The sequence below is a fragment of the Halorubrum coriense DSM 10284 genome (assembly GCF_000337035.1).
Classification (GTDB): Archaea; Halobacteriota; Halobacteria; order Halobacteriales; family Haloferacaceae; genus Halorubrum; species Halorubrum coriense.
Genome location: NZ_AOJL01000062.1, coordinates 56,998 through 172,340, shown reverse-complemented (window position 1 = coordinate 172,340; position 115,343 = coordinate 56,998). Strand labels below are relative to the sequence as shown.

At 57.7% G+C, this 115,343-nt stretch carries 102 protein-coding genes and 4 pseudogenes (1 of these 106 running past the window's edge); 47 read left to right on the top strand and 59 right to left on the bottom strand.

Annotated features, from left to right (window positions below; all coding sequences use genetic code 11):
* A protein-coding gene (locus tag C464_RS16575) for an extracellular solute-binding protein (protein WP_006114941.1) crosses the window boundary here: on the top strand, positions 1-1,700 show its 3' portion. The gene continues 706 nt to the left of window position 1, outside the view; 1,700 of the gene's 2,406 nt are visible here — the last part of the coding sequence; its start codon lies off the left edge, out of view; its stop codon occupies positions 1,698-1,700.
* A gap of 343 nt (positions 1,701-2,043) precedes the next feature.
* Here C464_RS16575 and C464_RS17935 read toward each other — a convergent pair.
* Both C464_RS17935 and C464_RS19355 read right to left on the bottom strand, forming a co-directional pair.
* Positions 2,044-2,404, bottom strand: a pseudogene (locus C464_RS17935) (IS6 family transposase); the annotation flags it as partial.
* Positions 2,405-3,411: 1,007 nt separating this feature from the next.
* Positions 3,412-3,552, bottom strand: coding sequence for a hypothetical protein (locus C464_RS19355; protein ID WP_167539344.1), 141 nt, complete (start codon positions 3,550-3,552; stop codon positions 3,412-3,414).
* Positions 3,553-3,889: 337 nt separating this feature from the next.
* Here C464_RS19355 and C464_RS18750 point away from each other — a divergent pair, with 337 nt between their 5' ends.
* Positions 3,890-4,087, top strand: a complete 198-nt coding sequence (locus C464_RS18750; RefSeq protein WP_152420992.1) for a Rossmann-fold NAD(P)-binding domain-containing protein — start codon at positions 3,890-3,892, stop codon at positions 4,085-4,087.
* A 442-nt stretch (positions 4,088-4,529) separates the two neighbouring features.
* Positions 4,530-5,303, top strand: a complete 774-nt coding sequence (locus C464_RS16570) for a hypothetical protein (protein ID WP_049911346.1) — start codon at positions 4,530-4,532, stop codon at positions 5,301-5,303.
* Between the two features lie 128 nt (positions 5,304-5,431).
* Here C464_RS16570 and C464_RS20020 read toward each other — a convergent pair whose 3' ends face one another.
* The 3 genes from C464_RS20020 to C464_RS16555 form a co-directional block, all read right to left on the bottom strand.
* Positions 5,432-7,753: a PGF-CTERM-anchored ABC transporter substrate-binding protein gene (locus tag C464_RS20020; protein WP_193366025.1), complete on the bottom strand. Its 2,322-nt coding sequence runs from the start codon at positions 7,751-7,753 to the stop codon at positions 5,432-5,434.
* A gap of 633 nt (positions 7,754-8,386) precedes the next feature.
* On the bottom strand, positions 8,387-9,982 hold the full coding sequence (locus C464_RS16560; protein ID WP_006114937.1) for a methyl-accepting chemotaxis protein: 1,596 nt from the start codon (positions 9,980-9,982) through the stop codon (positions 8,387-8,389).
* A complete protein-coding gene (locus C464_RS16555; protein WP_006114936.1) occupies positions 9,975-10,274 on the bottom strand; it encodes a hypothetical protein in 300 nt (99 codons plus the stop codon). The genes C464_RS16560 and C464_RS16555 overlap by 8 nt, the downstream gene beginning before the upstream one ends.
* A gap of 229 nt (positions 10,275-10,503) precedes the next feature.
* Between C464_RS16555 and C464_RS16550 the strand changes: the two genes are divergently transcribed.
* Together C464_RS16550 and C464_RS16545 are read left to right on the top strand one after the other, a co-directional pair.
* Positions 10,504-11,280: an ABC transporter ATP-binding protein gene (locus C464_RS16550; RefSeq protein ID WP_006114935.1), complete on the top strand. Its 777-nt coding sequence runs from the start codon at positions 10,504-10,506 to the stop codon at positions 11,278-11,280.
* The gene (locus C464_RS16545; RefSeq protein WP_006114934.1) at positions 11,277-12,887 is read left to right on the top strand and encodes a hypothetical protein; all 1,611 of its coding nucleotides are present in this window, start codon (positions 11,277-11,279) and stop codon (positions 12,885-12,887) included. Before C464_RS16550 ends, C464_RS16545 begins: the two co-directional genes overlap by 4 nt.
* A 200-nt stretch (positions 12,888-13,087) precedes the next feature.
* Here the strand turns inward: C464_RS16545 and C464_RS16540 are convergent, their stop codons facing one another.
* Genes C464_RS16540 through cbiT form a run of 10 tightly spaced genes read right to left on the bottom strand, consistent with a single transcriptional unit; the run spans position 13,088 to position 20,946 of the window.
* A complete protein-coding gene (locus C464_RS16540) occupies positions 13,088-13,465 on the bottom strand; it encodes a DUF3209 family protein (RefSeq protein WP_006114933.1) in 378 nt (125 codons plus the stop codon).
* A gap of 24 nt (positions 13,466-13,489) precedes the next feature.
* A complete protein-coding gene (locus C464_RS16535; RefSeq protein WP_006114932.1) occupies positions 13,490-14,707 on the bottom strand; it encodes a CbiX/SirB N-terminal domain-containing protein in 1,218 nt (405 codons plus the stop codon).
* Positions 14,704-15,417 (bottom strand): hypothetical protein, encoded by a 714-nt coding sequence (locus C464_RS16530; protein WP_006114931.1) that lies wholly within the window; start codon positions 15,415-15,417, stop codon positions 14,704-14,706. Before C464_RS16530 ends, C464_RS16535 begins: the two co-directional genes overlap by 4 nt.
* Positions 15,414-15,725, bottom strand: coding sequence for a ferredoxin (locus C464_RS16525; RefSeq protein WP_006114930.1), 312 nt, complete (start codon positions 15,723-15,725; stop codon positions 15,414-15,416). The genes C464_RS16530 and C464_RS16525 overlap by 4 nt, the downstream gene beginning before the upstream one ends.
* Complete coding sequence (gene cobJ / locus C464_RS16520; protein ID WP_193366023.1) at positions 15,715-16,758, bottom strand: precorrin-3B C(17)-methyltransferase; 1,044 nt, start codon at positions 16,756-16,758, stop codon at positions 15,715-15,717. The genes C464_RS16525 and cobJ overlap by 11 nt, the downstream gene beginning before the upstream one ends.
* Positions 16,759-16,760: 2 nt before the next feature.
* Positions 16,761-17,711, bottom strand: a complete 951-nt coding sequence (locus tag C464_RS16515) for a precorrin-3B C(17)-methyltransferase (protein ID WP_006114928.1) — start codon at positions 17,709-17,711, stop codon at positions 16,761-16,763.
* Entirely contained in the window at positions 17,708-18,712 is a 1,005-nt protein-coding gene (cbiG, locus tag C464_RS16510) for a cobalt-precorrin 5A hydrolase (protein WP_006114927.1), read from the bottom strand. Before cbiG ends, C464_RS16515 begins: the two co-directional genes overlap by 4 nt.
* Positions 18,712-19,644, bottom strand: coding sequence for a cobalt-precorrin-4/precorrin-4 C(11)-methyltransferase (locus C464_RS16505; protein WP_006114926.1), 933 nt, complete (start codon positions 19,642-19,644; stop codon positions 18,712-18,714). The genes cbiG and C464_RS16505 overlap by 1 nt, the downstream gene beginning before the upstream one ends.
* The gene (locus C464_RS16500) at positions 19,637-20,380 is read right to left on the bottom strand and encodes a cobalt-factor II C(20)-methyltransferase (protein ID WP_006114925.1); all 744 of its coding nucleotides are present in this window, start codon (positions 20,378-20,380) and stop codon (positions 19,637-19,639) included. Before C464_RS16500 ends, C464_RS16505 begins: the two co-directional genes overlap by 8 nt.
* A complete protein-coding gene (gene cbiT / locus C464_RS16495; RefSeq protein WP_049911343.1) occupies positions 20,377-20,946 on the bottom strand; it encodes a precorrin-6Y C5,15-methyltransferase (decarboxylating) subunit CbiT in 570 nt (189 codons plus the stop codon). Before cbiT ends, C464_RS16500 begins: the two co-directional genes overlap by 4 nt.
* Before the next feature lie 150 nt (positions 20,947-21,096).
* On the opposite strand from cbiT, the gene C464_RS16490 reads away from it, so the two are divergent.
* A complete protein-coding gene (locus tag C464_RS16490) occupies positions 21,097-21,900 on the top strand; it encodes a DUF7839 domain-containing protein (protein WP_049911341.1) in 804 nt (267 codons plus the stop codon).
* A gap of 16 nt (positions 21,901-21,916) precedes the next feature.
* Here C464_RS16490 and C464_RS16485 read toward each other — a convergent pair whose 3' ends face one another.
* From C464_RS16485 to C464_RS16470, 4 genes are read right to left on the bottom strand one after another with little or no spacing between them, the layout of a single operon-like run.
* Positions 21,917-22,264, bottom strand: a complete 348-nt coding sequence (locus C464_RS16485) for a (2Fe-2S) ferredoxin domain-containing protein (RefSeq protein ID WP_006114922.1) — start codon at positions 22,262-22,264, stop codon at positions 21,917-21,919.
* Positions 22,264-22,983 carry a CbtA family protein gene (locus C464_RS16480; protein ID WP_006114921.1) on the bottom strand — a complete coding sequence of 240 codons (720 nt, stop codon included), beginning with the start codon at positions 22,981-22,983 and terminating at the stop codon, positions 22,264-22,266. Before C464_RS16480 ends, C464_RS16485 begins: the two co-directional genes overlap by 1 nt.
* Positions 22,983-23,171, bottom strand: a complete 189-nt coding sequence (locus tag C464_RS16475) for a CbtB domain-containing protein (RefSeq protein ID WP_006114920.1) — start codon at positions 23,169-23,171, stop codon at positions 22,983-22,985. Before C464_RS16475 ends, C464_RS16480 begins: the two co-directional genes overlap by 1 nt.
* Before the next feature lie 56 nt (positions 23,172-23,227).
* Positions 23,228-25,423, bottom strand: a complete 2,196-nt coding sequence (locus tag C464_RS16470; RefSeq protein WP_080510494.1) for a VWA domain-containing protein — start codon at positions 25,421-25,423, stop codon at positions 23,228-23,230.
* A 33-nt stretch (positions 25,424-25,456) separates the two neighbouring features.
* Here C464_RS16470 and cobN point away from each other — a divergent pair, with 33 nt between their 5' ends.
* The 3 genes from cobN to C464_RS16455 are packed head-to-tail and all read left to right on the top strand — an operon-like array spanning position 25,457 to position 30,862.
* The gene (gene cobN / locus C464_RS16465) at positions 25,457-29,389 is read left to right on the top strand and encodes a cobaltochelatase subunit CobN (RefSeq protein WP_006114918.1); all 3,933 of its coding nucleotides are present in this window, start codon (positions 25,457-25,459) and stop codon (positions 29,387-29,389) included.
* Complete coding sequence (locus C464_RS16460) at positions 29,379-30,083, top strand: precorrin-8X methylmutase (protein ID WP_006114917.1); 705 nt, start codon at positions 29,379-29,381, stop codon at positions 30,081-30,083. Before cobN ends, C464_RS16460 begins: the two co-directional genes overlap by 11 nt.
* On the top strand, positions 30,080-30,862 hold the full coding sequence (locus C464_RS16455) for a cobalt-precorrin-7 (C(5))-methyltransferase (RefSeq protein WP_006114916.1): 783 nt from the start codon (positions 30,080-30,082) through the stop codon (positions 30,860-30,862). Before C464_RS16460 ends, C464_RS16455 begins: the two co-directional genes overlap by 4 nt.
* A gap of 69 nt (positions 30,863-30,931) precedes the next feature.
* Here the strand turns inward: C464_RS16455 and C464_RS19895 are convergent, their stop codons facing one another.
* Entirely contained in the window at positions 30,932-31,681 is a 750-nt protein-coding gene (locus C464_RS19895) for a CbiX/SirB N-terminal domain-containing protein (protein WP_049911339.1), read from the bottom strand.
* A 659-nt stretch (positions 31,682-32,340) separates the two neighbouring features.
* Between C464_RS19895 and C464_RS17925 the strand changes: the two genes are divergently transcribed.
* A complete protein-coding gene (locus tag C464_RS17925) occupies positions 32,341-32,760 on the top strand; it encodes a DUF5518 domain-containing protein (protein WP_080510493.1) in 420 nt (139 codons plus the stop codon).
* 114 nt (positions 32,761-32,874) lie between these two features.
* On the opposite strand, the gene C464_RS16445 is transcribed toward C464_RS17925, so the two are convergent.
* The 6 genes from C464_RS16445 to ppk1 all read right to left on the bottom strand — a co-directional run bounded on the left by C464_RS16445 (position 32,875) and on the right by ppk1 (position 41,199).
* A complete protein-coding gene (locus C464_RS16445; RefSeq protein ID WP_006114914.1) occupies positions 32,875-33,900 on the bottom strand; it encodes an ABC transporter ATP-binding protein in 1,026 nt (341 codons plus the stop codon).
* Positions 33,901-33,903: 3 nt separating this feature from the next.
* On the bottom strand, positions 33,904-34,734 hold the full coding sequence (locus C464_RS16440) for an ABC transporter permease (protein WP_006114913.1): 831 nt from the start codon (positions 34,732-34,734) through the stop codon (positions 33,904-33,906).
* Complete coding sequence (locus tag C464_RS16435; RefSeq protein WP_049911337.1) at positions 34,734-35,657, bottom strand: ABC transporter permease; 924 nt, start codon at positions 35,655-35,657, stop codon at positions 34,734-34,736. Before C464_RS16435 ends, C464_RS16440 begins: the two co-directional genes overlap by 1 nt.
* 3 nt (positions 35,658-35,660) lie before the next feature.
* Positions 35,661-36,803, bottom strand: a complete 1,143-nt coding sequence (locus C464_RS16430; protein ID WP_049911335.1) for an extracellular solute-binding protein — start codon at positions 36,801-36,803, stop codon at positions 35,661-35,663.
* 328 nt (positions 36,804-37,131) lie between these two features.
* Entirely contained in the window at positions 37,132-37,539 is a 408-nt protein-coding gene (locus C464_RS17920; protein ID WP_080510492.1) for a hypothetical protein, read from the bottom strand.
* A 1,272-nt stretch (positions 37,540-38,811) separates the two neighbouring features.
* Positions 38,812-41,199 (bottom strand): polyphosphate kinase 1, encoded by a 2,388-nt coding sequence (ppk1, locus tag C464_RS16425; RefSeq protein WP_006114910.1) that lies wholly within the window; start codon positions 41,197-41,199, stop codon positions 38,812-38,814.
* A gap of 482 nt (positions 41,200-41,681) precedes the next feature.
* On the opposite strand from ppk1, the gene ppk2 reads away from it, so the two are divergent.
* Positions 41,682-42,572 carry a polyphosphate kinase 2 gene (gene ppk2 / locus C464_RS16420; RefSeq protein ID WP_006114909.1) on the top strand — a complete coding sequence of 297 codons (891 nt, stop codon included), beginning with the start codon at positions 41,682-41,684 and terminating at the stop codon, positions 42,570-42,572.
* A 144-nt stretch (positions 42,573-42,716) separates the two neighbouring features.
* Here ppk2 and C464_RS16415 read toward each other — a convergent pair whose 3' ends face one another.
* Positions 42,717-42,995 (bottom strand): amphi-Trp domain-containing protein, encoded by a 279-nt coding sequence (locus tag C464_RS16415; RefSeq protein ID WP_006114908.1) that lies wholly within the window; start codon positions 42,993-42,995, stop codon positions 42,717-42,719.
* A gap of 274 nt (positions 42,996-43,269) precedes the next feature.
* On the opposite strand from C464_RS16415, the gene C464_RS17915 reads away from it, so the two are divergent.
* Both C464_RS17915 and C464_RS18745 read left to right on the top strand, forming a co-directional pair.
* Positions 43,270-43,554, top strand: coding sequence for an AbrB/MazE/SpoVT family DNA-binding domain-containing protein (locus C464_RS17915; RefSeq protein ID WP_080510491.1), 285 nt, complete (start codon positions 43,270-43,272; stop codon positions 43,552-43,554).
* Between the two features lie 264 nt (positions 43,555-43,818).
* Positions 43,819-44,316 (top strand): hypothetical protein, encoded by a 498-nt coding sequence (locus C464_RS18745; protein WP_152420991.1) that lies wholly within the window; start codon positions 43,819-43,821, stop codon positions 44,314-44,316.
* A 92-nt stretch (positions 44,317-44,408) separates the two neighbouring features.
* Here the strand turns inward: C464_RS18745 and C464_RS16410 are convergent, their stop codons facing one another.
* Both C464_RS16410 and C464_RS17910 read right to left on the bottom strand, forming a co-directional pair.
* On the bottom strand, positions 44,409-44,843 hold the full coding sequence (locus tag C464_RS16410) for a PIN domain-containing protein (RefSeq protein WP_006114906.1): 435 nt from the start codon (positions 44,841-44,843) through the stop codon (positions 44,409-44,411).
* A gap of 18 nt (positions 44,844-44,861) precedes the next feature.
* Positions 44,862-45,094: pseudogene (locus C464_RS17910) on the bottom strand (AbrB/MazE/SpoVT family DNA-binding domain-containing protein).
* Between the two features lie 282 nt (positions 45,095-45,376).
* Here C464_RS17910 and C464_RS16400 point away from each other — a divergent pair.
* The 13 genes from C464_RS16400 to C464_RS16345 all read left to right on the top strand — a co-directional run bounded on the left by C464_RS16400 (position 45,377) and on the right by C464_RS16345 (position 59,289).
* Positions 45,377-45,667 (top strand): hypothetical protein, encoded by a 291-nt coding sequence (locus tag C464_RS16400; RefSeq protein WP_006114904.1) that lies wholly within the window; start codon positions 45,377-45,379, stop codon positions 45,665-45,667.
* Between the two features lie 654 nt (positions 45,668-46,321).
* Complete coding sequence (locus C464_RS18740; protein ID WP_152420990.1) at positions 46,322-46,870, top strand: GIY-YIG nuclease family protein; 549 nt, start codon at positions 46,322-46,324, stop codon at positions 46,868-46,870.
* A gap of 153 nt (positions 46,871-47,023) precedes the next feature.
* Positions 47,024-47,203 carry a hypothetical protein gene (locus tag C464_RS16390; protein ID WP_049911332.1) on the top strand — a complete coding sequence of 60 codons (180 nt, stop codon included), beginning with the start codon at positions 47,024-47,026 and terminating at the stop codon, positions 47,201-47,203.
* Positions 47,204-47,471: 268 nt separating this feature from the next.
* Positions 47,472-48,293: an IS5 family transposase gene (locus tag C464_RS16385; protein ID WP_006114903.1), complete on the top strand. Its 822-nt coding sequence runs from the start codon at positions 47,472-47,474 to the stop codon at positions 48,291-48,293.
* A gap of 653 nt (positions 48,294-48,946) precedes the next feature.
* Positions 48,947-49,087, top strand: coding sequence for a hypothetical protein (locus tag C464_RS19745; protein ID WP_239640259.1), 141 nt, complete (start codon positions 48,947-48,949; stop codon positions 49,085-49,087).
* Positions 49,088-49,125: 38 nt separating this feature from the next.
* Positions 49,126-50,202 (top strand): ABC transporter substrate-binding protein, encoded by a 1,077-nt coding sequence (locus tag C464_RS16380; RefSeq protein ID WP_239640261.1) that lies wholly within the window; start codon positions 49,126-49,128, stop codon positions 50,200-50,202.
* A 114-nt stretch (positions 50,203-50,316) separates the two neighbouring features.
* A complete protein-coding gene (locus C464_RS16375) occupies positions 50,317-52,368 on the top strand; it encodes a hydantoinase/oxoprolinase family protein (protein ID WP_049911331.1) in 2,052 nt (683 codons plus the stop codon).
* Positions 52,365-54,104 carry a hydantoinase B/oxoprolinase family protein gene (locus tag C464_RS16370; RefSeq protein WP_006114900.1) on the top strand — a complete coding sequence of 580 codons (1,740 nt, stop codon included), beginning with the start codon at positions 52,365-52,367 and terminating at the stop codon, positions 54,102-54,104. The genes C464_RS16375 and C464_RS16370 overlap by 4 nt, the downstream gene beginning before the upstream one ends.
* Complete coding sequence (locus tag C464_RS16365; RefSeq protein ID WP_006114899.1) at positions 54,101-55,252, top strand: MFS transporter; 1,152 nt, start codon at positions 54,101-54,103, stop codon at positions 55,250-55,252. Before C464_RS16370 ends, C464_RS16365 begins: the two co-directional genes overlap by 4 nt.
* A 51-nt stretch (positions 55,253-55,303) precedes the next feature.
* Positions 55,304-56,500 (top strand): branched-chain amino acid ABC transporter permease, encoded by a 1,197-nt coding sequence (locus C464_RS16360; protein WP_006114898.1) that lies wholly within the window; start codon positions 55,304-55,306, stop codon positions 56,498-56,500.
* On the top strand, positions 56,500-57,759 hold the full coding sequence (locus C464_RS16355; RefSeq protein ID WP_006114897.1) for a branched-chain amino acid ABC transporter permease: 1,260 nt from the start codon (positions 56,500-56,502) through the stop codon (positions 57,757-57,759). Before C464_RS16360 ends, C464_RS16355 begins: the two co-directional genes overlap by 1 nt.
* Entirely contained in the window at positions 57,752-58,588 is an 837-nt protein-coding gene (locus tag C464_RS16350) for an ABC transporter ATP-binding protein (protein WP_006114896.1), read from the top strand. Before C464_RS16355 ends, C464_RS16350 begins: the two co-directional genes overlap by 8 nt.
* On the top strand, positions 58,585-59,289 hold the full coding sequence (locus C464_RS16345) for an ABC transporter ATP-binding protein (RefSeq protein ID WP_006114895.1): 705 nt from the start codon (positions 58,585-58,587) through the stop codon (positions 59,287-59,289). Before C464_RS16350 ends, C464_RS16345 begins: the two co-directional genes overlap by 4 nt.
* Before the next feature lie 65 nt (positions 59,290-59,354).
* Here C464_RS16345 and C464_RS16340 read toward each other — a convergent pair whose 3' ends face one another.
* The 3 genes from C464_RS16340 to C464_RS16325 all read right to left on the bottom strand — a co-directional run bounded on the left by C464_RS16340 (position 59,355) and on the right by C464_RS16325 (position 61,821).
* Entirely contained in the window at positions 59,355-59,666 is a 312-nt protein-coding gene (locus C464_RS16340) for a hypothetical protein (RefSeq protein WP_006114894.1), read from the bottom strand.
* A 1,178-nt stretch (positions 59,667-60,844) separates the two neighbouring features.
* Positions 60,845-61,303 carry a hypothetical protein gene (locus C464_RS16330; protein WP_049911329.1) on the bottom strand — a complete coding sequence of 153 codons (459 nt, stop codon included), beginning with the start codon at positions 61,301-61,303 and terminating at the stop codon, positions 60,845-60,847.
* Positions 61,300-61,821 carry a hypothetical protein gene (locus C464_RS16325; protein WP_049911328.1) on the bottom strand — a complete coding sequence of 174 codons (522 nt, stop codon included), beginning with the start codon at positions 61,819-61,821 and terminating at the stop codon, positions 61,300-61,302. The genes C464_RS16330 and C464_RS16325 overlap by 4 nt, the downstream gene beginning before the upstream one ends.
* Positions 61,822-62,882: 1,061 nt before the next feature.
* Between C464_RS16325 and C464_RS20090 the strand changes: the two genes are divergently transcribed.
* Positions 62,883-63,188: a hypothetical protein gene (locus C464_RS20090; protein WP_006114889.1), complete on the top strand. Its 306-nt coding sequence runs from the start codon at positions 62,883-62,885 to the stop codon at positions 63,186-63,188.
* A 2,591-nt stretch (positions 63,189-65,779) separates the two neighbouring features.
* On the opposite strand, the gene C464_RS16315 is transcribed toward C464_RS20090, so the two are convergent.
* The 6 genes and pseudogenes from C464_RS16315 to C464_RS19735 all read right to left on the bottom strand — a co-directional run.
* On the bottom strand, positions 65,780-68,368 hold the full coding sequence (locus C464_RS16315; protein WP_006114887.1) for a DEAD/DEAH box helicase: 2,589 nt from the start codon (positions 68,366-68,368) through the stop codon (positions 65,780-65,782).
* A gap of 10 nt (positions 68,369-68,378) precedes the next feature.
* Entirely contained in the window at positions 68,379-69,233 is an 855-nt protein-coding gene (cas5b, locus tag C464_RS16310; protein WP_006114886.1) for a type I-B CRISPR-associated protein Cas5b, read from the bottom strand.
* Between the two features lie 24 nt (positions 69,234-69,257).
* The gene (gene cas7b, locus C464_RS16305) at positions 69,258-70,292 is read right to left on the bottom strand and encodes a type I-B CRISPR-associated protein Cas7/Csh2 (protein ID WP_006114885.1); all 1,035 of its coding nucleotides are present in this window, start codon (positions 70,290-70,292) and stop codon (positions 69,258-69,260) included.
* A gap of 31 nt (positions 70,293-70,323) precedes the next feature.
* A complete protein-coding gene (locus C464_RS16300; RefSeq protein WP_006114884.1) occupies positions 70,324-72,507 on the bottom strand; it encodes a TM1802 family CRISPR-associated protein in 2,184 nt (727 codons plus the stop codon).
* Positions 72,500-73,261 (bottom strand): CRISPR-associated endoribonuclease Cas6, encoded by a 762-nt coding sequence (cas6, locus tag C464_RS16295; protein WP_006114883.1) that lies wholly within the window; start codon positions 73,259-73,261, stop codon positions 72,500-72,502. Before cas6 ends, C464_RS16300 begins: the two co-directional genes overlap by 8 nt.
* Before the next feature lie 23 nt (positions 73,262-73,284).
* Positions 73,285-73,701: pseudogene (locus C464_RS19735) on the bottom strand (CRISPR-associated endoribonuclease Cas6); the annotation flags it as partial.
* Positions 73,702-74,182: 481 nt separating this feature from the next.
* Here C464_RS19735 and C464_RS16285 point away from each other — a divergent pair.
* Complete coding sequence (locus C464_RS16285; RefSeq protein ID WP_049911327.1) at positions 74,183-75,418, top strand: glycosyltransferase family 2 protein; 1,236 nt, start codon at positions 74,183-74,185, stop codon at positions 75,416-75,418.
* A 179-nt stretch (positions 75,419-75,597) separates the two neighbouring features.
* Here C464_RS16285 and C464_RS19015 read toward each other — a convergent pair whose 3' ends face one another.
* Positions 75,598-75,744: a hypothetical protein gene (locus C464_RS19015; RefSeq protein ID WP_161781689.1), complete on the bottom strand. Its 147-nt coding sequence runs from the start codon at positions 75,742-75,744 to the stop codon at positions 75,598-75,600.
* A gap of 239 nt (positions 75,745-75,983) precedes the next feature.
* Here C464_RS19015 and C464_RS16280 point away from each other — a divergent pair, with 239 nt between their 5' ends.
* Together C464_RS16280 and C464_RS17900 are read left to right on the top strand one after the other, a co-directional pair.
* Complete coding sequence (locus C464_RS16280) at positions 75,984-76,784, top strand: alpha/beta fold hydrolase (RefSeq protein WP_006114880.1); 801 nt, start codon at positions 75,984-75,986, stop codon at positions 76,782-76,784.
* Between the two features lie 3 nt (positions 76,785-76,787).
* Positions 76,788-77,224, top strand: a pseudogene (locus tag C464_RS17900) (DNA polymerase domain-containing protein); the annotation flags it as partial.
* A gap of 54 nt (positions 77,225-77,278) precedes the next feature.
* Here C464_RS17900 and C464_RS16275 read toward each other — a convergent pair.
* From C464_RS16275 to C464_RS16265, 3 genes are all read right to left on the bottom strand, one after another.
* Entirely contained in the window at positions 77,279-78,298 is a 1,020-nt protein-coding gene (locus tag C464_RS16275; RefSeq protein ID WP_204366003.1) for a Cdc6/Cdc18 family protein, read from the bottom strand.
* 173 nt (positions 78,299-78,471) lie between these two features.
* Positions 78,472-79,275, bottom strand: coding sequence for a nucleotidyl transferase AbiEii/AbiGii toxin family protein (locus C464_RS16270; RefSeq protein ID WP_006114878.1), 804 nt, complete (start codon positions 79,273-79,275; stop codon positions 78,472-78,474).
* A 5-nt stretch (positions 79,276-79,280) separates the two neighbouring features.
* Positions 79,281-80,111, bottom strand: coding sequence for a type IV toxin-antitoxin system AbiEi family antitoxin domain-containing protein (locus tag C464_RS16265; RefSeq protein WP_006114877.1), 831 nt, complete (start codon positions 80,109-80,111; stop codon positions 79,281-79,283).
* A gap of 338 nt (positions 80,112-80,449) precedes the next feature.
* Here C464_RS16265 and C464_RS18735 point away from each other — a divergent pair, with 338 nt between their 5' ends.
* The 3 genes from C464_RS18735 (at position 80,450) to C464_RS16255 (ending at position 82,074) form a co-directional block, all read left to right on the top strand.
* The gene (locus C464_RS18735) at positions 80,450-80,743 is read left to right on the top strand and encodes a hypothetical protein (protein WP_152420989.1); all 294 of its coding nucleotides are present in this window, start codon (positions 80,450-80,452) and stop codon (positions 80,741-80,743) included.
* A gap of 103 nt (positions 80,744-80,846) precedes the next feature.
* Positions 80,847-81,284 carry a TRAM domain-containing protein gene (locus tag C464_RS16260; protein ID WP_006114876.1) on the top strand — a complete coding sequence of 146 codons (438 nt, stop codon included), beginning with the start codon at positions 80,847-80,849 and terminating at the stop codon, positions 81,282-81,284.
* 409 nt (positions 81,285-81,693) lie between these two features.
* Positions 81,694-82,074, top strand: a complete 381-nt coding sequence (locus C464_RS16255) for a hypothetical protein (RefSeq protein WP_006114875.1) — start codon at positions 81,694-81,696, stop codon at positions 82,072-82,074.
* Between the two features lie 650 nt (positions 82,075-82,724).
* Here C464_RS16255 and C464_RS16250 read toward each other — a convergent pair.
* The 7 genes from C464_RS16250 to C464_RS16235 all read right to left on the bottom strand — a co-directional run bounded on the left by C464_RS16250 (position 82,725) and on the right by C464_RS16235 (position 88,456).
* A complete protein-coding gene (locus C464_RS16250) occupies positions 82,725-83,315 on the bottom strand; it encodes a DUF4397 domain-containing protein (RefSeq protein WP_006114874.1) in 591 nt (196 codons plus the stop codon).
* A 178-nt stretch (positions 83,316-83,493) separates the two neighbouring features.
* The gene (locus C464_RS16245) at positions 83,494-84,000 is read right to left on the bottom strand and encodes a restriction endonuclease (RefSeq protein WP_006114873.1); all 507 of its coding nucleotides are present in this window, start codon (positions 83,998-84,000) and stop codon (positions 83,494-83,496) included.
* Complete coding sequence (locus C464_RS17895; protein ID WP_080510490.1) at positions 83,993-84,232, bottom strand: hypothetical protein; 240 nt, start codon at positions 84,230-84,232, stop codon at positions 83,993-83,995. The genes C464_RS16245 and C464_RS17895 overlap by 8 nt, the downstream gene beginning before the upstream one ends.
* Positions 84,229-87,117: a hypothetical protein gene (locus C464_RS16240; protein ID WP_006114872.1), complete on the bottom strand. Its 2,889-nt coding sequence runs from the start codon at positions 87,115-87,117 to the stop codon at positions 84,229-84,231. The genes C464_RS17895 and C464_RS16240 overlap by 4 nt, the downstream gene beginning before the upstream one ends.
* Positions 87,117-87,353 carry a hypothetical protein gene (locus tag C464_RS18730; RefSeq protein ID WP_006114871.1) on the bottom strand — a complete coding sequence of 79 codons (237 nt, stop codon included), beginning with the start codon at positions 87,351-87,353 and terminating at the stop codon, positions 87,117-87,119. Before C464_RS18730 ends, C464_RS16240 begins: the two co-directional genes overlap by 1 nt.
* A 56-nt stretch (positions 87,354-87,409) precedes the next feature.
* Positions 87,410-87,928, bottom strand: coding sequence for a hypothetical protein (locus tag C464_RS17890; protein ID WP_080510489.1), 519 nt, complete (start codon positions 87,926-87,928; stop codon positions 87,410-87,412).
* Positions 87,929-88,150: 222 nt separating this feature from the next.
* Positions 88,151-88,456, bottom strand: coding sequence for a helix-turn-helix transcriptional regulator (locus C464_RS16235; RefSeq protein ID WP_006114870.1), 306 nt, complete (start codon positions 88,454-88,456; stop codon positions 88,151-88,153).
* 377 nt (positions 88,457-88,833) lie between these two features.
* On the opposite strand from C464_RS16235, the gene C464_RS16230 reads away from it, so the two are divergent.
* Positions 88,834-89,094 (top strand): PhiH1 repressor-like protein, encoded by a 261-nt coding sequence (locus C464_RS16230; protein WP_049911326.1) that lies wholly within the window; start codon positions 88,834-88,836, stop codon positions 89,092-89,094.
* 452 nt (positions 89,095-89,546) lie between these two features.
* Here the strand turns inward: C464_RS16230 and C464_RS18725 are convergent, their stop codons facing one another.
* On the bottom strand, positions 89,547-89,726 hold the full coding sequence (locus C464_RS18725; protein WP_152420987.1) for a hypothetical protein: 180 nt from the start codon (positions 89,724-89,726) through the stop codon (positions 89,547-89,549).
* A gap of 876 nt (positions 89,727-90,602) precedes the next feature.
* Between C464_RS18725 and C464_RS16220 the strand changes: the two genes are divergently transcribed.
* Positions 90,603-91,577 (top strand): deoxyhypusine synthase, encoded by a 975-nt coding sequence (locus C464_RS16220; protein ID WP_006114867.1) that lies wholly within the window; start codon positions 90,603-90,605, stop codon positions 91,575-91,577.
* Between the two features lie 267 nt (positions 91,578-91,844).
* On the opposite strand, the gene C464_RS18720 is transcribed toward C464_RS16220, so the two are convergent.
* Entirely contained in the window at positions 91,845-92,627 is a 783-nt protein-coding gene (locus C464_RS18720; RefSeq protein ID WP_152420986.1) for an HFX_2341 family transcriptional regulator domain-containing protein, read from the bottom strand.
* A 412-nt stretch (positions 92,628-93,039) separates the two neighbouring features.
* Here C464_RS18720 and C464_RS18715 point away from each other — a divergent pair, with 412 nt between their 5' ends.
* Complete coding sequence (locus C464_RS18715) at positions 93,040-93,600, top strand: hypothetical protein (protein WP_006114866.1); 561 nt, start codon at positions 93,040-93,042, stop codon at positions 93,598-93,600.
* A 16-nt stretch (positions 93,601-93,616) separates the two neighbouring features.
* Here C464_RS18715 and C464_RS16210 read toward each other — a convergent pair whose 3' ends face one another.
* Entirely contained in the window at positions 93,617-93,868 is a 252-nt protein-coding gene (locus C464_RS16210) for a hypothetical protein (RefSeq protein ID WP_006114865.1), read from the bottom strand.
* Between the two features lie 323 nt (positions 93,869-94,191).
* On the opposite strand from C464_RS16210, the gene C464_RS16205 reads away from it, so the two are divergent.
* The 4 genes from C464_RS16205 (at position 94,192) to C464_RS16190 (ending at position 103,400) form a co-directional block, all read left to right on the top strand.
* The gene (locus tag C464_RS16205) at positions 94,192-96,636 is read left to right on the top strand and encodes a DrmE family protein (protein ID WP_006114864.1); all 2,445 of its coding nucleotides are present in this window, start codon (positions 94,192-94,194) and stop codon (positions 96,634-96,636) included.
* A gap of 76 nt (positions 96,637-96,712) precedes the next feature.
* Positions 96,713-100,510 carry a helicase-related protein gene (locus C464_RS16200; RefSeq protein ID WP_006114863.1) on the top strand — a complete coding sequence of 1,266 codons (3,798 nt, stop codon included), beginning with the start codon at positions 96,713-96,715 and terminating at the stop codon, positions 100,508-100,510.
* A 37-nt stretch (positions 100,511-100,547) separates the two neighbouring features.
* A complete protein-coding gene (locus tag C464_RS16195; RefSeq protein WP_006114862.1) occupies positions 100,548-102,494 on the top strand; it encodes a DUF1998 domain-containing protein in 1,947 nt (648 codons plus the stop codon).
* Positions 102,495-102,497: 3 nt separating this feature from the next.
* Positions 102,498-103,400 carry a phospholipase D family protein gene (locus C464_RS16190; protein WP_006114861.1) on the top strand — a complete coding sequence of 301 codons (903 nt, stop codon included), beginning with the start codon at positions 102,498-102,500 and terminating at the stop codon, positions 103,398-103,400.
* A 1,536-nt stretch (positions 103,401-104,936) separates the two neighbouring features.
* Here the strand turns inward: C464_RS16190 and C464_RS18710 are convergent.
* Complete coding sequence (locus C464_RS18710) at positions 104,937-105,470, bottom strand: hypothetical protein (RefSeq protein ID WP_152420985.1); 534 nt, start codon at positions 105,468-105,470, stop codon at positions 104,937-104,939.
* A gap of 117 nt (positions 105,471-105,587) precedes the next feature.
* Positions 105,588-106,799 (bottom strand): DNA cytosine methyltransferase, encoded by a 1,212-nt coding sequence (locus C464_RS16180; protein ID WP_006114859.1) that lies wholly within the window; start codon positions 106,797-106,799, stop codon positions 105,588-105,590.
* Positions 106,800-106,939: 140 nt separating this feature from the next.
* On the opposite strand from C464_RS16180, the gene C464_RS16175 reads away from it, so the two are divergent.
* Positions 106,940-107,197, top strand: a complete 258-nt coding sequence (locus tag C464_RS16175) for a hypothetical protein (RefSeq protein WP_006114858.1) — start codon at positions 106,940-106,942, stop codon at positions 107,195-107,197.
* Positions 107,198-107,302: 105 nt separating this feature from the next.
* On the opposite strand, the gene C464_RS19010 is transcribed toward C464_RS16175, so the two are convergent.
* The 3 genes from C464_RS19010 to C464_RS16165 are packed head-to-tail and all read right to left on the bottom strand — an operon-like array spanning position 107,303 to position 108,165.
* Positions 107,303-107,605 (bottom strand): hypothetical protein, encoded by a 303-nt coding sequence (locus C464_RS19010; RefSeq protein ID WP_006114857.1) that lies wholly within the window; start codon positions 107,603-107,605, stop codon positions 107,303-107,305.
* A gap of 53 nt (positions 107,606-107,658) precedes the next feature.
* Positions 107,659-107,832, bottom strand: a complete 174-nt coding sequence (locus C464_RS19005) for a hypothetical protein (protein ID WP_161781688.1) — start codon at positions 107,830-107,832, stop codon at positions 107,659-107,661.
* Positions 107,833-108,165, bottom strand: a complete 333-nt coding sequence (locus C464_RS16165; RefSeq protein WP_006114856.1) for a hypothetical protein — start codon at positions 108,163-108,165, stop codon at positions 107,833-107,835.
* A 343-nt stretch (positions 108,166-108,508) separates the two neighbouring features.
* On the opposite strand from C464_RS16165, the gene C464_RS16160 reads away from it, so the two are divergent.
* The 3 genes from C464_RS16160 to C464_RS18705 all read left to right on the top strand — a co-directional run bounded on the left by C464_RS16160 (position 108,509) and on the right by C464_RS18705 (position 110,022).
* A complete protein-coding gene (locus C464_RS16160) occupies positions 108,509-108,817 on the top strand; it encodes a helix-turn-helix transcriptional regulator (protein WP_006114855.1) in 309 nt (102 codons plus the stop codon).
* 211 nt (positions 108,818-109,028) lie between these two features.
* Positions 109,029-109,280 (top strand): recombinase family protein, encoded by a 252-nt coding sequence (locus C464_RS18220; protein WP_239640252.1) that lies wholly within the window; start codon positions 109,029-109,031, stop codon positions 109,278-109,280.
* A gap of 364 nt (positions 109,281-109,644) precedes the next feature.
* Positions 109,645-110,022 carry a hypothetical protein gene (locus C464_RS18705; RefSeq protein WP_152420984.1) on the top strand — a complete coding sequence of 126 codons (378 nt, stop codon included), beginning with the start codon at positions 109,645-109,647 and terminating at the stop codon, positions 110,020-110,022.
* A 1,304-nt stretch (positions 110,023-111,326) separates the two neighbouring features.
* Here C464_RS18705 and C464_RS18700 read toward each other — a convergent pair.
* Complete coding sequence (locus C464_RS18700; protein ID WP_152420983.1) at positions 111,327-112,064, bottom strand: hypothetical protein; 738 nt, start codon at positions 112,062-112,064, stop codon at positions 111,327-111,329.
* Positions 112,065-112,106: 42 nt separating this feature from the next.
* A complete protein-coding gene (locus tag C464_RS18695) occupies positions 112,107-112,811 on the bottom strand; it encodes a hypothetical protein (protein ID WP_152420982.1) in 705 nt (234 codons plus the stop codon).
* 119 nt (positions 112,812-112,930) lie between these two features.
* Here C464_RS18695 and C464_RS18690 point away from each other — a divergent pair, with 119 nt between their 5' ends.
* From C464_RS18690 to C464_RS18680, 3 genes are all read left to right on the top strand, one after another.
* Positions 112,931-113,317, top strand: coding sequence for a hypothetical protein (locus C464_RS18690; RefSeq protein WP_152420981.1), 387 nt, complete (start codon positions 112,931-112,933; stop codon positions 113,315-113,317).
* A gap of 137 nt (positions 113,318-113,454) precedes the next feature.
* The gene (locus tag C464_RS18685; RefSeq protein WP_152420980.1) at positions 113,455-114,144 is read left to right on the top strand and encodes a hypothetical protein; all 690 of its coding nucleotides are present in this window, start codon (positions 113,455-113,457) and stop codon (positions 114,142-114,144) included.
* Between the two features lie 182 nt (positions 114,145-114,326).
* Entirely contained in the window at positions 114,327-115,340 is a 1,014-nt protein-coding gene (locus C464_RS18680) for a hypothetical protein (RefSeq protein ID WP_152420979.1), read from the top strand.
* The last annotated feature ends 3 nt before the right edge of the window (positions 115,341-115,343 follow it).

Genomic DNA, 115,343 nt, shown 5'->3' with positions numbered 1-115,343 from the left:
CCGCAGACAAAATCGAGTCTGTCATTGATACAGTCATAGAAGAGACCGAAGAGACAGTCACAGAGGTACAGACCGCAAACAAGTCAATCGAAAAAAGCACACAGACGGTACAAGAAGCACTGGCAGCGTTCTCCGACACCGTCGATTATGTTGAGGATATAAATTACTCCATTCAAGAGATATCAGACGCGACAGATCAACAAGCACAGTCAAACAGTTCAGTTGCCTCGGAGGTTGACGAGGTTTTAGACCTAAGCCGTGCGGTTAACGAACAGATCGAGTCTGTTGAAGACGCAACCGAGAATCAGGCACAACTGGCTGGGCAGATATCATCACAGATGTCGGGTCTTCAGAGCGATGTAACCAGTCTTGAATCCTCACTTGAAACGTTCGCTATCAATGACTGGGGACAGCGAATTAACGACCACTGTCGATCTGCTGGAATAGACTGGCGGCAGTGTGAGGGGGACTCAATAAGCTTCGTGATGTCGGATCATATGTTTACTCAGGCAACGCAGCCATTCCTTGAGTATTTCACTGAGCTCACTGGGATCGATGTTACATACGACATTTACCCTGAAGAAGAACTCTTCTCACAGATCGAACACCAGATGCGGACTGACCGGAGCTCATTTGATGGATTTCTGCTTGGACTGTGGGCAGCCTCAGACTACCATGAGAGCGGGTGGGTGAAAGACCTCAACCAGTTCTGGAGCAACGCTTCACTAACTGATACTTCATGGTACCATCTAGAGGATTACCCTGACAATATTATTGAAAAGCTCAGCTATGGTCGGAACGACCTGATTGCACTGCCTGTTGTCATCGGCTCCTACGGGTGTGTGGCCTATGACCGACCGACGTTTGAGCAACTCGGGCTCAATGAGCCGACAAATTTCGAGGAGCTCACGCACGCAGCAAAAGTCATTGACGAGTCGGATGGCGTCGATCGGTGCGGTATTAGCTCACGCGGCAGCGCCGATCCGGTGTCGACTGCAAACTGGTCGACAATGTTCAAGTCACATGGCGCAAATTGGGTTGACCGCCGCACGGGTACGGCCACACTGAATTCTCCTGAGGGGGTCGAATCGCTTGAAAGATATGCTGATCTACTCCGCTCATACGGACCAGCGGATGCGGCAGAGGCAAACTGGTACCGGGCGAACGAAACATTTGGTAAAGGAGACGCCGGCATCCTCTATCACTCACCGGCCACCTCTGGAGTGCTCACTGCTGAACAGTACAATCGGACCAAATGGCTCCCGCCATTGGATGGCCCCCATGGCGAGACACAAGCTGGGGTCTGGACGTGGTCAGTTGGGATCAATCAGTTTGCTCCAAATCCAGAGGCGGCATGGCTGTTCCTCCAGTGGGCTACGTCTCGCGAGATGAGTCTCCTCCTCTCAACCCGACAGTGGGAAGGGCATGATAGTGCTGGATATGCGCGAACGAACTGGATCCCAGACCAACAAGAGTACGCACAGCGTGGCCAAGCTAGTTCATGGGATGACGCATTCAATCAGGCTGTCGACAGTGTTCCGTCGGACCCGCCGCCAGTGCCACTTGATCTACCACAAAATATGGAGCTGATGGAGGTTGCGGCTGAAGCGATGAATACAACAATTCGAGGAAACAGAACTGCTCAAGAAGCGCTTGATTCCGCTGCGTCTGAGATGGACAGGCTGTTGAACAGCCCATAGTATCTCTGTAGGAGATTCAACGCGAGTGCCTTGCGGCTTGACCCTGAGGCGATTCACAATATTTGGAGGACCGGGTTTAGCTCGGATATCTACGAAGAGGACTTGCTCGTCGAATTTGTCTCGATGTCACAAGCTATGAGCATCGAAACAGTGTTCGCCGTGAGTTCTCCCGTAGCGTTAATCTCTGTTCGCGTCGAAGTCTCCTTACAATCGAAGTTTTCGGGCGTAATTTGTTCAGTTTCCGTGGCCTCTGTTTCGAGTACACTCATCTATAAGGAGTATGTCCCACTTTCACTGGTAGTGTTCAGATAAGCTGATTCCATGGGAAAGCGAACGATTTCAACTACCCGTCAGCAGTTTCTGCTTCGGCGTTACTGAAACAGTTTGAGAAACAGGTAGTTCTATGTTTTATTTCATGAAAGACACGTTCGACGCTACTCCGATTTCCATGTCGTTCGTATCTGAAATCGAAGCCGTGCTTTTCACAGGCCCGATGAAGTTGAACCGCGCCATCAACGAGAAAGATCGCGTCCTTCTCGTCGTGTTTTTTAAATCGAGTTCCGGGAAAAACCGATCCGCGATTACGTTTGTTCTCGTCGGCTCAAGTTTTGTATGTAGCAGATCGTTCGAGTCGGGATCGACGGCAGCGTACAGCCAATTTGTTCATCATCAAGTTGAATCACCGTTTCGTCAACCACAATGTGATAGAGAGACAAGCGCATACCCCCGTCTTCAGGCGGGGGTCGAGCGACACTGGGTCCGTTTGTCCCGATAGATTGAAACTCGTGGCCCTGCCCATACGGACGCTACGGATTCGGTGAGATGCCGTCCCCGAACCACAAGGGGNGTCCGTTTGTCCCGATAGATTGAAACTCGTGGCCCTGCCCATACGGACGCTACGGATTCGGTGAGATGCCGTCCCCGAACCACAAGGGGCGGCGAACTAGCGGTGGTTCGCACGGCGATGACATGGAATCCGATGGGGCCTCATTGGCCAGGCCACAGCCCTGCGAGGGAGACAAATGAGAGTTCCCCCGGTGCGTCGTCGGTTCCTCCCGAGTGCGGGTTTGGAACCAAAGGGCATCGGCTGCCCGAATCCGATGGGCGGATTCCTCCGCGTTCACGCGGGAGAAGAGGTCAATTTCCTCTCATACTCAAACTAATTTATTAATTAATACGAGCGTGAGTATGCTACCGAGACCTGTCTACACACTACGGGGCCATTGGCAGTAATATGATTTAAGTAAACTCAATTCTACCGTCTACTTGCCAACCGAAAGTTGGCACGCGGGGAAGAACTGGGTCAGTCAGAGGCACAACTCTTCCCCACGTTCCGATCGAAATTTGTAAATGGAACATAATAAGTCTCATCATCTGAACTACCTGTGAGCCTCTTTTATGACGATTTGTTGATGGAAATCTCTGTATTGTGCTAGCCGACCACATCAGAAGCGGCCACTTGTCTGTGACCGACTCGCGCCCTGTATCTCGCAAGGTCGTGTCTGACCTATTCACTTTCTATCAGAATATCTGTGACAGATACAGAGTACTTAACCAACACCGCGACCCCGTTATATTCTGTATCCGAATCCTGAATCAACTAATAGAACGTGCCCGACCATTGACTGTCATGGATTCAATACGGGGTAACGCAGATCCCGTATTTGTATTTTGATTTAACAATTATCCGTCAATGCCTTACAGCAATTATCTATAGCCACTGCCATCCAAGACCGTGTATCACAATAACAGCCAACACCCCAAAAGCCGCCGTCCCCGCCATGTAGAGAATCATAATGATCCCCATTTGTTTCATACTCATTTCTCCTTCAAGCGCATCTAAAACCCTCATAAGACTGTCTAACAATCTGTCTTGATAAATCCTCATGGATACATGCCTTATCGAGCACCCTATATTTCAGAGAAATTATTTAGTAATAAATTCGGTTACCTTGTAATGGGCCCAGTGTGTTTGTCCGGCAGTCTGTACTGACCGATCACTCTCACGAAAATCGGCCTCGGTTCGTACTACACTCGCGCTGTATACTCAGCACGAGGCTATGGATGCCACCAGAAATTGGCAGGAATCTTTTCCGCCGGTAGGGACCCTTCAGCGAGCGGCCGTTCCAGACAGTAATGTATCTGAAGAATAGGTCTTCAACAGAGCCACAACTGTTCAACCTGGGCTGTTGACAAACGAGGATGGTTCCGGAGGGAACAAAACTGGGACTGCGCTTGATAGAGACGTAATTGAGATCCCCCGAGAAGATGTCGCCCGGACGCTAATTGCGATGCTCGAGACTGAAAACACATATGAGGAAAAATTCGAACTTGCGGCCGGTGAGAAGTTGGTCGATGAGTCATTAGAGGTTTCTCTCCACAGTTGATCTCTTCCCGGCGTTGAATCGCGAGGATTCTACAGAGAAAACAAGGCGAGTGCCTCGGGGCTTGACCCCGAGGCGGTTCACTGGCAACTTCTCGTCTGCTGGGTGCGACTAGCGGGGTGGTACAGAGCCTGTGCGCAGGATGTCGGTCCACCGAGAGGTGTGACGCATTTGGCGTCCATCTGGACACGGTATCCGCTTATGCTGTCCAGCTTGATCGTCTTGAAGAGGCCGTAGAGATGCCCCCGATAGTTGGTTTTCTCGTGTCCAGGCACAGACGTGTTATCCTCCTGCCCGTGTTCAGTGCCACATGGACTGGCGCAATTGAATGAGGGTCCATTTTGATTGCTGTGTCACCTCACGCCACTCCGCTGAATGGTTCGTATCGTAGCTCAAACGCCTGTTTCGAGGATTTTATTAGTCGGCCGAGAATAAATAGTCATGTATGGCCCTCCAACTTAGCCATGCGGTTAGCGACGGTATTCGGCGCATCTTCACCTGGACTGGTGGGGTCCTTTTCCTCGGGCTCCTCGCGATCCAGTTTGGAACACAAACACTGGTTAATACAGCTGCCCTGAGTTACCTCCCTCCTGAGGTAGCAACAGGGTACAGCAGCGCTGTTGGGGTTTCACTTCCGATTTCAGGTAATGTCGCACTCGCAGCGCTGAGTGTACTTGTACTGCTGAGCTCGACGTACTTCGTGATTTTGTCGCGAACGCTTTCGCAACCACTCAGCGAGGTCGGGTCGTTTCCTACCTCGGTGACAGACCGACTCGGTCGCGCTTCTCTTATCGCACTCGTCGGTGGAGTGGTTGTCATGATTTCGATCATGATTGGCTCAGTCCTTTTCGTGATCCCAGGGTTATTCTTTGCCGTCTCATTCCTGTTTTTCATCTTTGCTGTCGCAGTCGAAGACAGAGGGGTGATTGGTTCCCTGAAGCGAAGTTGGGCATTAGCTCGCGGTTCTCGGCTTAAGCTCGGGGTCCTCTTGCTGTTGTCTGTGCTGTTCGGCGGGTTCATTGGTGCCATCGCACCCCTGTTAACTCTCGCGGGCCTCCCTGTTGTAACTGATATTGCCATTATCGTCTTCACGGCAGCCTTTTTGTTGCCCTACTACGCGATCATCGCCGCGGCATACCGCCAGTTGTGTGATGAGCAGTCCAGGCCAGGTCGGCCGACAACTGGTCCTGTTGATGCCACACAGACACAGAGACTCTAGCCGAGAGCCTCGTGAATAAGGTGTATCGGTTGGTGAATCATTTTTATTCTACCTCTGACTCGAGGAGTTGCTTTACTCTACGATATTGTGAAAAGCCGGTCTGCGTCGTAGATTCTCAATTAGAATTTCTACCTGCGTAATGGCACGTACACAAACGCAAGGATAGCTAGTGCGGTCACAATAAATCCGAAACCTGGAGTCTCTGATCCTGTCTGATCAGCTGTCGTGTTAGCGGACGTGTCATCTTCTTTATCCGCTTGATCAGATGTTCCATTAGGGCTACTCGTTTCTGTAGTCCCCTCGTCAGATCCCACTGCTGTGGAATCTTGTTCACTAGATGTGTTTTCAGTCGTTTGACTCTGATTGAGGGATGTTGCGTTGTCATCTACACCTGTCGTGTTGTTAACAGAGGTTCTATTTTCCTCGGGAGTTGTTACGTTGTTGAGTGAGGTTCCGTTGCCGTCGGTAGACGTTTGATTCTCCTCTATGTCCGTTTTCCCACTGTCAGCACTGTTGTCTCCACTGCCACTGTCCTCACTACTATCGCTGCTGTCACTATCATCGCTGCTGTCACTATCATCGCTGCCGCCACTGGCTGTACCATCGTCATCTTCATCATCAGTTCCGCTCTCAGCTTGGAATTTTTCAACACCGGCAGCAAGCGCTTTGGTTGATTCAATAACGCTGCGAGGTGCGGGCTGATTCAGATAGTTATTATTCAATACCACATAGGAATCAGACGTTCCAGCGCTTGTGCTGGCATATGGCTCCTGATCAAGGATCGGCGGATTAGAATTCGTTGCGATAATCAAATCTGGATTTGCCCGGAGAACGACTTCATCCGAGAGTTGTGGATAGCCTTCACCCTCTGTAGCAGCAACGTTATTCATGCCACCTATTCTCATGATTTCGTTAATAAATGTCTTATCAGCAGCCACGTAGCCTCCGCCAAGCGGGTAAAGTGCGTCTACTCGATCTATGTCGGAAGTCTGATTTTTAACATCAGCCACGGTTTGGTTCATCTCATTGTTGATATCACCAGCCGCTCCGCAGTTTCCAACAAGACGACCCGTTCGTTTTGTTTTCGCTGCGATGTCCTCAACGTCAGTTGCTGCCGGGAAATGATAGACCGTAAGGTTCTGTGCTCGGAGGTCCGCAACCTGACCAGCCGACGCGTTCGGTGCCAGCACGAGATCAGGGTTTGTCGCAACAACTTTCTCAACGCTTACACCGAATTCCGCTGAGACATCTGTTTTGTTGTCTGTCCCATTCAGATACCCTGCGAATTGCGTTACGCCAACAACCCGGTCTTGCGCACCAATTTCCCAGAGCGTCTGAGCAGCTGATGGGTTCGTCGTTGTGATCCTATCTGGACGCTCGTCAAGCGAAATTTTCGTTCCCGTCGCGTCTGTCAAGTTAGCTGGGAACCCACAAGTATCAGTATTATTGGATTCATCCTGATTTTTGTCTTCTGTTTGGAGTTCTTCGACAGCAGTTGCAAGTCTTTTTGTCGACTCGATTACACTGCGAGGAGCGGGCTGGTTGAGGTAGTTCCTGTTCATAACTACGTAATTCTCCTCACTACCGGCTGTGGTACTCGCATATGGCTCCTGTTCAAGAATTGAGGCCTGTGAATCAGTTACCAGTATAAGTTCAGGATCCGTCTCAAGAACTACCTCATCAGAGAGTTGTGGATATCCATCTCCCTCTGAAGCAGCTACATTAGAAGTCCCAGCAATCTTCATGAGCTCGTTGATGAAGGTATTGTTGGCAGCAACATAGCCGCCACCTAGCGGGTAAAGTGTGCTAGGACGGGTGAAATCAGCGGTTTGGTTCTCAACATTAGCCACAGCTTCGTTCATCTCATCGTTAACATCACTGGCCGCTCCGCAATTTCCAACAAGACGACCCGTTCGTTTTGTTTTCGCTGCGATGTCCTCAATGTCAGTTGCTGCCGGGAAATGATAGACTGTAAGGTTCTGTGCTCGGAGGTCCGCAACCTGACCAGCCGACGCGTTCGGTGCCAGCACAAGATCGGGATCTGTTGCGACCACTTTCTCAACGCTCACACCGAATTCCGCCGAGACATCTGTTTTGTTGTCTGTCCCATTCAGATACCCTGCGAATTGCGTTACGCCAACAACCCGGTCTTGCGCACCAATTTCCCAGAGCGTCTGAGCAGCTGATGGGTTCGTCGTTGTGATCCTATCCGGACGCTCGTCAAGCGAGATATTCGTCCCTGTTGCATCTGTCAGGTTAAGAGGAAAATCACAGGTAGCAGTATTTGTTCTGGGTGATGATTCGGCCCCACCGGTATCAGATAGCGATACGCTACTGATTGGCTGTTCAAACTCACCACTGTTGAATTCTGCTCCAGCAGCGGTTCCAGGGGCGCCAATAAATGCTGTTACGACAACTACCGCTAGCAGGATTGCTCGCGATTTCTTCACGTACTTACGCGGGGACTTCCCAAAATAAATGTTGCTATTAAAACCCCACTTGTACTCTTTATACATGTGGCTACGAGGCGGCGCCTGATTGACATTCTTCTCCGGCTAAAGACGGAGGAATCCCGAGCGGTGGGAGTTTCAGGTTCGCAACCAGGGATTCCGGTTTCTTCTTCGGGAACTCGTTCAACCCATCGCGAACCGGTGGCTGACTGGCGGTGCCAAACCGCCGTTACTCCTATCCTCGGTGTCGATGGCTCCCATCTGTTGTTTGTGCCAGCAGGGAGCCAACGCCGCGTCAACAGACTCGGAGTTACCTTTGAGGCTTGCTCAGACCAACCGGTACAGACGAACACTTCTAGCATTCGCGTTCACCGAGTTGGCGTTCCGGATACTGTCTCATTGGTGGCGGCAGGGGCGCCTCCGAAGGTCGTTCGGAATCGCTCTGTTCCGACCTGACCTGACTACAGTACAGTAATTGTTGGCACTTCAAGAGACGGATTGGAAGCTCGGTAGTGCTATCGAACGGCGGTGGTGAGAAGTATTGTCGGATTCATCTTGCGACTAAAGCCGCAGGTATTCTCCTTGCTGGTTATAACGAACAACCTCAGCCGTGAGCGAGTAGGCTGGGGCAGTTCACGAGGATTTGCGGTCAGACATTCCACCATCCGTCGATACTGGCTGGGGACTTTGGCCGGTGGCACCGGTCATCTCCGGCTGTGCGGATCCAACAGTAAATTCCGAGATGAGTGTCTGTAATTCGTCTGCCTGATTAGCTAGGTTACCTGTTTGCTGAGATATCTCTACCATCGATGAAGTCTGTTCCTCCGCGGTGGTCGCAACTGTTTCAGATTTTTGATTCACCTGATCTGCGGCCTTTGCCACCTCTTCTACCATGCTGGCGACTTCTTCGGTCGAGGCTGCTTGGTCATCGGTAGCAGCGCTGATCTCTTGGATGCTGTTGTCAGACTCTTCAACGTTCTGTGCCATCTCTTCTAGCGACTCAAGAGCTTCCTGAATGGTTTCCGTTCCCGAATCCACGCGCTCTCCCATCTCGCGGATGCCCCCGACTGTGGTGTCAGCGGACGACTGAATCTCTTCGATACGGGATTCAACCTCGTCCGTCGCATCAGAGACCTCCTCTGCTAAGTCTTTAATCTCATCAGCCACGACACCGAACCCTTCGCCTGCCTTGCCAGCGCGTGCTGCCTCGATAGAGGCGTTCAACGCCAACATATTGGTCTGCTCAGCAATGTCGTCAATCAGTTCGACAACTTCACTGATCTTGCCCACTTCGGTCGCGAGTGACTCAACTTCCGTAATTGTGGTGGTAGACTTCTCTTCGAGAGACTCCATTTCGGCCATCGCCTCCACCGCCGCCTGTTGGCCATCTTGTCCAAGTTCTGCCGTTGCGCGCGACCGTTCTGCGATCTCGTTAGCTGACGACGCAATCTCCTCAACAGTGCCGGAGAGGCTCTGCATCTCTCCCGTGACTTGCTGGAGACTTTCAGACTGGTTCTCAGCGTCGGTGGTAATGTCCTGAATGGAGTTGTTGACCTCTTTGCTGGCTGTCTGGGCTTCTTCAGCGTTGATAGATGTCTCCTCACTTGAGGTAGACACTTCTTCAGCAAACGTCCGGACTTGGATGATTGTGTCTTCGAGCTCAGCCATCATGGTGTTGAACGCCTCAGCAATCTCTACCATCGAGTCGTTCTGGCTATTCGTATCGACGCGTGCCGTGAGGTCACCGCTGGCAGCCCGCTCCATGGCTTGTTGGTAGTCCTGCGCTTTCGTTTCAAGATGAGCGTTCAGCGCCGCAACCTCTTTCTGCTGCTCTTCGGCCTCGGATTTAAGTTGCTCAGCCTCACGGCGCTTTTGTTCGGCAGCCTCTCGCTGCTGTGCCCTATCATCAGCGAGCGTCTGCATGTCTTGAACGATTGCTAGCGTCGCTGTCCCGCCGATAGCGAATACCGCAACGGTTGAGGTCATCAACGCACCAGTCGTCGGATCAAATACCTCTGGAGCAATTCCTGCTTTTTCAAGCATGAGGCTTGCGGTCCACACAATGCCGAGAGTCGAGGCAAAGCTGAACGCCATCCAGAACGCCGACTCAGCGTCACTGTCACGCTGGTTCTTGTACCCGAGGATTGTTGCGCCGATGAAGCCGAGCGCTCCAATCGCGTCGCCAGCCGGTGCCACAACGCTATCAATAATAAGTGTGACCTCATTCATGTGTATTCACCCCCTCTGTCTTCTGAGCGACCTCACTACGCCGGTCGTAGGCCGCGAATAGAAACACCAAGCCTGCGAGGCCGATTCCCACGACATGCTCGGTGAAGTTCAATAGTACCGGAAAGACCACTGCCTCCAGGTTAGTGGCGAACATTCCAATAACCAACAGCAGGTACCCGACGGTGAACCATTTTGTATCTGAGCGATGCTGACGCAGTACCGGGAACAGCCCCAGTAGTGAGACGGTTAACCCGACTAGCTCTAAGACTGCGAACGGACCAATTCCTGCCATAATTATTCACCCTACTACGGCAATTATAACACCTCCCCCAGAGAACTCATATATGATAATTAGAATTGTAGCGTTTGACATTGCGTCTCAGAGGCAAAGAGGCCCTGTTGAAATCCTTCAGGTGTGGTACATTCTGACCGGCTGTGGTCAGTACAGCTGATTCAGGTAACCAAATCTACTGATTCCGAAACGCATAGACGACCGGTCCCCGAATTGACACCCGTTGCGTATGCCCTCCATCGACAACGAATCTGCCATTCTGGCAACCGATCTCCAGAAGAGCTACGGCTCGGAGGTTGCTCTCGACAGCCTGACGCTCGACATTCCACATGGTACCGTCTACGGCTTTCTCGGCCCGAACGGCGCGGGGAAGACGACGACGATGCGGCTTCTGACTGGTCTTAGCGATCCGGACCGCGGGTCGGTACGCGTCTGTGGCGTCGAGGCAAGCGACCGGCGTGCGATCGCCGGTCGGGTTGGCTATCTCCCCGAGACGCCACCGTTGTACGATGAGTTCAGCGCCCGCGAGCAGCTTGAGTACGTCGCTGACCTTCGCGACATTTCGCGGTCCGATGCCCGCGAGCGTATCGACGAGTACCTCGACCAGTTCGAGTTAGCCGACGACGCGGACAAGCGGATCGACGGGTACTCGAAGGGAATGAAACAAAAGACCGCGTTCATCCAGAGCGTCCTCCATGACCCCGACGTCCTGTATTTAGACGAGCCGACGTCGGGGCTTGACCCCCGGGCGGCGCGCACCATCCGCGAGTCGATCACCGCGTTCGCCGACGCAGGGACCACAGTGTTCCTTTCAACACATATTCTCCCGGTCGTTGAAGCCGTCGCCGACGAGATCGGGGTGTTGTTCGACGGGAGACTCGTCGCCGAAGGGACGCCCACTGAAGTACAAGCTCGTGCGGAGACTGACGAGACCGGATCGCTTGAAGACGCGTTCCTTGCCGTCACGAGCGAACCTGAAACGGGTATGATGTCTCAAAGCGAATGAGTCTCCGACAGGACGTTCGCTACGGACTCCGAATCGGGCGGGCAGAATTTATCCGAAGCCTCCGCAGGTACCTCGGAAACCCGCGTCGGGTCTTTGGACTCCTGATTACAGCGCTCGTCTTTGGCGGCGCGCTCTTGTTTGCGCTGCCAGCGGCGTATGTCCTCGGGCAAACCGCACGTTCCGTGACGGCGATTCCATTCTTTGCGCCTGCTGTGACGCTTGCTACCCTCGGACTCTTCTCAACATCCGTGTTCCGGACCCTCGAACGACTCGGACACATCGACGCCTCGGAGTTCGTTTTGCTGGCGGTTCACCCCCGAGCTGTTGTTATCGGGCTCATCACGGCAGAGATGGGACGGCTCTCTCTGTGGTTCGGGATCCCGGTTGGGGCGGTGGTCATCACGTTCGCGTTCGGATTGGGCGCACCACTGCTCGTCGCTTCGGGCGGGGTGGTCGCGTTGCCGCTCATCTGTTGTGTCGCTGTTTGGGGACACGCTGCGGGAATTGCGGTGTTACGACTCTTGCGGCAGGCCCCTAGGCTTCGCCGTCTCCTGAAGCCGGTCGGTATCTTCGCGATGGTCGGACTCGTTGTCGCGTCGCAGCTCGCTGGGCAATTGCTTGTCGAGTCCGATATCTCAGCGCGACCGCTGTTCTCGACGTTTGCGTTCGACCCCCTCGTCGAATACGTTGGGCTCACCTTTGTTGGAACGCCGGTCTCTCAGCCGATCTCACTTGCGGCGGTGGGGGTGCTTGCGGCGTTGATCGCACTCATACCGATCGGTCTTGCTGTCTCGACCAAACAGGTGTCTACGCTCTGGTTTACTGACCCAGTCGACGAGAACACATCGACACAGGTGCGACGTTCGAGTGGCGGATTCTCTGTCCCACGACCGTTCGCGTGGACCAAAGCCGGTCGTATTGCGTGGGGAATCCTCGTGCGTGCTCGTCGTGATCCGGCGGAGTTGAGTCATCTTCTGATCGTTGTCTTCTTTATCGCACCGTTCGGGACGCTGCTGGTTGAGTTCTCGGCCGACGCCATTGGACCCCTCATAGCTGGGGCCGGTGTCGTCCTCGCGCCATACCTCTCTGGTGCAACCTTTGGATTGAACCCACTCGGTGACGAGCGGCCGCAACTCCCGCTCCTGCTTCTTATTGAGGCCCCAGCTGCGACTCTCGTCCGCGGACGGCTCCTCGCCGGCATTGCGATCGGAGCGCCGGTCGCCCTTGTTGGCTCGCTTGTTTCTATCGGATTCGGAATGACAGTGCCTCAGGCGTCGGTGACTGCCGCTGTCGGTGCGACGATGTGTCTCACTGCGGCGATGTTCGCGGTCGGCATCGGCTCGGCGTATCCAATCTACGAGGAGCGAAAGTTCTGGGGAACAGAAACCGTTGTCCCGTCAACGCTCGTCATGATGGTGTTCCTGTTCGTCGTGGGTGGTGGAACAGTTCTCGGGCTGTTCGTGACGTGGTTCGCGCTCACGGGAAACATCGTGTTGACGCCCGTATTCAACGTGTTTTTCGGCACGTATCTGCTGTTGACGGTCGGCGTTTCATATGGCTCGTACCGCTATGCGCTTCGGCGACACCGACGCTATACACTGGCGTGATCACGCTGCGCTAGGTTGTTTCGGATGACCGCTCGGTCAAGCATACCCTTGCCGTCAAGTTCGACCGTGTGAGACGAAGAAGGTCCCATCGGTAAAGCGCTGTTGAGATCCTACATCTCTAGGATGGCGCGGGGTCACCGGTGACCGATCGGAATGTAGTTTGAGTGAAGGTATCTGCCGTATAATTCTCTCCAGTAAATTCACTCCTCGGTAGGGAACACCTCGTGAAGCGTGTGATGGGAATCCCCGAGGTCGTCGAGGAACGACTCGCCCGCGTCGGCGAGTCGAGCCAGCGATCTCTCGGCGTCTCGAACGGCCACGAGGCGGCCTCGAGTGTACGCGTATTCTGGATCGTCCGAGTCGAGGGTTGCCACTTCTTCCTCCAAGCCGACGAGTGTAGCGTCGAGATGGCGTTGGAGTTCAGCTACGGATTCGGCTCCCGCGAGCGCGGCGATCGGTGTATCTTCGTTCAGTTTATCGCCGAGTTCCTGCTCTGCGTGGCGTCGAACGGCGTCATCCGAGGTTCCGAGGGTGTTCATAAGCCCGAGCCGCAGGGCCTCAATTTCGTCACAGCTCATCGTGGGTCGAAGTCTGCTTGTACATTATAGCGTTTGGTGAACAAGGTCGCTAACGATTCGTTCCCGCTCGACGGCGGAGACAATTCGGTCGGCGTCTTCGTCGTCGCAGTTGCCGTACCATACCCCATCGGGATACTGCGCGACGATCGGGCCGTCGCCGCACTGATCGAAACACGACGAGCGCGTGACGTGTACGTCCATGTCGGCGTCTCGGGCGGCCTGACGAAGGTTTTCCAGAACGGCGGGAGAGCCGTCCGCCGCGCAGGTCTGATTCGTACAGACGGCGAGGTGTGTCTCGGGAGCATCGTGGGCGTGCGGTTCGTCGGCGACATCGTCGCGGTCTTCGTGTGCCTGCTGGTGGGTCAGTGCACGGAGCATCGCGCGTGCCCCGCCCTCGTCTTCTTCGTACCCGTCGAGTTCGACTTTGTACTTACACGTGTCACACGACATGTCGACCGAGTCGGTCCGCGCCTCCTGCCACCGGTCTGAGAGAACGTCCAGCAGTCGGGTGTCCGTTCCGAGCGGGTCGCCGGCCGCGGCGTCGACGTAGGGGTACCCCGCGTCGAACTCTGCGGCCCCGTCGCGGATTCGACCAGTCAAGACGCCGTCACCGAGCATGTACGGCAACACGACGATCGCGTCCGGTCGCGTCTTCGCGACGTCGTGGAGCACCTTGTCGAGGAGCGGTTCGGTGACACCGATGAACCCGGCTTCCACCCGATTGAACGAGCGGCCCTCGTACAGGAGCCTGGCGAGTTTGTGTACGTCGGCGTTTGAGTCCGGGTCCGACGAGCCGCGGGCACAAACCACGACGGCGACATCATCTTCATCGCGGCCGACGCCTAGCTCCGCCTCCACATCCCGCGCTCGGTCGTCGAGGAGATCGAGTATCGCCGGATGGATACCGAGGTGCGCGCCCGCGTGAAAGGTAACGCCCGGGTGTTCACTCCGCGCTCGCTCAACAGCGAGTGGGAGGTCGTTTTTGACGTGACTGGCCGCGAAAAGCGACAACGGCACCATCGTTATCCGTGACGAACTGTGCGCGAGTGTGCCGATGGCTTCGGGGATTGACGGTTCCGCGAGTTCGAGGAAGGCGGCGTCGGTCGAAACGCCGAGACGGTCCTCAAGACCAGCCGCGAGCTCGCGTACCGCCTCGTTCGACTTGTCGCGACGAGAGCCGTGGCCGACGAGCAGCGCGGTCTCTTCGTCACCGATTCCGACGGCATCTGCCGCCCGGCTCATGAGTCTCCTCCGTCTGTGTCGGTCGGTTCGATGAGGCTTCCGACATCGAGACCCGCGGCCCGCTCGACGCTTCGGAGCGTCTTTCGGCGACGGTTCGTCGCGAACAGCCCGCTATCGCCGGCCCCCTCGTAGACCCACTCGGCGAAGGCGGTCGTGTCGGTGTCCGCGACACCGAACCAGTGGCCACCCGACGACGACGGTTGCGGTTCCTCGGCGTCAAATCCCGTCGCGTCGAGCGTCGTTCGGATCCGCTCTAGCAGTCGAGCGTCATCGTGGACGAACGAGATGCCGACCGCGGCGCTCGACTCGCGGAAGCAGACGACGCCGCACGCCTCCAACAGCCCGCGAAGCAGCTCTCGACGGTGGTCACGGAGGGCGTCGAACCGATACCCGCCGCGGTCCGATCCCACCGGCAATCCGAGCGCCGCGGCGGCGTTCGCAGCCAGCGTCGGATCGATGATCTGAACTGTGTACTCGTCGGCCTGGCGGGTGACTGCCGTGTCGTGTGCGAAGTCGCGTTCGGCGATTCGATGATCGACCGTCCCGCCGCCAGCGATCGCGGACAGCCGGCGTGCGGCGTCTTCGTCCGCGACTTCGATCTCAATCCCTTTCTCGGTCACTTGGCCGCCGCCCGCGACGTGGCCCCAGAAGTACGCTATCTCCGGGTGTCGAGCGAGCATATCGTCCGGCGTCGTCTCGGCGGCGCTCATGTCTTCCCCTCGTGTTCCTCGACGGTAATCGCGTCCAGCGGACAGGCCGCCGCGGCCGCCTGCGCCTCGTCGATACGCTCGTCACGAAACGTTGCGGCAACCTCGTCGGCGGTGCGTTCGATCGGGGCCACAGCGTCTGCGGGGTCGAAGCCGACGAGCCCGCCGTCTGCCTCGACGAATCGGTCGTCACGGACGAGGCAGGCGAAAACGCCGTCGCAGGCGCTTAGATCGACGGAAACGCGGTACGTCGCCTCGGTGTCGACACGCTTGGCTTCCCCTTGCTTGGCGTCCACCCGCTCAGTAGTCATACTTGCTCTCGTAGCCGCGCGGGGTGATCATCTGGCCGTCCCAGACGTACGTCTCCTCGTTGCCGACGAGCAGGGTGGTCGTCATGTCGATAAGGTCGGTCTCGCCGAGGGACTTCAGTTCGCCGAGTTCGACGATTTCGACGGCCTCGTCGTCGCGCCCGGCACCATGGACGACGCCCACCGGCGTGTCGGCCGGCCGGTGTTCCAAGAGGATCTCGCAGGCTGTCTCGAAGTTCTCGCGTCGCTTCCGACTCCACGGGTTGTATATCGCGATCGTGAATCCCTCGGCCGCGACCGCGTGGAGTCGCGACTCGATGTCCGCCATCGGCGTGAGGTGGTCCGACAGCGAGATCGACACCGAGTCGTTGACGAGCGGCGCGCCGACGCGAGCGGCACACGACTGCGCGGCCGGGACGCCGGGGACGACCTCGAAGTCGAGCGCCGAGGCCGTCGCGCCCTTCGACTCGATGATCTCAAGGGCGAGCCCACCGAGCGCGTACACGTTCGGGTCACCGGAGCCGACGATGGCGACGTCGTTACCCGCGAGCGCCCGGTCGACCGCTTCTTCGGTCCGGGAGACCTCGCCGCACATCGGCGTGTCGTACAGCTCGTCGGCGGCCTCGGTGACGTCGTCCGGAATCAGGTCGATGTACGTCGTGTACCCGACGATGTGTTCCGCCTCCAGCAGCGTCGCCCGGGCGCGTTGAGTCATCCCCTCCGGTTGCCCGGGACCGAGTCCGACGGCGAACAGCCGCCCCGGGTCCGCGTCGAAGTCGTCAGCAGTCGATCCGACCTTCTCGTCCGTCGCCGCCGATTTCGATGTACCGCACGAGGAGGAGCCGCTGGAGTCGCTCGCGCCGCACGACGGCGACGACGCATTCTTGTTCTCCGTCGCTGCTCCGCCATCGGTGGCCGCGTCGTTCGCTGCGCAGCCCCCATCGCTCGCCGCGTTGTCGTCAATTGCTGTCTCGGGATCGTTGCCGCCACAATTAGAGCTCGATTCGTCCGTCGATCCGCAGGTTGTGTCACTCATTATCAGAAGTCATCGACATCTCGCCCGCCACGTGGGGTGACGAGGAACCGGTCGTAGTCGTTCTCCCAGACTTCCGTCTCGTGGGTGCCGACGATCAGGGACGTACCCATGCCGCCGACCTCGTCGCCGTGGTCGGTCGCCTCGCCCAGCGTCGTCAGCGTGTACGTCTCGTCGTCGAGGTTGCGGCCGGCCTCACCCCGACCGGCGTCGTTGACGATCGCGACCGAGGCGTCGTCGGTGCGATGTTCCCGGAGCACCTCGATCGCGCGCTCGTAGTCGCGCCAGCAGTTGTAGAGGACGATTGTGAACCCCGACACTGCGGCGGCACGGAGCTTCTCCGCGATCTCCTCCCATCCGCGCCACTTGTCTGATAATGAGATCGTACAGAAGTCGTTCGAGAGCGGCGCGCCGACCATCGCGGCCCCGCCGAGCGCGGCCGTCACGCCGGGCACGATCTCGATCGGGACGTCGTCGGCGTCGTCCTCGTCGGCCATCAGGTAGACGAGGTCGGACTTCCCGTACACGTTGGGATCGCCGCCAGAGACGTGTGCCACGTCCTGTCCGGCGCGGACGCGCTCGAACGCCTCACGGGCGAGTTCGATCTGCTGCCCCATCGAGGACCGTACGATCTCGACGGTCTCGCCGTCGGGATGGGTGCCGATGTTTCCGGCCGTCCAGCCAGCGTTGTCGGTCGAGTCGGCCGTGTTGACCGCGGCACCGCCGTCTGTGGCGGCGGCGTCCTCTATCTGCGATTCGGGGGGAATAGTCCCGTCCCGACGGAGGAACTCTTGGTAGAGGTTCGACGCGATCACGCAGTCGGCGTGGCGTATCACGTCGCGGGCACGCTGCGTCATCGCGTGCGGGAGTCCCGGACCGATACCGACGACGTACAGCGTTCCCATGTCGTTCGGCGCGTCGTCCGCACCGCCGGGCACCGAGCCGTTCCCGGTCATTGCCCCACCGCCACGGTCACTTCGTTTTCGTATCTGGTCTTCTCTGTGACGAGTTCGTGGTCGGCGCCGCCGGCGATAGCGCTCGCCTCAGCAACACCTGGCCAGCCGATGAGTTCTTTCGCCTTCGAGGGCGTCGGTCCCTCAAACTCAAGCAGGGTCTCCTTGTCGAACGCGACGACGCCAACGTCACGCGTCGCCGCCGCGGAGAGAAGCCCCTCTTCATCGGCTTTTCGCGTCGCGGTGGCGACGAACTCGACGTCAGCCCAGTCGCGGTCGAGCTCGTCGAGGGCGCGGTCCCACGCGCCAAGGAACCGGTCTTCGTCCGCACCCGAGACGGAGCCTGTGCCGAGCACAATCCCGTCGTTGAGGTTTCGTTTGAGGACCGTCACGTCGTCGTCGACTACCACCGCCCGCGGCCCGTCGAGCCGTTCGACCGGGCCGAGTTCGTCGTCAAGGACGGCCAAGTTCGTCGCGACCGTGGAATCGCCGTTAACGACGTGTGAGGACAGTGCCTTCGCCTGCTTCTCGACGCCCTGTTTGTCCGCCGCCTCCGAAGCGGTGGTCATCGCCGGCACGGCGCCGAGCGTCGCGAGGTCATCCGCCACTTGATTAGCGCCGTGGTGACCGCCGGTGATCGGGATCGCCCACGTGAGCTCCTCGTCGACCACGACGATCGCGGGGTCGTCCCACTTGTCGTCGAGCAGCGGCGCGGTCTTCCGCATGGCGATTCCAGAGGCCATCAGTCCGACGAAGCAGTCGTACTCGCCCCAATGCTCGGCGAACACATCGCCGTGGTACTCGATCACGTCGATTGACTCGTAGCGGTCGCCGATCCCCTCGACGATCTCTGTGGCGGTGTCGAGCTTTCGCTCGAAGCTGATGACTGCTATCTCCTCCGCCACTTCGCCGTCCGAGTCCGCAGTCGAACAGTGCCCCCCGCCGGAGTCGTCGGTCGTGTCGGTGCTACTCGCGTTCGTCCCGTCATCGCTGTCGGTGCTCATCAGTCGTCAGCCTCCGTTTCGGTCGTCTCCGCGGCGTCCGCTGCGTCGTCCGGTTCGCCGCTTGCCGCGTCCGTTGCTCCGCTGTTCGCCCAGTCGCCGTAGAGGAACGACCGCTCGTACCCCGCACCCGTCGCGGCCTCGCCGATGAGGACCATCGCGGACGCACGGTAGCCGGCCGACTCTACCTTCTCGCCGATGTCGGCGATCGATCCGGTGATCACGTCCTCGTCGTCCCACGAGGCGTGATAGACGACCGCGACCGGCGTCTCCGGGTCGACACCGTCACGGTCAAGCAGGCGGTCCATTGTGTCGCTCACCGCGTGGGTGCCGAGGTAGATACAGGTCGTCACGTCCCCCATCTCGACAAATTCGGCGACGTGGTCGTCCTCGGCATCAAGCGTTTTTCCGCGCGGACGCGTGAACGCAACGTGGTTCGCCACGCCGTTCAGCGTGAGTTGGGTGCGCAGCGTCGCCGCCGCCGCGAATGACGACGTGACACCGGGGACGATGTACGCCGGGACGCCCTCGCGTTCGAGCGCATCGATCTGCTCGAGTGCGGCGCCGTACACCGCGGGGTCACCGCTGTGGAGTCTGACAACGGTGCGTCCGCTCTTGTGGGCGTCTCGCATCAGCGGGATCAGCTCTTCAAGATCCTTCCCTACGGAGTTCACCAGTTCCGCGTCCGCGCAGTGTTCCTCTAAGAGCGCGCTAGAGACCAGCGACCCGGCGTGGACGACGAGGTCGGCGTCGTCGACCAGTTCCTTGCCACGCACGGTGAGGAGACCGGGATCGCCTGGCCCGGCACCGATAAACGGAATTCCCTCTTGACCTTCGCCCGCGGTGTACTCGTGGACTCGCGGGTCGAGGTCGTCTGCTGTCCGGTCGCCGACGGCGTTGATGACCGCCTGCGAATCAACCGGTTCGTCAGTCATCGCTCACCTCCGGGTCAGCGGTCGCGGAGACGCGGCTGTTCGCGTCCGCGTCGGCCGCGAATTCGTCGGTCGCCCGCGACGTCTCGAGGCCGCGTCGCTCGGCGTACGCGAGCGTGTAGTAGTCGCGGTCCGCGACCCTTTCTGCGTCTGCGGTGACGACCGTCTCGCCCGCTTCCATGAACAGCCGCCGCCCGAACCGCACGTCGTATCCCGCCTGGTCGAGTTTGCGGGCCGTCTCGGGGGCGTCAGTCACTTTGAATAGGACCATCCTGTCGGGCCCGGTGGGCGCGCGCCCGCCGGCGGCCTCGCGGAGCGCGAGTCCGGCGCCGGCTTCCACCTCGACGTCGAGCGCCGTCGCGAACGCCGTCATCGCGCTGATCCCAGGTACGATCTCCACGCCGATGTCGGGATGGAACGCATCGAGCGTCCGTCTGAGGTGTCCGAACGTGGAGTACACGTTCGGGTCGCCGAGCGTAACGAACGCGACGTCGCCGTCGCGCGCTTCGGGGGCGATCTCGGCCGCAGCCTCCTTCCACGCCTCGCGCAGCCGGTCCTCGTCGCTCGTCATCGGGAAATCGAGGTCCCCGATCCGGCTCTCTGGAACGTGTTCGGTTGCGACCGCACGCGAGAGTCGACCCGGAGAGTACACCACGTCGACGCCGTCGAGGATCTCCCGGCCGCGAACGGAGATCAGGTCGGAAGCGCCGGGACCGAGTCCAACGCCGTACAGGGTCATGCGGTGCCACCCAGATCGTTGTTAGAGCCCGGCTCGCCGACGAGCATGTACACCGGGTTGTCGGCGTCGAAGCTCGTCGCGCCCGCGAGGTCGTAACCGGTCGCCATCTGGAGGCAGAGCACTTCGTCGAGGAGGTCGCGGTCGCGGAACGCCCGAGCCGCCTCTCCCGCGACCTCGAGACGGGAGACGTTCATAACGATCCGATCGTAGCCGGCGGCGACAGCGGCGTCGAGAACGCACTCGTAGTTTCGCGATCCGCCGAGGAAAACCACGTCACCGTCCTCCGGAAGCTGTTCCGGCGCCTCGGCGTTGATGAGCTGTACGTCGGCGTCGTACTCGTTCGCGGCGAGGTTCGCTCGAGTGGCTTCGAGCCGTTCCCCTCTCCGTTCGAGTGCTGTCACCCGCCCCGCGCGTCGAGCGGCCTCGATCGTTACCGCGCCGGTACAAGAGCCGACCTCAACGAAGTGGTCGTCGGGACCGAGCGCGAGCTTTCGCGCCAACACCGCACGGACCTCGGGCTTGGTCGGCCCCGCTTTCGCATCGTTCGGTAGCTTTGTCGCCTGCATTCACTACGCACAAGTGAATCGCACCACAAAACAATTTTGGTTGTAATAAGTAAATTCCAATTTACAAAGTGCGTCTGAGAACCGCTTTCAGCACAAGTACACCGTAAAATAGACAACAAGACTTTATCTATGGCATCTGAAAGTCCTGTGATGGATGACTCAACGAGTGGAGGATCGCCGGACGTCCTCGAGAACAAGCGAAGCGCCACGCGCTATCAAGTGCTCGTGGAAATCGCTTCCCGCCAGCCGGCCGTGAGTCAAAGCGAAATTGCGGAGACGATCGGCGTGACCTCGCAGGCTGTTAGTGATTACGTTCGCGATCTAGTTGAGTCCGGCTACGTTGAGAAGGGTGGTCGCGGCCGGTACGAAGTGACGAAGGAGGGGGTCGATTGGCTCATTTCTCGGACTGATGATTTGGAGGCGTATCTTGACCACGTGAACTCCGACGTGCTTGGGAGCGTTGAGGTTGACGCTGCTATCGCGCTCAACAACGTAGCAGAAGGAACGGAGGTCGGACTGGTGATGCGAGACGGCGTGCTCCACGCCAACCCTGCCGGTGGGACCGCGACCGCGGTTACCGTCACGAGCGCCAAAGAAGGCGAGGCCGTTGGTGTCGCCGACTTCGAGGGCGTCGTGGACTACGACACAGGCAACGTGTCGGTATTGCCCGTCCCGACTGTCACCGATGACGACCGCTTGAGTCCAGACATGGTCTCGACACACGTTCCGGACGAGGGACTCGTTGCGGTCGCCGGGACGGAGGCTTATTCGCTCGTTTCTCAGAGCGACGTCGACCCGGACATTAGATTCGGGACCGCAGAGGGCGTCGCCGAGGCAGGGATGCTCGGCCTCGACGTTCTCTTGGTCGCGGTGACCGACGAGATCCCGCGACACACCTCCAAGCTCCGGGATAGGAACGTGCCTCACCGGGTGCTCGATTCGGACGCGTTCTAGCTTCTCTGCGGGTTTTTCAGCCGGTCGTCGTCGGTTCCGTCGCGGTAGTATCGTCTTCGGCGGCGCCGAACAACTTGGTCATGAGTGTCGGCACGTCGTCCACCGTTACCTCCGCGAACCACTCGTCGTGCGGTTGGACGACGACGGCGACACCGTCTTCGCTACACATCCCGAGGCAGGATGTCTCCGCGACGGCGACTTCCGACCAGTAGCGGTCGCGTTCGCGAAGCCAGTCGCGGACGCAGTCAGCGATATCGCCGCCGTCGACGGCGGCACAGGCGGCGTACTCCGTTCGTTCATTGGTACAGACGAACACGGTCGCGCTCACCCCGCGCTCGTGCATCTGTTCCGTCCGTCGTTCCATCAGTCGGTTCCCCTCGCGGTCGCTGTCGGCGAATTTGTGCCACGCCGATCGACCCGTCGGTCGAAACGGCGAAAGACGACGGCGATCAGCCCCCAGAGGCCGGCCTGCGAGAAGCCGACGAGCCATCGGAACGCGGCCGATAGCCCGGCGGAAGCGCCGCCGGTCAGTGTCGGCGGAGCGATGATCGAGAGAAGTCCGAGCGCTACCAGCGGAAGCAACGCGACGAACACACCGACGCCACGACCGCGAGTGCGACTCATGCGGGTGTACCCGAAGATGCTCGTCGCCGCGACGATACCACCGACAACGACTAGGCCGAGGTAGAGCGGAACGCGAAGCGTCGACCCGTACAGCGGTTCCATGCCTGGCGTAGCCGGCGGAAGAACGGTCCACGGGGAGACGGAGACCGCCAGGAATCCGGCCCCTGCGAGGACGTACGGTCTTAGTGTTCCGCTAGGAAGCCCCGGCTCGAACAAGTGATACGCGACTCCGAACGCGGCCCCCAACAGGATTCCCCACAGGACGCCGCCGCCGGCGCTGACGACCGCCGTCGTGGTTTCGCCCACGGTGTGGGCTGCGTCGTGTCCGTGATCGCCGCCGTGAGACGCGAGGTGCTCTAGATGGCGGACAACCGGGGAGACGACCAGCCACGTGAACAGCCCGTACGCCAGCCCGGCGATAGCTCCGGCTGCAACGCCGGAGCGGAGCCGATCGATCATCAGTGGCAGATGATCCCGGCCCCGTGTCTGAAGTCGTGTAACGCGTCGTGGGCGAGTGGTTCCTGTAAGAACAAGAGCGTGAACCCCAGCGCCGCGACGAGCGCCAGAGCGGTAAGTGCAGTTATCGGATCGATCTGTGCCCCTGCCGTAGCGAACCGGTCGGCAACGGTGTCGGTATTCGTCGACATAAATCCAATTTGGAGAAAGTAAAGTTAGATTGTAAAACTTACGCTCCTCGGAAATGCTAGTGGTCCCCGATCACCGACTCCGGTGAGAGCGCGGTGAGCGGGGTCCGCCTCCCGTCTGTCGTCTCGCACACGATGTCGAGGACGCCGGCCCTCGACTCACCCGCGTCGACGACGAGAACCGACGCATCCGTTTCCGCGACCCGTTCGGCCGCCTGCCGGGTCGCAGTCGTCGGACTGCCCCTCGCGACGTTCGCGCGACCGTCAGAGACGAGTACGACTGTCGCTGCGGCCGGTTCTTTCTGCTCGATAAGCGTCGCGGCTTTGTTCAGACCGTCCGGGAGCGGCGTCCGATCCGCCGTCGGGAGCTCCTTCAACTGACGCGCGGCCAGCGAGACGCTCGTCGTCGGCGGGAGGAGCACCTCGGCCCCGTCGCCGCCGAACGAGACCAGCGCCACCTCGTCTCGCTCGGTGTACGCGTCGCGTAACAGTTCCAACGCTACGCCCTTCGCGGCGCGCATCGCGGGCGCCATCGACGCGCTGGCGTCCGCGACGAACACCGTGAGCGTATCGGCGTCTTCCGCTCGAACCGCCTGTCGGAGGTCGGTACTGGCCGGTCGTGATCGGCCGTTCCGCGCCGCCGCCCGGACGGTTGCTACCGGATCCATGGACTCTGTCCCCGCTGCGCGTTCCGTTCGCACTGTCGGCCCGCGACCTTCAGGAGACGGCGCCGCCGCGTGTCGCCCGTCGCCCTCACCCGTCGCGTCACTGCGACTCCCGGGCGACGGGACTTCTGGAGCCGTTGCGTCGGCGATTCCCGCGCGAGCGCCTCCGGGGGGGATCGGTGCGAAGTCGTCGTCGCCGTCTGAGTCGGGCGCCTCCTCGTCCGCTCTGTCGCCGTGGTCTACGGCCCCCGCGTCACTCGGCGATCGATCGGCGTCGTCGGCGTCCCCTGAGCCGGAGCCAGCGGGAGCGTCGGACCGATCGCGGTCGGAGCCCTCGGTGTCCGCCGCTCGATCCGAGCCGCTCCCGTCTGAGTCGCTCCTGTCGGGATCATTCTCGTCCGGACCGCTCCCGTCCGTGTCGGCCTCATCCGGGTCATTCTTGTTCGGGTCGGCCTCGTCCGGATCGGGGTCCTTGGTATTACTCTCCCCGACGTCTTCCACCTGGTCGGTGTCACCCTCTGGACCGCGGTCGCCCTCGGCAGGGTCGTCACCGAAGTGATCGTCAACCACCTCCTCCGGGTCAGCCGCCTCGTCGAAGGGGCGGCTCTGTAACCGATGGCTCAGCGCGTACTCGGCGGCGTCCGCCACGTCAGACTCGATCACCTTTGGCCGCCCGTCGAGTGCCGCGAACGCCCGGGCCCCGCGAGCGGCGGCGAAATCGGCCCGGTGGCCGTCGACGCCGGCGTCGCGGCAGAGTTCGGCGATGTCGCGTTTGAACTCTTCGGGAATCACGGGTCGGCGGTCACGCGCTTCGTGTACTCGCTCCCGGAGGGCCGTCGTCTCCGCCGCGAACTCCGCGCGTAGGTCCCGACCACTGTCGTCCTCGGTAACGACCCTGTCCAGAATTTCGACGCGATCGTCGATCTCGTCGCTCCCCGTGACGTCGACGCAGAGGTCGAAGCGGTCGCGCAGCTGGGGTCGAAGCTCCCCTTCTTCCGGGTTCATCGTCCCGATCAGCGTGAAGTCGGCCGGGTGTGTGACGCTGACGCCATCGCGCTCCACCCGGTTCGTCCCCATCGCGGCGGCGTCCAGCAGCACGTCGATCAGATGGTCCGGAAGCAGGTTGACCTCGTCGACGTAGAGGACGCCGCGGTTGGCGCGGGCGAGCAGTCCCGGGTCGAACTCGGCGTCGCCGTTGAGCGCGTCGGAGACGGAGAGCGTCCCTACCACTCGGTCGCGGGTCGCCCCGAGCGGGAGCGTCACGAGCGGGGCCGGTCTCGTTTCCACTGGCGGATCCTCGCGATCGCAGCATGACGCACACTGGTCGCTCGCAGAATAGTCGGCGGTAGTCCCGGTTGCGTCCGTTGGCGGACAGCCGTACGGGCAATCGGCGACGACCGTCTGTTCGGGCAACAGGTCCGTCAGCGCCCTGACAGACGTCGATTTGGCAGTCCCCTTTTCTCCCCTGAGGAGGGCGCCGCTGAGACTCGGTTCGACCGCTAACGCGAGAAGCACTCGCTTGAGATCCGCTTGGCCGACGACCGCCGGCAGGGGGGTGGAAACTTTTTTGTTTGTCCCCAAATCAACCATAATTGTGTTATTACAGAGGAGGTTTAATATCTTGTGACAAAAATCGGCCTCTACACCGCGACGGAGAACGAGCTGGGAGCAGTCCAGACGGCCGCAGGGCAACTCTCGGGTATCGATCTCGTCGTTCGGTCTGAAAGCGACCTCGACGAGCAGCGCGACGTGGCGTCTTTCGTGGACGAGCTCAGAGACGCGGCGGCGGTCGTCCTCTGGCTCCACGGCGGACAAGACAGCATGCCGGCGTACGAGTTCGCGGTCGATGAGCTCCGCGACGCTGACGTACCGCTCGTCGTCAAAGCGACGGGCGACGCCTTCGCGCTGGAGGACACCACCGTTGCACCGACCGATCGGGCGACTGTCTCCGAGTACCTCGACTACGGGGGGACGGTCAACATCTCGAACGGGATGCGATTCCTCGCTCGGGAGTACGGTGACGGCGAAGTCGCGGGTGAGATCGACGATCCGATCGAACTCCCGACGGAGGGCGTCTACCACCCCGATTACCCCGGCGAAGACTACGAGGAGCTGATCGCGACATTCGACACGGACGCACCGACGGTCGGCGTCTGGTTCTACGAGTCGCACTGGACGCACGAGAACGTCCGGTACGTCGACGCGCAGGTCCGCCGACTGGAAGCCCTCGGGGCGAACGTGCTGCCCGTGTTCTGTAATCCGGTCAGCGACGAGGCGAATCAAGAGGACGCGAAGTGGACGGCCACGAACTACTTCACCGACGGTCGAGACGAGCCGGTCGTCGATGCCGTCCTCTCGTCGTTCATGTTCTCGCTGTCGATGAGCGAGCGCGGGCGCGACGCGGCCGACGAGGGCGCCGACGCAGAGGGCGTGTTCCTCGACGAACTCGGCGTCCCGGTGATCCAGACCGTGACGACGATGCGTTCGCGCTCCCGGTACGAGTCGAGCGACACCGGCGTGATGGGCTTCGAGCTCGCGCTCTCTGTCGCGCTCCCCGAGTTCGACGGGAACGTCATCACCCACCCGATCTCGGGGAAAGAGCGCACAGACGACAGCGCGGGCATCGGCTCCGCGCCCAAGCAGCACTTCCCGATCGAGGACCGCGTCGACCACGCCGCACGGCTCGCGGTCAACTGGGCGAGGCTCAGACACACGCCGAACGACGAGAAGAAAATCGCGGTCGTACTACACAACTACCCACCGAGCGATGACGGGATCGGGACCGCATTCGGTCTCGACTCACCCGAATCGACCGTCAACCTGCTGGATGAACTCGACGGTCGCGGGTACGACCTCGGGTCGAAACCCGGAGTCGACGGGGCCGCGAGCGCCGGGACGACAGCCGGCCCGATCGCCGACGGCGAGGAACTAATCGACGTCCTCACCGGCCAGCTCACGCTCGACGACCGGTGGGTCGCGCCGGGCGACGTGCGCGACCGCAGCGTCGACACGGTGTCGCCGACGCGGTACGCCGAGTGGTTCAACGCGGCAAGCGACCGGTTCCGTGACGGCGTCCTCGACGAGTGGGGCGACCCACCCGACCGACCGTTCGCGATCCCGGGCGTCGAGTTCGGGAACGTCCTCGTCACCGTCCAACCGCCGCGCGGGTTCGGCATGGACCCGGAGAAGGTGTACCACGACTCCGATCTGTGGCCGCCACACGACTACGTCGCCTTCTACGGGTGGCTCCGGAACGAGTTCGACGCCGACGCCGTCGTCCACCTCGGCACCCACGGCTCGTTGGAGTGGTTGCCGGGCAAGACGGTCGGGCTCGGCTCTGGTTCGGCCCCGGACGGGCTGATCGACGACCTCCCGAACGTCTACCCGTACATCGTGAACAACCCCGGCGAGGGGACCCAGGCGAAGCGCCGCTCGTACGCCGCCGTCGTGGACTACCTGACCCCGGTGATGCGTCGCGCCGGCAGCTACGACGAGCTGACCGAGCTGGAGGATCTCGCCCGGCGGTACCGCGAGGCCGGCGGCACCGAGGTCCGCACCGACGAGGGAGCCGGACTCGAAGCTCTCATCCGCGAGACGGTCGACGACCTCGATCTCGCCGTTGAGCTCGGGATCGCGGGCGACGTCGACGAACAAGCAGACGTTCGCGGGCCGGACGCGGCCGGAACGACGCTCGCAGAGGGGGACATCGAAGGCGACGAGGTGCCCGTCAAGGAGCTCGTTGAGCGGATCCACGCGTACCTGACCGACGTGAAGAACACCCAGATTCGGTTGGGCCTCCACACGATGGGCGAGCCGCCCGTCGACGACCGCCTGGTGGAGTACCTCGTCGCGCTCACCCGCCTGGAGAACCCCGGCGGGCCGAGCCTCCGGAAGTCGGTCGCCGGCGTGCTCGGCGTCGATTATGAGCGAATGCTCGACGCCCCCGGCGAGTACGACGAGACGCTGGGCATGACATACGGGGAGGCCGCCGACGAGGTGTACGAAACGAGCAAAGAGCTTGTCCGGACGCTGGCCGCCCACGGCTTCGACGTGCCCGAGTCGGAATCAGACGCCGACGCGGACGACGAGACGACGATCAACCTGCTGATCGTCGGTATCGACCCGCTGGGCGACGCTCGCGTTCGGGGGGGCGCCCACGACGAGCTCCGGGACGCGCTTCAGTTCATCGCTGAGGAAGCGGCGCCTCGCGTTCGTGGTGCCGAAGCGGAGATCCCGCGCACGGCCGACGCGCTGGCCGGCGAGTACGTCTCGCCGGGCGGCTCCGGCGCACCCACTCGCGGGGGCGTCGACCTGCTTCCGACCGGGCGGAACTTCTACACCCTCGACCCGCGGAAGGTACCTGCCAAGGCCGCGTGGGATGTCGGCCGCGAGATCGCTGCCGACACGCTCGCCCGCCATCATGACGAGGAGGGCGAATATCCTGAAGAGATTGGCGTCGTCGCGTGGGGGACGCCGACCGTTCGGACTCGCGGTGAGACAATCGCGCAGGTGCTCGCCACGATGGGCGTCGAACCCGTCTGGACCGACGCGGGGCGGATAGACGACGTAGATCCGATCCCGCTCGACGAGCTGGACCGCCCCCGAATCGACGCCACGACCCGCGTCTCCGGCCTCTTCAGGGACGCGTTTCCGCAGGCGGCGAGTGTCATTCACGACGCGGTCGACGCGGTGGTCGATCTCGACGAGCCGCACGAGATGAACTACGTGAAGAAACATGTCGAGGAGGAGGCCGAGGCGCTGGACGCCGACGGCCACGACGATCCTGAGGCGGCCGCGAGACACCGCGTGTTCACGACGCGTCCCGGCGGCTACGGCGCGGGAACCAACAAGGCCGTCGACGAGGGGAACTGGGACGACGCCGCAGACCTAGCGGAGGTGTACGTACAGTGGGGCGGCTACGCCCTCGGCTCCCGCGGCACCGCCTCCGCGGCGCACGACGCGTTCGAGCGGCGTCTGGGGAGCGTCGAGGCGACGGTGAAGATCGAGGACACGATGGAACAGGATGAGTTCGACTCTTCCGACTGGTACGCGTTCCACGGAGGGTTCATCACCGCCGTCACCGAGGTGGCCGGCGAGGAACCGGCGTCGTACGTGGGCGATTCCTCTGACCCGGACAACGTCGATGTCTACACGAACGAGGAGAAGGTCCGGAAGGCCATGCGCGCGCGAGTTCTCAATCCCGACTGGCTCGACTCGATGGAGGAACACGGCTACAAGGGCGCGGGCGACCTCTCGAAGACGGTCGACGTGGCGCTCGGATGGGACGCGACGACCGGCGTCGTCTCTGACCGACTCTGGAGTGACGTGGCAGAGAAGTACGCCCTCGACAACGATCGCGCCGACTGGATGCGTGATGTCAACCCGTGGGCGCTGGAGTCGATCACGGATACCCTGCTGGAGGCGATCGACCGCGGGCTCTGGGACGCCGACGAGGACACCGTCAGGGAGCTGCAAGACCGTAACCTCACCGTCGACGGCGACATCGAGGAGCGCGCGTCGCGGGACCCGATGGAGGTGACCGGTGATGACGACTGAGGAGGGAGAGACTGACGCGTACGCCGACCTCGGTGCGACGACTGAGGACGCGATGGCCATCGCCGAGACGAGCATGGACCGCGTCCACGAGATCGTGCCGCAGGAGACGCCGGCCGACCGGCTGTGCGCGAAGGCGGTTCACGCCACCGGCGATCCCGAATTCGCGCACCTGATGCGGTTCGCGAACGCCCCGGTCGCGGCCGGAGCCGAAGCCGTGCTTGACGAGCGACCGATCGTGACCGACATCACGATGGTTAAGTCCGGAGTGACGGGACGCGGTCACAACTGTGAGGTTAGAAAGGCGATCGGCAACGGCGCGGACCTCGCCGCAGAGACCGGCATGACCCGCACCGCGGCGAGCGTACTTGAACTCGACGAGCGCGGTGTCTACGACGACGCGATAGCCGTCGTCGGTAACGCGCCGACAGCCGCGCTTGCGCTCGCCGACTGTATCGAACAGGGAACACGGCCGGCGGTCGTCGTCGCGACGCCGGTCGGGTTCGTGAAGGCCACGGAGAGCCGGAAGCGGATCCGGGAGGTCGCCGCGGCGCACGGCGTGCCCGCGGTCACGAACGTCGGTCGACGCGGCGGCTCCGGGCTGGCCGCCGGCCTCACGAACGAGTTGGTCCACGCCGCGAGCGACGTCCGGAACAACGAGACGTCGCTTGCGACCCTCCGAGGTGAGCGCCCGTGACGGACAGCTACGACCTCGATTCGGGTCCGGACCCAGCGGCGTACGCCGCGGCGCGGCCGGAGCCCGACCGCACGACCGGCTCGGCGGCGAGCGTCCACGCGGTCGGAATCGGGCCGGGCAACCCCGAGTATCTCGTGCCGCGAGCAGAGCGCGCGATTCGAGAGGCCGACGTGGTCGTAGGGTTTGAGACGGTCGTCGAGTTCGTCCGCGACCGCACCGACGCAGAGTGTCTGACGTGCGGATACCGCGACGAGACGGAGGCGCTGACGACGTTCGCCGACCGTGTGGCTCGCGGGGAGCGGGGCACTGCGGTCCTGATGGGCGATCCGAACCACTCTGGCTATCAGTTTGTCGGGAAGGTCGAGCGAGCGGTCGACGACGCGGCTGGAGAATCAATCGACGTACATGTTATCCCTGGGATCTCGTCGCTACAGATAGCAGCCAGTCGGTCACGGACCCCGATGGAGGACGCGACCTTCGTCACGCTACACAAGAGCGGCGATCTCGATGATGGTATCAATCGGCTTCGTCGCGATGTTGGCGAGCGCCACTTGCTCGTGTTACCTCGTCCCTTCGATTGGATGCCCGGCGACATCGCCGCCGATCTGCTCAAGCACGGTGGCGCTCCAGGAGCAGACGCGCTCGTCTGTGAGCGACTTACCCACGACGACGAACAGATTACCCGAACGACGCTTCGCGATCTTGCCGGACACGAAGGCGGTGATGAGCCCGCTGACTCGCCGTTTTCGGACCTGTCAGTGTTGATCGTTCGCCGCTAGCAAACTGTTTTAGGGGAACCAACCCCGCTCGCGATCGATCCCGAGGATGAGAAAAAACTATGAGGCGCATCAATCCCGTCCGCGCCCGTCCGTGGCCACGGGGTCGGCGTCAGCAACGAGATCGGGACTCGGCGTCGAGGGCTTGGAGTTCGCTCGAGCACGCTTGACCGCGACAGCGATCGCGTCGGTGACAGCATCGTGCGCCCCGAACGGCTCGGCGTAGTCGATACCGCCGCGATGTAACTCGAGCTGTTCGGGAATTCGGTCCCGTGTCGCCTCGCACTCGCTGACGAATAGTGGACACGCCACCGCATGATCGGCCTTGAGCGTGTACCGCGCGCATTCGACGGCCGGACTTTGGAGAAGATATGTGGTCCGAACTTCGTCGAAACTGGCCCGTAGACGGGCCGCATGGGACGTAGCAGCCGTTCTCGCGTGGCTGTCACGACTGTTCCCCAGGGCAACGAGCACGAGTGCGTTGGCGTCGCTCGCCGCAACTGCTCGGCTCCTAATCGCTTCGGTCACAGCTTGGTGCTTCCCGATTGGGTCGCAATATTGTACCTCACCGGAAAGTCGCTTCAAGGCTCTGGGAATGTCTTTCAGCGTCTCGTGAGTGTGTGCAAAGCACATCGGAACCGCATAAATCTGGTCTCCACGAACGTCCGATAGTGTCTCTATGAGTTCCGACTCTGGTTCTAACTCATACGTTGCAGTGGTGACCGTGTCAACGATACCAGCGTTCCGTAATCGGTCGGCGTGTTGCTCCGCGACGGATTGTACCTCATTCCGCCCGACGAGGACGATTGTTTCTCGTGGCATGTGAACAAATTATTTTGTCCTACTACAACTGGACTTGCCATACAGATATCGGGCTTCAGGTAAATAACTTATCCACGTGCCTCGTTGGAGATGGCAACGAGTTCGCTTCTAGATTGTGCGGAGGATCGACTTTGCCCGATATTCCGCGTCTAGATGCGAACCCAAACAGACGGTCACAAGAGTGGCGCGCCCGGGTGGGTGGTGGGATCGCTAGGCCGCTCGTTGATGCCTCCCATTTTGTCCAAGCTTTGCTACGCGTGATGTTCCAGCCACTCGAAGGGTCATCAGCGACAGGGATGACGGACCCGATGCCGGCACGTCCCACACTACGACCGAGCGTGGCAAGTTCTCACTGCTGAATGTACAGAAGGTCTGCTAAAACAGCTAGATAAGGGCCCGCACAACGCGTTACCCCGGAAGATTCGCTCTGGGGGTCCAACCTAGACGCATCGGGCGAATCAGACGTGTCTGAGAGCGTCGATAAATCCTTGTACGGAAAGGAATCGGCATGAGCGGAGCAGACGAAAGACCTGTATCCATCGACACCAGCGCATTCCGCACACTTTCACCACGTCCGCGCAACAAACACCTCCACTGTATCGTCTTCAGAGCCAGCAACACGGGAAATGGACTTTATATCCAGTTCCCAAACACGACGTATGCTCGCAAATGCCCGAACCCGTCGAATTCCGCAGGTCTGGCGCGTTGCGATCCTTGGAGCACTAGCCGCACTCCCTGCCACAGTCATTCTAAATTGGCTTCCAAACTCCGAGGCGACTGTCGGTGGAGGAGTGATGATTGTTGGAGCACTTATCGCAGGAGCCATCGCAACTCGTCGCTCGGTAGAGCCGAGTGCTGCTGGACTCCGCGCTGGGTTTCTAGGCGGAGCCACTGCAGTTGCTGTATTTCTGATCAGAGAAGGCACGACTGTGGTGTGGTCTCTCAATACGAGCGTGTTCTTCGCTATTGCTATCGTGATGGTTCTGAGTTTCACACCGGTGTTCGGTCTAATTTTTGGCCGGATCGGTGGCTGGGTGGCAAACACTGTCGCCGACTCTGGAGTCGATCAAGCAGCATGACAAACCGAGATTAAGTTATTCCTCCTATGACACCCGTACTCTCTGGACAACACGTACTTCGTGCTCGGTCTGGCAGATTTTGACAGCGCTGAATCGCTAAGAACACTCTTGATCTTACTGAGTCTCGTTCACCGCGTGGATTCGGCTTGTCTCAACGTCCATAGTGATCTGATCACCAACAGAGAGACCGTCGGCATCAAACCGGTCGCAATGGACAGTAAGTTCTGTTCCGTCACCAGTAGTGACGATTAACTGAACTTGCTCGCCGAGATAGAACAGATTCGCGATTTGTGCCTCAATTGGTCCTGATCCAACGACAAAGTCGTCTGGTCGGACCGCAAGTTGTCGGTGTCCATTTTGCGTTGAGCCTTGATCTGGGGCTGTCTCTGTGTCAACCGCGCCGGCTAATGTATTAGTAGCCACGATGTTTGTGGTCCCGATGAAGTTGGCAACGAACTCGTTAGCTGGTGATTCGTAGATGTCTGCTGGAGTGCTAACTTGCTCGACATGACCGTCGTTCATGACAGCGATACGGTCACACATGGCCATTGCCTGCTCCTGATCGTGAGTGACATACAGCGTTGTCACATCAAGCTCATCTAATAGTTCGCCGAGTTCCCGGCGGAGCGACCGTTTGAGTTGTGCGTCGAGACCAGTCATCGGTTCGTCCAACAAGAGAATTCGGGGCTCGATCGCAAGCGCCCGTGCGAGGCCAACCCGCTGTTGCTGTCCCCCTGAAAGCGTCTGTGGGGCACGGTCAGCCAACTCTCTAATGTCTAATAACTCAAGCAGTTCGTTGGCCCGCTCACGGCGTTCTTGTTTTCTGACGCCGTGCATCTTCGGCCCGAAGGTGACATTCTGTCGGACGGTCATATTGTTAAACAGCGCATAGCCCTGAAACACCAGTCCAACGTTCCGATTCTCCGGGGGGACGTGTGTCATATCCTCATCATCGTACTGGATTGTTCCCTCGGTGGCCGTCTCGAAGCCGGCGATGAGACGTAGTGTGGTGGTCTTGCCACAGCCTGACGGCCCCACAATCCCCAGCACCTCGCCGTCGTTGATTGTAAGCGACACCGCATCGACAGCCGTGGTTGAATCAAACTGTTTTGTGAGTGTCTCGAGTGTAATGGTTGCCATGGGCTAGAGCCTCCGTACGGCAGCTTGGTTACCGACCAACTGGAGCGCGATGGTCACGAGTGCGATTAACAAGAAAAACACTGAGACTGCCGCTGCGGCATTAAGAAACGACGCGTTCGTGATGTTGTTATAGAGGAAGATCGACAGCGGTGGCGTTCCACGTGAATACACGATATACGAGAAATTAAACTCCGCAGCAGCGAGTGTCCAACAGATGATTGAGCCGGCGACGATCCCTTCTTTCGCATTGGGGACGATTACTGTCAGAAATGTCCGCAACCAAGAGGCGCCTAACGAGCGTGAGCTCTCTTCGATCCGCCGGAGCTCCATTGATTGGAAACTAGATTGAACGGCCATCACCATGTACGGGGCTTTGAGTAGTGAGTAGCCGATCACCAGTGCGATCCCGGATGTTGAAAGGTCCGGGTACGCGCGGAGAAACGCGATCCCCAAGATAATTCCTGGAGCCAGCGGGAGGATCGCGAACACGTTAACCCAGCTTCGCCCCCAGAAGTCGTAGCGGGCGACTGCGTAGGCGATTGGCACGCCGACACAGATGTTTATTACGACGCCAGCCACAGCAAGCCCAGCACTGTACAACAGCGACGAGCCGACAGAGACATCAGCACCGACACCCGTGCCGCCAATGACATCTCCCCAGTTAGTGAACGTGAGAAAGCCGCTAGGCAGCGGTCCGACCCACTGCGCAGCAAACGAGCTGACGAATGTCAACAAGACGGGCAAGGACAGAAAGATGACTGTTGTCACCAAGATGAGCTTGACAAACTGGCGGCCGAACCGCGCCGAGAGGCTTCCAGTGTCGTATGTCGCCATTAGAGACTCACCTCGGCGCTCGTGTATCGCAACGCAAGCAGAGTAAACAAGAATACGAAGCCGAACCAAATAGTCGCCATCGCTGACGCCTGTGCGATATTGAACCCTTGAGCAATCTCTCTGTCAATCTGGAGCGTCCACACAAGAAGGCTCTTCAGAATGAGGATTGTCCCGAAGATGGCCAGTGCGGTCCGAAAAACGAGGACGAACGCTCCGATTAGGCCGGGTTTAATCTGTGGCAGTGTGACGTACCGGAACGTCTGGAGCGGGGTTGCACCAAGGCTTCGCGCGGCTTCTTCAGCGTCAGTATTGACTTCTGCGTACGTCCCACGGAGTAACAACAGCGCGCGCGGAATCATCGAGTACAGATAAGCGAAAAATAATCCACCAACGCTGGTCGCAATAGCGAGATCAATGGGCGACCGGCCTGAGAACGCAGCAACGATGTTCGTAATGAGGCCTGTGTTCCCGAACAAGACAATGATCATAAACGCCGCAACAATACCGGGGAGGCTGTTCGGAAATGACAGCACTGTAAGAATGAGCGATTCGCCCCGTAGGTCGTATTTCGCAAGCGCATGAGCGACTGGCACGGCAATAGTAATCGAGACAATTGTGGTGGCTAACCCAAACCACAGCGTGTTGATCGCAATCGTTCGGTAATAGGGGTCGACGATCAACTGCTCGTAGTACTCAAGAGTGAACCCTTCCGTGACAAGCCGTGCTTCTGAGAAGCTAATGCGGGCCATCTCGGCTAGTGGAACGACTCCTGAAAACAGCAGTAGTGATAAAAACGGCAGACACAAGCCGACGATACGACGGCGCTCACGCTCCTGTTCGGATTGTGGCCAAAAAATCGCTGAAAGGGTATCAGGGAGGCGCCGAGACAACCCCGCACTGACAGACTCCATATCAGTTGCCATCGCTTACAGCCCAGCGCCGCGCGTGATCTTTTGGATGATATCCTCTTGTTGCTCAACGAGTGTTTGTTGATCGATAGTAAACTCGGTCTCGTCATACCGGCTCTGCGGCGGGAACTCATCAGGAAGATCCATCTCTGGTGCGCGGATCGGGCGGACGTATGCGTCGGTGAAATGCTGTTGTCCCTCAATTGAGAGGACATAGTCCATGAATAATTTTGCCGCCTCCGGGTTTGGTGCGTTCGCTAATAGCGCGTACCCGTACAACGCATTAAATGCGCCAGCCTTTCCATTCTCGCCGCCAAGCAGAGCGACGCCGACGTTCTCTTCGGCGAGGTCGTCATTGTTGTACTTCAAATCGAGACCCGAGTAGTCATAGCGGATGAACGATCCGTACTCACCACGCGAAAACTGCGCAAGAAAATTATCGGTGAACTCCGCGCCACCCTCTTGGATCTCGTTGTAGTAGTCAACAACCGGCTGAACATCACCTAATGAACCACCCCGAGCATTGTTGATCGACAACGCCGCAGCGAGCCCGACCGCAGCCTGTGGGGTCTGAAGCGCGAGATCTTGCATGATATCGGGGTGGAGCAGATCCTCCCACGTCTCAGGTTCATCAAGCCCGCGCTCCTCAAAGAGATCCTTTCGATAGGTGAGTGCCGTTGTCACCTTTCGCGTTCCAGTACAGTGCCCATCTTGTGTTTTCGCTGCGTCAGGCACTTTATCCCAGTTCTCCGGTTTGTAGGCCTGTGTAAGCCCATCATTCATCGCCTGGAGCGCGTAGCTGTAGCCACCATTAAACGCAGAATGTGTCGGGTTCTGGGCGTTTGAACGCGCGTCCTGAAGTGCTTCACCTGACGACCGGTCGTTGTCGTTCAGCTCAACACCGTACTGGTCATTGAATGCCTCCATGACCGATGGCCAGTTCATCCAGCCCGATTGAACACAATAGATATACAACTGCTCTTCACTCGGGAATTCTGAGGCGCTGATTGTGGCCTGAAAGTCACCATGGCCAACCTCATACTCCTCAGATCCACCGCTGTTGCCGTCGCCACCGCCAAGGCACCCTGCGAGTGTACTGCCCAGTACCGCTCCACTTCCTACGAGGACCTGACGCCGCCTCGTCGAATGACCTTTCGACATCATGTTAGGTGTATGAACAGAATATTAAATGCGCTGGTATGTTGTCAACATAGAATACTATAGCCCACAATATGGAAATTGAGGAGAAAGCCTCGCGCTCTAGTGCGAGGAGGATCTTCGGCTCGGTTTGCCGTGGTATGGCCCATTGTCGGCCATTTTCTCAACAAAAGCCCTCCTTAGCGACAAGATAGGTCAGACGGCAATAGATGTTAAAAAAGGGCTCTGTTGAAATCCTATTATTCAGACATAAATTGGAATGAAAAGTCCGGTCGCTGAAGGCTGCGTCTCACCCGTTCCCGGCTCGGTTGTTGGAAGTGTCTGATTGGTGTTAGCGAAAAATCGACCACTGGGTTCTGTAAACGACAAAATAGGCAGTCAGATAGGCGGCGGCCCAAACCGCCGCTTGCGGTGCGGGATTACTACCCGAAAAAGACGCCTCCCACGCAAGGACAGCTACCGTCCCGACAAATCCCCACGCGAGTACAGACGCGAGTAGGACGAAAACGTACTCACCCAACCGTCCAAGTGACCAGTCACCCGCAACGACAGGGTACGAGCCGCCGAATGCTAACACACCAACAAGCAGGTTTCTCGTCGAAGCTGAAACCGGGAACCCGAGAACCGCATTACCGAGCGAGACCATCGGATACCAGACGAGGACAAGTCCGAAAGCAGAAAAGAGAAAATCGAGTGTCGCTGACAGCCACGAGTCAAATTCCCGCTCGGCGGTGGCCATACGCATCTTTGATTTCGACCGTACGAAACGTTTGTGGCCGCGATTGAGCGGTACGTGAGTTCTCTGTACTGACCATATCCCGGTTAGAATATATCACTTCCTGAAAATAATTGGTTCTGGTTTGGTCTTATTATTGGGCTTCCGCTCGTTTTTCTCCTTCTGTCTCCCGTTCACAAGGTATTTGTCTCGCTAACTGCTGGGCTACCGTTTGGTATTGCTTTGTGGCTCTTGTGGTTGAATCATCAGTTTGTGAATTCTCAATTACGGATCGATACAGAGAATCGAACGTTGGTACGATCGAAATCATATGATGATGATCACTATTCACCAGTTGATATTGATAATGTTGATCACGTCTTAATTATCCGATTTTCTAACGTTGCTCTGATAAAACTACAATACTTTGAGAAGATATTCCCTCATCCACCGGATACACCGATTGCCTCAGCACAGATCAGCGAAGTCAAGTCACAACTTGAGCAGATGGACCTTGATGTGTCTATTCATGAAATTACACCCCGATTGACTCCGGTCGACCCAATTCTAACACGAATAGTCGTAACTCCGATTGTCATCCTTGGACTTCCTCTTATTGTTTGGCACTTTTATGGAATAGAGGCGTTTCTCACCGATGTTGTAGTTGTTCCGATGATTGTGACAATCGGCTATGGAATACACGGAGCGATACGTCGATACCGTCTTCGTCGCTCTGACTCGAGAAGGGGGCAAAATTCGTAGATATCGACCCTATTTATTCAGAAAAAAGGTGTCGAATAGAAGTCACGCATCAAACACAACCTCCGAGACTGTGTACAGTTTTGTCCGACCGCTCGCTTTCTTGAGGTTGAAGCCGGATTGACTGTAGGTAAGGAGGGGTCGTCTGAAGTCTTAACCAACAAAGCTATGCTGGTGGACATATTGTTGGTTAAGACGAGGCAATCACCGGTGTCCCTGAAGCCGCCGACGCCGACGACAGTCGCGTCAACGCCGCGCTCGACGAGCTCCGGCCAGTTGAGGACCTTCGAGCCGAGGGCACCGAGTTCGGCCGGCTCCAAGAGCGGGTCGAGCGCCTAGAGGAGGCCGTCAAGGACGTATAACCCGTCTTTCTGAACCAGTTTTCGGTAAATGTCTCGGCTAGGACATTCTCTAGAATTGGCTCTATTAAAATCCACAACCGGTGATATGTTCCAGCAGTCTTGCTGAATACAGAGCGCGTATCGATGACTAACCAATGTCGAGGTCAGAGAACTCAACGGCGGGAGTACTCTTCGGCTACGAGGACGTCTCGTACTCAGCACGAAGCCGGGTGCGGGCCCCGTCACGCGTCTTGAAGTACCGACGGTCGCCGTCCCCCGTTCGAACCGCCCATTCGTACGTCTCGCTGTCGGGATGATACCAGTGCTCAGCGTATCTGTCGAAAAACGACACAGTCCCGCCGTCCGAGCGGCCCTCTTCGTCGCCATCGGAGTCGTCGATGGTGGCTGAGGAGTCACGGCCACCGTCGACACCCCCGTCGGAGGCGGCCTCGACGAGAAGACTCTCTTCGATCAGGTCCGTGTCGACGTCCATACCCGGTCCGTAGCCGCGTTCGAGGGCGGCCTCCGTAGCCGCCATCAGCATCTCTTGGATGTCCCGTACTGGCTCGTCGTCCGGTGTGACACGCTCGTAGCTCCCGTCGCTCTGCATCACCCACCGGCGGCGGTTGTCGGTGAGCGAGGCCTCCAGGATGAAGCGGAGTTGCTCACGCAGTCGCGTTTCCTCGACGGGGCTGACGGCCTCGACGCGGTGGTCGAGGTTGCGCATCATCCAGTCCGCGGAGCCGATGTACCAGCCGGGGTCGCCGGCGTTCTCGAAGTAGAAGATCCGGGCGTGCTCGAGGAATCGTCCGACAATCGAGTGTACGGTGATGTTCTCGCTGACCGCCTCAAGGCCGGGACGGAGCCGGCAGATGTCGCGGACGATGAGGTCTATTTCGACGCCGGCCGTCGAGGCCCGATAGAGCTCTTCGACCATCGTCGGGTCCTCGAGGCCGTTCACCTTCACGACGATTCGCGCGCGTCGGCCAGCACGAGCGTGCTCGACTTCGCGACGAACCATCTCCGTGAAGCGCTCACGCATCGTCACCGGTGCGATGAGGAGCTTCCGGAAGCGGTCATCGAGGGTCGGCCCGGTGAAGAAGTTGAAGACCTTCGTGAGGTCTTGACCGACGTCGCGATCAGCGGTCAGCAACCCCAGATCGGAGTATCCTTTGGCAGTCTCGGAGTGATAGTTGCCGGTGCCAACGTGTGAGTAGAGTTGGACTCCATCTGCCTCTTGACGGACGACGAGTGCCGTCTTCGTGTGCGTCTTCAGCCCGACGGTTCCGTAGGCGACGTGAATGCCCTCCTCTTCGAGGCGGCGCACCCATTCGAGGTTGTTCTTCTCGTCGAAGCGAGCCTTGAGTTCGACCATCACGGCCACCTGTTTACCGTTGTCCGCAGCGTCGATGAGGCTCTGAATCACCTTCGAGTCGCTCGCCGTCCGATAGATCGCAGCCTTCACCGCGAGTACGTTCGGGTCATTCGCGGCCGCGTCGAGGAACCGCTGTACCGTGGTCTCGAAGGCGTGATAGGGGTGATGGACGAGGATGTCGTCCTCGCGGATTTCGTCGAAAATCGTCGTCTCGTTTCGGGTGTCGCCAGCTTTCGGCAGTAGCCGCGGGTGTGTCTGTGGCGTCCACGATTGGAGTTTGAGGTCCGGTCGCTCCAACTCGAGGAGAGCAAAGAAATCCTCGTAGTCGATCGGCCCCTCTCGATGGAAGACCTCGCGGTCGTCGACGTCAAGATGCTCCGTTAGAATCGCGACTGATTCATCGGGCATATCGGCGTCGACTTCGATGCGGACGACTGTCGCGAACCGCCGCTGCTCGAGGACGTCCTCGATGATGTCGACGAGGTCTTCGGCGACCTCTTCGTTGCGCCGCACCTCGGCGTTCCGCGTCACCCTGAACTTCGAGATGTCGAGGATGTCGAGACCGGGGAGGAGCATGTCGATGTTGGCCTCAATGAGATCCTCGATCAGGACGTACTGTTCGGAGGTGTCCGGAACGTCGACGAGACGCGGCTGATTCGACGGAATCTTGATCCGCGTGAATGTCGTGCCCTCGCCCGCCTTCGTCGAGAGGACGGCGAGCGAGAGGGAGAGGTTCGAGATGAACGGAAATGGGTGGGCGGGGTCGAAGGCGAGCGGCGTGAGGGTGGGAAGAACGGACTGCTCGAAGTACGTCCGTAGTTGGTCGCGCTGTGCTCCGCTCAGGTCGGCGTACTCACGGATCGCGATACCGACGTCCGCGAGTTCTGGTTTGAGTTCGGTCTGCCAGTAGGTGTCTTGGCGATGGAAGAGCGGTCGTGCGGCGTCGATGATGTCGTGTAACTGCTCGCGGGGCGTGCGGCCGTCGGATGTCGTCACGGTAACGCCGGCAGTGATCTGTTGTTTGAGCCCGCCTACGCGTTTCATGAAGAACTCGTCGGTGTTCTTGGTGAAGAACGCGAGAAACCGGAGGCGCTCGAGTGGTGGGTTGCGCTCGTCCGTCCCCTCACTGAGAACACGCTCCTGATAGGCGAGTTCCGAAAGCTCCCGATTGAGATAATACTGTGGATTCGTCAGATCCGGTTCGCTCATGTTCTCCTTTGGCTCGTTCATTGTTTCCAAGTACCACACCTACACTGGTAGTGTTTTCTGCTCCCGACTGGGAAGCAGTCACTTTCGTGGTGAGAGACGACCCCCCCGAATGAGAACTCGCAGGGAGCGGGGGTCTGCGCACGCAGAGCCGGACCGCTGCATATCTTTCGCCATGCGGCACTCCAGCTCCGGCAGGAACTTGACGGTCTGTTCCGATTCTACTACGTGGAAAATGCGTCTCTGTCATCGGGTCAGTATCGTTCCCCTGGTTCCCGGGAGGTGGGGCCGTACCTCGGGACGAATATTTCGCCGGCGGGTCGGCGTTTACGCCGGACCGAAGTATTAGAAAGTTGATACTCTCTCCGCGCGCTCGGGGAAGTGGCTAGCCGTTTCGTGGGGGCGAGAGCTAAGTACTCTCATCGTCGATAGTTACGAATGTACATTTCGATGACCAGTGGCCGAGGCGAGGAGCGAAAGTTCTAATGACCGAACATCCGGTGTTACCGGCCGAGGAGTCTGTATTGACCACCGTCGACGAAGGGGACCTGTACAAGAGCAGCGGCAAAATCAAGAAGAAACACTACAAGCGGGAACTCGAGCGCCTCCAGGAAGAGCTCGTCAGACTCCAGATGTGGGTCAAAGAGCAGGGGCTCCGGGTCGTCGTCCTCTTCGACGGTCGGGATGCGGCCGGCAAAGGTGGAACGATCCACCGAATTACTCGCCGGACGAGTTCACGGGTAGTAAAAGTTGTCGCGCTCGGTAAACCCACCGAACGCGAACAGAGTCAGTGGTACTTCCAGCGGTACGTCGAACACCTCCCGGCGGCCGGTGAGATGGTCCTGTTCGACCGGAGCTGGTACAACCGCGCGACCGTCGAGCGCGTGATGGACTTCTGTACTGACGAGGAGTACCAGGATTTCCTCCGGTCAGCCCCCGAGTTCGAGCGGATGCTTATGCGCTCAGGGATTATCCTCGTCAAGTACTGGTTCTCGGTTAGCGACGAGGAACAGGAACGACGCTTCCAGCAGCGCAGCGACGACCCGAAACGGCGCTGGAAGCTCAGCCCGATCGACCTCGAAGCCCAGGAGCGATGGGTCGAGTACTCGCGAGCGAAGGACGCGATGTTCACCTACACGGATACAAGTAATTCGCCGTGGCACGTGATCAACGCCGACGTCAAGAAACACGCCCGACTCAACTGTATCAGTCACCTCCTCTCACAGATCGACTACAAGGACATCATGCCTGGACCGACCGAGTTACCGGACCGACAGCAGGATCCCAACTACGAGCGCCCGGCGATTGACGGCCAGAACTGGGTGCCTGCGCTGTATGGGTCGAACCCACCGACGACCGACGTCGAACAATCCTGATCGCCCCGCTCTTGCCGTGCGGTTGCCGCTGTGTACCTTCGTCCGATTCGGGCGGGGTTTGCTCAGACTCAGATCATCTCTTCGTTTTCGATGCGCTGTACCACGTGTTCGATATCGTACCGATTTCGGCTTGTCAGAGATTCCTCACTCGATGTTGAGGTCTCCAGTACCAGTTCCGTCTTCGTCCCACTCCAACTCGAACTCGAGTTCTATCTCCGCTGAACCCTCGGACTTCGACGTTTCGCGTTCGACCTCGACCTCGAACTCAACGCGTCCCGGTGGGGTGAGCGTCACCGACTCGGTACCGGATTCAAGCGTGAATTCGTCACCGGACTCCATGTGGTCTGCGACCGTTCGAAGGTACTGTGCGACTTCACTTGTGTCCATGTCCCGCTCGAATTCGAACAGTGTCTCTTCGGGCATGCCACTACCTACGGTAGACAGGATATTGACTGTGCGTATCTGGACAACCCGTGATACGGTTGTCGCACCCATCTAATAGCAGTACTATCGCCAACACACAGGAACGATGACGATAGGTTGCTGAATACACTCCTCTATATTCAGCAGCCGGTTTCTGGCAGCTATTTGAGATATTGGCTGTCTCCGTCACTTGCTTGTAGAGAGCAGTCAAAACTCATCAATCGCTGAGGAAATCAACAAAGTAACTATACTATCTCTCGACCAATGTGTGAATATGGCTAAGGTCGATTCTAGGGGACGAATCGTTCTCCCACAGGAGGTGCGCGAAGGTCTCAACATCACTCCGGGTACAGAAGTTGAGATCCACGAAGAAGACGGGAAGGCGATTGTTCGGCCTAAACCCACCCCCGACGAAGTGATTGAGCGGATGGAACAACTCATTGAGAACACATCTTCAAAGGAAAGCGAAACAAACCCGATTACTGAAGAAGTGGGTCCAATCGCTCGAAAGCATAGCGATGCCATTCGACGAGGCGCAGACAATCCCTGTAATAACTGAGGCTACTGGCCTGTATCTGTTCGATGTCGACGTAGTGCCACTCTGTGTTGCGGTTGACGTAGTGGTGGCTGTCGGGGCGTAGATCCTCTCTATCGGCGTCGTTGCCCGTCATGTACCCTCGTTGGGTCTGGCGTTCACCTTCTGACCATGTATGAAGCAAGAGCAGGTCGACAGCGAAACCGGGAACTCACTCAGCAATTACAAACTGTTCGAAGATTATTGGCAAATAACTAAATACAATACGTAATGACATAATAATAGAAAATGAGTGAAGATAACGAAAAGAGTCGTGAAAATTCGCGGGAGCAGGTGGTTGGACAGAAACGGGATATGTTCCTGGAGAGTGCCTGTAATACCACAAAATTCGCAGATATCGATCAAAGAATACGCGAACGAGGATACAAAGAGACTGAATCTATTGTTCAGCGCGGTATACGTTCGGAGGATCCATTTGACCTCTACCAAGTCATACGCCGCTACGCTAGTGATGACAACCAAGCGATTGCTACATGGATCGGCCTAGACCCAGAAAAAGTCGATAGCGGTGAGGTATCGTACGATATGATCGAAGTGCCGGATGAGATTCAGGACACAGAAAGGGATAAACAGGAACTATACCCACTCATTGTTGGTTTTCTGAATGACGAAGAAATCACATTTCTCGCAACTAACAATGGTATTGAAGAAAATGAGTTAGATAAGAGCATTCTTCGAAACGCGTTCGAGCGTTCCAGACATTCAGACAGGAAGAATAGTACCTGAAACAGCGGTGTTCTGGAGTCACATGCTCACCCATTGCGAAGTGCGACCATTCCGAGACCAAACAGCGCCGCCAATCGTAGCGCCTGCTAGCGTCAGCTCGGATCGTATTGATTCGTAGCTGTATCCAACCGATACACATCCTCAACAGCGTCAAAATCATCATCAAATGCATACAAGCAGCCGAGCCCTTCCGTTTGTATATACGCGATAATACAGGCATCGACGACGGAGAGGGGTTTGTGTTGGCGAAAGAGAGATTTCCCTGTCGCGAAGGCATCGATGGTGAGTGAGTTCATGTGGGAGCAGGCGGTTTCTTCGATGCGATCGGGGAGACCGACGGCTGCGTCGTGTCCGGCGCGGGTCGTGAGACCGTTAAACGTCTCGGCGAGAGTGTAGTCAAGGACGGCTGCTTCCGAGAGCGTTCCATTATCGATGCCGTGGAGCACCGGGAGCGCGGTGTCGTGTGAATTATCTCGCTTGTACGCGGCTGTAAACAGGACCGATGTATCAATGAGTGCGCGGAGCATTTACTCGACGTCGACGCCCTAAGCGTCGTGATCGCTGGTCACATCGGTTGCCTCCTCACCAACGTAGCCGTCGAAATTGGTGAATGTGCCCGTCTGCTGTTGGATGACTTGTACCTGGATACTCTCGTCATCTTCGAGATGCCAGCGGAGGTGATCACCGTCGTCAATATCGAGTTCATGCCGTATTCGGGCAGGATGTTTGCTTGATTCCCAGACACTTTGTTTTCGGCATCGATTCTGTCGCTACTCATACCTTCCCGTGTGTGACCGGCCGTGAAAATCTTAGTGTGTCGCCACACTATTGAGTCACATAAGATCAGTTGGGAGAAGTTGAAGAATCTCCAATAGTTATATATCACTCATCTACAGCATATTGTCTCTGTTTCAGACAAGAACCTATATGAAGAATAGAATTTCGACAGAGCCAACAGAGCCGAATCAGCTTGTTTGAACGCTACGACTCCTAGCCTGTCAAGATTTAATACAGATTGCTACTGACAGACACGTGTGACGATCGATCAGAGGGATATACGGTGAAGTTCTGGTTGGAAGCCGGACAGATTAAGCGACTCTTTGAGTCCCTACTGATCGCCGTACAAGTAGCCTCCGCGCTCACATCCGTGCTGGCGGCCTGCTTTTGGGCGTGGCTTGTCGGCACTTCTCTAGTTGACCCGAAAATGTTCAAGCCCGGACAGTTCTCCGAATATTTCATGCCGGAGTTTCACCCGGGCGTCCTTGGTTTGGCCGTCGTGACCGGGCTGCCCGCGCTGGCCGTCCACTACCTGTATTGGGATGAAGACATACAGCCTGCGGCCGATGGCTAACCTGGTCATGAAAGTCTGACCAGTTTTATTGACGCTACTTTTCAGAAGCTGCTAGCGTTCTCGCAAGGACACGAGGATTCCGACTGCTACTACTAGCACCAATCCTGTCGTCAAAAGCCCAGCCAGATACACCGGGTTTGAGCGATCCGGGTTGGCGATGAAAAGCATCAGCACGAACGCCGACCCAAGGGCAACGATAGTCATTGCTCGGGCATCCGGATCGTACAGATCGCTTAGCGCTTTGCCCATACTTACCATTGGTTCGTGTAATCTCTATCACAAGATAAGTGTATCTACACTCGGTATCGCCATGCGTGACCTAGGGATACCATTCTCCGGTAGCTACTTGCTTCAACCGTCTTGATTTGCGATATGATCTCCCACGAGAATCAGAAATTAGCCGTCTCTGCTGTGGTTGCCCTCGCTGCTCTTGTTTCCCTGCGGGAATTAACGAATCTTGGGGTGTCGTCGAGGTTTCTAATCATCGTCGTCGTCATATTTGTCACACAATCTGTATTCGAACGGACGTATCAGTAAGTACCCTTCAGTGACCAGTTGTTTCAGTAAGGACCCCGTCTAAAGAAGAGGATTTCAACAAAGCCGTTAGGCCACATATCGACTAACCTTTTTGTAGTGTGACAGGACATCTCCAGTATGTTCGGACACAGCAAGTCCAAGCCCCGGTACCGGAGCGATAAGGAGCTTGCTCGGCGTGTCCACGATATCGTCCCCGAACGAGTCAACACTGCCCTCCAAGATCAACCCAGTAGTGACTGCTCGGACAGCTGCCTCTGTCATGACGTTACGCGAAAACGAGTCGCAAAACTGGTCAAGGGGTTCTCAGATGGATCGACGGACAGAACTAACGCCGTCTATGTCCTCGAGTGTCAGTGGAAAACAGTCTCCCAGAAAGTTGTTCGTGAAGAGCTTCGGCTTCAGAACAATGTTTCTTGGATAGATGAAGCACAGAGCAACAAGCGCCTGCTCTACGTTGGTGTGTCAACAGCGGTTCCCAGTCGTCTCTGGAAACATGCTCTCGGCAGGGGAGACGGGGCGAACTTCACCCAGATGTTTCCGCCGACACGGCTACTCTCGATCCAGTGGTTCAACAGAGAGTCAGATGCGTACCGTGCCGAGGAGCTCACGGCTGAGATTCTTCGCGAGGAGACACATGACGGTGTCTACGTATCCCAACCGGGCTGATTCGGGAATCTGTATTCATCAGACACATCGCCGTCTGAAACGACTGGTTGCTGAGTACTGCGGCTTGACCGACAGTGGTGACAACGGTTACTCCGGGCGACCTCATCTTAAAAGAACAAAGTAAATTCCTACCTTCTTACATAATTACCAGCGATGCCCTCCGAGATCGTCGATCACTCAAGCCGTGTGATCGCAATCCAGATCGGCTTCTGGCTGATCGCGCTTGCTGTGGGTGCGAGCGCCGTGGGGTACCGAAGTTCCGTCACAGTGGCCGGTGCCGTCCTCGGTGCGACAATCTTCGCTAGTGCGCTCGTCTTGGAAGTCACCGAGTAGTAGACCCGTGGCCTGTATTGAGCGATTTGGTCTGATCGGCTCTGTTGAAATCCTATTCTTCAGACACATTATTGTCTGAAACATCCGGGCGCTGAAGTGTGCGGACGCACCGCTACAGATCCTGCCAGATTTTGTCGATTTCCAGAGAGGCGTGCTGAATACAGCACGCGTATCGGCAACTGGTCTACCCGCAGAGAAACAGGATTAGGAATTGCTGGCTCTGTTGAAATCCTCAGTGAGTTACATTTCCGGCTTGTAATTCGACGAGATGAATGCCCTCCCGAAGTCGCAGATTCTCCGGTTTACTGAGAAAGCGATCTATCTGGCGCGTCGAGCTGTCTCTCGATACTCTTCAAAATTCTCTAAACACCGCTATACACTTCCTCAGCACATCGTTCTGCTGTGTCACAAAGTTCGGAAGAACACGACCTATCGTGGCCTGCTTGACGAGCTGATCGAGATGCCACGCATCCGTTGTGTTCTCGGGCTAACTGAACTTCCTACGCCCTCAACGCTCTGTAAGGCGTTCAATCGGCTTGATATGGCTGTGTGGCGTGTTCTATTGACTCTCTCAGCGACGCTACTTCCGACGAGCGGCGTTGTTGGGGTTGATGCGTCAGGATTCGACCGCAGTCACGCCTCAAAACATTACACGAAACGAACTGAACTCACGATTCAGCAGCTCAAAGTGACGCTGCTGGTCGATACGAAAGTGAACGCAATCCTCGATCTCCACGTGACGACGACACGAAAACACGATAGCCAGATTGCTCCGTCGTTGATCAAGCGCAATCCCGAGAGTATTGACGTTCTACTCGGTGACAAGGGCTACGACGACCAGAAAATCAGGCGACTAGCCCGGCAACGCGAGGCTCGCCCACTGATCAAGCATCGTGAGTTCACATCGCTCCACAAGGCATGGAACGCGCGCTTAGATACTGACCTCTACGGCCAGCGGAGCCAGTCTGAGACTGTCAACTCAACACTCAAGCGGAAGTACGGTGCGTTTGTCCGGTCACGACGCTGGTGGAAGCAGTTCCGTGAACTCACCATCGCCTGTCTCATTCATAATGTAGACCGATCACTCTAAACGGTCAATACAACAGGTAGGCTTATGATCTACCGGGCTATCAATTGAATAAATAGTTGTGGATCAGCGTATTACGGATAACATCGAAGTGATAGCCCTCACTACGGTCAGTGGGCTGCTTTTTGTAGATGTGTTTCTCGATGTATCTGGGTACTTTCCGGATGGTTGGTTCCACCTTCTGCTGGGTCTCTTTCTTCTCACTATTGGTGTTATTCTATTCATCAATAGAGACAATTCAAGTGAAGAATAAGCAGCTCTCATCGACCGGCTGTTTCAGGCGAAAATCTGTCTGAAGAATAGGATTTCAACAGAGCCTTCAGATAGATTTCTAAACTCGGATCATCGATGTCAAGGCTCTCTGCGGTGAGAACAAACCGCACACGCGCTAACAAGGTGACAAGCTCGGACCCGTTGGCAGGCCGGTCAGCGAGTAACATTCATACTGGTTCATATGGTGACATCGCCTGGCGTATTTCGTGTGAGTGCCTAACAACCACATATTTATATTGAGATACACATGGGTCCTGTAGCCATGTCAGATGATGACACGTTCGTGGACCGGCTCAAACGGCGGCGGTTCGTTCGTCTGAGCGGAGCAGCCGGCGTCGGAGTTTTGGCGGGGTGTAGTAGTCAAGAAGAACTCCAAGGCGACGGTGGAGACGGTTCTTCTGATGACGGTGGAGACGGTTCTTCTGATGGGGGCGACGGTGGTGATGGTGGTGATGGTGATGATGGTGACGGCGGCGATGATGGCGGGTCAGGCGGCGGTGACCCGATTGGAGTCGGTGTTGTGATCCCGTTCAGTGGTGATTTGAGTGACTTCGGGCAACCAATGTTGAACGGCCTACAGATGGCGCAAGAGGATATCAACGCTGCTGGTGGGCCGCTCGGCAGAGAGATCGAACTGTTTGATGAAGATTCTGAGACGAATTCGACGGCGGGAGTCAACGCGGCGAATTCTTTGGTGAACACGCAGAATGTGTCGGGACTGATCGGGGCGGTTTCGAGCGGTGTGACGATCAGTATCGCGCAGTCGGTGAGTATTCCGAACGAGATTCTCCACATCACCTCCGCGTCGTCGTCACCGACGATCAGCACGTTGGACGATAACGACTTCGTGTTTCGGACGCGGACGAACGACCGGTTCGTCGCGCAGGTCATGGCGCAGATAATTGAAGACGAAGGCGCTGATTCTGCAGCGGTGCTGTACATTAACAACGACTTCGGGGCCGCGCTCGCGGACACATTCGAGGAAACGTTTAGCGGGACGACGACGACTACGGTCGGGTACGAATCCGGGCAGTCCTCGTACCAGCAGGCGTTGTCTGAACTCTACGCCGACGATCCGGAGTTCATTGCGTACGCCGGGTATCCGGAAAGCGGGACGACGATCCTCAATCAGTGGAACGAGGAGGGGTATGGTGGGAACTGGGTGCTCCACACGAGCCTCCTCTCGCAGGACTTCCTCAACAACGTCGGCGCAGATATCCTCAACGGGATGTACGGCGTGCGGACACTCCCGCCGACCGGTGACGCGACGGGGAGCTTCGAAGAGGATTACGCCGACGCGTACCCGGACGCCGACCTGTTCTCGCCGTACTCGTGGAACTCGTACGACGCGCTCGTCTCCTACGCGCTCGCGGTCCATCACGCCGGGACGACCGATCCAAATACGGTGAAAGAAAGCATGCGTCCGGTCTCGAATCCTGATGGTGAAGCTGTGAGTTACGCGGAGGTCGGTGATGGATTCGACCTGATCGATGACGGGACGACGATCGATTACTCGGGGCCGAGCGGCGAGGTGAATTACGACGAGAACGGTGACGTCGCCAGTGACATGGCGATCGTTCTGGTTGAAGACGGCGAGTTCGTGGATCAAGAAACGATCCCGGCCAGTGACTTGGTCTAACCGGTGTTGAGTCCCGTAGCCGCGCTACGGGATATTACTACTCTATCAACGACGTATCCATGACAAGCAGCTTCACTCAACGGGTGTATCGGCCTCTCCGCAGTGGAGGGATCAATGACTAGCAGCGATATCCGTGTCGGTGTGGATATCGGAGGTACCTTCACCGATCTCGTCACGGTTTCGGACGGAACGCTTGATGTTACGAAGACATCCTCAACGCCTGAAGCACCGGAAGATGGGGTAACAGAAGGACTTGAAAAAACGCGTGAGAAAACCGGGGTTCGATTCGATGCTGTTGATTTCTTCGCGCACGGGACGACGGTCGCTACGAACGCTGTTCTGGAGGAAGACTGGGCGGACACCGCGTTAGTCACGACCGGTGGATTTCGTGATGTGCTTGAAATCGGGCGGCAGGCGCGGCCCGACATTTACGATTTCCAGACGGAGAAACCAGCGACCGTTGTTCCGCGAAACCTCCGGTATGAGATCCCGGAACGGTTAGACGAGCGGGGCGATGTTACGACGCCGCTCGATGAAGCAGCTGTTCGTAAGGTCGCAGTGCAACTCGTGGAGTCCGACGTTTCAAGCGTTGCGGTTAGCCTCCTCTTCTCGTATGAGAACAACTCGCACGAGCGTCGTGTCAAAGAGATACTGGAAGCGGAGGGCGTTGATGCGTCGTTCTCGCTGTCGAGTGATGTGCTGCCTGAGATTCGGGAGTACGAGCGGACGCTGACGACGGCACTTAACGCAGCGCTGAAGCCGGTGATGGACCGGTATCTCGGGAATCTCGAAGCCGAGATCAGTGACCTCGGGGTCCGCCCGGATCTTGAGATCATACAGTCGAACGGTGGGATAATCACCGCTGATGTCGCGCGGACACGCCCGGTCAACACGCTGCTTTCGGGCCCGGCGGCTGGCGTACAGGGAGCGAGTTACGTGGCCGGGCTCGCGGGCATCGAGAATCTCATCACGATGGATATGGGCGGGACGTCGTGTGACGTTTCGCTCGTCGAAGACGGCGACCCAATGGTTGCCACCGACGTGGAAGTCGGCGAGTACCCGGTCAACGTGCCGATGATCGATATTCACACTGTCGGTGCTGGCGGCGGGTCGATCGCGTGGATCGACGACGGTGACGCTCTGCGTGTCGGGCCGCGGTCTGCGGGCGCTGAACCCGGCCCGATTTGTTACGGTCGTGGCGGCACCGACCCGACGATCACGGACGCGCAACTTCTGTTAGGACGGTTGAACCCCGACGCGTTCCTCTCCGATGAGCTGTCGGTTGACGTCGATCGCGTCGACGAGATCTTCAAGCGTGAGATCGCCGACCCGCTCGACAAGTCCGTTGAGGATGCCGCGCAGGGTGTGCTTGATGTCGCAAACGCGAGTATGGAACGGGCGTTGCGTGTGGTGTCTGTCGAACGCGGATACGATCCGCGGGAGTTCGGGCTCGTCGCGTTCGGCGGGGCTGGGCCGCTTCACGCGACGACACTCGCCGCTGAACTCGATATTCCGAGGGTGCTCATTCCGCGGACGGCAGGTGTTCTCTCAGCACTCGGGTTGCTGATCAGTGACATCCTGTACGACTACAGCACTTCGCGTGTTCGAAACTGGGAGAGCGTCGATCCAAGCGATCTTCAAGCAACTTTCGACGAGTTCGTCACTCAGGGCCGCGAGCAGTTAGCGAACGAGAACCTGTCGGAGGCACAGATACAGTTCGAGCGGTCAGTTGACCTGCGGTACGCCGGGCAGGCCTTCGAACTGTCTGTCCCGGTCCCTGACGGGCCGATCGATTCACAGACGAAGACTGAGATTCGAGACCGATTCCATAGAAAACACCAGCAACGCTACGGGCACGCGTACGACGACGAACCAATCGAGTTAGTTACGCTTCGGACGCGTGCTCGCGGCGTCGTCGAAACGCCGAATCTCCGGCACGATTCAAACACAGGGGACGTTGCGGATGCTATCGTCGACGAGCGGCCGGTTCACTTCGACGGCGAAGTTCGTGACACGCGCGTGTACCAGCGGGAGCAGCTACCGGCCGCTGGCCAGTTCACCGGGCCAGCGATTGTGGAAGGCGCAGAGAGCACCGTCGTCGTTCGCCCGGAACAGTCCGTCGAGGTAGACGAGTACGGCAGTCTCATCGTGGAGGTTCAATCATGAGCGAGTCTCTAAGCATCGATTCAGTAACGCTTGAGGTGACCAGGAACGCGGCCGCGGCGGTCTGCGAAGAAATGAACGCGAACCTGATTCGAACGGGGTACTCCCCGAACATCAAAGAGCGGCGGGATTGTTCGTGTGCTCTGTTCGATGCGGACGCGGAAATGATCGCGCAGGCAGAGAACATGCCTGTACACCTCGGGTCGATGCCGTTCTCAGTTCGGGCCGCAATCGACCGGTTCCCGCGTGAGTCCTTGGATCCCGGTGATGCGGTACTGCTCAATGATCCGTTTTACGGCGGGGCGCATCTCCCGGATCTCACGCTTGTCACGCCGGTGTATCATGACGGCGAGATTATTGCGTTCACCGCGAACCGCGCGCACCACGCGGACGTCGGCGGGTCACACGCTGGGAGCGTGTCCGCTGATTCAACCGAGATCTATCAGGAGGGGCTTAGGATCCCGCCGGTAAAATTGTTTGAGAAAGGAGAGCCGAACGACGCTGTCTTCGAGATGATTCTCTCGAATGTCCGGACGCCGGACGAGCGTCGCGGCGACCTCAGGGCGCAGGAAGCTGCGAACGAAACTGGCCGGCGACGGTTCAGCGAGCTCGCAGACCGGTACGGGGCTGACAAGCTTGGAGTCGCGTTGGAAGAGATCAAAAACTACTCTGAACGCCGTATGCGGTCGGAGATTGCGTCGCTCCCTGATGGGGAGTACTCGTTCAAGGACGTGCTCGATGATGACGGTGCTGGGAACGTTGATTTACCGATCGAGGTCACGTTGGTAATCGACGGCGACGAGATCCACGTCGATTTCACCGGGACTGCGGATCAGACTGCCGGTCCGGTCAACGCGGTGTTCGCCGTGACGGCGTCCGCGACGTACTACGCAGTTCGCTGTGTGACAGACCCGAATATCCCGCCGAATCACGGGTGTTATCGGCCAATTACGATTGATGCCCCTGAGAAGAGCATCGTGAACCCGGACCCGCCAGCGGCAGTCGTCGGTGGGAATCTTGAGACCTCGCAGCGCGTGACAGACGTCGTGTTGGGTGCGTTTGCCGAAGTGGCCCCGGATAAGGTCGTTGCCGGGTCGCAAGGCACGATGAATAATGTCACGTTCGGCGGGGAAGATCCTCGGTCGGATGAACCGTATGCGTTCTACGAGACCCAAGGCGGTGGGTTCGGTGGACGCGCCGGGAAAGACGGGTTAGATGGCGTCCACGTCCACATGTCGAACACGATGAACACGCCCGCCGAGGTACTCGAAACCGCGTACCCGCTCCGCGTTTCGAAGTACGAGCTTCGTGAGGATTCGGGCGGTGCGGGAGAGTTCCGTGGCGGGCTTGGACTGCGTCGTGATATCACGATCCGGGACCATACAGCGACGTTCAGCCTTCTCGCGGACCGGCAAACCCATCGTCCGTACGGGTTGCTGGGCGGTGCTGATGGTGAATCCGGCAGCGCGGTGCGCATCGATTCTGACGGCGACACTGAGCGGCTGCCGCAGAAGTCCACGCACACACTGGGCCCTGGAACTACGGTGAGTATTCGAACGCCCGGAGCCGGTGGATACGGCGATCCAGCCGCCCGGTCGAAGACTGCCATCGAACGAGACCTGCGGACGGAGAAACTCTCGATCGAACAAGCACGAGCCGCATACGGTGACGCGGTGATTGACAAGATAATTGGATCGGACATCGACTCCGGGAACGACGGTGGGCAATCCGATGAATGAGCCGCGTCGACTCCCCGCTTGGCCTGCGGATCGCGCCTCACCTCGCTGTCGTGAGCATGGGGTACGTGATGTTCGGGTATGCTGGTGTCCCGGACTTCTATCTGAACCAGTACGACATCAGCTACGCGTCGTTCGGGCTCATGCTCTCGGCGACGCTGCTGCCGTTCGTTTTGGTACAGTGGCCGGCGAGCAGACTCGTGGAGCGAACGACAACGACCAGGTTACTGATCACTGCGACGATCGTCCAAGCGGGGCTCGCAGCGACTGTGGACTTCGCCCCAACATTTCCCACAGTACTCGGGCTGCGGTTCCTGTGGGGGATCGCCGCCGGACTAGTTCTCAGTGTCGGTGCCACCCACATCGCTCGCCTCTACAGTGGGGACGCCGCGAGCCGGCAGCAAGGCGTGTACGGCGGGATGCTGACGCTCGGCGGGGCGTTCGGATTCTTAATCACGCCGCGACTGGTGACTGCGACGAACGGGATCGGTATTCACGCGCTCGGCACGCTCATTGCGATTCCAGCCGTCGGGATCTTGTACCGCAATCGTGCCGAACGACTGACAATCTCGTCGGAATCGGCATCCGACGCCGCCGGCGAATCGGTACTGACGAACCCGGTGGTCGTGCTCGCGTCACTCTGCTACGTCGCCGCCATCGGGTCGTACCTGACGCTTTCGGCATTCATCACCTCGTACTTCGAGGACATCGGGATCCTCGGTCCGTTGAACGCGCTTGTTCTCGGAGTCGCAACCATCGGCCGGGCAGCTGGCGGCAGCGCCGTCGTCGGCTTTCCGGTGACAGACCCGAAGATCATCGCTGGCGCATCGACGGTTGCCGTGCTCGGGCTCGGCACACTCGCCGCAGCGCCCGCGGGTCCGCTTCGCGTCGGGCTGCCACTGCTAGTCATGCTAGCGGTGTCACTCCCGTTCGGCGCGATATACAACGTCGCTGCGGACGCGACCGCGACGAAAGGCAGCGCGTTAGCGATGGTCATCGCGGTCGGCAACCTCGTCGCGCTCGTGTTACCGGTCATCACCGGCTCGATCCGGGACGCAACCGGGGGCTACGAGGGCGCATTTATACTACTGGTCGGACTGAACGCACTCGCAATCGGAGCAGCGGTCCTCATCACACGAATACGCCAATGACACCACACTCGCCGTCACACCGGAGTCGTCCCGCCCGCGGAGGTGCGCTCCATGGTTAGTGCCGGACTCTTAGATGCGACAGTCCAAGGAGTAATTACTGGTGCGATAATCGCCGGTGGAGCGCTTGGACTCTCACTCATCTACGACATCGCGGAGGTCCCAAACTTCGCACACGGGGATATGATCACGATCGGCGCGTACATGGCGCTCGTCTTCAACAACCCCGGTGAGATCCCGTTCCTTCCGAACTTCGGATCCGCACCGTTCGTACTTGCGGCAGTCATCGGTGTCGTACTAGCTGGCGTCCTCGGCGCGGTGTACGAACTCGCAATCTTCCGGAAATTCCGCGAGAAAGACGCGGACCTGATCACGATGGTGATTGTGTCGCTGGGCCTCGCCCTCGTGTTACGGAACGCTGTGCTGTTCCTCGTCGGCTCAAAGAACATCCAGTACCAAACGCAGCGCGTAATCACCACGAACTTCGATTTCCTCGTTACGCAAAGCGGACTCACCGTCACCTCGACCCAACGACAAGCCGGTGAACTCGTCACAACCGGGGAGTGGGGGTACCCGTGGTGGCTCATCGTCGCCGGACTTCTCGCCGCCGTCGCGGTCGGGTACGCGATCTTCGCGTTCTACCGCGAAGAAGAAGATTTCACTACGGTTCACCTCATTCCGCCGAAAATCATGGGTGCCGCCGGGAGCATCGCTACCGTCCTCCTCCTCGGCGTGTTCGCCCGGCTCGACCCGCAGGGGACCGACTACATTCTCGGCACGCAGATCGGACTGAATGTCAAGCACATCACGATACTCGCGGTGGTCATCGCGGCGATGTTCATCCTGAACGTGATCTTGAAAACGACCAAACTCGGGCGTGCGATGCGCGCCACCGCAGACAACATGGATCTCGCGCAGGTCCGCGGCGTGAACGCTGACAGGGTTCAGCTTATTGTGTGGGTCGTCGCCGCGATGCTCGCCGCGCTCGCCGGGATCCTCACCGGGTGGTTCGCAACGAACCTCACGCCAAACATGGGGTTTGCGTTGTTGCTGCCCATTTTCGCAGCCGTGATTCTCGGCGGGATCTCCTCCCCGTACGGAGCCGTGGCGGGCGCGATGATCATCGGGCTGAGCATGGACGTCGGCGTCTACCTGATACCCGGCTCGTCGACGTACAGGGTAGCGATCGCATTCGTCATCCTAATCGGCGTACTGCTTGTCAAACCCGAAGGTATCTGGGGTGATGTCTAATGGCAGTCGCTGACTTCATCATCTCGCTCCTGACGTTCATTTCGATTTACAGCCTGTTCGGCATCGGACTGAACCTCAAATTCGGATTTACCGGCCTCATCGACTTCGGCCACGTCGCGTACTTCATGATTGGCGCGTACGTGACCGTGGTCCTGACAATGCCCGCCGGTGCCGCTGGGTACAGCGGCATCGGTGGATTCGCACTCCCAGCCATATTCAGTGCGCTCGGCCCGCTCGGGAGTCTCTTCGGCTGGATACTCGGTGTCCTTGGCGGAATGATCGCCGCTGCCATAGTCTCTCTCGCAGTGGGGATCCCGACGCTACGCCTCCGCGAAGACTACCTCGCTATCACAGCGCTCGGAATCGCCACTATCCTCACGACTGTGGTGAATGACGAAGAATGGCTATTCAACGGGCCGTTCGGCATTAACACGGTTCACTCACCACTCCGAGATGTCTTTCCGGTTAGTGTAGGCAGCTTCACGTTGAACATGGTTGTCTTCGGAGCCTTGTCGATAGCCGTGTTCGCGTTCACCGGGTACTGGCTCGTGAGAGTATTCCAACGCCAGGGTCGCCGCGGAAAACTTATCCTCGGCGTCTTAGTCCCGCTCATCGCCGTCTGGTACTTCGTTCTCCCAACGCTGAGCGGCGGGATGGTCGAACTCACCCGGAATACGCTCTGGCTATTCGACCCAACGGCGGGCCCCAACGGCGGGATAGACTACGACCGATTCATTCTACTGGTATCAGTCGCGGCGCTCGGCGGCGGGTATTGGCTCACCGAGCGAACGATCAACAGTCCGTACGGCAGGATCCTGCGGTCGATCCGTGAAGACGAGGATGTCCCGCGAGCGCTCGGGAAAGAGACATTCCAGTACAAATTACAAGCGCTGATGCTCGGGTCGGCACTCGCAGGGGCTGCTGGGGCGTTGTGGGCGATCAATATCGGATTCATTGCTCCCGACCAGTTCGCCGCGACGATCACGTTCTACGCCTTCACAGCCGTCATCGTCGGGGGAACCGCCAACAACAAGGGCGTAATCCTCGGCACCGCATTCTTCTGGGGAATCCGCAACGGGACCCGGTTCATCGATGTTCCGTCTCAGTACTCCATTCAACTCGCAGCAGCCCGTCTCATGCTGATCGGCCTCGTGTTGATACTCATTCTGTACTACCGGCCCGAGGGGCTCCTCGGCGAACAGGACTACGACATACCACTGCCGTCGCGGAACACCTCCGGAGGGACCGACGATGTCTGAACAGGACACACCGAGTTCAAAGCCCGACGCAACGGAAACGAACAGTCGAGCAACCGGAGGCTGCGGCGACCCGATTCTTCGAATCCAAGGGGTCACGAAACAGTTCGGCGGTATCACTGCCCTTGACGGCGTCGATCTGACCGTCGATCCCGGTATCACCGGACTCATCGGCCCGAATGGTGCTGGGAAAACGACTCTGTTCAACTGCCTGACCGGGTTCCATAAGCCGGATGATGGGCAAATTTCACTCTACGAGACGGATATCACTGGCAAGGAGCCGCCGACTATCGCCCAGCAAGGCATGGTTCGGACGTTCCAAATCCCACGCGAGCTCGCCGATATGACCGTGTTTGAGAACCTGCTTCTGGCTCCGATGAACCAACACGGTGAACGTCTCTTGGCTTCGTGGGTCCGCGGAGAGCAGTTCGTTGAAGAAGAGCAGACGATCCGAGACCGCGCACGCGAAATAGCAGCGTTCTTCGAGCTCGATCACTTACTCAATGAACCCGCTGGCAGCCTTTCGGGGGGCCAGCGAAAACTTCTCGAAATCGCCCGTGCGCTGCTTACGGACCCCGATATCGTGTTGTTGGATGAGCCGTTGGCCGGGGTGAACCCAACACTCGAACAGAAGATTCTCAGTCGGATCGAAGACCTCGTTGAGGACGGCTATTCGTTTCTTCTTATCGAACACGACATCGATCTCATCATGGACAACTGCGAACGCGTCGTAGTCATGCACCAAGGCGCGGTGCTAACGACGGGTCCTCCAGAAGAAGTCCAGTCAGACGAGCGTGTGATCGAGGCGTACCTCGGTGGTGATAACGTATGACTGTGCTTGAAGTCGAAGGGTTAGATGCGGGGTACGGAGATCTTCAGATCCTATCGAGCGTCGACATGACCGTTGACAACGGTGAATACGTGACGATCGTCGGGCCGAACGGTGCGGGGAAGTCTACGGCGATGAAGTCTGTTCTCGGATTGACGACGTACATGGACGGGTCGATCACGCTCAATGGGGAGTCAATCGAGGGGATGGACACGAACGCAGTCATCGAGCGAGGAGTGAGTTACGTGCCACAGAGTAACAACCTGTTTCCATCGATGACAGTTCGAGAAAACCTTCTCATGGGTGCGTTCAGTCTACCGGAAGTCCCCGAAGACCGACTGGAAGAGATTCTAGATAGATTCCCGATTCTGAAAGAACGCCAGCGGCAACGCGCCGGGACCATGAGCGGCGGCCAACAGCAGATGCTGGCGATGGGATCGGCGTTGATGGTTGACCCGGACGTCCTGTTACTGGACGAGCCGTCCGCGGGACTCGCACCTGAGCTCGTCGAAGACATGTTCGACCGGATCGACGAAATCAATGAGTCAGGAACAGCCGTTCTGATGGTCGAGCAGAACGCAAAGAAGGCACTACGTCGTTGCGACCGAGGGTACGTCCTCGTCAACGGCGAAAACGCCTACGAGGGGCCAGGTGACGAGTTACTACAGGATCAAGAGGTCCGCGAACGATTCCTCGGCGGGTAACCTCAGAATCTCCGTCTTCTGGTACACGTTCGATATGTTCCGGGTTGAGAGTGGTGAGCGGTGTGCTACTGGTCGTCTGGGTCGTGGATCTTCCGGATCCACGCGCCTTCTGAGAGCTTCAGCTGGATCTCTTCGCCGTCGTCCCACTTGTTGTCGAAGCCGCCGAAGACGTACCCGCACCCTTCGTCGAGGGTGATGTCGTCGTTGAACACGACGCAGGGGCGTTCGACGTCACCGCGGTCGCTGTTGCCGAGCATGACTTTCTGGTGCGGGGTGTGGCTGCTGAGATCGATGGTGTAGTTGACGAACGCTTTCGTCTTGATGAATCCGTTCGTGCCGTCGAGCTCGTCGATGTGGAGGAATGGTGGGTTGCTCATCACCGATCACCTCCGCGGATGACGGTGATTTGGCCGCAGGTTTGGACCGCGGGTTGCGGTTCTTTACAGGTTGGGCAGCGCGTGTCTGTGATCGGGTCTACGAGGTCGTCGCAAGCGTCGCACATCACGATACCGGTCGTGTCGAGGCGACCGTCGTTGATGAGGACGGTTCGGAGCCAACCGTCGCGGACGAGCAGGAGCGCGTCGACGGGTTCGTACAGGCGGGCGTGGCTACAGGTGGCTGCGTCGCGGAACCAGTTCGTGGTGATTGGGGAAGCGCTGGAGGGTGGTGATCGGTATAACTGAGAACGGTGAGGGAAGAACTGCTCGCGCCCCGATCACCCGCGAACATCTGTTCAGAGTGACGGAATGGGCATACTGGTGGTGCGACCCGTCATAAACTGAAACGAAGGAACTCTCGAATCAGCGACAAAGATGGTGAGGAGGGATACGACGAGTTGGGTATTCCAACAGGCCTAACGGATAATGACAACAACGAGTCTGAATAACTAACTCTCTATCTCCTCTTCTTTCGCATCCGCTCGATGCGGCCGCTTCATGACGATACACACGGTTTCAAATGGGACCGACAGGACAGACTACATAATGTATGAGTCGGATCTTCAAGACGTTGTATCGAGCGAGATCATCGATGGTGAGGTGTCGTCGTTGAATCTGAAGATAACCGACAACGAACTTGCCGTCATNGATCTTCAAGACGTTGTATCGAGCGAGATCATCGATGGTGAGGTGTCGTCGTTGAATCTGAAGATAACCGACAACGAACTTGCCGTCATCGTTGACATTGGGGACCAAGACGCAGCTTACACGGCTGATGAAGCCCGACAGTTAGCGACCAGTCTCAAGTCTATTTCGGACCAGCGTTGGGACGTAGATAACGATGACATCGTAGAGTANACGGCTGATGAAGCCCGACAGTTAGCGACCAGTCTCAAGTCTATTTCGGACCAGCGTTGGGACGTAGATAACGATGACATCGTAGAGTATCTCCGCGACTTAGCCGACGTGGTTGACAACGAGAAGTCAGTAAATGAAGTAGAAGAGAAGTGGGCAGGTAGAGAGGTAGGTATCTCAGTATGATAGGACGATAAACCGTTGAGTCTGCTGTCAAGCAGGTCTACACTCGCTCGTGTGTCGGAAATTAAGGGGTGGAAGCGCTAGCGGTTGTTGAAGTCCGTGGTCTCCTCTAACCGCTCAACGCGTTCGCGTAGCTCTTCAAATTCGGGATCCTCGGCCCGCGCATCCTCCAGCGGGTGGACATCGGTGAGTGCGTCATCGATGCGCTTGTCCTCGGCCTCGCCGCCGAGGTAGAGGTCACGCCGATCTTGATGGAGGCTCCGGAGCATCGACTCAGCGATGCCGGTGTCGTTGGCGATCGTCGCGAAATCCCCCGCGGTCGACGCCGGCGACTGCCTCGCGGTCCACTTTCCGGCGGACTGTGTAGCTCGGACGCCAGACCGTATCAGCTGAAGTTTTTGCTGGTGTTCTATCTGGGCTAAGCCGCCGATCAATCGAGCGACCATGCTGTATATCGTTTGCTGGAGTTCCGCGTCGTCAAGGTGAATCTTCGGGCTAACGTCGAGCCTCGACGCCAGTGTCATGTTCCAAGCATTCATGAAAAGTCAATGTCTTCCTGAACAGCCTCTAATGTCTGATAAACCCGTTCTGCAACGTGCTCAAAGTGTTCCTGCTCTTCATCCGAAAACGTCATCCACCAATTGTGGGCGACATCGTTCCGCGTCCCCATCAGCTTCGTGTAGGCCTCATATTCGCTGTCAGTTAGGAGCCCAAGGGCATTTGCCATGTAGACTTTCGGCTCGTTCCCCATCTGTTCGATTACATTTTGTTCCGAATTGGAGAGATCTGCCTCCCGATACGACTCTATTTCCTCGATTATTGCCCATTGAAGTAGTGATTCGACGAAGGCTGCTTGCCGGATAATAGTGGAGCAGTAGTCTCTAGACTCGATGAGTTTTTGTTGCTCATCAAGTTCTGCCTGAATCATCGCTGGGAGCAGAACATCAGCAAAGGCCCCCACGAGATCACCTAACAGTTCATCCAACGAGGATTCCCACTCAATCTCCCCCGAGGGAGTTTCGGTCAACTCAGGGCTGGGATAGTCTGTGAAGTCCATAGAAGCATAGTCTGTTGCCAGATCCATTATATCTGGCATCAGAGCACGATGCCCCGCTGTTAATTCCTGATCCTGACGGCCAAACATCAGAGGCCGCTACCAATTTGCCCCGTCTGGTTGTACACTCCGAGGCTCCGATACTGATCAGACCTGCGCGCGCGGAGGTCTGGGGTGTTAGCATCAGCTGTGCCTCGTCTATGGACAACTGCGCCGGGAACCGCTTCAGAAATTTGAGACGCCTCACGCGTGCGCGTTTCGGATAATAGCGCGAGGCGTCCCGAGAGTAAAATCGTCTACTCCTCATCCGTCCCGACCGTCTCCTCCAGCTGCTCGACGCGCTGTCGGAGCCGGTCGAGATCGGTTTCTTGAGAGCGGAGGTCCTCGACAGGGCGGACCCCTTCCAAGGCAGCGTCGAGGCGACCGTCCTCGGCCTCACCGGCGAGGTAGAGGTCTTTACGATCGGCCTCCAGACTCCGGAGCGTCGACTCTGCGACGCCCGTCGATTCGGCGACATCGGCGTACGGTTCACCACGATTGACGCGGGCGACGGCCTCGCGGATGTGGAGGTATTCCGCCGGGTTGACGCGGAGGTAGCCGTCCTCAACCTCGAACCCGGCAGGCGGGCGGCCAGTCCATTTCCCCGCGTCCTGAGCGGCGCGGACACCGGAGCGGATGCGCTGGAGCTTCTGCTGNACCTCGAACCCGGCAGGCGGGCGGCCAGTCCATTTCCCCGCGTCCTGAGCGGCGCGGACACCGGAGCGGATGCGCTGGAGCTTCTGCTGGTGTTCTATCTGGGCGAGGTCTCCCATCAACCGCGCCACCATGCTGTAGATCGTCTGCTGGAGCTCGCCGTCGTCGACGCGTATTTCCAGCCCGACATCGAGGGCCTCGACGCCGGTATNCCGCGCCACCATGCTGTAGATCGTCTGCTGGAGCTCGCCGTCGTCGACGCGTATTTCCAGCCCGACATCGAGGGCCTCGACGCCGGTATTGTTCTCCAAGCAGTGCTGGATAAACTCGTGAATCTCTGTCGGTCCCAACCAGGAGAGACGGCTGATCTCATGGACGACAATCAGGTCGAACGCGCCGCTTGCGATGTCGTTGAGGAGCTAGCTGTAGATCTCACGGGTGTCGGTACCAGCGGCTCCAGAAACGACCTCAGGGTACTCTTCGACGTCCCCGACGCCAAGCCGGTCGAGGTGTTCGCGGGCCTCCTCCAGTTGCCGGCCACCGTCTTGATCGGCTGTCGAGACGCGAGCATAGATTCCCGCGGATTCGGGTCCGGATTCGCTCATGTTTTCGAGGACACCTCAAGCGATTATACAACTGGGGGGTTTATGCGGAAAAGCGAATACCACTACGTTTAGCATCCAGTACGCCGAACCTAACAGACGGCTTCAACCCCATGAGGGTTCGTCTGAAACTCGGTGACCCTCAGAATAACCGGCAAAAATCGAGAAGTTATCGCCCTCGCGTATTTTCGACTACGACTGTATCGTAGTTTACTACCCAAAGGTTATACTACATTATCGGTAATTGTCACCTGCCGTCGAACCGACGGCGTTCAAACGAGCCGGCTCAGTAGCTGACGCTCGTTAGGACATAACAACCGAGGGGTGGCCTGGACTCCACCCCTCACTCCAATACGCCTGAGCGACAGCTTCGAGAGTTAACCAACACACGACCCAATAGCCACCAACTGTTGGTTAAACAGAATTTTCAACCCCACCAGGGTTCGTCTGAAACTGAGCTCATAGGTTGATGTCCCGGCCGGTGTAGTCCCAATTCAACCCCACGAGGGTTCATCTGAAACTTGGTCCCGTCACCGTCGGCGTCGATACCGAGGAAGCTTCGACCCCACAAGGGTCCATCTGAAACTACTCGTCGATCATCAGGCCACTCTCCATTTTGCGGCTTCGACCCCACAAGGGTCCATCTGAAACCCTTCGGACCCTCCGCGACGAGACGGGCGGGATTCAGCTTCGACCCCACAAGGGTCCATCTGAAACTGACGATATACGCTTGCTCGCGCTTCGCGAAGTAATAGCTTCGACCCCACAAGGGTCCATCTGAAACCTCGTCGTCGCCTGGCTTGTACCCACGCACGATGCTTCAACCCCACAAGGGTCCATCTGAAACGAGCCGAGCGAGGTGGGGCTATGACCCCCCGCGCTTCGACCCCACAAGGGTCCATCTGAAACCCGACCATTGGACCACAAGCCAACGTGTCCAAGAGCTTCGACCCCACAAGGGTCCATCTGAAACAGGACTCCCCTGCCGAGATATTCGCCGACGTCGTGCTTCGACCCCACAAGGGTCCATCTGAAACCTACCGCCGCGATGCTCGCCCTCGCACTCCTTCCGGGGCTTCGACCCCACAAGGGTCCATCTGAAACGCTCATCGACACTAAGGAGAGCGTAATCCATGTCCACGCTTCGACCCCACAAGGGTCCATCTGAAACGACTAGGGGTCTAGTTCCCAATCCTGCGAGCGGTCGCTTCGACCCCACAAGGGTCCATCTGAAACGACGTACGACAGCCCCCAGAGATCTGCGCTCTTGAAGCTTCGACCCCACAAGGGTCCATCTGAAACGTGGCAGACGCCGGTGTATCGGTTCCACGACATGGCTTCGACCCCACAAGGGTCCATCTGAAACCGTACACGCGGATCCAGCTCGGTCGCAACTACGCGCTTCGACCCCACAAGGGTCCATCTGAAACACGCGCTCCTTCCGGACGCTTTGGAGCAGATCTCGGCTTCGACCCCACAAGGGTCCATCTGAAACTTTCATCAGACTGGGTGGGTAAGATGTATCGACAATGGCTTCGACCCCACAAGGGTCCATCTGAAACCTGTTCTCGTTCGGGTTCGGGCAGCTCGCCGTGACCGCTTCGACCCCACAAGGGTCCATCTGAAACTCGGCTATCATTGGCGTCACCAGTGCGACTCTCCACCGCTTCGACCCCACAAGGGTNACCCCACAAGGGTCCATCTGAAACTCGGCTATCATTGGCGTCACCAGTGCGACTCTCCACCGCTTCGACCCCACAAGGGTCCATCTGAAACCCGGAGACGGACGTTGTGCGGCCGCGGTTCTTGTTGGCTTCGACCCCACAAGGGTCCATCTGAAACCGCCGGACGTCCCGCTCGCGAACGACGGCGTCAAGCCGCTTCGACCCCACAAGGGTCCATCTGAAACGCCCCCAGACCCGGCGGTCGTATCGAGACGACCATGCGCTTCGACCCCACAAGGGTCCATCTGAAACGACGCCGACATGATCGAAACCGGCACGTCGAAGGCGGCTTCGACCCCACAAGGGTCCATNCCCCACAAGGGTCCATCTGAAACGACGCCGACATGATCGAAACCGGCACGTCGAAGGCGGCTTCGACCCCACAAGGGTCCATCTGAAACACCGACGAGAACACGGTCGCGATTCTCCACGAGTTCGCTTCGACCCCACAAGGGTCCATCTGAAACGCGACGGCTCCGGCGATCACGTAGACCATTTGCTGCTTCGACCCCACAAGGGTCCATCTNGACCCCACAAGGGTCCATCTGAAACGCGACGGCTCCGGCGATCACGTAGACCATTTGCTGCTTCGACCCCACAAGGGTCCATCTGAAACCCGCACGGGCGTCTTTGAGTTCCGCGATCACGAGCCGCTTCGACCCCACAAGGGTCCATCTGAAACGACACCAGCGACGAGTATGCCGAACACCGCATCAAGCTTCGACCCCACAAGGGTCCATCTGAAACCATCCCGATATTGCCGGTTACTAGCTTTATATCTGTGGATCTGAGGGATACGACTCGGTCGACCCGCAATACCCTCTCATACCCCGGGGGGTCGACATAATCCACGGTATCTCAAGCGATATCAGCCAACTATCAATAGAAGCGGGAATCAAAATCGTGTTCAGACGTTATTGGTGTTGATGTTAAACAGTCTGCTCATCGAACGCCGAACACGGGGTGGTAGGACGTATCGAGGGCATCAACCAGCAGGTATCGTGAATTCCCGATCGTGACCTCTTCGGTCCACGCGGCCGGGTCGGTGTTGACCTGTGCCCCTGGATGCCTCACGATGCCGCCTGCCTCCAGATCTCCGCCGAGCAGGTCGGCCCGTTCCTCGTCGGTGAAGCAGGCGACCACATCGTCGTAGTCCTCAATCTCTTCGATCATGTGTTCTCCCTCCAAATCGGACATTGACGCCGAGGAGACTGCGTCTGCGAGTCGCTCGTCGCCAGGCTCCAGAACCCCGCCGAACAGCGATCCGTAGAACTCGGCGACTGTGTCGGAAACCATCGTCGACTCATCGATACAACCGTCCTCTGCGTGTCGTCGCAAGACTCGTCCCGTCTCTCGGAGGAGTGGGAGTGCGTCGCCGGCGTCGCCGCCGTGAATCACCAGTGAGGGAACGGCGTTTCCATCCTCGGGTTCGGCGAGCCGCCAGACAACTACGTCACCAGTCTCCCCGCCGAACGAGCGGTTACACCGCCCACCGGACTGGACGATATTTGGGATGGGCGCGTAGTCGCGGAATACGGTGTCAAAGCTCACGTCGACGCCAGCCTCAACGACACTCGTGGAGACGAGTACGACCGAATTATCACCGTCGAGGAGGGGGATGGGATCGTCTCCGTCACCCGCATCATCGTCGTAGAGGGCGTCGATGAGCAGCTGGCGGTCGTCGGGGCGCACATCGCCCGAGAGGAACGCGTAGACGGTGTCGGCGTCCTGATTGGCCACCGTGCCAAGTGCGAGTTTGCGGAGTTCAACGGGACTCGGCAACTCGCCGGACTCGTCCACATAGTCGTGGAGGAGGCGACCGAGTTCGACCGGTTCGTTCTCTTCCGCACCCCCCATTGGGGTGACGTATCGGTAGAGTTCTTCAGCACTCGACCGCGTGTTACAGACGGCGAGGACGTGCCGTTCGTCTCCTGCCGCATCGGATATTCGACCGCCAGCAGTGGGATAATCGAGCGTCGCGTACTCGTCGCCCCGATCGGTTCGGATGGTGTCGTGTAGTCGGTAGGTGACTCTAGGGTGATCGGCGAGGAAGTCCGTGTACTGGTCGGTGTCGTCGGTGAGTTCTCGCGTGGTCAGTTCATCCGAGCCGTACTCAACGAGGCCGGGCTGTGTTGCTGTCATCAGGATCACGGTGGCGTCATAGGTGTTGGCGAGGAACTCGATGAGCGCGGGGACGATCTGCCACCAGTTCTCGGGGATGGCCTGTGGCTCGTCGATCACGACGACGGACTCGCGGAGAGATGGGACCCGGGTCGCCTGTCGTGCGGTCGGGGCGGCGAGCGACTCGAAGAGCTGGACGGTAGTGGTGAGAGTGAGGCCGCTGAGCCACGACTCCGCATGTAGGGCGCCCGGCGAGCGGCCGATGTCGGCGTCTGTGTAGTTGTCGCCGAGTCCGGTGTAGGTATTCGAGAGGTGGTGATGGAGGGTGAAAGACTTGCTATAAGGACTGACGCCAAAGACAGACTTGATTTCGCTCGCGGTCTGGTCAAGGATGCTGGTGTACGGGAGGACGTACACCAACCGACTGTCGCTGAGGTCGGCTGCTCGGAGGCCCGCGGAGAGTCCAGCGTACGTCTTACCGAATCCAGTCGGGAGTGTGATCAGGCCCACATCATCGGACTCGACGAGGGCCTCGACATTCTCCGTCGCGTCTTTTCGGGCCCGGTCGCGAAGGCTATTGAGATCCGCCAGTATGCCCTCTCCCTCGTCGAGGCCGTCGACGTGCTGGTCAAGGGCTTCTCGGTCGGGGAGAGTCCCACCGATGTCGTCGTCTTCGAGCCCGCTCGCCGCGGTTTGGTCGGCCAGTTTGAGTGCCGTCCAGAGTCGGACTACGTCCCCGTAGTAGCCAACTCTGGCGTCGCTCTTTCCCATTCGGGCGAAGTATATCAGATGGTCGTGGGCGCCATCGATTGGTTCCGCGCGGTTGTCGTGCCACTGGCGGAAGTCATCCCACGACCCCGCACCATCGGTCGCCGCTCGGATGATACGGTCGGCCCGATCTGGCACCTCGTCGTCGATCTCCCCGAACTGGTCGTCAACGCGCTCGTACGTCTCTCGGACTCCGACGGTGGTACGCCCGTAGTTTTCCGCCAGTTTGGACGGCCCCGGTGGCGACTGCGTGTCGTGGTGGCCCGCGACGACGAGCGTGGCTACCTCGGCCGCGTGATCGCCGACATCGTCGCAGCACTCCAGCAGGCAGTAGAGTGTGACGAGTGCGCCCGGAAAGGCGTGATACCGGTACTCGTCCGAGTGCTGGAAGGGCTCTCCGCGGAGGTACTTCTGCGTCCAGCGAGTCAGCTTGGCGATGTCGTGAGTGAGACCGATCACTTCCGCAACCGGTTCCGCCGGCGTCCCGTCGGCCAGCGTCTGTCCGAGACAGGCCTCCACCATTCGGTCTGCCACCGTCCGGAGGTGCCCATCATCATCGAACCGGCCCCCTTTGCCGATGAGGAGGGTCGACTCGCCATCGTCGGTCTTGGCCGGGTGTGAGATGTACTGCTCGAAGGCCATGGTTCGCGTGTCAGTAGAGGATGACTTCGTGGTCGCCGGCCGCGTGCGCCCGCGAAGCGTCCACTGGGAGACGGTCGTCGCCAGTCGCGTACGTGATGTTGCCGAAGGCGGTCGTCTTCCGGCCGCCGTCGGTCGCTTCCATGTAGAGCGGTGCCCGCTCGCGCTTGACCGTGACGCCGGGACTGGGAACGACCGCGGAGTCGTCGTACGCGGCGGAGTCGACAGCGTTAGTGGTAGCGGATTCGACCGTGTGGGTGTCCACGTTTCGGATGTCCGCGATACACTCGGATAGGCCGAGTACAGGCGAGTAGTGGTACCGCGAGTTTTCGAGGCGTTCCCGCAGATCGTCATGGACATCTTCGTCGGCGAGTGATACGTAGACGCGGTACACTGGGTCGACCAGCATCTCGTAGGTGTCGCGTTGGCGAGGCGTTTCCATCAAATCCTGTCTCCCGGGTTTGTCCCAGTGTTCGAGATACGACTCGGGCGTCAGCATTTCCGCACCATCCCACCAGTCCTTTTCGAGCGGGAGGTACTGGATGGCGGCTTCGTTCGTGTTGACCGTCGTGATCCCCATCGTGTATGTGTGGGGCAACTGTTTCGGGACGACGGCGACCGCAGACGACGATGGAGAGAACAGATCGTAGTAGCTGTCTCGCGACATTCCCATGATTCCCGCGAGTAGGCCGGCGACAGTCGTCCGCGGCGGGACACGATAACTGGGTTTGGCGCTGTTGTTGCCCACCTTCCGGAAGTGGGCAAAGTCGGCGGTCACGTCGAACCCGATACAGGTGTCGGGGATGTACTGGGCGGTCGACGAGTCGTCGCTATCGGACGCGTAGTCGGTGAGGTCTTGTTGCGTCATCTGTGGAGAGGTGAGGCAAAAGTGTCAGTTCGCGTACCTTTTGTACACGTCGTAGGCGTCGACCGAGTCGGCGCCGAGGGCGTCCCTGAGGGCGGCATAGAACGTCTCGCGGTCACCCGTCTCACCGTCGGGGAGCGCGAAGTCCACGGCGCTGTCGGCGGTGACGTGGACAGTGTCGATCCGAGCCTCGTTGTCGGCGAGTGCGGTCACTAGTTCCGAGACATCGAGGTGAAAGTCGTCCGTGCCCCGGATCTCGTCTTCGGGCAGGTCGCTGGCCACACCGATGCGGTCGTTGAGCCGTCCGATCTCGAAGCCGTCCCGCTTGTACTCAACGCGGACGTAGAGACGGGGCTGCTGACCGGCCTTCGAGCGGGTGACAGTCTGGTTCTTCAGCGCCCGCCAGCAGAGCGTGTCGAGTCGCTCCACGTCGGTTTCGCTGAGGCGGGTATCCGCAGCGGCGTTGTCGTTGATGCGGCCGCCAAACCCGATGACGCCGTAGCTGATGCGGTTGTCCGTGGCGAACGTGCCCTGATCCTTCTTTCCGCCTTCCTCGTCGTCGTCCGGGTTGGCGATGACGGTGGCGAGTTGCTTGGACTCGGTGTTGCGGGCGACCTCGTGGTAGCTGCGGCCGTGGTTGAACTGTACCGGCCCCTCAAACTGGTCAGGGAGGTCGTCGGCCAGCTCCGTGTCGAGCGAGATGGTGGCCCCAAAGTACCGCACGTCGGCAGCGGTCTCGACGAACGCCTCAAGGAGTTCCTCAGGTTCCGCGTCTTCGGTGCTGACACCCATCTTCTCCTCGACGGCGTCGTACATCTCTTCGCGGGTCAGTACGTCGTCGTTGGGGTTGGCGATCAACACGACGTGGCCATCCTCCACGAGCTGGTCGCGGAGGTACCGCTTGAGCCGGACGTCGGTGACGACGCACTGCCCGGTGACGGAGTCGATGCGCGGTTCGTTGTCCGCGGTGAGTGGGTCGCCGTTGGGGTTGGTGTCCTTGGCGTCAATCACGAAGGCGATTTCGGAGCGGTTCTGGACCGTATCGTCGGTATTCTCTGTCATCGATGGTGGTGTGTCTGGTTGATCAGAGGGTTCAGTCGTCAGTCTGTGCCTCGACTGCTGCCGTCTCATCCTCGTCCCCGTCGTCGAGCATGGTGTCGTTCTTCCCGTAGGTGAGGCCGAGGCCGTAGTGCATCCGGAGGTCGTCGGTTGAGAGCGACCACTCCTCCGGAGTCTGTCGATTCAGAATGTCGTTCAGTCGCGTGATGTAGCGGTCGTTCATCAGCATCCCCGCATTCTCGTCGTCGTCCGAGTAGTGCGCGTTCTTCTCCAGCAGCTTACCAAGCGTGGTAGAGATCCTGCGCCGCGTCATCGCATCGATGGGATGCTGGCGGATGACGGTGCGGGAGATGCCGTTGCGATTCTGGTAGGCGGCCACGCGGCCGACCAGAGCGCCAAGGAGGAACGCCGCGCGGCGCTCCTCGTCCTTGGCGAGGGCGGGGTGATTGTCGATAAACTGTTCGAGTCGGTCGTCTCTGTCGCTGAAGTTGGTCGCATCGCTCATAGTTTCAGTGCTTGCTGGGATAGTTCGCGGGTCGTTCGAGGACACATCGCCGAGGACGCCTGCCCGGGCGAGTGCCTGCATCTGGACGTACTGGCGGGTGAGCAGCGACTCCGGCAGTTCGTTGCCGTCCTCGAACGCGCCGCGCTGCTCGCTGATCAGGCGGGGGACGTACTGTGCGAGGAGCCAGTCCGTATCGATCTGGCCGTCGGACGCGAGGGTGGTACTCGTCACCTCCGCGCGGAGGTCGGTCGTGCCGTGGTCGTCTCTGTCCTCGTCCGTACTCTGGTGGCGGAAAGTGCTCTGGAAGTACCCGCCAGTGAGGACACCCGTGACGACCGGCGCATTCGTCCGCAGGTACTTACTGCCCTGTTCGTCGGCTCCGTCGTCGGTCAGCCGGCCGTACGGCGGCGAGGGGAAGAGAGGCGGACTGTTGCCGTCCGGTGCGACGAGGCCGTCCGTCAGCACGTCGGTGTGTGCCCGTTGGATGGCGCGAACCCGATGCGGGTCGACGCACGGTTCCTCCTCAATGAATTTGCGCTTGTTCCCCGGTGTGTAGGCCGCCACATAGTGAATTTGGAAGTCGTCGTACAGCGGATTGACAGGATCGGTGGCAGCGTCTTCGATGACGCCGACGGCCGCCCCGCTGTTGTCGGCGGCCCCCATCGCCAGTTCGTACAGCGCGACTGCCTGTTCGACCGTCGGCTCCGAGACGTACGGAACGTAATACGCCGCCGTGTCATCGCCAAGAATTTGGACGAAGTTCTCCAGCAACGGCGCGCCCGATGTCACGGCGAACGCCGCCTCGGCGGTAAGCGGGCGCTGTTTCCAACTCTCGTCCACCACGAGGTTCGGGAACTTCTCGGCCATCTTCCCCTTGTACCGCTGTAGCGGGGAGTCACTCAACCCGAACACCTCGTCGGTATTCCCGGTGATGAGGCCCCGACCGTCGCCGGACGCGTCGTCGGCCGCCGAATATGAGCGCATCCGCTTTTCGACCCACCTGTAGAGCATCGCCTCATTCAGCACCTCCACCTCGCCTGGGTAGACGTAGCCGTCCGTGCCGGGGAGCTTCAGACACACAGAGAGGACGCCGTTGAACTCGTCTCCGAAGGTCTCTCGGATGGCGTCTACGACATCGTCCTCGATAGTGTCCATTAGGTCATCGTCCTCTCCAACTTCTCTGAGGGCATCAAGAATCCATCCGTCGTCGTGGTCTTCGGCTACATCGGCGACGGAGTCGGACGCCGCCCAGCGGTCGAACAGCTGTCTGACGTACTTCACACAATCCTCGGACGACTTCGACACGTCGTGTGCCAAGGACATGTTGTGACCGGCTGCTCGACTGCCCTGACGACTGAATCCGATTCGGAGCATCTTCTCGCGGTCAAGCGATTCGGCGACAAACGGGGACACATCGTCGTCCGGCCGCCTGTCCAACTCGCCGGCCTGGCCGAAGATCGGACTATCACCAGTGAGATCGACGAGGACGCTGAACAGGCCGATCTCCTGCTTGTAGTACCCGGTACGAGACTCGTGGGTCATTCGCTCAACATACTGGTCGTCGATAGGCACGTCGTACTGCTTCGCCGTATTCAGCGCGTGGAGCTTCCCGTACAGGTACGCGACATCGTATAGCGAGGCCATCGGACGATCGAGGAGTGCCTCCTCGATGTCGTCTACATCCTCGCCGGCGTTGAGAGCGATTTCATTCATTATTCTCTTGTTGCCTATTTAGGAAGCCGAAGCCGAGCGGTGTCCGCCGGCCGATGCCGACGTCCAAGGCGAGATTAAGATGCCGGCGGTGGTGGTCGTCGCGCACGCGGTACGGGAACCGCCATTTCGACACCAGCACCGTCCACTCCGTGTCCCCCGAAATCTGGACGTCGAGCCAGAGCTTCTTGATCATCTCGTACGACTCGAACAGCGGTGTGTCAACCTCTGCTGGCCCCGGGTCACTGTCCGGCATGAACCGGTCGTGGTTCCGCTGGAGCTGCGTCTCCACGTGGTCAAAGAACGGTTCCATTCCATGTTCCGGTCGCCAGAACGTCTCGTCGTCGTGCTTGTCGGGGTCGTCAAGGTACTGCGGCGGCGTGACGGCGTACACGCCGGTCGCAGTTTCTAGGACGCCCTCGGTGCCAGGCGGGCCAACATCGGGATCGAGTGGCCGGGTGTCCGTCACTTGGAACGGCATCGATCCTGCGTGTACCTCGGGGTCCTCAAGTAGGTCGGCGACGATGTGTGCCAGCTGGTCTTCGCGGGGGGCGGCGACGAGCAAGTGACGCTCGTCGCCCTCTTCCAGATCACCCCACGGAAACGGGTTCGAGAATGAGAATCCCGGCGTCTCAGCGCCGTGTTCATCGTACGGGGTGTCACGGAGAGCATCCCAGATTCGTGCCCGGAGCCGGCCGTGGTACTCCGGGTCGTAGGACGCGTCCATCTCTGCCTCTAAGTCGATTAGCACTCTCATCGCACCACTTCCTCCACGACAGCGCCGCTGGGATAGTCGATGCCGTACTCCTCACGTCGCCACGGCGGAATCCGAACGAAGAGGCTAGTATTGGTTTCAATCGTTCCGCGCGTGCCGGGCTCGCCGACATCGGGTTCGAGCGAGGTCACGTCGTCGGCGTGGAACCGCATCTCGCTGACGTTCAATTCCCGTTCTTCGAGCAGATCGGTGGCAACATTGGCCAGTAGCTCCTCCTCCGGCGAGGCGACCAATAGCTTGCGGTCGTTGCCTTCTTTCAGATCGTAGGGGAACGGGTTCGAGTAAGCGAACCCCGGCGGCTCGCCACCGTCGTGTCGCTCGTCGTAGTCGGTGCCGCCAAGCGCGTCCCAGAGCCGGCCACGCAGTTTATGATGGTAGTCATTCTGGTAAGCGGCGTCTGCGCGTGCGGACAGATGTGCCATTACACGCACCCGAATGACTCACCTCTATAGCGGGGAATCATACAAAATGTCATACAAACAGGGGGTATTAAAAACAACCACATACCGAGCGAAACTAGAACTACTTTTGGCCTTATTGAACACAAGACTGCGTCGGGGCAGGGGTGCTGATATAACACAGTCCATCCGAGATGGTCACCCAATTGAGGATATTGAGTCCTATTTCAATAACAAATATCTAGCTCTATTGAAACATTCACTCAGTGACATATTCTTTGAGAGGTGNCACCCAATTGAGGATATTGAGTCCTATTTCAATAACAAATATCTAGCTCTATTGAAACATTCACTCAGTGACATATTCTTTGAGAGGTGCTGAACATGTCGCACAAATCGTTTATAGACTGGCTGGATGAACAAGCCTACCCTAGTAGTAATCCATTACCGAATAGTAACGAAGTGATTACCATGTCCTTAATAGATTCTGCCGTAATCACGTAATGTGACCGACATAGTATCGCTACAGGGGCTGTTAGCCATATTCTTGTGGACAGCACTGCTCGTCTACGGTCTCTCGTCGCTGTGGTGGGTCGTTGAGGTGACTGTCCTTTCACGTGGATGGGGGCAAAACAGTGAGGAAGTTTGGGGGCTTGATGATATCCAAGTTCGCGTACTGACGATTGATGCTGAGCCTGTCGTCCAACAGACCGTCAACGCACTCCCCGACGGTATCGCAGACGTGCGTGTTATCGCCGAAGCAGACATCAATATCGACGGTGCTCAAGTCCATGTTGTTCCCGATGATTTTGATTGTAACGCGACTAACAAAGGTCGGGCCGTCGAATGGGCACGAAGAAACGTCGATGCTGATAAGGAATATCTCCTCTATCTAGACGAAGATACGCTCGTTACGGGGCTCACGGGCCTTCCGGATGCTGATTTCATTCAGTTCACAGAGAAGCCGATATACACCGGTTCACGACTCACGTATCTCTGTGAAGTGTTTCGTACGGGGTATCAGTTTGAACAGCTCGGATTTCATCGCCTATCGTATCCTCTATACGCGTGGGGTGGAGGCTTCGCAATCCGCCGTGAGATTGAACAAGAAGTCGGATGGAATGTAGCCACGATCACCGAAGACACGAATCTGATCTGGCGGGCGGCAAAAAACCGTGATCTGACCTACCAGTTAATCGATGCTCGGTTTCGGAATCAAGCTCCACCATCGCTAAAATCGATGATCAAACAACGGCGGCGGTGGATGTCCGGCACAGTCGGTGATGATTACTTACTTCCACCACTATACCGGCCACTATATTTCACTCGAGTCATTGCGTGGGCGTTCTCACCGTTTGTGCCGTTGTTGGCTATCTCATCGTACCTGTTGCCCGGGACCGCTCCCGGGATAGGTCTGTATTCGCTGCTCTCTACAGCTCTTTTGGGGATCTTGTTCGTGTATATGCTGTTTGGCGCGGTTGCCTATCGGAAGCATCCGATTCTGTGGCCAATATTCTTAATTCTCACACCGTTGGCAGTTATCCTCCACTCAGTCGGGGCACTCTGGGGTGTCGTTAGCCCAGTCGAGAACTTCGAAGTAACCGAAAAGGTCACTGCTGACGTTATCGAGCAAGCTAACGACCTTGATGAGGGGGCACTCGCTGAGCACGAGGGGACTGACCGACTTCTCCGCGAGTCTGATAATGAATTCGAAGAAGGGATCTTTACTGACGATGGTTGATCGGGACGTATCTATCCCACCTACAGTCTGAAGGTTTTCTAGCAATAACAGCGCTCAGAGGAGAAGGAGAATCTGTATCTCGCACGCAGATCTTATCAGTTTCTAATGATTTCAATAGAGAAAAATCTCAAACCGTTTCGGACGACATCTGACGACAATCTCGTCCACGTCTGGGGGCCTCAGTAGACGGGACATGCCGGAACGTCGAACGCAACAACATCGCGCTCGTCTACCACGATGGCGCGTTCGTCGCGAGAGGGCAAGTCCTCCAACTCCGACACGACCCCGACCTTGCGGAGTACCTCTGGAGAGAGAACGTTGAACACGGTCGCTGGAACGAGGAAAGCCCGTGGGAGTACATGACCTTCCTCACCGATATTGAGGAAGTCGACGTCAACGAGTAGTGTTTTTGCTTCGACGTGGCGTCAGTCCCGCTAAAAACGGCTACTCCTAGATTTACTGACTGGCGGCCTTGTTCTGGGTGAAAACACTCGCGTGGTATAATACTCATCTCTGAGCACTGTGCCGCCACAACAACTAACAGCGATCATACATATCTGCCAGTATGCCAACGGAATCGGTCAACGGGGCTGAGTTGTACTACAAGTCAAATGGAGACGGAGTGCCGGTTGTCTTCCTCCACGGCGTGTTAATGAGTAGTCGGTTTTTCAACGAACAGCAGTCGCTCAGCGATGAGTATCAGGTGATCACCCTCGATTTCAGAGGACACGGTCGTTCCGAGAAAACCGAAACCGGACATACACTCCCACAGTATGCCCGTGACTTGGAGGCGTTCCTTGACACACAGGACCTTTCTGACGTTGTCCTTGTCGGGTGGTCGATGGGATCGCTTGTGGCGTGGGAATACGTGCGGCAGTTCGGGACAGACCGATTCCGCGGCTTCGTGAGTGTCGAACAACAGCCACTTGATCTTAAACAAGAGGGCTACGAACACGGGGTGTTCGGATTTGACGAACTTCATGGACTCATGGAACTCGCACAAACCAATCCCCACGAGTTGGCGTGGTCCTTCATCGAGGAGATGCTCGTGGATGAGCCGGATTCAGTCGAACAGACGCTCTTCGATGAGATCACACGGGTCCCACCGCCGATTACGAGCGCAATTCTCTTCGATCAATCAGTACGTGACTATCGAGAGGTAGTTCCTGACGTGGATGTTCCCACCCTCGTGTGTCTTGGTGAAGACGAAACGATGTTAGAGAATGGTGGTGTCGAGTATATTTCCGACAATACGGTTGACGCCGAGCTTGAGCGCTTCACCAATAGTGGTCATTGCCCCTTCTTAGAGGAGCCTGAGCGATTCAACCAGGTCCTTTCGTCGTTCATCGCTGCCCGCTGCGAATAAAACACGCTCCACAATGCCGACCGCGGCGGCTTCATTTTTGCACCCGAGGTCGGCGTCGACGAGAATGTCCACAAACTCGACTTCTCCTCGTTGTATCCGAACATTATCTGTACTCGATACGTCCCACCAGACAACATTCGGTGTGACTGCCACAGCGACCGCGACGACATCCCTAGTCTCGGATACTCAATCTGCGACGACCAAGGCTACCTCGACAACGTGCTACAACCGATTGTCGACGTCCACAATGAAATCAAGGCGACCATCCGTCGCGAGAATGAATGGGACGACCCCGATGAGGACCGACTGGCGGAGCTCGAGGGGCGGTCGGGAGCGCTGAAGTGGATCCTCGTCGCCTGTTTCGGCTATCAAGGTTCAGTAACGCGAAGTTCGGTCGCATCGAGTGCCACGAGGCAATCAACGCGTTCGCTCGCGAGATTTATTGACACGAAACGAGCGGTGGCAGGTCCTCCGATCGACTCGCGTGCTATATCCTAAAATGAGTCTAACGTCATCGATCCGTCCGTCCCTTCGAAAAGTTCCTGTATTCGCCCATCCTCCTGTAACACATCACCCACGAGATCCGCACGAATCGAAAACTCATACTCGTAATAACTCCCTCCTTTCGGCCCCTTGTTCTGCTCGCGAACATCAAGAAACCCCTTCAGCGTTAACTGACTCAGCCGGTCGTGAATCGTTCTGTCTGTCCGCACTTCCGCATCAATACGCTTCGCTGCCAACACATACCGCTCATAGATACGGTTGCGTTTCGCCGGCAACACACCCTCCTCCAACAACAACAGACCGTACAACGTCAGCTTGGACTGCGTCGGCAAGCGCGACAGTTCCTCTCGAACCTTATCTCGCTCCACCACCTCATCGGCATTCCGCACGTGCCCTTCAGAAATGCGTTCACTCCCCTCATCGCGAGCCATATCTCCCGCTTTATATAACAATTTCAACGCCTGCCGAGCACTCCCCGAGTCCTGCGCAGCGAACGCCGCACACAATGGGATCACATCATCCTCCAAAATACCGGACGACAGCTCAAATTCGCCATCTTCACGCTCCTGAACAGTCGTATCGTGGAACGCCTCCGAGGCTCGCTGCTTCAAAATATTCCCGAGCTTATTAGCATCATACGGCGGGAAATGAATCTCCTCATCACACAACGAGTCCTTCACACGCGCAGAGAGATTGTCGCGGAACGTGAAATCGTTCGAGATTCCGATAACCCCCACAGCCGTGTTCGCAACATTCCCGTTGTCGTTCGCTCGCGGAAGCTTATACAGAATATCGTCATCATTCCCGATGGCGTCTATTTCGTCGAGCACCACTAGACAGTGTGTGGCATCAAGCTTCTCCAGCTCCTCGAACAGCATCGTGAAAATCATACCAGATGGATACCCGGTCGGTTTGATCTGGTCTTCCGGTTCTCGGAACTTGTTAATAAGATTCGCGGCCACCTGGTAACTCGAATTGAGTGACTTACAGTTTAGCTCAACGAAAGACACTTACACATCGTCCAGATCTTTCTGATCTGCGTCGAGCCGCTCGATATTCTACTTGGCGCAGCGCGGGGTTCGTTATGTGGCCAACGCACCAGCCGGCCATCCCAAATTGTTGGTTAATCCCAGAGCACCGGATGCGACACCCATCGCCCATCGACACCGATACCGGCTGTTGCCTACGACGATCCTTGTTGAGAGATTGCCGTGTCCAATCGGTTCCAGACCCTCTCGAACGCCGGCGGATCACCGGTCAGGTCCGGCAGCGTAGTCTCCCACTGGTAGCGGATCGTCTCTTCTTGCTCGGCGGGGAGTCCGTCGTTCAGATCAACGGTGAGCCCATCATGTTTGCACTTCGCGTCGAAGGCGGGTCCCACGTCGGCAAAATCGATCGTGACTGAATCAGTTTCGAGGAGCTGATAGAGGTCGTAGTAGTCACGGGCGGCCCCGCGCTGGTAGATCGCCCGGAGCTTTTCGGCGAAGATCTCCTCAACGCTGTACGCTTGGAGGTCGAACTCGGGCACGTCTTCGTACACGTGAGTATGCTGAACGGGGTCGAAAGCGACGTGCTCGTCGATCATCACGTCGATGCTGGTCGTGTTGGGATGGTTGAGGACGGCCCGGTACTGAATGCTGATGTCGACGTAATGGGTCGGGTAGTGGTCCTGCTGGGATTCGTGGTGCTCTCGAACCTCGAACTCGATACCAGAGCGGTCGGCAATCGTATCGAGGACCGTTCGGAGTTCTTGTGTTGACCCCTGGTACTCTCCTTCAACACCAAAATCGAGGTCCTCCGAGAATCGCCACGACTGCGGGAAATACAGTTTGGACAGCGCAGTCCCGCCTTTGAACAGGAGGTTGTCGCCGTAGTCGCTCGTGAAGATCCCCCAGAGGAGCCACGAATTGACGTAGGTCTTTTCGGCGTACCCTTGCCGAACGCCCAGTTCGCGAGCGAGGATTCGGAGCCGGTCCTGACTGATCATCGCGATCAGGACTCCGTCGGCTCCAACATGGCTGGCTCGACGTTGATCTGAAGTCGATACGTGCTGTCAGTCGATCCGGTGTCGGGTCGCGTCGGGTCTAGTGCGGAATAGCCACTCGTGAACGACGCGACGAGTTCCTCGCGAGCGGGGAGACCGATGCCCAGCTGATCGGCGAGGTAGACGATCCGCTTGGTCGCAGCGCCGTTGTCGAGGCGTTCGAGGTACTCGCCGACGGCCTCCCAGTCGCAGCCCCGTTCGTCGGCAGCTCGCATCGCGGTTGCGAGTTCCCGGAGCCCACCACAGAACCCGGGGTGGTCCGCACAGTCGACTAGCGTCTTCTCCAGGTCGCTGACCTGAACAGTTGTACCCTCGATGGATGTCGGCTCAAAGCCGAAGAATTTCCGGTCGGTGACTGTCGTGACGCGGTACGGAACGCCGTGGATCTCTCGGCTTTGCGCTCGGGTCGGCGTGACGACGTACACCGTCCGAGGTACTTGTTCGGTCAGCCCGTGGTGGCTGAGGGCGCTGTAGTAGCCGATGTACATCGGCTCGGCGACGTGGGCGGCGATGAGGTACTCGTGGGTTGTGTACACGGCCTCCTCGCCGGCCGAGAGTGGCACGATGAGATACGTGCCCGAGAAGAGCCGGTCGAGCCAGCCCTTCTCGGTGAGCCGGGAGGCGACCTCGCGGGCGGTGTTCGGAGGGATCCCCAGCGTCGTCTCGATGTCGTCGACAGAGATGATCTGGTGACCCGCGCCAGCGAGTCGTGTAAGCAGTCGACTTTCTCGACTCGAGAGACCCTGGCGTATATTTTTTGATTGTTCTATGGTACTCATACCTGCGTTTCTTACATAGAGTATAAACACGAGCCTGCTTTAGCCTTGCGACTGCGACGGAGACGGAGATGAGCAGCCTTAACCAACGAACTCGGGGGTAGAACCAAGCGTTGGTTAAGAAGTTAAGTGCTCTCTTCGAGCACGTCGATGCTCTCGTGTTAACCAACACAGCCCACGAATCCAGAGATCTGATCGTTACGACGGCAAAGTGATTTTCAAGTCTGCTGATAATATCCCATTCAGCCTTCCTCAGCCCGGGACAATGGTGGTCTGCCTAGTCAATAGTCGAATGCCTTTCTATCCAGGGCATTTATCGGTGCTATCGACCAAACCCAAGTATGAGCGATTCGGCGTCTCCAAGCGCCTCTGTCTCGCTACCTGAGCCGATCGACATTCCTGTTGCTCTGAGTCGGGCTGGAATCGATTATGTCACAGTTCATGACCAGCGACTTCTGGCAATCTATCGGACCGGCATCTTCAATGTGGTAACTGAGCCGGAGTCGGTATCGAGTGCGCACACACTCCAAATTGAATGCTGGGAAGCACCACTTCCCTCTCATGATGATGAACGGTCACAAAAGGAACTTCTCGAGGAATTTGCCGCCGTGTTTGATGATGGTCAGAAGTCCTGAAGTGCCCCATCGGGTACTTCAGTCAGAACCACGATAATTAGTTGAGGGCGCTAGAAACACTAGAAACAAGTCAGCTGGCACGAATCAACACAATACGCGATTTATGGACATTTCTGAGACGCTCCAGACACTGTATACTGCGACTGTTGAGCAAGACGATGGCACCTATCAAATAACCGTACCAGACCGTGAGATAGCCACCGGCACACTCTCTGAGGGTGAAACATACCGTGTTGCGCTCATATCGACATCGACGTCGGATACCGAAGACACCGACATGACTGAGGTCACTCAGTCAGCTGACCACGCTGGTCAGCAACACGAATACGACGGCCCGCCTGTCGAGGAAGGTGAACAGCGAGACGTTAAAATCGAGAACCTCGGTGACCAAGGTGACGGGATCGCGAAAGTTGAGCACGGCTACGTCGTGATCGTTCCCGAAACGAGTGTCGGAGACCGAGTCACTGTCGAGATGCAACAAGTGCGTGAGAACGTTGCGTTCGCTGATGTCGTTGATGACACCCTTCGCGGGGAAGCCTAGGACTTGCTAACTCGTGCGAATTTGTGGTCAAGGTAACGTATTAAGTTCACAAGACTGATTTCAAAAGTGGATATGTTGTCGATATGGTTGATCAGCAGACGAAAATCCTTGCGCATCTCCGTTCAATCCGCACAGCACTTGTCGCTGTAGCAGTGTCCACTCTCGCAACAGGGCTGATTATTCGAGAAGAACCATTGGCATTTCCACTTTTCATTATCAGTCTACTCGTCTGTGCGTACGCCTTTGTACCACCACTCCTCCGCAAGTGATATATTCGCAATCCTCAAGCGACCGGCTGTTTCAGACTATAATATGTCTGAAGAAGAGGAGTTCAACAGGGGCCACGTATTCTCAATACTGAAAATCAGGTGGTAGCGCTTTTGAATAAGCGATATAGTACATTCTGATAATGCCGTCTCAAACTACGGGCGATTCGTGGTCATACACACAGAAGGGTACTGTTGGTATCTGGAAGGTTGATGACTGGGGGAAAGTCTTCGATGAAGAGTTACAGGAGGCAGAAGCTCACTTTAGAGAGACTGTTGAAGAGGAAGACATCAAGGGAGTAATCATCCATTTCGTCTCTGCGGACGCGCTAGGAAGCGAGACACAGAGCCACATCAACAATGTCTGGTCCGAACTCACTCAACTTGGCGACATTATACGAGCCGCCTACGTTGCTGACGGACTGAAAGGGATGGCCGTCGAGTCGAACGTTGAGAACCCCGATCTCGAAACTGAGTCCTTCAAATCGTTGGACGAAGCCCTAGAGTGGGCTCAGGAGGCTTGACATCCTCCCGGCGCTGAAGCGCGAGGATTCCCACGGCACCGCACCGCTGGGTTGGGATATTTACGGTTCGTAGCCACCTCGAAAGACGACTACTGGCTGTGTCAACCAGCCGTTACTCCTATCCTGCGAGGGATTCGGAGATACCTCTTGACTGTCCCCCGTGTTCCGCCAACAGAAAGGGATGCTTTCTGCGTGGAATCAGGGGAATCCAAATATTGTCCGATTAACTGGGCGGGCAGGCCGCCTCTGCTAATTGTTAGCACGATGTGAGATCAATTAACACATCCGGTCAGAACGTCAACTGTAGTTCGTATAGGAACTGTCGGATTCATCCTCGCGCTAAACCACGGGGCTTTCTCCTCAATCTTCCGTAAGCACATCAGTCGAAAATTGGAGTTGGCTTGGGTTCTCTGTCAACAAAAAGCAACCCTACGTCGGATATCTACTCACCCGTCAGGTTGACTCGGGTCGATGGCACGACCTGTGAGGTGTAAGCGGATACCCAAGCACACCACACCTCTCAGGAGGCCCGACACACCACTCACAAACCACAGCTAGACCCCCCGAGGTCTGGTGAGGGTACCTTCGGGGATACGGGAACAGCCTGCTGTCCCACGAAGGAATCCTCGTGCTTCAGGGCGGAGATGATGTCAAAGAGCGTCCTCAGCGAACACCGCATCAAGCGAGTCGTCATCGAACTCGCCAACAGCGAGTACCGACACCGCAGTGCCGCCTTCGATTTCCACGCTTGACAGTGCGAGCGCCACGTCGTCCGTTCCGGCAACGACGACTTCAAGATCGTACGTGCCGGCATCGACCGGAACGTATTCGCTTGCGGCTTGGAAGTTGATCTCCTCACACAGTGTGGGGCCTCCATCGGCGACGCGCACATCCACTGCAGGGGCGTCCGGGGCGGTATGGATGAACCGCACGTGTGCTTGGTCGTCTGCCACGTCACCAGGAGCGTCGGTGAACACTGTACATTCGATTTCGGCCAGCGTCCCCGTTGCTATTGCCGAGTATGCGGTGTCTGCCTCAAGATCAAGCGTCGCATCAAGGACATGCTCGTCGTCGCCGTGTGCCGTCACAGCGATGTCATGGTTCTCAGCGGGCAGCTCGGCGTATTCACTTATGTCTGTAAATGGTATGTCCTCAAATGCTATCTCGCCGTCGACGTGGATGTCTACGTTCGATACATCAGGACTACAGTGACCGACACGGACGGAGGCTGTTTCCGGCATCACACATATTTTAGGCAGATATCAACTTCAAACTATATATTTGTACAAAATATATTATATATAGGTGTCAAATTCACATATAGTTTCGGAGACCTCTGTTGTTTCAGACACTGATCACAACGCTTGGAGCAGAGAGTACGTATGGCGAAATATTCGAACTTGTGGCCGGAGGTGTCGATCAATGAGCTATCGATGGTTCCCGGCGGGTGCGGAACGTTCCCCGTGGGGGCCGACGTTCTGTAAGCGGCGGGAGGCTGTCTTTGTGTAGATCCTCGTCGGTGAGGATCCGAACGTCAAGCACTTGGGCGAGAGCCCACGCTTTGCTTGTCACACCCCACGACACGGCCAGCACAGGCATCGCTCGCGCAAGGAGCGCTCGGAGAGCGATGTCCTCGACTGCTTGCCGGTCGACGAGTGTTGTGTGCCAGTCTTTACACTCAACGACGAGGTAATCAGCTGGTTCATCGCGGTGTTTGTTCCGCTGCGCCACTACGTCGGTTTCGAGCCCGAAGAGCCGTTCATTGCGGCTGGTCCGGTAGCCCCAGTCTTCGAGTGCGTCCGCGACGTGTTTTTCCAACCAGCGTCCGTTCGTCGGGTCGTGTTCCGGGTCGGTGTCCTCACGAACCGAGACGGGGTCACTGAGCGCGTTGATCTGCTCGCGAATGTCCCTCTCAAAGTTAGTCATCGACGGGACCTTTCGTTCCAGCTCGCACTGCGGTGTGTTCGAGTGCTGTGGCGACGGCTTGTGCCTCTGTGGGCGTGAGTTCCGCGTAGGTCACGCCCCATGGCCCGCCGAAGCTGAGCGTAATGCGGCCGTCGTCGGTCTCGGTTTGACTTACCTGGACGGTGCCCGCGGTTTCTGTGACTGGGCGGTCGCGGATTACGTCTGTTTTGAGATCGATGACCGGTTCTGTCATTGGTGCTCACCCGATTGCGTTGGGGTGTGTGGTGTTGCCGGAACTGGTGTCGGCTCCGAGCTGGCGACTTTGACACGCTGGCTATGACGTGACTGTCGGCGTCGGTCTATCGTGTGGTACGGTGGTGTCTGTGCGGTCGCGTCGGCTGTTTGGGTTCGTCTCATATTCACTGGAAACGCGGTGTGGCGTAACCTGTTGGCAGGGATCGAGCCACTGCCAAGGCTAGCGGTGGAGCATTCGTCTTGCTGTGCGGGCCACATCACGGCCTGTTGAGCGCGAAATGTGGTGGTCGCCTCTCGGCACGTCACCAGCGGTGTCGACAGCGCTGCCGTCAGCACGTGTGTTCGCCACCACGAGTACGTCCCGTCGTCGACGATCCACTGGCGGCGACCGTCGACGGAGATGGAGTGTACTCGCTTCAGTTCGCGGACGTCGCGAATGCGGCGGTCATAGCTACTCGCAGAGATGCCTGTCCGTTCGAGTAGCTCGCTCCGGCTGCGTGGCTGGTCTGCCCGACACAGTGCGGCGTACAGTTTGGTTGCCGTTGGCGTGAGGTCAGGCCGGAATCGCGTCGACGGGAGTGTGGCCGCCGCGCGTTCAACGTCGGCAGGCGTCGGTACGTGAGACTCGCTCAGCGCGCGCAGCAGGCTCACCACGACGTCGTACGGACACGCCTGCCGTTGGGTGTCCGACGGGCCAAACGAGCGCAGACACAGCCGCACGAGCCGCTGTCGCTCGCGGGGTGTCCACTGTCCGTCGTGGGTCATCGCAATCTCGTCGATTACCCGCCGGATGGCGGGGTAGGTGGTGCCATCAATAACGGGGATTTCGAGAGTCGGTGCGGCTTCAGTGCCGTCCGCAATTGCTTCGCGGACGGTTGTGAGCTCATCACTGAGGCTCGTGGTAATCGCGTCTTTGAGGGTCGTTGCTGTCGGCCCCGCAATCACCCACGACATGGTGAGATCGACCTGCGTGTTCGGTTCGACCTCGTAGGGAAGTCGCCGACACAGCTTCTCGGGACGGTCTTCAAACAGGAGTCGGTACCCTGCGTGGATTCCGTAGACAGACTGTTTGGTGGCTGTTTTGGCGAGAAACTCACAGAAGTCGCTTCGTCGAGCGGTGTTCTGAGCAATTGGCTCGGTGTCTGGGATCCTGATGGTGGCCGCCAGGTCGATCCCGACGGCGTGATACAGGTGGGTCGCTGACGCAAGCAGCCCGTGGAGGTCTTCGAAGAGCTCACTCCGAGCGGCTGTATCGTCGCTGTTGGTGAGCGTGGCGAGTCGGGCGAGGTGAGCGTCGCGAACGCTCGTAATGCGCTCTCGCCACGCCTCGTAGCTCGTCTCATCTTCGCTGAGCCAGCCGACTTGGTGGCCACGACGCAGCGTCCGGCCTGGGTCGTAGTCGGTGATGCCATCGTGGATACCTGTGAACTCCTCGCCAACCTGCGATGGAGTGAGGATCTCATCGAGTGCCTTCTCGCTGAGTAAGGCAGCCGCGAGACGTCCCAGTGTGGCTAGGGGCCCGCCCCACTGGCAGATGACGAGCAACTCATCGGCGTGGTGGCTGAGGTACGTTACTCGGCCATCATCGAACCGTGCCGGCTGGTCATCGACGAGGGTGATGCCTTCCTCGTGGGCTGGGGCGGCAAACCGCTGGTGAAGTGTGGGGTCCGGATGCTTTGAGCCCGCTGCCCACTGGACGAAGTCGGTGTCCTCGGGGTCACCTGTGGCGGCGATCCACTCGTCGGCTGGGGTGAGGTACTGCCCCTCCCGGCGGGGCGACACTGTACTTGTGAATTCGTGAGTGGTCGCAGTAAGACCACTCTGTAACTGGGTTTGTGCTGGATGCTGGAGTTCGGCGTTGTCGGTGAGACACTCGCTGACGGCTGTTTCGCCCAGTTCAGTGAGTTCGACCGTGTTTTGCGCTCGGCGGCGGTCGATCGTGGCGAGGTTTCGCGACTCTAACTCAATGACGTACCGACCGACCGTTCCGCGTTCAATATCGAGGTCGGGATGAGCTGTGAGCTCGTCGTACGTCTGGGCTGAATCGGGCTCAAGCGCCGCAAGAAGCCGGCGTTTGCCCGGTGCGTCCGCGAGCCCATCGAGTGCGTCCCACGCTGACTGGGTGGAGTTGGTGGTGGGTGAGCCGGCAGCGCTGCGGTGTCCTCGGTGGAGGGACCGATCCCGGCGCTCAGTAAGACCGAGGTGGATCTCACACCACTGTGGGTACCGCCCTTCGAGTGCCCGCCGGAGTCGGGGGCTTGCGACAAGGCGGACATCGAATCCGTCAGCGAGAACCGCAATCGCCGCAAGGGCGCGAACACCGGTTCGGCGATCGCTGAGGTCGGTCCACGCTGGCCCGTCGAGTACCAACGTGATTGCCTGTGGGGTGACGTCGAGTTCACGATGGAGCACAACTGGGCCCTTCGCGAGCGCGCCAAGGGTAGCGTTGAGAGCGCCGCGACCAGTGCCTACCGACTCGACGGTGTCGGTGAGTTCTGTGTGACGGCGTTCCTGATATTCCGAGTCTGTCGTGGTACCGGTGAGCGCAAGCTCGGTGATCGCGCGAGTGTACGCAACTGCTTCTGCGGTGGCGTCGTCCCACGAGTCAGCTAGTGAGTTCCACCCGGGAAGGGTGACATCGAGAATCGACGAGCTTGCTCGCCACGGATCAGTCTGTTCCGTGTATTCTTGAATGGTCTCGATGGTGTGCTCACGGAGGGCTGCGAGGATGTCTGGAACCCACTCTGTCAGGCGCGGCGAGATGGCCGTACAGACCGGGCCGTCGGTCTTGCTTGTAGATTGGCTAACGAGGTGGATCCCACGCTCACGGTGCTGTGTGCGACGCTGGTGGGCTACTGCGGTGGGCTGGCTGGGAGCTGGCATTACTGTGGCTCCCAGCAGTTGACCACCGCAATGAGACGCCGGAGTATCGCCCGGATGTACTGTCGCACCGTCCGCGATCTCGGGTCGACACCGCGGGCAGTCCGGATCGCAGCGGCGATTTCCGGGTACTGTGTCTCATCGAGTGTCCGAATCGCTCGAAACAGGCCACCGGTGACGCCCGGTATGTCGCCGGCCGCACTCGCGGTGAGTGCGTGCTGGAGGTGGGCGATTGTCACCTGTGGAGCAGTGGCGACTGGTGGGGCACTCGGTGCCCTGCGTCGTGGCGTTCCCATCAGTCGTCACCGCCTGGCGCTGTCGGGTTATTGCTGACAGTCACCTGTGTTCGAGCCACCTGGCGTTGACGTCGCTGCCACAGCGTGGGTGCCACGTGGTCGTCCACTGACGTCTCCGGTGGGAGCCAGCGGAGTGTCGTCGTTGCTGGCGCACTTACGGCGACGGTGACTGGTTCGATGAAGATCGGCCATGTCGATTGCGTCGCAGCGTCTGAGGCGATTCCAACCCGGCCGGCAACCAGCAGTTCGTGAACGCCAAGCGTGAACACCTCCTGTTGGCGGTGGTTTGGATCCGCACAGACACAATGGCCGACGTGATGGGTGCGCTCGCCAGTTGGTTTGTAGACGTACGCAACGATCTCGTCGCCTTCGGTGAGCGAGCGCCCACAGTATTGGCATGTGCCGACGGTGGATGCCAACGACAGTTGATCGAGCGTCCCGATGGTGGTTCCGAGGTGGGCAGTACCATCGGTATCGCCTGCGGGGGCTACAGATTCGGATTGCGGTTTCTGACTCATTGGCCCCGATTGACGCAGGCGATTGTTCGTCCGCAGTACCAGCCACAGCGCGGGCAGACCCACCCGTTGACGAAGCGGTTGACGAGCCGTTCGCACTGATGGCATCGCCAGAGCTTCTTCGTCATTTGTGGCCCTCTACTGCCTGCCGGACGGTGAGATCGTCAAGGGCACCGGTGAGGGTCTCGCGGGCGTCAAAGCGGATGGACGGCCGTTGGGTGCGACTCACGCCGTCTCACCTCGCACCCATGCGTCACGATTTGCGAGGGCTGTACGTGCCGCGTCGGTCAGGCTGTAGCTGTTGGTGCGGCCATCGCGTTGGCGCTTCTCGATGAACCCGTGCGCGACGAGTTCGTCGAGATTTTGATACAGGCGGCTGTGGTTGATCTCGTCTTGGTAGTAGGTGGCGAGATCCGTTTTGAGTGAAAGGCCGCTCTGTTCGTCGGTTTTGGCGAGCGCCCGCAGGAGGTCTCGCTGGAACGCGGTGAGATCCGAGAACGCGTTCTGGGTTTCAAGACGGTCTTCGTTCATGCGGCACCCCCTGCGCAGGCACGGCTAACTGGTGCGTGTAGCTGTGCGTCGAAGCCATCAGCCGGCGCTGAACAGCACGTACAGCCGTCGTTGTTGGTTTTGTTCGATTCGCTGGCCGTCGCGCAGGGCTTAAGCCCCGCAGTCGTTATCGTTCGCATGGTTCTGTGAGATTAGCACAGAACCCGACCCGGTCGGGTGCTGGTACACCGCGACCGGGATCCTACATTTCATCGCGAGCCGAGGGTTCGTCGCTCGGGCTCCGTGTTTTCACAAACGAATCTTCATGTTATAAAGTTAATGGTGATTCCTTCATAATTTCTAGATTTCTGTATAACTAATCCGGTGAAACGATTATGCGGTGATAACATCTTATGAATATGAGGAAAAGCGCTGACTGGATGACTATCTGGGATGACCGGATGTTGGAGGTAATCCGCGAGGAAGGATCCGGGTCTCCTACCCCGCTTTCGGAACACGAATACATCCATATTTCCGCGTCACAGGTATCTAAACGACTAAAAAAGTTGTCCGAGCATGGTCTGCTAGAAGCCCTCGGAAACGGGATCTACGTCACGACTCCCGAGGGCGAGAGGTATCTGGACGGAGAATTGGCTGTAGACGACATTAACCGCCACTAACGGAACGGAGACGAGAGCGCGCAGGTGTAGAATGATGAAGTTTGCGAACTGGATAGTCAGTGAGGACGGCCGCATTCTTGAACATCTCGACTGTGAGAGGACGCCATCGTGGTGGGAAATCGCATACGATTCACCTCCGGCAGCAGCTCGTTCGCACTCGGCTCCGCGTCCTCGCCACTGCTAGGTGGATTACCTCGCACGATTGTGGCGACCTTGACGACCACTGTTCGATCACGACGTGGGGCACTGGGTACCTGGGTGGGCACATCAATGCTGAGCCCGTTCGGCCGCCTGGCACTTCGACCGAGCTACGCTACGCGTCTAGACTGGTGGGCTGGGTTTGGATAACTCTCTAGAATATCGAAGGTCGATATTTCTCTGTGTCCGGCACTCTGAGTTGTGTTACGTCTTTATTGGTCCGGCTTGGGGTAGTGGAGATTCTCAAAAGGAACCTAACCGATCCGATCTCCCAATTCGGCTTTTAGAATAATCCGGCTGCTGCCTTCTTTGATAGCGCGTGCTTCGAGTTTCGTACTCTTGGATTGAATTTTGACCTTGGCCAGCTTTGTTGAAATCTGCTCTTCAGACACTTTTTGTTTATCATAGCCGGTGACTGAAAAATTCGTACTCACCGAGCAAGGAGCTTGTTTCGACAACAGAAGGGAGATGTCGTCCGAAACAGCTTGAGGGCCCTACAATCGAGATAGGACTCAATATCCTCAATTGGGTGCCCATCTCGGATGAACTGTTTATACTCCTCAAACGCGTCGTCGCGACCAGCGGGGAGGATCANATAGGACTCAATATCCTCAATTGGGTGCCCATCTCGGATGAACTGTTTATACTCCTCAAACGCGTCGTCGCGACCAGCGGGGAGGATCACGATTCCGGTCATGTTTGAGTAGAAATTACTAGTAGGAAGCAAATAGTTGGCTACACCACCATGTCCGAAGCTATTCACTAGAGAACAAGGGACTACTGTTGTGTTGAAATCTGATTTTCTAGACATTCTCGTCTGAAACAGCCGGTTGACGGGGGCTGCTTACTGAGCAAGATCTGGTTGTATCAGTATTGTCAATGAATCTGCGTCGCGGCCAACTGGTTCAACTCGGAATCCATGAGCGTCAGCGATGTACCGAATATCACTCGGCACAAGGTCGACGTCCCCAGCATTGTATATCTGTGGAAGAAATCGACGCCAACCAGAGGGTTTCTCACGGCAGTCCTCTTGATCAAGTGGAACTACTCCGCTAGCCTCCTTATCGTAACCCTCGTCCCGAGTAATCGTACTATATCCGCGTTCGTGGAGCGAATTAAGTAGATCTCGGAAGCCATCGGCCATCGTCTCACTTAACCATCACTAAAAGAATAAGTGCTTCCATGGCCGGTATCCGCGCTACCCTGTACTGACCGGTTTAGAGTGTAAAACGCTCAACTGCTGAGGGTTTCAACAACGGCTTGGAGACCGATTCCGAGTTCTTCAAACCGGCGTCAGATTATCCAGTAGTATGGACAAAGATGACTCTCACAGCGACGTTGTCCCTGGGAGTGATGAGGAACCTGACACGCCGGATGTTCGTGGCTACGACTTTCGTGGAGAATTTGATTTTGACGAGATGCTCGACGCCTATGGGACAACGGGGTTCCAGGCGACGCAGCTCGCAGAGGCAATCGACATCGCCGAACGTATGCAGGAGGCGGACGCCACTGTCTACCTCACGTTCACGTCAAACATCATCTCGTCGGGGCTGCGCGAGACCGTCGCGTATCTCGTTCGAGAGGGGTATGTAGACGTAGTTATTACGACGTCTGGATCGCTGACTGAGGACGTGATCAAGACGGCAAAGCCATTCAAGATGGGAAAATGGGACGCAGACGAGGCATCGCTCCGTGAGCGTGGGATCAATCGGCTCGGGAATCTCTTCGTTCCTTCTGACCGGTATGTGTGGTTGGAAGAGTATCTGTATAATTTCTTTGAGGACTTTTTCGCAGAGGAGAAAGTGAGATCACCGACGTCGTTCGCACGCGAGTTAGGTGAAACTCTTGAGGATGAGGATTCGGTTCTGAAGCAGGCCGCGGACAACGACGTACCGGTGTACTGTCCAGCGTTGACAGACTCCGAGGTCGGGAACTTCCTCTACTATTACCGTCAAGGGTACGATTCAGAAGTGGGTATTGAGATTTTGGACGACTATGACTCGCTAATTGAAGATGGGCTGCTCGCGGACTCGACGGGGCTCATCGCGGTGGGGGGTGGAGTACCGAAACACCATGCAATCATGACGAACCTCTTTCGAGGAGGAGCAGATTACGTGGTGTATATTTCAACGGGGATGGAGGGTGATGGGTCATTATCGGGTGCACCGCCGAACGAAGCGGTTTCTTGGGGGAAGATCAAAGAAAACCAGACGAACTACACACAAGTGGAAGCAGAGGCCACACTTGTCTTGCCACTGCTTGTGGCGAAAGCGTTCAAACAATAACCTCTCACACGCCCGTGGCGGGTCTGCTATGATACCGAGTGGGCGTAATTAGCGCAATAATCACGAGCAAATTCTTATCAAACTATCATCGGTTGAAGTTGATATACCATCATAGAGCGTTCTTGAGTGAAAGGACAGTCTCAATCTTCGAGTACGTCGCTAACACCTGAATGAGTGGCCCAACCTACCGATGGTACACTCTCGGGGGCCAACACTTCGTGGTCGTAGCGACGGCGTCATAATAAAGACAAACAAGGGATCTGAGAGCTAATCGTGCTGCCGTAGAAGGCTCTCAGCTAAGCTCAACATTTCATCACCCTCTTTGCTCGTCCGTACGTGTATTCCTCCATCAAGACGCGTTCTGTGAACGAGACTCCGCTTCGAGAGTGGCTCAACGATCTCCTCATTAACCATAGGATAGATGTCTTCGGCATCATCAGGCGACTTGTCGCTACCCTGTACGGCTGGGAGATCTTCCTCCAAAAGAAATCGACCAATCTGTTTTAACAAAACACCGTACGGCTCATTGTCTGGCTGCTCTTCTTGAATAAATGACAGCACCTGAATGAGCTGTAAATCCGGTTCAGTTGCGGGATATGCTGGGATAGGTTCGATAGCGTCCATACCGAAGCTAACTGTCTCTCCTGATCTGTCATCGCGTGCCTCGGTATACCCCTCAGGAACCACGTAATAGGGCTCAGCGCTCGTGAACATACAAGCCAGCATACCTGCAATGGCAGTGATCTTTGATCCCGCCGATATGTTCACTCGGATGTTATCGTCAGTGTTCCGCTGTCGTATCTGTGCCAGAATTGTTTCTATTGAGTTGTTCAGATCAAAGATGTCGCAATCTGTCCTTTCAACTGAGATTCCTTCCTCTTCAAGCATCTCCACAATCTGGTCTCGGCACCTACTCGCAGTCTCATTATCCGAATCGTGCTCGATCAGAACGACAATATCGGCATCTCGCTCGATCGCCGGCCGATAGATTCGCTCGTCTTCGAAGCCTTGCGGTGCAATGTGAACACGTCGGGGGACCGGCTCATTCATTGTGTTATTCTATCTGCGTAACATTAAAATAGTGACTGGTTGAACACCATCTCATCAGTCAAACCAAAGGACCGATTGAATGAGAGATTAAATCGGCTCAATTGCCTCAGTCCAAGTTATCATCTGTGTCAGTTAGGATATATCAATAAAATCACCGCGATTTATCCTTTCAAACACATTAGCGGCTCTACCATTGAAGTTTCTTGTGCTCGTAGTATAGAGCACAATAGACTGATCGTATTATGTACCGGGAAGGGATGTATCGAAGGGTTTTGGCCGTTGTGGCGGCCGTTTCCCGTCTCCGCGCTCGGAGCAGTGGGGTGGTTTTGTGCCGTCAGTTAGTTTCTTTGACGGCTACCATATATCTGCTTCGATTACATCGGAAGAATTACTACTCGAAATACAATAATAGATGACACGAAGTCAATTGAAGAGCGGTATCGAACAACGAGCACAAACGAATCTACAGATTGCGGCGGAACTCACGGATGTCGTCGAGTTCCTCATCACGAACGGCCACACAGACAGCAACACAACAATCAAGACACCGGCCCTGAAGAGCCAGTGTTCTGAAATGTCGTACAACCGAATCGAGCGGTTACATAGTGAAATGGGAATGGTCCAGAAGTACAAGCAGGGACCGAGTACCTACCTCATCCACGGCCAGAAGGGTGTCGTCAACGGACAGGGCGTCTCCCAAATGGTCAATCAAGAACTCCGGAAAGTGGCCCAGCACGCTCAGCAAAACTCGTCTGTGCGAGCGGTCGTGGCCAATGCACGGAACTTCCCGACGGGGAAGGCTCTCCAAGATCTGACCAACGGAAACTTTGGAGACCGCCGTGAGCGGTTGGAGCGTATCGTCACCGCCATTGAGGACTCGAACGTGACCAAGGGCCCGTACGTGAAAATCGTCTTCCGAACCCCTGCGAACCACTACTGCGCATCACCGCTGGCCGCTCAACTCTACCGATAGAGGCGACCGGCAGCGGCTATACGTTTAGTAGTTCGCCCATCGCATCTTGGAAGCAATCGGGTCCACAGTAGAACACGTAACTCCGGCCCGATTCACCGTGTGAGGGAATGCGGTGGACGACATAGTCGTCCGGCTTTTTTCCTTCCTCCTCGATCATGTGCCCGCAGTGCTGACACAACGCTTCGGTGATCTCCGATGAGCTGGTGGGTTCGTCCAACCGATCCGAGAGCTCGGCTTCGATGTGTTCGACGATTTCCTGTCGTCCCATTGTTGTCACCGCCTTACGTATGGTGACGGACGCGAGTGACAAAAGTAGTGACCTAATATCATACCTCTCGCGAGTCACGATCTCGCGGATATAAACACTACAGTCTAAGTCTATCTCAGCGGAGAGAATTAGACTAACGCTCTTTATGTCAGCCGGTAGTCGATTTATTAACAGTATGATAGAATTACAGCAGGAGATACTGACAACGAAGTGGATTTGAAACAGTGTCGACGAAAAATGATGGACAGCCCAGTAGTCAACTTCGCTAACCCCATCTCGGACGTGGCATAAGATTTTATTGATGTAGGTGTTAGTCACAATTTATGTCTGCTGACCGACTAATTGAGGCACTCACTCAGCGGAACGGGTTCTCCCGAAAGCCTCGCCTGCCGCCCAACGCCTGTATCTCCAGCAAGTCGGTCGAGTGGCCCGCAACCTTCGATGTCCACGACGTGCTTACTAAGGGAGCTATCACCACAAACAACGACTTCTGCCTGCTCTCGCCGACGCTCAAGCACGAGTACCTAGAGTTATTGACGTTGTCTGTTTTGTTCAAGTTACGAGGTGGTGATCGGCCCAGGGCGCTGATTCTCACGCCGGACAGTTCGGTCAGGCAGCGATACCGTGAGTTGAGCCCGAGTTTCAGTAACCCGTGGAGCAAGGAGGAGTTCCCCCTCGCCACCGTGAAGCAGGACGGGACACTCAGCCAGAAGACCTCAAGCCGACCCAACGCATCATACCCACCGCGAGCACTGTTCTCACGGCATCTCCATTATCTCCCCAACTCCGACATAGCTAACGAAATCGGGTGCGTCATCTACGACGGAGCGGTGAACTACAAGCCCAACCGCTGGGAAGAGTTCAAAGAATGGCGCGATAAGAATGACATCCCCTCCGTGATTTACTGCCTGCGCGACCCGCTCGCTCCCGAGTATCAAGAGGTGAGCAATTGGGCTGGTGTCTGGGCTTGGCCTCCGGCGCTCATTAAGGCCATTACCGAGTCTACTGAGGAGGCGGCCGCAGATGGTAGCTCCGCTCGGTACGTTCGTGTTCGGAACCAGCTCGATAACAAGGTGGCCGGCATCGATCGAGATATACACACAGTTACTGACGGTCCGCTCGCCGAACAATTTCAGGAGGTGTGGTCTCGAATCGAGGAGCTACAGGGCGTTCAGTCTCGACTCGGCTCGAACGCCCTCGACCGGGCGATTCGTGATCTGAAGAGGGCGCTCAACGACTTCTCAAATACAGTCTCGTCTGTCGGATTCACCGAACAGACGTACAGCGAGCAGTGGGAGACGCTGTCCCCCTCAAACTGGTTCGACAGGCTAGATCACTTACGCCAACAGCTGCTTGAGGATGAGACTGGAGCGCAGGCCAGTGGCGTGTTTCGATCGGCGTGCTTGGAGCTTGAGGCTGCCTACGCCGAGTGGAAAGAGGCAGGGGTCGGCGACACGAAGCAGGGACACCTGTACCGGCTGTTGTACGGCACAATAGAACGTGACGAGACGGTGACGGTGGTCGTACCGAGGGAGGCCGACCGTGAGGCCGTGACCCTGGACTTACAGCAACGAGGTGGTGACCTATACGCAGAGCTCGGCGAAGCCATCCGAGTGGTCACGCCCGACATGCTCGCCGAGGCCAGAACCTGCGACCGAGTCGTGCTCGCTGGCCCGCCAGGATGGCGCGACCGGTGGGTTCTCAGAACACCCCACGCACAGTCAGTCACCATCCTTGCGTACGAACATCAGCTGTCGCTACTCAACTACCAGTTCGACGTGTTAAACGACGCCCTCAGGGAGACGACAGATCAACCCCGATACCGCCAAGCGGTCAAAACGGCCGCCGATGAGGAGGAGAACACGGCGTCCGTGGTCGATCAACTTGACATAGAGCGTCCGGACATCGACCTTGGCGGTGAGAGCGAGGTTGCGGAGGGATACGAGATGGTGGAAAAGCACGAGCCCACCTCTATCAAAGACATCATCGACCAGATGTCGGGAACCGACAATTTCAGCACTTGGACGGCTTCCTCAACCAGTTCGCGGTCATCGAGAGACAACACCCCCGCCGACTGTCTGCGGGTTTGCTTCGACGACGGTCGGTGGATGCCAGTCCGTCCCGAACACGGCCTTCACGTCATCGACGGCGAGGTCGGCGGCGTGACCAAGCGCGAGGCCCAACACGTCACTACCGGAAACACACTCGTCCGCATCCGCCAGACGGACAACCTCCGCCAGCAGCTCTACGATCTGATCAAACAAAGGGGTGACATGCGGCTCATCATGCAGGCTAACCTCTGGAAAATCAATCTCAAGCAGGCCATCGATGAGCATGATGACACGCTCGACGACTTCATCTCGCGTGTGGAGGCCGAGGGAGCTGACTGCGGACGAAGCACCTATCGAGGATGGTACAACCGTGAAGTGGACTACACGCGGTCGTACGAGAACATGAAGCACATCGCCGAGGCGTACGACCTCTCCGCGGTTAGGGAAGAGCTCGAGGACATCTGGGATGCTGCCCACCAGATCAAGCAGACCTATATGAAGCTCCTCCGCGAGTTGCGGAAGCGAGCGTACCGGGCAACTGCCGGAGAAGATACTGATGAAGTGGTGCTTTCGGAGGAGCACGACATCCGACTCAGTGACATCGACACTATCGACGAGCGTGGGAACAACCTCGTGGAGCGGCTCACCGTCGTCAATGTCGTCGATGATACGGTCGCCTCCCACCTACTCGGTACGATCCAGACCGGAGCAGACTGAAGCGAGCCCATATACCGACCTCGATAATTCTCACGCGGGCGTCACTTATTTACCGTACAGAACAACGTGGGAGTATATGACAGCCGGTCACCGAGACATTCCCCCACAAGATGATCCACGGTACGTTCGTCCCCCCAACGAGGCCTACAAACTCGACGACGACCCATCGTACCGACAGCATCAGGCAGTAAACAACATTATCACGCAGTCTCTGATCGACCGACTGACCGGCAGCGGCTCGGCGGAGAAGCAACACTTTGGGTCGAAGCCATCGCGGCAGTATTTTGCGGGGGTTCTCGCTTCGCAGTACGAGTACCTGGAAGCGATGTCCAAGGGAGACTCCTTCGAAAACATTGCCGAAGACGTGGCTCCGTTCACGATCGGTCTCCAGTTCCGGGTTCCTGCCGACATAGCAGATGGCGCCGCCGTCAGGTTGACCCCAAGCGCGAGCGTCTACTACCGCCGGTTCCCGACGGCCGATGAGCAGCGGGAGCGGGGCGAGCAGGCGGCCACTTCCACAGACGCCGATCAGCTCCGAAGCGGCATCGGTGAGGAATCGGAGGTGGAGACCGACGGGGGAATCATCAAGGCGAGCGAGGGCGCCCGGGAGACGCAAAGCTTCCTACCGGCCTATGAGCGCCTCCCCGTGGAGTTTGACGATCTCATACTGACAGGCGAGCGGCTCCGGGAGCTGGCCGAACAGTCTGACGAGGAAAATATCGATCTCAACGATACGCTCGATGATGTCGCGGCGACCGCCCTTAATGACGACCGCTACTTCTGCGATGTGGCCGACGGCGTTAAAGAGTACGACGCCCGCGAGGTGCCGGTAGATGTCCTTGAAAACGGATCGTTCGACGAATGGATCGACTACCATTACGGAGACAACTCGGTTGAGCCGCTCTGGGAGGCCGACATTCGCATTCAAGTTGATCGCGATAATGACGAGCTGGTCATCAACGCCAGTCTGGTCAACACCCATGGAACCGACTACCCAGACGCTACGGACTACCAGTACAAGATGTGGCGCGCGTTCCTGTTTGATGTCGGCATCGAGGCCACCGTCGACGACACTTCAGTCATCCCGTTCCGGCTGGATGAAATCCGTGACAAGTACCAGTACGACGGTCGGATGTACGCAATCGGGGAAAACTGTGCCGCCGAGCCGACCTACCCCAAGGAGGCCCACAGCCCAATAGCCGACCCCGACCCGACGGGGGTTCAGACTGCTACCCTCCCGGTTTACAAGCAGGCGAAGTACCTCCCGCGGGAGCCGATTCCCGCGCGGTTCGATGTGCTCGCCGGGCAGGCTCAACTCCAGCCGGATGAGATCGACTCCGAGTTCGACGTCGATGTCACCATCGGACTAGACGGTGTTTTGCGGCTAATTGAAGAGCAGATGGCTGCCGCGGAGGAGGACTACGAAGCTATCCGCGACGAGGTGTTGGATCACAAGTCCGACGAAGCAGAGACGCAGTTCGAAGACGCGTTGGAGGATTTCCGCACGGAGCGTCAGCGGTTCCACCAAGGCCGGAAGCTCATCGAGAACGACGAGCGTGTGCGGCGGGCGTTCAAACTCCTGAACGAGACCTTCACCGACGAACTGCTCGGAGACTTTTCCTCATGGCGTCTGTTCCAAATCGTCTTTATTGTGATGACTATCCCGGATATAGTACAACAGGCCAACCCAGAACGGGACATCGAGGAGAGACTCGATACAGCGGATGTCATCTACTACCCAACCGGCGGCGGCAAAACGGAGTCCTACCTCGGACTGGTCACCTTCACCGCCTTCCACGACCGACTTCGGGGCAAACATTACGGGACGACCGCGCTCACGAAATTCCCGCTCCGCTTCCTCTCGCTCGATCAGCTCGAGCGTGCCGCCGAGGTGCTCGGGCAGGCGGAGCTCGTCCGACGCAACCATGACATCGACGGCGAGCCGTTTAGCGTCGGGTACTTCGTCGGGAGCAATAACACGCCGAACAAGTTAATGAACCAACAGCAGTACGACCGGGAGGACAGAATAGCCGATGCGAAGAAGTCACCCGCCAACGAGAACGAGGAACACGAGTACCTCATCCTCTCGGAGTGCCCGTTCTGTGGCAAGGAGTCGGTCGACATAGACGGCGACCATGAGCGGGCGCGAATCGACCACATCTGTAACAATACGGCGTGCCCGTGGGTTAACGACCACGATGGGGAGTCCGCAGCGCTCCCAGTCTATATTTCCGACCGGGAAGTCTACCGGCACGCTCCCACCTTCGTTGTCAGCACCATCGACAAGATTTCCATCATGGGAATGCAGCGGCGGTTCAGGACACTCCTCGGGGCGATCAAGACGCGGTGTCCTGACCACGGCTTCTCCGGTGAGAAGCGATGCCTCGTTGACGACTACGATTACCCTGACAAGCACAGCTGCGACAACGACGATCTTGAGTCCGCCGAACAGGTCGACCCACCGTCGCTGATCATCCAAGACGAACTCCACCTTCTCCGTGAGGAATTCGGCTCGTTCGATTCCCATTACGAGACGCTCATCCAGACACTGGCCGACCGTTTTAACGACGGCTGGGATGTCAAGGTGGTGGCGGCTACTGCGACCATCCAAGGGGCCGAGCGGCAGGTTGAGGCCCTCTATCGCAAGGAGAATAACATCTTTCCAGCCCAGGGTCCGCGACTCAAACAGTCGTTCTACGCGTACGCTCACCCAAGACGGGTTGGGCGCAACATGATCGGCGGCATCCCAAGGAATGTCACGCGGTCGCGAGCGATCAACCGAATCCACGAGGAGCAGGCCCGAATCGTTCAGACGCTGATACAGGAGCCCGAGCGTCTGGCGGAGGCACTCCGCAGCCCTGAGGATCGCCTCAGGGAGTTCGGATACGAAGAGCTGAATTTCCCCGACGACCGGAAGGCCCTCCACGAACGACTCCAGGTAATCCTCGACAACTACGAGGTACAAATCTCCTATCACTACGCCAAGGACAACACGCAACTGATGAAGCGATCGGTCCGGACGATGATCAACGGAAACCTGGAGGCCGCACCACGTGACTACGAGCCACTTAACGCGAAGCTGATGACCGGAGAGACGCCGCTAAATCTCGTCCGGTCCTACAAGGATGAGATCGAGAAGCCCCGCGATGAGCGAGAGAACCCCATCCATATGGTCATCGCCACGTCGATGATCTCACACGGGGTAGACATCGACCGGTTCAACTTCATCTCCTTCCACGGGATGCCGCGTTCGACGGCCGAGTACATCCAGTCGTACTCGCGGGTCGGACGGAGCGTCCCCGGTACGGTGTACCTCTCGTTCAACCCGATGCAGGTGCGTGACCGCTCGCACTATCATCAGTTCCACCACTACCACGAGTATGAAGATCTGCTCGTGGAGGCGACCCCACTGGAGCGATGGGCCAAGTACGCCATCGAGCAGACCATCTCTGGGGTGCTCTGCGCCGCCCTGCTCCAGTACTACGACTTCACGCTGGCCGACGAGATCAGCGGCCGCCTCTACGACCTCAAGGGGCTTCAGGAGGCTTTCCACGAAGACCTGCTCACGAAGCAGGACATCAAGAGGTTCCTCTTAGATGCGTACGATGTCGTGGACACGGACGACGATGCGACCGATGCCGCGGCCATCTACGCCGACCGCATTGACGCCCTATTCGACACGATATGGCAGTTCCTGCTCGCCGAGGAGGATAGTGGGAACACGTTCATCCCGAGCGTCCTCGAGCGCGGGCAGGAAGACGACTCGCTCCCCGGCGTCCGCCAGCCGATGACGAATCTCCGGGACATAGACGAGCAGATTCCGATCGAGCCCGACACTGAGACTGCCAAGTCCGTTCATCTATTCAATCAGTAATCATGACTCGCAAAGACCAACAGACGGTGGTGTACGTATGAGCCAAAGAGAGGATGTCGAGATGGAGCGCGGTATCGCGCAGATTCTCTACAGCTTCGGGCCCGGGAATGTCTTCGACTACGGTGCCTACGATGTCTCGATGCGGGTGAAGGGTCTGGACGACCGCGACTGGAACGTCCAACCAGTCGAAGGGCTCGATCTAAAACGAATCAGGGGTGATATCGAGAGCCGCATCGGGCGGTTCCGGAACGGTGATCAACCTCCCTGGGAAATTATTGGTGAGTCTGACATCGACGCGTTCCGTCCAGTAAAAGTCTCTGCCGAGGTGTTCCCGCTGACGATGGTCTGTGAGAACTCCGACTGCCGACGGGTCGACATCCGGCAGAAGCCGAGCCACTACTGGGCGACCGACCACGACGATCAAAAACCAGGTCACTGTACCGCGTGTGGGTCGCCACTCCAGCAACTCCCGTTTGTCGTCACCCACGAGTGTGGAGCTGTGCTTCAGCCAGGACCCATCAACGAATGCCCTCAGCACGAGCGCAACGATCCCTACCTCTATCAGCCGACGCGCGACCCTGCGAAGTGGGAGTTCAGGTGTAAGCAGTGCGATAAGAGCATGGGGCGCATTGCGGCCTTCTGTCAAGACTGTAACGAGTACGTCACTGGAGCGACACCGCCCGGAGGGGGCGGCCTATACTACCCGGCTACACTCCTCAACGTTGACATCCCGACAGTAGGAAAAGGCAAGGACGAACTCGATATGGGCGAAACCTGGGCTCGAGTCCTGATGGCGGCATACCTCGACTTCAACGACGTTCCGCTGAACGAGGAGAACACCATTGAGGACATCGCCACCCGTGCTGGGGAACAGGACAGAATCGAGGAGCTTCGTGCCTCCGGTCGCACCGATGAGGAGATAGAAATGTTTCTCGAGATGCGTGCCGAGTCAGGTGGCGAAGTAGATCACCTCACCAGCCAGTTCGTTGCCGAGAAGACACGCGGCAATGTCACACCGGTGGGCGTCGGCGGGGACGCCGAGGTAGACGCGGAGCGCGTCTACTCGGTCTTGGCTAACCAGCTGTTCACATTCGTCCGAGCGACACAGGGCTACGAGGGATCGGCGGATCACGACGACTACGACCCGAGCCGTCAACCGGCCCCTAGGTCGCTCAGCGACCTGCTGACACCGGAGTTCAAGCAGAAGTACCCGCGAGCCAAGGAGTACCGAGAAAAGCTCGATCGCATCAACGTGAACGAGGCGTGGGTCGTTGACAATTTCCCGCTTCTGAACGTGCTGTTCGGGTACTATCGCGAGAGCCCAGACCCATCGGAGGTCGACCTGAACGCCTTCGACCACCCGTACGGTGATGCCAACAAGGTTCCCATCTTCGCCGATCGGAGCCCCTCCGAAGCAATCATCCTCGAGGTGGATCGGCGGGCCATCGTGGAATGGCTCGAGGAAAACGACAGGCTTGGCGAGGCCTCCCCGCGGCCAGACCCAGACGCCGACGATGCCGAGTATAAAAAGTGGTTCCTGAACAATATCGATGTTGTCGCCACCGACAATCCGTTCACGCCCGTTGAGCACGATACCACACAAGAGGTCTATACGCTGCTCCACAGCATGAGTCACGCGCTCGTCTCGACGGCGAGCGACCAGTGCGGGTTGGCCACTGAAAGCATCTCCGAGATGATTATGCCGGCCATCCCAGCCATCATTCTGTACGCGAAGAGCGCGGAACATTTCGCACTCGGCGGGATGGCCACCCTCTTCGAAACGCGCATCCATCCCTGGGTCGATCACACCATCGACTACACCGAGCAGTGCCTGCTTGACCCCCCCTGTAGCCGAGACGAGACCGGTGCTGCCTGCCACGCGTGTCTTCACGTGAACACCGTCTCCTGCGAGTCGATGAACGAGTACCTCGACCGCCGCCGTCTGGTGGGCGGCTACGATTCTACCCCGTTCTGGGATGTCTGAGCGATGGTCAAGAGTAGAGATCCATCACCAGAGACCGACCCCGATTTCACCATCGCCGACGCACTATCGTCAACCCTCATCCGGGAAATACGTCGGTATTTCTGTGAGCAACACGACGCCTCCGAGCGCGTACAGACGAACCGTGTCGAACTCAACGACGCGATTGAAGAGCGGCTCGGTCAGCGACAAGCTGAGGCCCTCTGGGTCGGACTGAGTGCGAACGACGCCGCAGAAGAGGTGGCTAAAGGGACATCCTACGTAGAGTATGACTTCCTCATCGACATCGCTGCGGCCCTCACTGTCCTAAACGAGCAGCTCGTTGCGGCCCGGTACCGGGAGAAAAGACACACCCGACCGGCCGATGAGGTGAATCTGGTCGCCACCATCCCTGATGGGGTGAGCCTACCCAACGCTGAAGCCGTGTCCCAAACGGCTGGCCGTGTCCGTGACCTCGTGTTGGGGGCGGAAGAGACCGTCCGGCTTGCCAACCCCTACTTCGACTCCGAGGAGTCCATCCTCGATGACCTTGCGAGTCTTCCCAAACGAGGCGTCGACACCCGCATTCTGACTCGGGAGACATCGGACCCCGACCCGCAACTCACCCGCTCGCTCAACAAGATCTACCGCCTCAGCGCGGATGGCCGCGACCGGCTTGAGGTTCGTGACCTCTACGAGCGGGACGAGCAGACCGGTTTCCAACAGCTGGCCACGCACGCCAAAATCGTCATCGTCGACGACTCGTACTGCTACGTCGGGAGCGCCAATCTAACCCGGCATAGCCTCTCAAACAACTTCGAGTTCGGGCTGCTAGTGAAGGGCGACAGCGTCGGCGGAGTTGTGTCCGTCTTCGACAACGTATTCGAACACGCCACCTCGGTCGATCTCCCGCTCCTTACAGAATCATAAAAGCCGATACGAATAATGATAGACCAAACAGACACCTATGTAGATGCGGGCACGGTGGCAGAGCCGAGCTAAAAATGTCATTCGTTCACTCGAGTCAGTGCTTGTAGAATCTCTCGATCACGTTCACAACCTGCGAAACTTCGAGTCTGTAGGGGACTTCCCCATCTGACTTAACGAACCACTGTTGGATCTTTAGCCACTTCATGTCTCGTCGAGACCCATTTGTACGTCGGAGTCCGCGAGATGGTCGAGAACCCGGTTATCCGGATCGATACTCGAGACGAACCGCAGTAACCGCTGAACCCCGTCGGGGTTCTCTTCGATGTTGGCGAAGAAGTGGACCATCCCGTGGAGCGCGCGGTTTTGCTTATGATAGTCCCAGAAGTGGAGGCGACGGGCAAGATCCTCGTCATCGAGGACCCGGACACCCGCTGCTTCAAGCGTTTCACGAGCCTCCCGACCCACCTTCGTACAAATCGTGATTGCAATCGCGGTCGTGTTCTGTGCGACTTTCATNCCCGCTGCTTCAAGCGTTTCACGAGCCTCCCGACCCACCTTCGTACAAATCGTGATTGCAATCGCGGTCGTGTTCTGTGCGACTTTCATCATCGTGCCGAGTTCGGCGCGGACGTTCGATTCGTCAATAACGCGGTCCTTGACCTCCACGGAGATCATGAGGTCTGGACCGTGATAGCCGTCGATGTCGCCATACCGTTGCTGGCGCGAAGAGCCGGTTCGAACCTTGCTCGCACGAAGCGATAAGTGCGGCCACTCCGCTTTGACGTACCCGTAACAGAGAGCCTGATACGCCGATCCGCCCTGCTCGTTGGGCCCCTTGCGTGTGTAGTCTTTGAGAACCTTCAGGAACGGCTCTTCAAACGGCGGGTCACGGCGCTCGTACTCACTCGATTCCAGCCGCTCCAGCCCGAGATCGAAGAGCTCCTGTGCGGCGGTGAATCGACCATCGCGAGATAGTCGAAACGCGAGTTCGAGCATGTCGTCGTACCGCTCCCACTCGCCGGTGTGGTGGCCTGGTGAGCTTGGGAAGTTCGTTCGATTCAGATCTTCCCGGAAGAGTTCGATCAGTTCGTTGTGGAACGTTCGAATCCCTTCCCGGGTACTACCCCGTTTTAGCGTCAGCGATGACTTCGCTGTACTCTCGTAGCGGTCGAGGATATCGTCGACGGTGATGTCGGGGTCGTAGCCAGCGAGCCAGTCGTCGTGTTCCGCTAATTCCTCCGCGAGCACGACAAAGTCGATCGCGAGTCCGAGCGTCCCCTTGGAGGACTTGAACTGCGTCTCCGCCTCCGACACGAGCGCCTCGATTATCGTATGCTCTGCGTCAGAGATTTCTTCGTCTGAGCCGTCGTATTCGGATAGATCCGATTGATTTTCGAAGTAGGTGCTCGGGAAGTGGCTCCGCAGAAACGCCTCGATCGCCTCGTGTTCGTGATCAGCGCGATCGTCGCTCAATCTGCTCATCTGGATATACAGTCCACTCAGAAGACACTCTTAGAAAGATTACGCTCTGCTGTTTCAGTCTATGATATCTTCATTTTCTTGGATTTTTAGATCATCACACATACCAAGAACCGTTAGTGAGTCTGCTACGTCAGAGATAGCGACTGAATCCACCGTCAAAATCAACAAATTTGCGGAGCGAGGCATTACACGAAGACCTACAGACTCGATAGGCGTCTCTTGGAAATCACCCTTAATCTCGTAGTCACCCTGATCGAGAGAGACATTATGAGATATCCTAAAATTGAGTTTTGTAGTCCCTTGGATGTCCGAAAATGGATTAATATACTTCTGAAGCTGGTATGATTTCGAGTGGCTTTCGTCAACAGTTGATTTCACAAAATCAAGGGCCATGGTTAGACCATCAGTAGTAATTTCACCAGTGTAGAATTTCTCAATCTTTTTGAATTTGTTATCAATCCGCTCTTCGCGCTCATAGGCAGAATCTAGGGATGTACTCCGATGAGAGAGATATTGAAGAACTAATGAAGCGGTAGCAACGAGTACTGAGGCCGATAACAGCGGGTTTGGCGCGATAACGTTGTTCATATCTATGGGTCACAAGGGAATAGTGTTAAATAACGGTACATACCGCCAGACTGTGACAAGACCGGCCGAATTAGTACACGGTTGAGCCGGCAGTAATCCAACCGGTGATCGTTCCTTCTAATCAGCGAAGTCGAGCGTGACCTGCTGTGCGTGGCCGCCGATGTCCGACTTCTCCTCCTCAAAATCGCCGAGATCCATTCCACCGCACCGAAGCTTGTAGATACGCTCCCGCTCGTCTCCGGTCAGCGTCTGGCTGTAGACACTCTGCTTGAGGTAGTAGCCGACGGACTCCGCGAGGTACGGCGGCACCGCGTTCCCGATCTGTTTCCGGACCGAGACGAGCCCGCCGTCGAAGCGGTACCAGTCGGGGAACGTCTGTAGCCGCGCACCCTCGCGCGGCGTGAGCCCGCGGTGCTGGAACGGGTGGATACACCGAGCGCTGGAGGGCTTAGACATATTCGACGTGATCGCGACGGCCGGCTCCTGCGAGTCGAGTCGGGAGTAGGAGTTGTGGTAGCCCGACGACGGCTGGAGTTCGTCTGGGATCTCGGTCCGGTTCCCGCCGTCGGAGATGTGCGATATCATTTCTACCATGTCCTCGGTGTGGTTTGCCGCCTGATGATGGGTGAGCTCCGTGTTGTCGCCGCGGAGGTCGTCCTGGATAACCGTCGCCGGCTCGGCGTCGTACTCGGTCTTCTCCTCGCCGGGGCTGACTTCGGGGAGGTCGCCGATCCCGGCGATCACACCGGGCGTCTCAATCGGGTCTAACTCGAAGCCGTCGAAGGGGAACTCAGTCGTCGAGCGCTTCGTCGCAAGCACCAACAGGCGGTGTCGCTGCTGCGGGACGCCGAAGTCGGACGCCTCCACGACGCGGTAGCTGACATCGTAGCCCATCTCGCCGAATGACTCCTCGACGGCGTCGAGGAACTTTCCGCCGGCTGTGTTTTGCATCCCGCGGACGTTCTCGAACAGCGCCGCCTTCGGATCGAGCTCGTTCACCCACGAGATGAAGTTCACAAAGAGGTGGTTCCGATCGTCGCTACCGTCGGGACTGACCACTTCGGAAAAGCCCTGACAGGGCGGGCCGCCGGCGACGAGGTCGACGGTGTCGCGGCCGACGACCTTGGTGACATCCTGGTTGTCGACCTCGCGGATGTCCTGTGTCAGCTCGTCTGGCTCCAGACCCTCGCGATTGTTCGCGAACGAGGCGCGGGCGTCGTCGTCGACCTCGACGGCGTGGACGAGCTCGAAGCCAGCCCGTTCGAGGCCGGCGGAGAGTCCGCCCGCTCCCGCGAACAGATCGACGTAGGTCAGGTCTTGCTGACTCATCTATCGGAGAGTGCCGCTCAACCGTATTTAATCGTTGGTACTGGGAGAACCGTTTGAGAGGCAACTTGTCCGAAAGAGGTCCGTCACGGAGCCGGATCTCCCTGAGCAAATTTCACGTTGCGGGGCGGTGAAGTGGACGTATGAGCGGTGAAACCGTCGAAATCCCGGTCGAAGTGGAGGTCACGCCAGAGAAGTACGGAACACTTCGATCGGTGAACGTCGTGTCTGAGGACAATATTCCTCTAGAGCTGGATACGCAGGAGTGGCGACTTGAAGCAATCTCCGTGGAGTCGCATGTTCGGGATCAGATCGATGTCAGAGGGGTCGACGAAACGACGACGGTCGGCGTGGTGCGTGTTGACCCCGAGACCCTGAACTGGGAGTATATCGAGAAGTAGCCCTACGAGAATATCTACCTCAGATTAGACGGTAATCAGTAAGGTTACTGGTGGTTTCTTATCCCGCTCTATAATTGCTCGATGACCGAATCGTCATGCGGATTCTTACCGTCGGGCGTCGAGAGGCGATCTATGTCGGACATTAGATACTGCTACTACCCGCGGACACACGCTCCGCCATAGTTCGTCGACGAGGTTGTCGCTGCCTTCCAAGCGAACGGGGACGCGATCTCGACCGTCGACAACGACAATGGGCTCAAAAGCGACGACGTACTGGATGTCGTTCGCGACAATCTGGAGGCGGTCGGCTTCGACATCGAGGAGGGAAGTAAGAAGGAAGAGAAGATCCACCGCCCGGTCCTGTTCGGCGAGAACAGAGAGCCGGGCCTCCAGGTACAGCCGCCCCACGTCGTGATCGACCAGTAGGTCTCCACGCGATTGAATCCAATATCAGGGTCTTCTCACTCAACAAGCTCGGCGTCGACCAACTTGTTACAGCGCTCAGTCACCCGACCAAGACGAACCGTACCGCTGAGCTCGAAACCAACTTCCCACGAAGTCGCGGCCCTGTCCGAAGCCAACTGCTCAAGGATTCGCTCGTCGAGCTGTGTCATCCACGGGACGAACGACCGCATTCAGGTTGTGCCTCCGTTCGACTCACCCGGGACCTCTTCGGAGCCGCTGGCGGTGACCTCGTCGGCGTCGTGGTCAATATACCGCCATTCCTGTGTATCAAGGCGACCGTCGAGATACGCTTCTCCATCGTCAGTGATGACATATATGCCGTTACCGAAATGTTTGGTTAGGCCCTCTTCAGTTAGCCGTTTACAGCGTTTATCGATGTACTGTCGTGAGTAATTTATCGGGCCTTCGCGCTTCATCTCAGCCGGAGAACCAGACTCGTGTTCAGAGAGATATTCAAGAACCCTATCATCGACAAGGGCCATCCAGTCTCCAGAATGTCTCATGGAAGAAATATAGTTGCCCTTCGCTATATTATAACCGAATAGTAACTCATATTGATGATAGCTTTATAGTAATTATTAAGCAACTATAAATGCTTGTAGCATGAATTAATGCTCACAGAGCCCGAGTGACGAACCCTCGGCTAGTGAGAGAATGTAGAAATCCCGGCCGCGGTGTCTGTAGCACCCGGCCAGGTCGGGTTCTGTGCTGAGACCACAGAACCATGCTGACGATGGCAACTGCGGGGCTTAAGCCCTACGCGACGACCGGAGAATCGACCGAAACCGACGGCGGCTGCGCGTTCTGCCCGGCGCCGGCTCACGGCTTCGACGCCGAGGACGGCTCATGAGCGCGGAGTCCACCGCGGACCGCGACGCGCTCGCGGACCTCACCGCGTTCCAACGTGACCTCCTCTGGGCGCTCTCCCACGAGAACGCCCGCAAGGGGACAGCGCTGAAGGCTGAACTCGCGGACTACTACGGCGAAGAGATCAACCACAGCCGTCTCTACCAGAACCTCGATAAACTCGTCGAGTGCGATCTTGTCGCCAAACAGGCGCGCGACAGGCGCACCAACGAGTACAGCCTCACCGAGGCGGCCCGCCGCGCGCTCGAAGCGCGCCGCGCGTGGCAAGTAAGGAGTGAGACGGCGTGAGTCGCACCTGCCGAGCGCACATCCCCTTCGACGCCTGCGAGCGTATTGAATTGGCAGCCGAAGATCGCGAATGTTTGCTTGGGGCCAGACAGTGTTTCGAAAATATCCTCTGTACGGGACAGCTGAACTCAAAATACGTCGAGAAGGTAGTGCTTCTCACTGAACCGCAGTAACTCCCACTCGTTTAATACATTAGCAAGTCCTCGAAAACGTGAGTGAAAACGGGCCCTCAAACGCAGCGATCTACGCCCGAGTTTCGGCATCGGACCAAGATATCTCTCGGCACCTTGACGAAGCCCACGAACATTTGGAGCGTCTCGGTGTCAAAGACATCGAGGAGTATCCCGAAATCGTCTCTGGCGCCGCCGACACCGACACTCGCGACACTCGTCGATGTCTGTCTCCATGCTATACCCACAGTGACGGCACTCATGGTGCGTTGTCGATGGCAGCTCGAGCCTGACGATCTGCTGGATGAACTGTTTGCTGAGCATCCGTGGGGTCAACAATTACCAGTCCGACACTGAGACCGAGATCTACTGGGATTTCGAGAGACAGCATGACGTAGCCGGAAGATTTCACGAGTGGCATACTGATTACTCCGCCACACAACTCCGAGTTCTATATAGAGGAAACCGTCGCCCAGACCAGAGTAGTAGAACTAATACTGTTTGCCGCCAGAAGAAATCTTCCATAATCACTCGTAGAGTAATAATTATCATATTCATATGCTAAATGATAGTATGCTCGTAGGCCGACATATTGTACTGCTATCAGTATGTAAACACGCTGGAGATAATTATACGGGAGGTTAATACACTTACATGGTGCTAGACGATTTCACAGGCGATGACCCGACACTGTCCATGGATGACGTAGCCGAGACCGTGACAGATCTTACTGAGGTTGATCCGGTTGAGAGTAGCAATGGACCGCGGTTCTACGCGTGTACAGACAATCACGGTGCTGGAAAGCGAGGAAGTCTATTCGTTGCGGTACTTCCCCGGCCACGTCTTTACGTCGACCCTACAGTGAAACAGTCTGTATTCGGACAGACACCACCTTTCATCCGAAATAACGATCAGTTTGAGGAGGCAAACTCATACGGAACAAGTCTCGGATACTCGATCGATTTGTCGGATGAAACGGAGGTCCCCAGCGTTGCGAAACGAGCGGTCGAGTGGTCCTACGACTGTTTTAAGTAGTCTGCTGACAAGTTGTAGGGTATCTATGGTGTACCCTTCTTTTATATACAGTATTCATCAACGGCAAACGTAGATGATCGACTATCGCAGACGGGTTCCGTTTTAGCCCAGTCGTGCGGCCCAAGATATAATTGTTAGTCTTATGACGCCCTCCGAACTCGAGGACATCGCTGATGTCGCGTGCTCAAAATATCCTGTTATAAGCCGATACCAAACGGTTATGAGTGGGGTTAGTCGAGATCGGCAACCAGCTGATTAATGACTCGATTGATTGGGCCGAGTTCGCTGACATCAGTCGCAAACCGACTACCGATAGTATCGCCGTAAGTGAGATTGATTTTAACTTTTGGCTCAACCGCATGGATCTTGTCTGAATGGCCCGGAATGAGAACACCGTGACGAAGCGCAAGCGACTAGGGCTCGTCTTGAACATACTTTTTATATATCCTATCGGATAGACACTGTGGAGTCGCGATGTTGCTGGCTCATTTCAGTTCTATCTGCGGGATACCGCTTCGCACCGCATCACTCTCGACCTGGAGTTCATACACAACAACTGGGGTCTGATCCTCGACAGAACTGTCGGGAAGGCGTACCTGCTCGAGTACTCTACACGAATAGATTGCGACCGCTCTAAGACTGTATCCGACGTGATCTCATACTTGTACAGATAATCGCGTGTCAGTCCTCAACCTCTGTAACCTCCATATTAGTAAGTACAGCAACTAGGGGCCGGGCCAACGCTGCTGCTCCCCCCCGCTCTACCCGAATGGTTTCAGGTGAAACCTCTTCTCCATTAAATCCTGAGAGGGCGTCAGCGAAATCGCCGGCCGACGTGGTGTCGTCGAAGAAAAACTGCTCTAGCGCTTCGATCGAAACTCAGTCACTATCGCCGCATTTGAGAGCAGCAATTCGATCTTCAGGCGACAAGAAGGGTTCCGTAGTGATCGAGAGGTCCACCTGTGCGTGACGCTGGTGAGCTGCTTCTGCTTGTTTGATCGCACTCTCCAGCCGGTGTTCTGGATCGTCTCCTGTGAGCTGAAGTCCCGTATAGAGCGCAGCATACGCGTACTGTGCTGGGGCTCGAAACGACCGGCTAGACCCTGTGCCACCAGTCATGACGGTCTCAAGCTCGTCATCATCAAGGTAGAGATACAAGGACATGAGATCGACAAGCGCGTCCGGTAGCCGAGTCGAAACTGCTTCGAGAACGCGAGGTCGCTGTGTGTCTGCGCCGGGATGGTCTCCAGTGAGTATCTCGCGTTCATGACCTGTAAGCAGTCCCGATGGGTGAGGCTGCGACATCAGTTTTCACCCGACCTGGTTGTGGAGTCGACTTCCGTGAGAGATAGAGCTCGGTCCCGCTGATGCTCCGTGAGTCGCTCGAGTAGTTCCGCGTACGACCAGTCCCACTCTGTCGGGCCAAACAGGACCGTTCCTATAAGCGTGTTATTGACATACTGTATCCGAAATACGTCGATGAGTTTTGGCTTATCAGCCATCTCAAACAGTTCTTCACTGGCTATATCTAGTCCAATATAGATCCCTGTGCGCCATTCTCGGACTGTATCGTCCTCCTCATAGTGCCGGTTAAAATGCCAGTGGGACCTCGTCTCGGCGTCGTACTCGTCGATGAACTCGCTATACTCCCGTGATATGGTCTCCGCTGCTGCCGTGACCTCGTCCGGCGAAACACCAACACACGCTGATGACCCGGCAACCCAGAGCGGTTCGTCTTGATCGTTCCCTGCCCAGAAGCCATTACACGCGATTCGATCACGCGGTGTTGGTCCATCGCCTGGTGATCGTACAGCATCAAACGCCTCGTCTACATCGATGCTTGGCAACGGGGTGAACGACTCTGGGAGGTGGGCTTCTGAAATAAGGAACTTGTTTGGTTGGATCGATGTCGATGCGGCAGCGCCCGTGAATGTGGTTGTTGCGAACGACCCAGCCGCAATTCCCGCAAGGTATGATCGCCGCGAGACGCTACTACCTGTCTTGTTGTCGCTTTCTTCGGGGTGAGTGTCTGGTGTAGTCATTAATGTCGTGTCCTGTTAGTGAGATCGAGTCAAGACACAGAGTTAGTCGGTGTACTCTTCATGCTCAGCAAGCAGCTGCCGCATCGGTTTTAGAGGAATCGGACAGTTTTCAGGACGAATCGAAGTCGGATTGGACTCGCGTCCCTCAGTTGTGTTGGAGATTGCGTGACGGTTCTCTTCCCTGTACTCTCGATGAGACGTCGCTATTTCCTGCTGACTCGCTTCTAGCAAGGGCCTTACATCAGGGCCTGTCTGTGGTGATTCGGTTGATATCCAAATTGCGCCAAGTGGGGTTACTTGGAACAGTACTGCGCTCTTATCGACTGCCTCTTCGATATCCACCGCGATCAGACTGTGGGAGTGTTCCGATTGCTGATCACTCTCTGGTTTTACCGTTGAGTTACTGTTCAAAAGTGCGTCTTTACCGAACTCGTAGATCGACTGCCAACCTGCTCTAGTGTCCCGCTGTAGCGGAATGAACAGTACCAACGCACCTGCCGAAAGAACACCTTTCAGTCCGTCCGCGTCTGGTTGTCCCCACGCAAGCGCCCCTTCTGCTGCGTCAAAACGCGTCCCGACATACACGTTCATAAACTTATCAAGTTGTGATAGCAGCCCACTCCGGGCGAGGACCGCTGGCGCAATTCCAACGTCGTGTGTTTCGGAAAACCAGTTAAGACTACCACTGTATCCCTGATCGTGGAACGGAGTTAGCCCGGTCAATCCTCTCTTCATTTGGTGGCTCATGCTGTAACTTGCTATCAACCGCATATGATCTGTGTTTGGCCGACAGAACTAAATGGTACCGGTCCGGTACCCCTGGTACCGGTTGTGGACTGAATTGGACCCAACCGGACCAAAATACAATGGCCCGTCCACGCCTCTCTGACGAGACAGCAGAGCACATTAACGAAATTTATTACGAATACGCGGATCAAAATCCACCAGATTTTGAAACCGCACTCGCAACAGTTCTCGAACTCGCAAGCGCAAAACTTGAAGACGACCGCGGGTGGCGACCAGGGGACTACGCGAGGAAGACTATGCAGATGGTCATCGATGATACAGCTAAGCGATCCGAGCAGTCATCGCGTTCAGCAAGCATCGTTGATGATCACGCAGATTTTAGAGCCGTTCTCAATGACGACGGCCAAATCGAAATTCCAGTTGGAGAACGTCGGGCGCTCGGACTAGAGAGTGATGACCTGCTTGAGGTGACCGTCCGGCAGTTCAAGCAAGACAACGACAGCTAACGACACACAACCGACCAATGACCAGTAAGAAGCCCCGGTAACCAGCCACAGCAACGGCCAGCACACGACACACCACCAACCACATGATGAACCGACGAACCCTACTCGCTACGACACCGCTCACGCTCGTTCCACAAGTGCCACCAGAAATTTCCTCGATCACTGAAGAAGCCGCTAACGATCCCCCATCAATCAAGGATCTTCTCCCTGAAACCGATGAACTCCCTAACGGTTGGGTTCTAGGCACTCCAAACTCGACGGTCGGTCGACGTACTGAAGACCCACCATCGACGGCTCAGGGTGTTAGATCCCGACGCCACCCGCAAACTGATGAGTTGCTCTCTTCTCAGTACGCTGAACAGCGGTATGTTACCAGTTCTGATCTTCCACCCGAATTTGGCCACTTTGACATCACGGTAGAGATGGCGAGGACTGATGAGAGAAGCCCGTATAGTACCAGATCTGAGGCGGTTCGAGCACTCCATAAAATAACGTTCGGTGAAGAAAGGGAAAACTGGGAGTTGTTAAGCACGGGGTGGACTGAGGTTGATATCGAACCTGCTGATAATTGGCTACAGGACCGGAGTGTCGCTTCCATACGGAAGCCACAATGTGCGGTCCCATACGACCTCAACCTGTCGACCAATAAGCCACTGATAGAGATGGCTGTCATCATTGAGCCACTCTCATGGGGTACAGTCATGGTGACTGCGACGCTTTTGGATGCCGATGACGACAACCGCCCGAGCTACCTTGGAAGCCAGATTGCGTCTCAAATAGCTAAGACCATTCGTGAACAGCCGGTGCCAGAAGAGGCGCGCCAATGACGCATAGTGTTGATGAGGCCGATTGTGGTGAGTCATCAGCTGAGGTTGTTGTCAACCGGACAACGGCACCGGCCCACCATCCATCAACGGTAGTGCTGGCGACGGAGACACTAAGTCGGATTGGCTCTCAGGCAGGCGAGCCTGTCCAGATCTTAACGGATAACGGTCACAGCGCGTACGCAGTGGCTGAAACTGAAGAGTCAACTGGGCTTGACGTCGATCCGAACGAACTCCTCACAGACACCCCAGTATTTGCGACGTTAGTCTGTGGTAGCGGCGAGCGGGTTGCTGTCTTTCCAGCGGCGCTCCCTGAAGCGAACCGCCTCACGATCACCCCCGTAGATACAACAACGACCAGTATCCTCGAACAGTGTTCTGTGACTACCGGTGGCCTCGTAGACGCAGTCGCACATAACGAGGGAATTGTAGAGTTTCGGCCTGATAACGTAGACGACAATGAGCCAGCTGGCCCGTACTACGCCGGGGTTGAGGCAGTTGATCCGGAACCACCAGCACGGGTAACTGCGAATACTCAGGTTGACGTGAGCGGTCTTGATATCGGCGAGCAACAGGGGGGCGTTCTGTCACCCAGCGAACGCCACGAACTGTACACGACAGACCTCAATACGCAGTCACCTGATGATGAGTTCCGAGCGCAACTCCGTGAGCGGCTTGAGGCATCGCTCCGGGATCTTCGGTTACTCGCAAAACGACTCCCTGATGACGACATCAAGCGGGTGTTTGGCGATGGTAACGACGGGGCATCACAGACAACCAGTATCGCAACCGATGTCGTGGCGTTATGTTGGCTTGGGTTCGACCTTGCGGGGAAGTCTCCGGAGTGGAGGGTTACACAGGGGATTGAACGCGCTCTGTATGCTCACGATGAGGGTGGAAAAGTGAACCTCAGTGTAACTCGCCAACCACTGTTACCGGCGGCGGCGTTACTTGATCGCTTTCGTCAACATGGCCCCGGTACTTCGGACGCCTACGGGACACTCGAACACCTGTGGGCTGCCTCTGACATTGACCCGTTCAAACTGTACGACGTGACATCCAAGGAATTAGGAAGGGAATTCGCTCTTCCGCCCGCCGATTTGATGATCGAACGACTAGCATATCGGGCACAAGCACGGCGGTTTCCTGCGGCGCAGGTAATGGACGTATCCACGAACAACGAGCTAGAGAAGATGTGAATG

Coding starts and splice junctions, on each gene's coding strand:
- C464_RS16195 (WP_006114862.1), top strand. CDS start 100,548: ATGAGCCAAAGAGAGGATGTCGAGATGGAGCGCGGTATCGCGCAGATT.
- cas6 (WP_006114883.1), bottom strand. CDS start 73,261: ATGAGAGTGCTAATCGACTTAGAGGCAGAGATGGACGCGTCCTACGAC.
- C464_RS17895 (WP_080510490.1), bottom strand. CDS start 84,232: ATGACAGAACCGGTCATCGATCTCAAAACAGACGTAATCCGCGACCGC.
- C464_RS18715 (WP_006114866.1), top strand. CDS start 93,040: ATGACACGAAGTCAATTGAAGAGCGGTATCGAACAACGAGCACAAACG.
- C464_RS16280 (WP_006114880.1), top strand. CDS start 75,984: ATGCCAACGGAATCGGTCAACGGGGCTGAGTTGTACTACAAGTCAAAT.
- C464_RS16555 (WP_006114936.1), bottom strand. CDS start 10,274: ATGGCAGGAATTGGTCCGTTCGCAGTCTTAGAGCTAGTCGGGTTAACC.
- C464_RS18720 (WP_152420986.1), bottom strand. CDS start 92,627: ATGAATGAGCCGGTCCCCCGACGTGTTCACATTGCACCGCAAGGCTTC.
- C464_RS16380 (WP_239640261.1), top strand. CDS start 49,126: ATGTTGAACGGCCTACAGATGGCGCAAGAGGATATCAACGCTGCTGGT.
- C464_RS18735 (WP_152420989.1), top strand. CDS start 80,450: ATGAGCGATTCGGCGTCTCCAAGCGCCTCTGTCTCGCTACCTGAGCCG.
- C464_RS16340 (WP_006114894.1), bottom strand. CDS start 59,666: ATGAGCAACCCACCATTCCTCCACATCGACGAGCTCGACGGCACGAAC.
- C464_RS18740 (WP_152420990.1), top strand. CDS start 46,322: ATGTTCGGACACAGCAAGTCCAAGCCCCGGTACCGGAGCGATAAGGAG.
- C464_RS16260 (WP_006114876.1), top strand. CDS start 80,847: ATGGACATTTCTGAGACGCTCCAGACACTGTATACTGCGACTGTTGAG.
- C464_RS16535 (WP_006114932.1), bottom strand. CDS start 14,707: ATGAGCCGGGCGGCAGATGCCGTCGGAATCGGTGACGAAGAGACCGCG.
- C464_RS16200 (WP_006114863.1), top strand. CDS start 96,713: ATGACAGCCGGTCACCGAGACATTCCCCCACAAGATGATCCACGGTAC.
- C464_RS16190 (WP_006114861.1), top strand. CDS start 102,498: ATGGTCAAGAGTAGAGATCCATCACCAGAGACCGACCCCGATTTCACC.
- C464_RS16545 (WP_006114934.1), top strand. CDS start 11,277: ATGAGTCTCCGACAGGACGTTCGCTACGGACTCCGAATCGGGCGGGCA.
- C464_RS16255 (WP_006114875.1), top strand. CDS start 81,694: ATGCCGTCTCAAACTACGGGCGATTCGTGGTCATACACACAGAAGGGT.
- C464_RS16375 (WP_049911331.1), top strand. CDS start 50,317: ATGACTAGCAGCGATATCCGTGTCGGTGTGGATATCGGAGGTACCTTC.
- C464_RS16300 (WP_006114884.1), bottom strand. CDS start 72,507: ATGAATGAAATCGCTCTCAACGCCGGCGAGGATGTAGACGACATCGAG.
- C464_RS16490 (WP_049911341.1), top strand. CDS start 21,097: ATGGATGACTCAACGAGTGGAGGATCGCCGGACGTCCTCGAGAACAAG.
- C464_RS16410 (WP_006114906.1), bottom strand. CDS start 44,843: ATGCTCCGCGCACTCATTGATACATCGGTCCTGTTTACAGCCGCGTAC.
- C464_RS16175 (WP_006114858.1), top strand. CDS start 106,940: ATGAGCGGTGAAACCGTCGAAATCCCGGTCGAAGTGGAGGTCACGCCA.
- C464_RS16230 (WP_049911326.1), top strand. CDS start 88,834: ATGAGGAAAAGCGCTGACTGGATGACTATCTGGGATGACCGGATGTTG.
- C464_RS16370 (WP_006114900.1), top strand. CDS start 52,365: ATGAGCGAGTCTCTAAGCATCGATTCAGTAACGCTTGAGGTGACCAGG.
- C464_RS17925 (WP_080510493.1), top strand. CDS start 32,341: ATGCTCGCAAATGCCCGAACCCGTCGAATTCCGCAGGTCTGGCGCGTT.
- C464_RS16480 (WP_006114921.1), bottom strand. CDS start 22,983: ATGATCGATCGGCTCCGCTCCGGCGTTGCAGCCGGAGCTATCGCCGGG.
- C464_RS16350 (WP_006114896.1), top strand. CDS start 57,752: ATGTCTGAACAGGACACACCGAGTTCAAAGCCCGACGCAACGGAAACG.
- C464_RS18700 (WP_152420983.1), bottom strand. CDS start 112,064: ATGACTACACCAGACACTCACCCCGAAGAAAGCGACAACAAGACAGGT.
- C464_RS16530 (WP_006114931.1), bottom strand. CDS start 15,417: ATGAGCGCCGCCGAGACGACGCCGGACGATATGCTCGCTCGACACCCG.
- C464_RS19005 (WP_161781688.1), bottom strand. CDS start 107,832: ATGCGGTCGTTCGTCCCGTGGATGACACAGCTCGACGAGCGAATCCTT.
- C464_RS16505 (WP_006114926.1), bottom strand. CDS start 19,644: ATGACTGACGAACCGGTTGATTCGCAGGCGGTCATCAACGCCGTCGGC.
- C464_RS16315 (WP_006114887.1), bottom strand. CDS start 68,368: ATGGCCTTCGAGCAGTACATCTCACACCCGGCCAAGACCGACGATGGC.
- C464_RS16240 (WP_006114872.1), bottom strand. CDS start 87,117: ATGCCAGCTCCCAGCCAGCCCACCGCAGTAGCCCACCAGCGTCGCACA.
- C464_RS16205 (WP_006114864.1), top strand. CDS start 94,192: ATGTCTGCTGACCGACTAATTGAGGCACTCACTCAGCGGAACGGGTTC.
- C464_RS16355 (WP_006114897.1), top strand. CDS start 56,500: ATGGCAGTCGCTGACTTCATCATCTCGCTCCTGACGTTCATTTCGATT.
- ppk2 (WP_006114909.1), top strand. CDS start 41,682: ATGACCGAACATCCGGTGTTACCGGCCGAGGAGTCTGTATTGACCACC.
- C464_RS16560 (WP_006114937.1), bottom strand. CDS start 9,982: ATGAATGAGGTCACACTTATTATTGATAGCGTTGTGGCACCGGCTGGC.
- C464_RS16210 (WP_006114865.1), bottom strand. CDS start 93,868: ATGGGACGACAGGAAATCGTCGAACACATCGAAGCCGAGCTCTCGGAT.
- cas7b (WP_006114885.1), bottom strand. CDS start 70,292: ATGACAGAGAATACCGACGATACGGTCCAGAACCGCTCCGAAATCGCC.
- C464_RS16325 (WP_049911328.1), bottom strand. CDS start 61,821: ATGGACTTCACAGACTATCCCAGCCCTGAGTTGACCGAAACTCCCTCG.
- C464_RS16385 (WP_006114903.1), top strand. CDS start 47,472: ATGAATGCCCTCCCGAAGTCGCAGATTCTCCGGTTTACTGAGAAAGCG.
- C464_RS16485 (WP_006114922.1), bottom strand. CDS start 22,264: ATGGAACGACGGACGGAACAGATGCACGAGCGCGGGGTGAGCGCGACC.
- C464_RS19355 (WP_167539344.1), bottom strand. CDS start 3,552: ATGAGGGTTTTAGATGCGCTTGAAGGAGAAATGAGTATGAAACAAATG.
- C464_RS16550 (WP_006114935.1), top strand. CDS start 10,504: ATGCCCTCCATCGACAACGAATCTGCCATTCTGGCAACCGATCTCCAG.
- C464_RS16245 (WP_006114873.1), bottom strand. CDS start 84,000: ATGACTAACTTTGAGAGGGACATTCGCGAGCAGATCAACGCGCTCAGT.
- C464_RS16265 (WP_006114877.1), bottom strand. CDS start 80,111: ATGAGTACCATAGAACAATCAAAAAATATACGCCAGGGTCTCTCGAGT.
- C464_RS16475 (WP_006114920.1), bottom strand. CDS start 23,171: ATGTCGACGAATACCGACACCGTTGCCGACCGGTTCGCTACGGCAGGG.
- C464_RS16365 (WP_006114899.1), top strand. CDS start 54,101: ATGAGCCGCGTCGACTCCCCGCTTGGCCTGCGGATCGCGCCTCACCTC.
- C464_RS16360 (WP_006114898.1), top strand. CDS start 55,304: ATGGTTAGTGCCGGACTCTTAGATGCGACAGTCCAAGGAGTAATTACT.
- C464_RS16270 (WP_006114878.1), bottom strand. CDS start 79,275: ATGATCAGTCAGGACCGGCTCCGAATCCTCGCTCGCGAACTGGGCGTT.
- C464_RS16440 (WP_006114913.1), bottom strand. CDS start 34,734: ATGGCGACATACGACACTGGAAGCCTCTCGGCGCGGTTCGGCCGCCAG.
- C464_RS16430 (WP_049911335.1), bottom strand. CDS start 36,803: ATGTCGAAAGGTCATTCGACGAGGCGGCGTCAGGTCCTCGTAGGAAGT.
- C464_RS16390 (WP_049911332.1), top strand. CDS start 47,024: ATGCCCTCCGAGATCGTCGATCACTCAAGCCGTGTGATCGCAATCCAG.
- C464_RS16165 (WP_006114856.1), bottom strand. CDS start 108,165: ATGAGACATTCTGGAGACTGGATGGCCCTTGTCGATGATAGGGTTCTT.
- C464_RS16460 (WP_006114917.1), top strand. CDS start 29,379: ATGACGACTGAGGAGGGAGAGACTGACGCGTACGCCGACCTCGGTGCG.
- C464_RS16415 (WP_006114908.1), bottom strand. CDS start 42,995: ATGCCCGAAGAGACACTGTTCGAATTCGAGCGGGACATGGACACAAGT.
- C464_RS16160 (WP_006114855.1), top strand. CDS start 108,509: ATGAGCGCGGAGTCCACCGCGGACCGCGACGCGCTCGCGGACCTCACC.
- C464_RS16515 (WP_006114928.1), bottom strand. CDS start 17,711: ATGACCGGGAACGGCTCGGTGCCCGGCGGTGCGGACGACGCGCCGAAC.
- C464_RS18745 (WP_152420991.1), top strand. CDS start 43,819: ATGAGTGAAGATAACGAAAAGAGTCGTGAAAATTCGCGGGAGCAGGTG.
- C464_RS18690 (WP_152420981.1), top strand. CDS start 112,931: ATGGCCCGTCCACGCCTCTCTGACGAGACAGCAGAGCACATTAACGAA.
- ppk1 (WP_006114910.1), bottom strand. CDS start 41,199: ATGAGCGAACCGGATCTGACGAATCCACAGTATTATCTCAATCGGGAG.
- cas5b (WP_006114886.1), bottom strand. CDS start 69,233: ATGACGCAACAAGACCTCACCGACTACGCGTCCGATAGCGACGACTCG.
- C464_RS16330 (WP_049911329.1), bottom strand. CDS start 61,303: ATGAATGCTTGGAACATGACACTGGCGTCGAGGCTCGACGTTAGCCCG.
- cbiG (WP_006114927.1), bottom strand. CDS start 18,712: ATGAGCACCGACAGCGATGACGGGACGAACGCGAGTAGCACCGACACG.
- C464_RS17890 (WP_080510489.1), bottom strand. CDS start 87,928: ATGAGTCAGAAACCGCAATCCGAATCTGTAGCCCCCGCAGGCGATACC.
- C464_RS17915 (WP_080510491.1), top strand. CDS start 43,270: ATGGCTAAGGTCGATTCTAGGGGACGAATCGTTCTCCCACAGGAGGTG.
- C464_RS16435 (WP_049911337.1), bottom strand. CDS start 35,657: ATGGCAACTGATATGGAGTCTGTCAGTGCGGGGTTGTCTCGGCGCCTC.
- C464_RS18710 (WP_152420985.1), bottom strand. CDS start 105,470: ATGAACAACGTTATCGCGCCAAACCCGCTGTTATCGGCCTCAGTACTC.
- C464_RS16250 (WP_006114874.1), bottom strand. CDS start 83,315: ATGCCGGAAACAGCCTCCGTCCGTGTCGGTCACTGTAGTCCTGATGTA.
- cbiT (WP_049911343.1), bottom strand. CDS start 20,946: ATGCAGGCGACAAAGCTACCGAACGATGCGAAAGCGGGGCCGACCAAG.
- C464_RS16570 (WP_049911346.1), top strand. CDS start 4,530: ATGGCCCTCCAACTTAGCCATGCGGTTAGCGACGGTATTCGGCGCATC.
- C464_RS16470 (WP_080510494.1), bottom strand. CDS start 25,423: ATGGTTGATTTGGGGACAAACAAAAAAGTTTCCACCCCCCTGCCGGCG.
- C464_RS16345 (WP_006114895.1), top strand. CDS start 58,585: ATGACTGTGCTTGAAGTCGAAGGGTTAGATGCGGGGTACGGAGATCTT.
- C464_RS16540 (WP_006114933.1), bottom strand. CDS start 13,465: ATGAGCTGTGACGAAATTGAGGCCCTGCGGCTCGGGCTTATGAACACC.
- C464_RS17920 (WP_080510492.1), bottom strand. CDS start 37,539: ATGGCCACCGCCGAGCGGGAATTTGACTCGTGGCTGTCAGCGACACTC.
- C464_RS18695 (WP_152420982.1), bottom strand. CDS start 112,811: ATGAGCCACCAAATGAAGAGAGGATTGACCGGGCTAACTCCGTTCCAC.
- cobJ (WP_193366023.1), bottom strand. CDS start 16,758: ATGAGTGACACAACCTGCGGATCGACGGACGAATCGAGCTCTAATTGT.
- C464_RS16500 (WP_006114925.1), bottom strand. CDS start 20,380: ATGACCCTGTACGGCGTTGGACTCGGTCCCGGCGCTTCCGACCTGATC.
- C464_RS19895 (WP_049911339.1), bottom strand. CDS start 31,681: ATGCCACGAGAAACAATCGTCCTCGTCGGGCGGAATGAGGTACAATCC.
- C464_RS16445 (WP_006114914.1), bottom strand. CDS start 33,900: ATGGCAACCATTACACTCGAGACACTCACAAAACAGTTTGATTCAACC.
- C464_RS20090 (WP_006114889.1), top strand. CDS start 62,883: ATGGACGACAATCAGGTCGAACGCGCCGCTTGCGATGTCGTTGAGGAG.
- C464_RS16235 (WP_006114870.1), bottom strand. CDS start 88,456: ATGAACGAAGACCGTCTTGAAACCCAGAACGCGTTCTCGGATCTCACC.
- C464_RS16180 (WP_006114859.1), bottom strand. CDS start 106,799: ATGAGTCAGCAAGACCTGACCTACGTCGATCTGTTCGCGGGAGCGGGC.
- C464_RS16220 (WP_006114867.1), top strand. CDS start 90,603: ATGGACAAAGATGACTCTCACAGCGACGTTGTCCCTGGGAGTGATGAG.
- C464_RS16525 (WP_006114930.1), bottom strand. CDS start 15,725: ATGACTACTGAGCGGGTGGACGCCAAGCAAGGGGAAGCCAAGCGTGTC.